The following is a 115343-nucleotide window of genomic DNA, read 5'->3' as shown; positions in this document are numbered from 1 at the left end:
GTTCCGCCAACCTGTCTATGCTTATTTTACGCAGTTGCTTCTTTTCCTGACGGTTGTTTCTTTCCTTATGGATGTGGAGGATGTGCTGACTGATGGCTTTGTCCAGCCACTACTGTGGAATGGAACATTTGCCACCGGAATCTTTACCGGATTGGCTTTTGGTGTATTCGTTTGGCTGATGGAGCGGGAGAAGGTATTCTTTACTCAAACGTCGAATCTGAAATATATTCCTTTTAGTGTTATTTCGTTGCTGATGGGTTGCGGCATCGTTTATCTTTCATTTATAGTCGATTTCTATAGGAATATAACGGACGGGCCGTTAAGTAATTGTGTTTGCCTGGCATTTACCAATTTCGCTCTATTACTTTTATTGATCGGGTTGAAGAAGCGTTTTCCGATGGCACGTTTTTCTGTTGTTTATGCTGTGATGGCAGGATTTTCGGGCGGTTTATTTATCTGGCTTTCACGAGTGGCGAATGAATGTGGTGAGTCTTCTCTCTCCATCTTGCAATGGTCTTCTCTGTTTATTGTCGTTGCCCATCTGTTCTTTCTGGGAAAATGGTTTTACCGTTCGTTTAACTTCCGGCAGAAAAGTGCGGACAGGATGACCTTGTTTATTGCGGTTGTCTCTACTATCCTGTTTGCAGTTGCCGCACATAATATGTTGTATCTTTTCGGTTGGCAGAATGAGTCGAGTGCGGCTCTTTCAATCGCCCTGAGTATTGCGGGCTTTGTGCAGATGGCGCTTGGTATGCGTCTGCATCTGAAAGTTCTGCGTATGATCAGTTTGGCTGTTTTTGGCGTTATCCTTCTGAAGCTGGTCATTGTCGATTTGTGGTTGTTGCCAACAGTCGGGAAGATCATTGTCTTTATTATGTTGGGAGTAATCCTGCTGGTATTATCTTTCCTGTATCAGAAACTGAAGAAGGTGTTGTTTATGGATAATAAAGAGGAAGTTGGTTGATCCAGCTTCCTCGATATTGATTATTCTTTTTTGTTATTCTCATCATTGCTGTTTAATTGTATTACAGCTTTGGCATTTAAGGGGGTAACGACTTTTTTACCGGTCTCTTCTTCCAGTTTTAGTCTGGCATCCCGTGCAATATTTCCGCCCCGGCGTGCTACATCGGCATGTTCATTGAATGTATCAGGATTTTGTGTTTCTGATATTTTTGTGGTTGACAATTCGGCTAACATATTAAGCACTAGTTCAGTGTTAGTCATATTATCTCGTAAATTCTCTTTCTTCAGCCCTTTAAATTGTTTATATTCTTTTGCTGTTTTATCCGCCCATGTTTGGTAAATAATATCTGTGAGCGTGGCGAATTGTACCCCTTCCTGCAATCCATGCCGTTTCCATTCGTCGGTGAGTTCTTTACGTATTTCAATGCTTTTCAGACGCTGGTTGATCCAATTATCCGAATATCCTAACCGTTTATAGTCCTGCATAGCCTGATTGATCGATAGTTCCGGATCTTGTATCTGATCCAAACGTTCTTTAGCGATTTGGGCGATCCATAACTTGAATGGTTCAGCCTTAGGGGATGGGATACTTTGAATTAAGCGGAATAGTTGTTCGGTGGTGGCAACATCTGTCTTATAAAATTTGCCATCAGATGCCTGTAATTTCAGTTGGCGACAATTTGTCACCAACTCACTACCTTCAACTTTTAATCTCTGTTTGAGTTTGTTCCAATATTTTCTTCCGTCAATACTTTCTGTAAGAATACTTACAACATCAACGATTGAAAAATACCATTCTTCCGTTTCGTCGTCCCAAAGGGTACGAACTTTCTTTTCTTCAAAGAGCTTGATTGCATTTGTGTGAGTCATATTGTTATGGTTTTGTTTTTAACTCTGTAAAGATAGGATTATTTTATGGATAATGATGAAAATCTATTAACAAAAGAATAAATACTTTTATAATTGCAGGTAGATGTCTGTCGATTCTAAATAGTTTATGATCAGCACCTTTCTGCTGATGCCTCAATATAAAATCTGTTGCCCATAATTATTAACAAACTTGTCGACAGTTGTGAGTAAGCTTGCCCATAGCTATCGACAAGCTTGCTCATGATTATCGGCAAGCAATTACTTACCGATGTTTTTTCTATTATCTGGCATGTGAATCTTATTACTTGCTGGCGTGTTTCCACTATCTCTACAGGTAACAGAAGTGATCCTTGAAAACATGATAAATTACCCACTTTTAGAGCAAATTTCGGGTGTGGCTTGAAAATCTTAAAAAACTGGGTTTGTAAAGTGTTGGAAATGAGATGTCATTAAATTACTTATATATAATGTACACGCGTACATTATATATATAGAAATATGCCCTAATTGATTAAATTAAAGAAAATTACGAATGCGTCGGAATGACTAGAGAAATCGTTCCTTTTTTCTAGTCTACAAAATTAGCCATAAGTTTCGTTTCTGCAACCATTTTCCAAAAATATTTTCTTTCTCTATATGCTTTCTTATCAACCGAATAGCAAAGTTTGTACGAAATATAGCGTTCAGACGACGAACCGAAAAGGGATGACTAGAAAAAAGGAACGTTTTAGCTAGTCATTTAGAGCTAAGACGCATATAAGGAAGTTTTCATTAACATTAGTATTAATATTAAATTTAGAATTATGAACAAAAAGTTTTCTACTCTGGTAGCCTGTCTTCTGGCGGCTACATCGGTTGGAACTGTAAGTGCGCAGGACTTTGCTGTACCTGGAGCTACAATCCCAACAAAAATAGTAGTCCCTGGCAAATACTATCAGTTGGGAGCTACCGCTGGTGTTGTTGGTACGCCAGGTGATCCGGCTGCGAATGTACTGGTTATGGAAGAAACTACTCCTGGGCAGTATAAATTAGTTGTAAAAGCTATAGGAAGTACAAAACTTCCTAATTCATTATGGAAAGTTGTTGTAAAGCAGAATAGTGAAGGGGCTTTATCCTATCAGTTTGTAAATGTTGCAACTAACATGCCTCTGAGCTTAAATTCAGCAACAGCAGCAAAACCTGATGATCCTACAGCTGATAATCCGGCTTTTGCAACACCATCAGGAGAAGCCCTTTTAGTCGGTGGCGACATAAATACATGGAAATGGCAGCCTGCTGTTACAACAACAGCTACTTCTTTCAGTAATATGGAAATGTATTCTGCTTTTGGTGCAAAACTGGACTCTGCTGTAACTTTGGTTGGTACTGCAGCAATTGCAGATGGTGTACAAGTTGGTGCTGCTAAATACGCATTAGGAAATAAGGCTACTGCCTTCACAAACCAGGTATGGCTTGCTCCTTTCGAAGCAGGTTCAGTTGTTCTTACAGCAGACGATTTGAACTCTATGCTTTGGACACAGAAGTATAATGCGGCTGCAAGCAAGGTTAAATTTACTTTCGATAAGGATGTAGCAAAGAATACTTTGGAAAATCTTTTCTCTAAAAATTCTTATAAGGCTGTTCCTGCTATCGGTTTCCCAGCAGCAGCTCCTGCTAATACAGGAACTTTAGCTGCAGCAGGAGCTGTTGCCGCTTTGGATACTAAACAGGCTGCTGTAGTTGCAGCAATCAATGAGAATGCTTTAGCTCAAGCTATTAAAACGGCAATAGATGATGATATAGCAACTAATGCTCCTGTAGCACTGAGTGCTGCACAAGCTTTGGCAAACGTAGCAACGGCATCGGGAACAGATACTCCTGCTAAGCTAAATCTTTTATTTGATGCTATTGACCTTTCTACAGGAACCGCAGCTGAACAAGCAATTAAAAGTGCAGTAAGAGATGCTCTTAAGGCTTTTGTTCTTACATGTACTATTTCGTCTCAAGGTGAGGCAGATGCGGTTGTTGCGAAAACAGTTAACACGGGTGGCTCAGCAACAGGTATTGTTAATAAAATAGCAACTCCTACGACTGTTACTGCTCAAAATACTGCATTAAAAGAATATACAGATGCTATTACTAAGGCAAGAGAAGAGTATAAAACGCAATATGCAACATCTTATGAAGCTTTCACTACAGCTGGTGGAGGTGCATATGACAATAACTGGTTGTCTTTAGAATATACTAAAGCAGAAGGAAATACTCCTGCAACTTATTTAGCAGTGGATACAGCATATCTTACTGGAAATGTAGGTAGTAGCCATCTTGCTTTTGCTATCAAAAAGTTTGAAGAAGTGGGTGGTTTGAAACATTTGAATATGGCTTCAGATAATGTTACAGCTCAAGACTTGAATGGACGTTTTAACTTCCAGTTTACTTATTATCCTTCCAGTGACTCACTGGTAATCCGTACTGGGGGATTTGCTGTGAAGAATGGTGATGCTGCTTACTGGACTGATATGACAACTACTACAAATCCAGATGATTTGGGTATGGACAAAGCTAAAATTCAGAAAGCTCAGGGAGCTATAAATGGTCCATCTGATCTTGAGAAGGAAATGAATGTAATCAAGATTGTAGGTTTGGGTACAGATGGTCGTCGTGAGGTTACAGTTGGCAGTTCTGAGTATTTAGGACAGACTTTCTCTCCTAAATCTACTATCAACACCCGTATCTACATCGGTCGCACAACATCTGATGATCGTACAACATTGGCTTCCGGTCTGTATTTCATTAATCTGAAATCAGGTTTGGCTGCACGTGCTTCTGAAAACAATGGTTACAAGGTGGCTAAGCTGACAGCTAACCAATATGGAGCATCTTCAACAGCTGTTAAATATGCAGCAGAAGACGAATCTCAGTTGCTGGGAACTATCCAGAACTTCTATAACATGCCGGCTACTCAATGGGTAGTAGAACAGGGTGTTGGTGAAACAGGTAAAGAACTGGTTAGCATCTACAACCGTGAATATCCTTCTATCAAGGTTGAAAACATTCAGCTGTATAAGGATGCTAATGGTAATATTGCAATGCCGTTCGCTGCTGGAAATTATTTCTCTGCTGCTGATACTTTGGCATTCGGTATAATCAAACCGACAGATTCTGAAACTTATACTAACGAATATCTGGGTTATGCACAGATTGATTCGACTATTCTGGATGAAAAGATCTTCAGGTTCGATTATCTGTCAGGTATCCAGATGGGTAACTATGTAAATGTATTGGATTCCAAAACAGACTCTGTATTGCGTGTAGACCTGAAGGGTGCTAACACTATGTTCGTACTGGAAACAGCTCCTGTTAAGGCTGAAGGTTATTTCGGTTATGCCGGTAAACTGGCTCTGGGTAAAGACCGTATGTTCCAGCACTTAAGAAGAACAGCTTATGTATTGAAAGTACAGGATGGCGACAAGCTGATCCAGAACAACAAATATGTGAAGATGGTTTCTACTACTTCTACAGGTGAACCTTTGTATGTTGTTGCTGACATCAAGAAAGCTGACGCTGCTCAGTTCTTCCTGAAAGAAAACAATGAAGTAACTGTAGAAAAGAAAGCAACTCCTTATTATGCATTGGTTGGTGCACAAGTTATCGCTAACGATACATTGTATCAGGAAACTACAGACCGTGTAGGTGTTAAAGACGGTTCTCTGTTACTGTCTAATGAGAAATATAATGAAACCCGTGTGGCTGCATTTGCTTTGACAGAAGATAACTCTCCGTTGTATCGTCGCCTGGGTGTTTCTGATCCTACTGATGGATTGAAAAACATGACAACTGATACTGCTAAGATCTACCGCATCAATGCTACTGCTCGTGAATATCTGTATGAAGATGCTTATAGCGCATATTCAAAAGAAAAAGGTATCAACTTCTTAGGTGTTGAAGGTAAGGGGGATGCAAAAGCTGCTTCTTTATTCGTAGATACTGCTTATGTTCGTAATGAAACTAACATGCCTCAGTATATGTTTGCTGTTGGTGTAACAGTTGTTCCTGAAGGAATGATGTGTCCTGAAAATCCGGAACACAATACTCCGGAATATATCGCCAACCACGGTGATTGCGGTCATAAAGTTCAGACTAAGGGTTATGTATATGGTCGTTATCTGATCAATGCTCAAGATTCTGTAGTTTCTGCTCCTAACGGAAAAGACTATATCTGGAATGAAAAGTATACAAGATTGGCATTTGTTCCTGCTAAACATATCGAAGATACTTTGGTTATTTATCGTAATGGTAAACCGAGCCTTGCTCCGGAAGATTCTATTTTCTTAGGAAATAATGCTCATAACAAGGTTACAGATGAAAGACCTAACGGTATCAAGAACCCTGTATTTGCATTACGTTTGATCAACGACGAACCTCAGTGTGACTTCCTGATCGAATCTGCTGGTAACCATAAGATCCCGACAGAAAACACAGGTAAGTGGATTGCAATCAAGAACGGTGTTCCTGTAGTAGCTTCTTATTTAACTTATAAAGATGCTATTCTGGATGCTGAACACTTCAACATCGAAAAGACAACTGAAGTTCCGACTGCTAACGAAGGCATCTCAACATCTGAAGTATCAGTAATTGCCGGTAACGGAACTGTTACTATCAAGGGTGCACAGGGTAAGACTGTTGTAATTGCCAACGTTCTTGGTCAGACAATTGCTAATACAGTTCTTTCTTCTGACAATGCAGAAATCGCTGCTCCTGCCGGTGTAGTTGTAGTTGCTGTAGAAGGCGAAGCTGCTGTAAAAGCAATCGTAAAATAAGATTTTAAAAAAGTAATCTGTCACGCGGTTTTATACCAATTACCCCGTGAGGGCGAACAAGCGACAGTTTAATACTAAAGTAATAAAATAAAGTTCTTCTGTCAGTATTCCTGCGAAGGAAGAAAACAGACACAAAAAAAGCCCTGGAAGTTCTAAATTTCCGGGGCTTTCTTGTATCTTCGCATATCAATAACTTAATTCTAATTAAAATAAAATCATGGCAAAAGAATTGCATTTTACAGTTGAGGGTGTACAGGGGGAGTTGAAGTTAGAGTTGGCTCCATTCAAACAACGTCTGTATCAGGATGGTAGAGAAATTAAGCGGACAGGAACATTTAATCCGAAATACTTTGTGACCAATACTTCCGGCGAACCGGAAGAGATGAAAATCGTTTTTGGACTAGACTTTGTACATGTCGTAGAGTTTCGCGGGAAAAAAATACCATTGGAAGAGAGACTGTCTACCCTCGAATATGTCATAGGTGCCCTTCCTGTCCTGTTGATATTCCTGGGAGGATTGCTTGGCGCTCTGTTTGGGTTTGTGGGCGCGACGTTTACTTACAACTATATGCGTCGTGAAAAACGTTTACCACTGCAATTACTTGTCTCTTTAGGAGTTTCTGTATTCTGTTATGTCGCCTATTTCATGTTTGCACTCTGTTTACAGCTTTTATTGAAGAGTTAGTACAGCTACGCGCTCTTTTCTTGTGAAGAACGTCCCCCGGGTTATTAATCTGATAATTGAAATATGAAATCTTTCCAATATAAATTTATATTATTGTTCGTTCTACTGGCAAGCTGCTTAACGCAGCTGTCAGGGGCAGACAAAAAGCAGGAGAAGCATAAACTTTCTGCTGACGGGCCGTATTTGTTATACACTGCCGACGGAGGTTTCCGTTCGATCTCAGTGGATACGGCCGGGTTACTGAATGACCAAACCTATCGGTCTGTTCCGAAGGGTTTCTCTTTTGATGTTTACTCAGATAAAGGGGAGAAGCTGTTCCCTGTTACTTTGCATAAGACAAAACGCCCGGAGTGGAAAAGTAAGCAAGCCGCGAAAATGCTTGTCTTATCCGATCCGCATGCCAATTGGGAATGTTTTTCTTCCATACTGAAAGAATGGAAGGTTGTAGATCAGGATTATCACTGGATTTTCGGCAAGAACCAACTGGTTGTGATAGGCGATGTGTTTGATCGTGGAAAAGATGTGCTTCCGATCTACTGGCTGCTTTATAAACTGGAGAAAGAGGCGGCCGATGCCGGAGGACAGCTGGTCTTTTTACTGGGGAATCATGAAGGAATGGTGCTGGCGGGTGATTTACGATATACAAAAAGTAAATATATCCATCTGGCTGATACCCTGAACATCCCTTATCAGGAATTGTGGAACCGGCAGACTGAACTGGGACGCTGGCTGGGTACACGTAATACCATGCAGTTGATCGGTGATAACCTTTTTGTTCATGCCGGACTGAGCCTGAACTTTCTGGATAAGAACAAAAGTATCCCGGAGGTGAACAAGATCATGAGCGAAGGCCTGTTCCTCAGTAAGCAGGAACGCAAGGAAGCCCCAGGTGATATCGCTTTCATGTATGCTACTTATGGCCCGATCTGGTATCGCGGTATGGTTCACAGTGCCGACAGGTATCATCCTTTATATCCGGAAGATTTGCCGAAGATCTTTGATAAATATAAAGCTAAACGTTTGTTTGTCGGCCATACGATCTTTGATGATATTACTACTTTCTATAAATACCGGGTAGTTGCAGTCAATGTAGACAACAAAGAGAATATGGAAAAGAAGCGCGGACGCGGTGTCCTGGTTGAAGATGACAAGATGTATGTGGTCTTTGATTCAGGGAAGAAGGAACTGATCAAAGAAGAATGAATTGGATATTGCCAGATTAAAACCTATAGGACGACTTCGTAGGGGCAGGTTCCAAACCTGCCCTTTGTGTAAGATTATAAATCAAAAATTTCCGAACCTATAAAACATCCACCGTCTTTTCCAGCGCCATTCCATGCGATCCTTTGATCAGGATATGGTATCCTTTTAAGGGATTGGCTTTTAATGCTTCGATCAGCTCTTCCGTTGTCGCGAACGTGGCAAACTCTTTACCTGCTTTCCGGAAATGTTCCCCGCAAAGGAATACCTTATCGAATTTACCTGCTTTGATTTCTGCAATGGCTTCCGCATGCAACTCGTCGCTTGCCGGGCCCAGTTCGCGCATATCTCCTAAGATAACGGCTTTGGGAGAGACAGGCATAGATGTGAAGTTTTCGATAGCCACCTTCATGCTGCTCGGATTGGCATTATAGGCATCGATAAGCAGGATGTTATTTTCCGTTTTCTTTAATTGCGAACGGTTGTTGGTCGGCTCATAAGCAGCGATGGCACGGCTGATACGTTCGGCCGGGATCTTGAAATAACGGCCTACTGCTACAGCTGTCAATACATTATCGAGGTTATAACCGCCTATCAGATGCGTCTCTACCGTATGGAGCTTACCCTGTTGCTTCCAGTCGAACGTAAGGTAAGGATTGCAGCTGATGATATGGCCGGAAGCAAATGAGCTATCCTCACTGCCATAAGTGATCTGTTCGATGCCTTTAGCTATCGCCTGCAGCTCTTTATTTTCTTTCTTGATGAATATCTTTCCTTTGGAACGGCGGATGTAGTCGTACAGCTCGCCTTTGGTCTTCACTACACCTTCAAATGAACCGAACCCTTCCAGATGCGCACGGCCTACATTGGTAATGATCCCGTAGTTGGGCAGGACGATCTCCACCAGTTCCTTGATATCGCCCGGATGGCTGGCACCCATTTCGATCACCGCCATTTCATGGTCGTGTGTCAGACGGAGCAGGGTAAGCGGAACGCCGATATGATTATTCAGGTTACCTTCCGTATAGAGCAGATTGAATTTAGTGGACAATACGGCGGCCAGCAACTCCTTAGTCGTAGTCTTGCCGTTGGTTCCGGTAATCCCGATAATAGGAATACCCAGCATTTTACGATGCCGGTGAGCCAGTTGTTGCAAAGCTGTCAACACATCATCGACCAAAATGGTACGTTCTCCGATGATATAATCAGGGTTATCGATTACTGCATAGGAACAGCCGGTAGCCAAAGCTTTTTCTGCATATTGGTTCCCGTCGAATCTTTCACCTTTCAGGGCGAAGAAGATGGAGCCGCGCGGACAATTACGACTATCTGTTGTTATTTTCGGATTGTGTATAAACAATTCGTACAGTTCTGATATATTCATAGCTTTCTTTTCGTTTGCTTATTATTGGTGAACAAAAGTAGCAATTAAATGAAGAATGAGGAATGAAGAATGAATATTTAAGTGAGAATCGTGTATCTTTGCCGGAAATAAGGATTAGAATGTTAGATAAAACGCTCAATATTAGGGGAACACTCCTGTCGCTTGCAACTCCCGTTGTGATGGGAATCCTGAATGTCACTCCCGATTCTTTTTATGCCGACAGCCGTAAGCAGAACGAAGCCGCTATCGACGAACGGATACAGGCTATTCTTTCGGAAGGCGGACGAATTATCGATATCGGCGGATATTCTTCCCGTCCCGATGCCGCAGAAGTTTCTCCCGAAGAAGAAATGGAACGGTTGGCTTTTGCCCTGAAAATATTGAATACCCATTATCCGGAGGCTGTGGTCTCGGTCGATACGTTTCGTGCCGGCGTGGCCCGTCGGTGTGTAGAAGAATATGGTGTTGCCATGATTAACGATATCTCAGGAGGTGAACTGGATGCCGCAATGTTCAGTACGGTAGCCGATCTGAACGTACCTTATATAATGATGCACATGCGGGGTACTCCGCAAACCATGCAACAGCATACCGGCTATACGGATATGATGGAGGAAATCATGCTCTATTTTGCTGCGAAAGTCCGCGAACTACGTCTACTCGGTGTGAATGATATTATTCTCGATCCGGGTTTCGGCTTCAGTAAGACGGTCGACCAGAATTATCTGCTGATGAACCGCCTGCAGGAGTTCGGCGTGTTTGATCTTCCCCTCCTGGTAGGCATATCCCGCAAAAGTATGATCTACCGTTTTCTGGGCGGAACACCGGCCGATAGCCTGAACGGCACTACGGTACTGAACACACTGGCACTGATGAACGGAGCCGATATCCTTCGTGTGCATGATGTGAAAGCCGCTGTCGAAGCAGTCAAGCTGGTTACCAAAACCGTCAATTGTCAATTGTCAACTATCAACTCATAATATTATGTGGATGCATTTCGGAATAAAAGACCTGATCGATGTACTGCTGGTAGCCTTTTTCCTCTACCAGACCTACAAGCTGATGAAGAGTTCAGGTACACTGGCCATCTTTAGTGGGGTAGTTTCGTTTATTATTGTATGGATCCTTGTTTCGCAGGTGTTGGAAATGCGTTTGATGGGAGCCATACTCGATAAGTTTATCAGTGTCGGTTTCGTGGTGTTGGTCATTCTGTTTCAGGATGAGATACGCCGTTTTCTGATGGCGCTCGGTTCACACCGGGGATGGAAGTTCCTGGGAAAGCTTTTTTCTAAAAAGGATGCGAACAACGAGCGGGAAGGAAAATATGTCGCCCCCGTGGTGCTGGCTTGTATGAATATGGCCCGTAAAAAGACCGGAGCCCTGATTGTGATCCAGCAGGATGTCGACCTCTCCATATACGAGCATACGGGCGAAATGTTCACTGCCGATGTCAACGCCCGCCTGATCGAAAATATATTCTTTAAGAACAGCCCTCTGCATGACGGGGCGATGATCATTGCCGACGGCCGGATCAAGGCCGCAGGCTGTATCCTTCCGGTAGCGCAGAATGCCAATTTGCCGAAAGATCTCGGACTACGCCACCGTTCCGCGCTCGGAATGTCTCTTGAAACCGATGCATTGATTATTATTGTATCGGAAGAACGGGGTAAAATATCTGTTGCTCACAACGGTAAGCTCGATATCAACATTTCAGCCGAAGATCTGCAACAAATCCTCTCCGGCGAGCGAGAAGTAGTGAATTACTGTTAAATGTTCTGAAAGTGACAGCTCCGGTTGCAAATAGTTTGTGCTTTTTGCAAACTCTATGTTGCATTTTGTCTACTTTTGTACCCGCAAACAGTAGCAATTACTAAATACTATAAAAAATATCTTCCGCTATGGACTTAATGCAAGAGATTATTGCACGCGCTAAAGCTGACAAGCAGCGTATCGTTCTTCCTGAAGGAACAGAAGAAAGAACATTGAAAGCCGCCGACCGTTTATTGGCCGATGGAGTTGCTGACATTATCCTGATTGGAAATCCCGCAGAGATTTCTTCTTTGGCAGCAAACTACGGTCTGAACCACATCGGACAGGCTACTATTGTTGACCCTAAAAATCACGAAAAGAAAGCTGCTTATGCAGACCTGCTTTTCCAATTACGTCAGAAAAAAGGTATGACTCCGGAGAAGGCAGCTGTCCTTGCTGAAGATCCTTTGTATCTGGCTTGCCTGATGATCAAGGCCGGCGATGCTGACGGCGAAATTGCCGGTGCACAGAACACGACAGGAAATGTGCTTCGTCCCGCTTTGCAGATCGTGAAGACTGCTCCGGGTATGAGCTGTGTATCGGGTGCATTCCTTATGTTTACCAAGAAGCCGGAATACGGAAAAGAAGGCCTTCTTGTTTTTGCTGACTGTGCTGTAATGCCTAATCCTACTGCTCCCGAACTGGCTAGTATCGCCGTGGCGACTGCTGCGACAGCACGCGACATCGTAGGTGTCGAACCCCGTGTAGCTATGTTGAGCTTCTCGACAAAAGGCAGTGCCTCTCATGAGATGGTAGACAAAGTAGTGGAAGCTACCCGTCTGGCAAAAGAAATGGCTCCCGAACTGAAGATCGACGGTGAATTGCAGTCGGATGCTGCCCTGGTAGGATCTGTTGCTTCTTTGAAAGCACCGGGTAGCGAAGTGGCCGGTCAGGCAAACGTATTGGTATTCCCGACACTGGAAGTAGGTAATATCGCTTATAAGCTGGTTCAGCGTCTGGGTGATGCAGAAGCAGTAGGCCCTATCCTTCAGGGTATGGCTGCTCCGGTGAACGACCTTTCACGCGGTTGCTCTGTAGACGATATCTATAAGATGGTGGCTATCGCCAGCAACCAGTCTATCGGCTTAAAGGCGGCTAAAAAGTAAAAAAGACACAACAAGTAAGATATGAAGATATTAGTTTTAAATTGCGGAAGTTCGTCTGTTAAGTACAAGTTGTTCAATATGGACACACACGAAGTACTTGCACAGGGTGGCGTTGAGAAACTGGGTTTGCCGGGTTCTTTCCTCAAATTCACCCAGCCGGATGGTAAGAAAGTAATTCTGGATAAGGAATTACCCGAACACAATGCGGCTATCGAGTTTATCCTGAGCGTGCTGACAGATGACAAATACGGCTGTATCAAGTCGTATAACGAAATTGACGCTGTAGGCCATCGTGTGGTACATGGTGGAGAAGCATTCAGCGGAAGTGTGGAAATTACTCCGGAAGTGATCGGTAAAATGGTTGAGTGCATCGACCTGGCACCGCTTCATAACCCGCCAAACCTGAAAGGTATCCGTGCCATGAGCGCATTGATCCCGGGCATCCGTCAGGTAGGTGTGTTCGATACTGCTTTCCACCAGACCATGCCGGACTATGCTTATATGTACGGTCTGCCTTATTCACTGTATAAGAAATACGGTATCCGTCGTTACGGTTTCCACGGAACCAGCCACCGTTATGTATCAAAACGTGCCTGCGATATCCTGGGTGTTCCGTACGAAGAACAAAAGATCATTACAGCTCACGTAGGTAACGGAGGTTCAATCGCTGCAGTGAAGAACGGTAAGAGTATTGACACTTCTATGGGTCTGACTCCGGTCGAAGGTCTGCTGATGGGAACCCGTTGCGGTGATGTAGATGCAGGTGCACTTACATTCATCATGGATAAGGAAAAACTGGATGCCAAAGGTTTGTCTGACCTGATCAACAAACAGAGCGGTGTACAGGGAGTTTCCGGTATCTCTTCCGATATGCGTGAGATTGAAGCGGCTGTTGCTGATGGCGATAAACGTGCTATTCTGGCTCTGAATATTTACAACTATCGTATCAAGAAATACATCGGTGCTTATGCTGCAGCCATGGGCGGTTGCGATATCCTGGTATGGACAGGCGGTGTAGGTGAGAACCAGTGGGCTACCCGTCGTGTCGTATGTGAAAACATGGAATACATGGGCATGAAGATCGACGTTCAGAAGAACGAAGGTATGCGTGGCGAAGAAATGGTGATCAGCACTCCGGACAGTAAGGTGACAATCATTGTTGTTCCTACCGACGAAGAATATATGATCGCTTCCGATACAATGGATATATTAGGTAAATAAATATTGGTAATTAAAAAACTAGTCCTCACAGCTTACAAAACACAGGATTAGTGTTTAGACTGCCCCGACACCGGTTGGGGCAGTTTTTTTATCTGTTATTCTGCTTCGAACTGTTCGAGGAACAGGTTCTCCCCATCCCATACGATATAAGAAAAGAGCGTCATCCAGTCGCCGGCGATCAGCAGGCGGGAAGTACGCGAAAGCATCAGGTCGAGCATGATATGACGATGCCCGAAGATGAAGAAATTGATATCGGGATGTGTCTTAAGATATTCTTTGGCGAAAACGACCAGGTATTCGGCCGCTTCCCCTTTATATTTCTGTGCATCCTCTTTCTCCAGACCGCTTTTGCGGCTGTTGAGCGACCATCCGAGGGCAAAACCGAACGTCCAGCGGGGATGGATACCTGCATACAACCACTGGCAGAATTTATTACGGAAAACGGCACGGATAAACCGGAAAGCCTTGCTGCGGTAGTCCACCTCGTCACCATGTCCGAGGAAGAAACGCTTACCCAGCAGGTCGGTCGTTAATACATCCCGGTGAATGATTGCACCTATCTCGTTGGGAAGGTAATCGAACATCCAGATATCGTGGTTACCGATAAATATATGGATCTCGACACCGCTGTCGGCCAGTTCGGCCAGCTTCCCGAGGAAACGGGTAAACCCTTTGGGCACTACATATTTGTATTCGTACCAGTAGTCGAATATATCCCCCAGGAAATAGACCGCCAGCGCATTCTCTTTGATACTGTCGAGCCAGCGCACCAGCTTCTTCTCGACGGCCAACGGGTCTTTATGAAAGCGGGCGCCCAGATGGGCGTCCGATGCAAAGTATATTTTCTTTCGGGAGGGATTCATAAGAAACCTAGTTCCAGTTTAGCCTCTTCCGACATCATTTCCTTATCCCATTCGGGTTCAAACACGAGGTTGACTTCCACATTGTTCACACCGTCTACCGACTCCACTTTCATACGGACATCTTCCAGGATGAAATCGGCTGCCGGACAGTTGGGGGCAGTCAGGGTCATATCTATACGGACATTCTTATCGTTGTCTACATCTACTTTATATATCAGGCCAAGGTCAAATACGTTGACCGGTATTTCCGGGTCGTACACTGTCTTGAGCATGGCGACAATCGCTTCTTCTGTTTGGAGGAATTCGTTGTTCATCTTTCTTTAATTTGAATGCAAATATACATTAATATCTTCTATATACTAAACCGTAGAAAAGAGAAAATGTTTTACAAGCCCAGCCGTCCTTCGTCTGCATAGCTGAAGTAAGTACCGTCGGAGACGATCAGATGATCCGACAGCTTTATCTCCAGCAAGTCCGCCGCTTTGTCCAGCCGTCTGGTCAGGGCATCGTCCTGCGAGCTGGGGCGCACATTCCCCGACGGATGGTTATGGCAAAGGATGATCCCCGAAGCCAGCGCATTGATAGCCGTTTTAAGGATGATACGGAGGTCGGCGGACGTTTCCCCTGTTCCGCCCTGGCTGATCTTTGCCTTGCCGATCACTTTGCCGGCCCGGTTGGTCAGGGCTACCCACAATTCTTCGTACGGTAAATCGCAGAGTAGGGGATGAAAGAGGTTGTAAGCATCGCGGCTGCTCCGGATACTGTTGCGTAGGATAGGATCAGCCAGATTACGCCGTTTACCCAGTTCCAGGGCTGCACAAATGGTGATGGCCTTGGCTTCGCCGATCCCTTTGAAACCGGACACTAAATCCTGTATAGACAGTTTGCCTAATGCATTCAGATTGTACTCTACACTGTTGAGGATACGTTGCGACAACTGGACAGCCGTCTCGTTACTGTTGCCTGAACCGATGAGGATGGCCAGGAGTTCGGCATCACTGAGGGAAGTAACGCCTTTAAGCAGCATTTTTTCACGCGGGCGGTCTTCTTCTGCCCATTCTTTTATTTTCATAGCGATGTGTTTTGGTTGTAAGGGCGGTTCGCGAACCGCCCTTACTGTGTTTGGTGTTGTATCTTATGAACGAACACGTCCGCAATAGGAACCGTCCGCCGTATTTACTTCGATAATTTCGCCTTCGTTGATGAATAACGGAACACGAACTTCGGCTCCTGTTTCAACTGTAGCAGGTTTCAATGTGTTAGTAGCAGTATCGCCCTTTACACCCGGTTCAGTGTAAGTAACCTTCAATTGAACTTTAGCAGGCAGGTCGGCGAAAAGAACTGTATCTGTAGAAGCATCGGAAACAACGTCAACGATTTCTTCTTCTTTCATATAGTCTACACCATTGATCAGGTTTTTGTCGATGATCACATCTTCGTAAGTTTCCTGATTCATGAAGTGATAGTGTTCGCCTTCTCTATATGTATATTGATGAGGACGACGTTCTACACGTACATCTTCCAGTTTTTCATCGATATTGAAACGGCGATCAAGGATACCACCTTTTACTACATCTTTCAGTTTGGTACGCATGAAGGTGTTTCCTTTTCCCGGTTTTACGTGAAGGAATTCAACGCAGAAATATAATTTCCCGTCCAGGCGGATACACGTTCCGTTTTTAATGTCTTGTGAATTAATCATACGATCTATTTTTTATTTATAATGATTTTGTACTGTCATCGGTAATTTTCGGGTACAAAAGTAGTGTTTTCCTCTTAAAGTACCAACACGTAGTCTCCTTTTTCTTCAGAAAAGAGTTGCAAATCAGTCTGATATGATCTGCGTAAACGGATACTACTTAAAACAGGGAAATAATAAAGCTGATAACGGGGACTAAAATAGCCGTCATGATACCCATCAGTCCGATTGCCAATCCGCTCAATGCGCCTTCAATCGCTCCGATCTGTATAGCCACCGAAGTACCTACGCCGTGGGACGATGCGCCCAGTGCCAATCCTTTGGCAATCCGGCTCTCGATACCTAATACTTTCATCACGAACGGGCCGACGATGCTCCCGAATATACCTACCGCCACAACGATAACAGCCGTTAGCGAAGGGATCCCCCCGGCTTTTTCGGCAATCCCCATCGCAATAGGGGTCGTTACGGATTTCGGTTGCAGGGTGGCTATCAATGCCTGGTCGGCTCCCATCAGGTCACCGATCACAATCACGCTTACAATCCCGACGATGGCGCCTATAAAGACAGAGGTAAGGATAGAGATCACATTCCCTTTCAGGTATTGCATCTGCTCGTATAACACAAATCCCAATGCGACAACCGATGGCCCCAGCATGAAATGGATCAGGTGGCTTCCCCGTTGGAAAGACTCGTATTCGATCCCCATCGTTTCGAGTACGACAATGATAACGAGGATAGATGTCAGCAGCGGGTGCAGCAGGCTGATACGTGTTTTCTTATACAAAGCCAATGCCGCCAGATAAGTACCGATAACCAATGTGAGTGAAAATACTTCCGATTGTGCCAGATTATTCATTGTTTCGGCCCTCATTGCCTAATTTTTGCTGGATAAGTGCGACACTAGCAATAACTAAAATAGTACTTACAACGGATGCGGTAAGGATGACAGCCCAATATTGTGAGATGACCCCCAGCGACGTCATAAGCCCGACACCTGCGGGAAGGAAGAACAACCCCATGTTTTCAGTCAGGATCGTGGATAGTTTTTTTACATTGGCGGGCTTCACCAGCTTAAACACCAATGCCAGAAATAACAATATCATACCGATCACGCTTCCCGGAATGAAACCGTCGATAAAGGAGCTGATAAACTCTCCGGTAAAATAGAAGAACAGAATGTAAAATGCTTGTTTTAGCATATCTCTTTACTGTTTAAATAGACACTGCAAAGATAACAGCTTTGAATCAAATATGTTCTATAACATGTCGATTTAACATAAATACTTGTTGGAGAAGAATGCCCAATAACAACCTTTAACGCAGGTGTGTTATAACTTGATGGCTCATTTATAGGAAATAATGAACCTGTTTGTGATATTCTCATGATTTTTTGAGAAGAAAACAGATATGTAATAAATAATAATCCTAACTTTGTAACAAACAAAATTATATAGCTATGAAAAATCAAGGAGAGATCATTGTTTACCAACCGGAAAAGACTTTACAGTTGGAAGTCAGAATGGAAAATGAAACAGTTTGGCTGACCCAGGCGCAAATGGCTGATTTATTTGAGACAACCCCTCAAAATATTACACTACACATTAAGAATATTTATGTTGAACAGGAGTTAATTGCAGATTCAACTTGTAAGGATTTCTTACAAGTTCGTGAAGAAGGAAGCAGGATGATAAAAAGAATGCAGAAATTTTATAATCTTGATGTTATTATTTCTGTTGGCTATCGCGTCAAATCAAAGCGTGGAACTCAATTCCGTATTTGGGCAAATAAGATTTTAAAAGACTATTTGCTTAAAGGCTACTCTATCAATAAGAGAATTGAAAATATTGAAGCAAAAATAATTGAACATGATCAAAAGATCGACTTCTTTGTGAAAACATCGCTACCGCCGGTAGAAGGAGTTTTCTATGATGGTCAACTGTTCGATGCTTATAAGTTTGTAGCTGACCTGATCCGTACGGCTACCACCTCTCTTATCCTGATCGATAACTATATTGATGACACAGTGTTGACACTTTTCACCAAGCGCATTCCCGGAGTAACGGTTACGATCTATACTGCCCAACTGTCCAAACAACTATCATTAGATTTGCTGCGTCATAATTCGCAATACGAACCGATTGATATCCGCCAATTCCACCAGTCGCATGACCGCTTCCTCATTATAGACGAAAGAGAACTGTACCATATCGGCGCTTCATTAAAAGATTTAGGTAAAAAATGGTTCGCCTTCTCTAAAATGCAATTAGATATACAGGAGTTGTTGAGGCATTTATAGAAAGATTTGAGTGTGTTATTAGGAAGAATGTGAGTCTATTTGGACATAAACAATCTATCATAAAATAAGACAGGCCTAGTTACAGGTTCATTTGAAGTAGATAGTGGTAGCCTACTCTTACTATTATCTGGTGGGGCTGTCGTTTCAAACGATAGCCCTTTTTTGTGGGTGAAAATGCTCCGTTTATTCCCCTAAAAACAGCCTAAATCCCCTCTATTAACAATTCTCGGCGAAAACTTGAAAAAACGGGTATTGATACACAGACTATTATGAAACGCGCGCGGGTACATATCTATATAAATAGGGGTAGTGAAAAGTGGTATATGATCAGTTGAATAATAAAGGGTAGATGTCAAAAAATGACTGACTATATAAATCGTTCCTTTTTTCTAGTCATGCAAAGGTATTGCTAAATTTTGAATCTACAATCCTTTTAAGAATTATTTTGTCTAATCTATCTGCTTTCTTATCAACCGTATAGCAAAGTTAGTATGAAATTCCATCTTTTTTACACGAAAGTAATCGACCTTCAAAAAAATGACTAGAAAAAAGGAACGTTTAGGCTAGTCATTTAACAATTGACAACACTAAAGTATCCTTTACAAACAGGCTTTTTAGAAACACTATTATTAATATTAAATTAAAGATTATGAACAAAAAGTTTTCTACGCTTTTGACAGCGGGCTTACTGGTAGGTGGTTCGTTGTTTGTTCCTGTAAATGCTACGGATGTTACTCCGACGCAGTTCACAGCTGCTATCAAAAGCAATGTGTTGAGCATTGAAGATTTGAAAGAGGCTCTGACTGATTTTGACGGTAAGATCGAACTGACTGGAGATGTAGATTTGTCGACTGGAAACCCAACAGTCAAATATGTTGTCATTACTGACGAGGATATTGTACTGACTGCGGCTAAAGACAAGGAAGTAACTTTCACCGGTCGTGTTGTTATCGGTGCTGAAGGTGTAACGATTTCCGGTTTGAAATTCGTGAATAATCCTGAAACAGGCATTGGTGGTTATTGGCAAAAAACAGCTATTGCTGCATTTGCAAGCAAGGTGACTATCACAGGTAATACATTCACTGCCGGTAATAATCCTGTTACGTTGACAAACGGTGTTGTTCTTTATCCGCAAAATGAAAAAGTGGAATGGACTGTCTCAGGAAATACTTTTGAAGGATTGAATAAGGTTGTTGATAAATGGTACTCTTCAGCTATCCAGGTTTACCAGGGTACAGCAGGAGAAGTAAAGGCCGGCGATCCTTTAAAAGATAGTGGACTACTGGGTGTGAATGTAGAAAGTGGTCCAGCGGACAATGCTACTCCTATTATTAAAGAAGGTCTTAACGCAGCTACTTTGGCAAGCGGTAATACTTTTGAAAATTGTGCAGCCGACGTGTTTGTACGTAACAATGTAGAATTAGCTGCCGGTGCTTCAACAGAAGCTGCTTATGTATCTAACCCGGAAGCAAGTGCTAACGAAGCTGTAAAAGCAGCCTTGAAAGACGCTATCAGTACTGTTGCAGAAAACGGAAGCATCAACTTTGCCGGTACAGCAGCAGAACTGAATGATCTTTTGAAGGCGGAAACAGACTTGGCAAACGTGGCTATCACTACGGAAGACCAGATAGTTGTTACCGGTATCAAATACATGCCGCAAGAACAGATTAAAGTAACAAGTGATGATGTACTTTTCAACTTGGCTGCAAAAACAGTTGATGGTGCTTATTATTTATTAGTAAAGGCAGGTGAAAATGCAAGTTCAAGTGCACAAGCAGATTCTGTACTGATTCTGAATAACGGTGCTCCCGAATTTGTAGCTGTTGCTGGTGTTACTGCTACCCAATTGGCAGATCCTGCTAACTACTGGAAAGTAGAAACAAAGACTGCTATCAAGACAGTTGACTATACATTCACAAATAAGGCTGACGAACCATATACATTGAAAGTGAACGGTGAAACCGTATTGCGTGCTTTAGGTAACGTAGCTTATGACAAGGGTGTTGCTTTCGAACTGGCACAAGATCCGACTACTAAAGCTCCTATCGTAGGTGCAGCTCATTATTTCGGTTTGTATACAGCTGATGTTTACCAGTTGTCTGCATCTGACCTGAACTGGTTCGAAAAAGATGGTTTCTCTGTAACGATCGCTCCGGAAGGTGTGAAAGGTAATCCGTTTGCAGGTCACCTGACACCGATGAAATGGAACAGCACGAAGAAAGCATTTGAAGTTGCTACAACAACAGACAATGAACTGTACTTCATGACGGAAGCTGAAAAATATATCGTTGTAAAAGAATACGAAGCCAACGGCTCTATCTACAACCAATCTATCTATGCTTTCGATACAGTAAGCGAAGAAGACCTGGTTGCTGACCTGAAAAAGGCAAAAGTAGAAGACCGTAAACTGTTCGGTGAATTCAACGCTTTCTATTTCCCGAAGACTGCTCTGGTTGAAGACGAATTGACTACAGCGTCTATCGACAGCATGACTGTAAAAGTGTTGGGCTTGAACGCAACGACGAAAAAGAAAGAATTGCAGTCTGCTGTAGTAGGTTTTGCATACCTGACAGAAAAGAAAGTGGCTACTTTGGCTGCATCTATCGAGTTTGGTTTAAATAAGATCGCTATCAGCATGGGCGACAATGTAGTTAAACCTGAGAACTTGTTGAAAGACGCTTACTTTACTGTTACGATGTTGACAGAAGATGGCGATGACTTACGTTTAGCTGTTAACGATTGCGAAGGCAAGGGTTGGGTTGAATCTGTAGGTAACGAACTGGAAGCTCAATGGGCTATTACTTACGACGAAAAGACAGCCAAGTATACATTGACTAACCGTGAAAACAAAGACGTTACTATCGAGGTTGACCGCAACGCTTTGCGTGAAGACGAAGATACAGAAGACAACTACTATGTATACAATGGAGATGTTGTTGAAATTAAAGCCGTAGAAGGAGCAAAAGCTTCAGACGGTTACCTGTATCTGGGTGACATCGACAACCAGCGTTTCGTAATGGCTCATCATTCAGGTGTATACAAACAGAACGCTTGGTTCGTTGAAAACAAAGATGGTTTCGTTGTGTTGGACGTAGATGCTACTCCGATGGAAATCAAAGTAATCGATGTGGATACAGCCAAAGTAACAACTACGGTAGGTTTCTATAAAGATGGTAAGTATACAACTAAAGATTATACATTAAAAGCTCCGGTTTACCTGTTCGCCAACATGAAAGGTAGCGAACTGGGTCTGGTAGAAGGTAAGTATGCTTTCGACGCTAATCAGGATACATTGGCTATCCGCCAGGATGGTGAATACTACAACCTGCGCGTGGTTAAGAACGGTGCTGCTATGGAATGTGCAAAGGTTTATGCAAGCACATCCGATAAAGATGCCGGTTTCTTGAAGAAACAGAATGGCTTGTACACTGAAACTACCAACGACCTGTTCGTTGTGGAATCTTTGGATCGTCCGGTTTATCGCCGTCTGGGCGTGACAATCGAAAACGACGGTTTCGTGAACGAAGGTGTTAACAATGCTAAGTTCTACCGTACGAACGATGTGACAGGTTACTACCTGTATGAAAATAGCGCTAACCGCAATACACAGGGTGGTGCACGTAGCCTGAATTTCTTAGGTGAAACTCATCTGACCGACCTGCCTGCAAATGCAGCTCTGCCTATCTTCATCGATACAGCTTATGTACGTAATGAAACACATAAACCGTTATATATGTTGGCAGTGCGCAACGAAGATGCTGTAGAAGGTACTCCGTTCAAACCGTGTGATAAAGAAGATAATCATGGTTACGATCAGGATGGCAATCCGTTGACAGCAGAACAGTGCCCGCATGCAACTCAGGCTGTTCCGGGTTACCGTAAAGCTCATTATCTGGTTGCCCTGAGCGATTCAATATATACTGGCAACAATGATATGGTTGAATATAAAGGCAAGACTCGTTTGGCTTTCGTGCCTGCTACTCATTTCGAAAATGACACATTGGTAATCGAAAGCTCTAAATTTACAAATAGCAAGAAATTGGCTAAGAATGATACATTGTCTTTAGCTAATGATAAGGATGAAGCTTTGATGAACGCAGCTACTTTCGCATTCCGCTTGGTTGATCCGGCTGACAAAGAAAATGGCGACTTCTACATCGAAACAGAAGTGAATGGTAAAACAAACTATGTACATGTATTGAACACTGTTCCTGTACTGGTTGAAAACATTGCCGATGCCGCTCCGTTCAATGTAGAATTAACAGACGAAGATGCTACAGCCAACGATGCAATTGCAGTGGATGGTGTGAAAGTTATCGCAACAGAAGGTGCAGTAATTATCAAGGGTGCAGCTGGTAAGAAAGTTGCTATCAGCAACGTTCTTGGTCAGACAATCGCTAACACAGTTCTTTCTTCCGACAATGCTACTATCTCTGCACCTGCAGGTATCGTAGTAGTAGCCGTAGAAGGTGAAGCTGCTGTAAAGGCAATCGTAAAATAAATAACTATTTATAATCAATAAATTTAAATTTGACTGCGCGGTTCCGTCATGAGCCAAGTATCCCGTGAGGGCGAACAAGCAGTCGTATTAATACTAAAGTAATGAAATAAAGTTCTTCTGTTCAACCTCTGTGAAGAGCAAAAACAGACAAAAACAAGCCCCGGGGGAGTAATCTTCCGGGGCTTCGTTTTTAGAAAAAGCTGAACTATCTCTTATCTCTCGGCATATTGCCACAACATATAATTTAAAATTCAACAATCATGAAAAAAAATTGAATGCCGGCCAGCTTAACCGGGCGGCGCAACTTTTGGGAAACGATTGCGGGGAGCTGGAAAGCCTGCTTCGCAAAGTGATGAAACATAACAACAGCCTCGGGCGGTTGCTGCAAAATGCCGTATGGGAGGAGGATATGGTGAAGGAAGAACTGATTGTCCTGACCATGCCTACCGCCACCTTTCTGGAATGGCTCGGCCCTTTGCTGGAAAGCCGGGACTGGACTGTCAACGGACGGCATGAAATCAGGCCCTTCCTGCGTGCCTTCCTTTCCGTGTTTCGCCTGCGCACGGCTCCCGACAAAGACTGTCTGACGATGGGAACGATCGAAAACCTCGTGCTCGATTATCTCTATGTGCGCCGCAAAACGCAATAAGACAAATCGTTAGCAGTCTGTTTCCTGGGCGGCTTGTTGTTTTCTTAAAAGAAAAGAAAGCAATAGGTCGCCTTGTTTATCATCCCTACCTTGTAGGATATAAACCAATCTCAAAATACAATTTATTATGTTACAAGTAACGGTGTTTACCAAATTTAAAACCTGTATGGGTGATGTTAACCTGATCGATGTCCTTTACGATATCCGTAACGGGAAGTATGCACCGGCTGTCAACCGTATCCGTCTCTGCATGGACAAAGACGATACCGAAGCAGCCGACAGACTGAAGAAAGGACTGCCCGCCGTCACTATCTCCGCCACCTACCGGAAAAGACGGGTGGCGGGGTGTATGACCGGTTACAATCCGCTGACGATCCTCGATATCGACGGGTTGCCGAAGGCGGAACTACCCCGCCTGCTGGCCTTGCTTCGCGAAGCGGTCTATACGGTGGCCTGCTGGATCAGTCCGCGCGGACGAGGGATCAAAGTCATTGTTTATCCGGCTGTCGGCTTGGAGTTGGTGCCCGATAACCATGTCGTTGTCTATAACCTGGTGAAAGACTGGTACGGGAAACTGCTGGGTGTGGAAGTCGATGCTTCCGGTAAAGATGCCGGGCGGCTCTGTCTCGTTTCGTACGATCCGGCGCTTTATATCTCTCCCCGGTTCGAGCCCTGGCTGAAAGGGGAGGGCGGCCTGCCCGACGGACTGCCGCCGATAGAAGTCGTCGTGTCGGATAAGGCGGTGAAACTGCTTGCGATGGCCCGCAAAAGTACCACCCGCAAAATGGCCTATGCCGAGGGCAACCGGAATAACTACGTACACCTTTTCGCCAGCCATTGCAACCGGTTGGGCGTGGAAAAAAGGGAGGTGGAAAAGTATGCCGGAAAAACATTTGCCGACCTGTCGGCAGACGAATGTACGTTGGCTATCGACAGTGCTTATGCACGTGCCGACCAGCATGCAACGGAGGCAGCTCCCGCCAGGCGTTCGTCGCGTGGCGATGGTTTTGTCTGCCGGATACAGGAATACCTGACTCCGCGTTACGAGTTGCGCCGCAATGTGGTGCGCCGTCAGGTCGAGTATCGCGACAAACGGGAGGAAGGGGCTGTTTTTATGGCGGTCACCGATTATTGGGAGAATTCCGTCTGGTGCGCTTTGCAGAAGGAGGAGATATTCTGCCATGTCTCCGATCTGCGGGCGGTGATCCATTCCGATTTCAGTCCCGGATACGACCCGTTTTGTTCTTATTTCGAACAGCTACCCGCCTGGAACGGGCAAACCGACCCGATCGGTGACCTGGCGGCTACGCTTGAAACCACCCGTCCGGACTTCTGGAGGAAGTGTTTTAAAAAGTGGATCGTGGCACTCGTGGCCTGTGCCGTCGATCCCCATAAGGAGAACCATACCGTCCTGCTGCTGAGCGGTGCCCAGGGATTGGGTAAGACCACCTGGTTGCGCCGGCTGGTGCCCCCTGTGCTCCATGAATATGTCTATTCGGGTAACCTCGATCCGTCGTCGAAAGACTCGTCACTGATGATGAGCGACTGTATCCTGATCATCCTCGATGAGTTGTCGGGACAGAGCCGCATGGAGGTGAACCGCCTGAAGGCGATGATCACGAAAGATGCCGTGCGCGAACGCCGTCCCTATGCCCGTAATGCCGAAGTGTACGACCGCCGTGCATCCTTTGCCGCCACTGTCAACGACAACCAGATCCTGACCGACCGCACCGGTTCGCGCCGTTTCCTTTGTTTTGAAGCGACGCAGATCGATTATCTCTCTCCGGTAGATTATGCGGCTGTTTATGCGCAGGCGCTGGCTTTGTTTCGTGCCGGTTTCCGTTATTGGTTTGCCGATGCCGACATTATGGAGGTGAACGATAACAACGAGCCTTTCCAGCAAACCAGCCCGGAAGTGGAGTTATTTTATACTTATTTTCGCAAACCGGAGCGTTTTGAGGCTTATATTTTGCTCTCAAGTAGTGAGATTGTGGCCAAAATAGCTGAAAAAACACGTCTTCCGTTGACAAGTATCAGTGTAAATGTGATCGGAAAGATGCTGAAAAGAGATGGTTTTGTGTGTCAAAAGAAGCATGGGAAGTGGCTCTTTTCCGTTGTAGAGTTGAACTTCGACCAGGTAGAAGCCCATCGTAGAGGCTTCTGAGCGGGATCGGGGGAAGATGGGGAAGGTAATTTGCGTTTCTGGAAAGTACTTGAAGTGATGTTCCTTGTTCCTTGCAGCTGGAGGGGGACAAGGAACATGTATTACAGTAAGTTCACCAACTCGTAAATTACCTTCCCCATCTTCCCCCGTTTCCTGTCTCGTCCATCTTTCTTGCTGCATTCGTTCCCGGTGGCTGCTGCACCCGTTTTCAGTAGGTGCGGCAGCTATTTTTACCGGCTGCCGCAGCCACTGAAAACTGTTGCCGCAGTCATTCCGTGTATTTTTCTCCCTTCGGCTTCTTCAGGGTTCTCCCAGATGTTCGACGATACATTCCACCTGTTTAGGCGTGAAGCACCTGATGCCGGGACGGTAGCCCAGCTCGACCAGTTTCGCTTTCAGCACGCCATGATAATTGATCCACCGCCAAAGTTGCATAATAGCTCCTCTCCGGCTCATATGAGGGCTGTAAAGCTCAGCCAGCTCACCTACTCCGTAGGCTCGTATTTCAAAGGATGTATTTCCCATTGTGTGATTGTTTTATATCTCCTAAGGTACGAATAATCAATGGATATATGAAATTATTCTGGTTTAATGTTTCCTCATTGAGTCTCCTTTTTTACCACTAATGGCAATTAGAAATTTATCGGAAATAAAATGTCGCTTCGTCACACCCTGTCACCTCTGTCTACAAGGTGGGGAGGTGGGTGTCGTATCTTTGATATGTAATTAATAATCAACTAAAAACAATTAAGTTATGCCATTACAATTTCATTTGGTTCTTAGAAAGAACCTGAGTAAAAATGTGGAAGCGGGGAAAGAGAAACTCCACTATGCGCAGACCCGGGCAACGGGGACATGTACCTTCGAGGAGTTGTGCAGTATCGTTGCTGATAGCTCCACCGCTTCGAGTGGTGATGTGAAGGTGGTGATAGACCGCCTGATCAAATTCCTTCTCTTGTTTCTGGCTCGCGGAGAGGTGGTGCAATGCGGCGAGCTGGGCACGTTTCAGCTGGTGCAGACCAGTTCGGGAAGTGTTACTGCGGAGGAGTTCTCTTCCAGTATGTTGTACCGCGCCCGCCTTCGTTTCCGCCCCGGGCCGAAGTTGCGTGAGCTGATCCTGACGGCCAAGAGCGAACGTTTCAAGCTCGAAGAGTCGAAGCCGTCGGAAGGTGGCGGTAGCGGCAGCGGTGAAGACGATCGCCCCGTGATCGAGTAGTTATTCATAGAACCGGTCGCAACGTATGGATAAGCAATCATTTACCTCGAAGTACTTCCCCGCCGCGCGTCTGGCGGGTGAGTTGTACGGACTGAACCCGGTAGTGATCCTGGCTCAGTCTGCAATCGAAACCGGCTGGGGTGAGAGCACCCTGGCTACCCGCTACAATAACTTTTTCGGGCTGACGGGCTATGGCGTTACCAATGCTTACTGGCATGGCGGCAAGACGGATCCGGATAAGCCGGACGGCCTGCTGTTCCGCCGTTACGACCGGCCTGAAAACAGTTTTCTTGATTTCGCCCGCCTGATTTCTACTGTCTACAAACAGGCGGCCGCCGTGAGCCATTACCCCCGGGCGTATGCCCGTGAGATCGCTTACAGCCGGTATATCAGTGAAGTGAACGGGGATAACCGTGAGACGTATTGCAGGATGCTGGAAAGCATTGCACAGTCGCTGGTACCCCTGGTGTATAATCTAAATAATGAAAGCGTATGAGTGAGAAAGGAAACAAGGTGAGGACGATCCTTCAGTTTATCATGGAATTACTGGGGTTCCTGTTGGGAAGAAAGAAACAAGGTTAACCCGTAGGGGCGGTTCGTGAACCGCCCTTACCCAACACACCTTACCGAACAGGCCTTATGTTAACGCCGAAGAAATAAACATATAAATCATCATCCCGATAATATCGTTCGTAATCGTGATGAACGGGCCGGTAGCCAATGCGGGGTCTATCTTCAGGCGGTCGAGCGTCATGGGGACAAGGGTTCCGAAGATACTGGCGAACATGACGACGGCGAACAGGCTCAGGGAGACGGATGCCGTTATCCCTTTGTCGCCCAGCATAAAGAAGTTATACACGAATACGACCAGGCTGATAATGCTGGCGTTGATAAGCGAGACGATTCCTTCTTTCAATATCTGCGGAAGAATGTTATCCTGTTTCAGTGAGTTGTTGGCCAGACCCTGTACCACGATAGCTGACGATTGTATCCCGACATTTCCTCCCGTACCACCGATCAGCGGAATAAAGAGAGCCATCTTCGGGTTGCTCGCCAGATTCCCTTCAAAACCGCCGAGGATGACGGAGTTTGCCAGCCCGCCGATCATACCGATCAGCAACCACGGGAGACGGGCGGCCGTCTGGGTGAATACATTATCCGAAGTTTCCACGTCCTGCGAGATACCGGATGCCAACTGGTAATCACGTTCGTGCTGTTCGCGTACTTCGTCCATTACGTCGTCGATGGTGATGCGTCCGACCAGGCGACCGATACTGTCTATTACCGGCAAGGCTACCAGGTCGTATTTCTCGATCGTTTCGGCCACCTCTTCGATGCTGTCGCTTTCGCGTACCGCGATAGGCTCCTTCTTCATCACATGTTTGATCTTGGAAACGGACGGGTTGGTGATCAGCCGTTGGAGCGGGAGAACACCTTTCAGGCGTTCGTCGTCGTCTATCACATATACATAATAGATCTCGTCCATGTCTTCGGCCTGCTTACGCATTTCTTCGATACACTGGGGCATACTCCAATTCTCGTTGACCACGATCATTTCCGTACCCATCAAACCACCGGCAGTGTCTTCGTCGTATTTCAACAGGTCGACGATATCGCCCGCCTGCTCCACGTCTTCGATGTGCGAAAGGATCTCTTCCTGGGTGTCTTCGTCCAGTTCACGCATCAGGTCTACGGCGTCGTCGGTCTCCATATTGTCGACGAAGCGTTTGGCGATCAATTCGTTAGGTAGCTCTTTCAGTAACTTATGACGGTCTTCTTCATCCAGTTCCATCAGGACGTCGGCTGCTTTGTCGCCATCCATCAGCAGATACAGATAGATAGCTTCCTGTAGGTTCAGTTCCTGGTATAACTCGGCGATATCGGCCGGGTACAGGTCGTGGAGCATCGCCTGTGCTTTGGCATCATCTTTGGCGGAGATGATACTCTTTAAGTTTTCGATATAGTCTTTCGTTAGTTCAATCATAAGTCACTTTTCTTTATCAGACGCTTGTCCGGTGTTAGTATATACCATACACTGTCTTCTCTGAATTCCGGTGAGGCAACGCTTTCTCCCTTATCCTCTTCCGGATAAGACAGGCCGGCGATGTCGAGGAACGAATGGAACAGATTGGATGTGCTTACTTTCTTCTCTTTATGATTTTCGATGGCTTCTGCTTTTTCCGGCCGTGCGTCACGGTAGGCGGCGGAAGTCCATATAAATAGCGGGATATGCAATTCGTAGATAGAGGGTTCCGTATTGCCGTGCACCGCCAGGTTGCGTTCGTCGTCGTAGAGGTTCTCCGCATGGTCGGACAGGTAGACAACGGCGCTGACAGCCTTTTCGTCGTTCACCTTTCGGATGATTTCATTCAGTACGTAGTCGGTGTAACAGATGCTGTTGTCGTAGCTGTTCACCAGTATTTCTTTGTTGGACGGGCTGACTACGTCGTATCCGGTGTTGTCATGCAGCGAGGGCGTGAAGCGGCAGAAAGATTCCGGGTAGCGGGCGTTGTAGCGGAAATGGCTTCCCAGCGTGTGGATCACGATCAGCTGCTTCTGTTTGTCCAGGCTCAATACCGAGTCGAGGTGGGGCAATAGCTTCCCGTCGTAGTTGTCGGCAGAATCGAAATCGGTAGTCGAGAAGAAAGTATAGTCCATGTCGGCTGTGATGCGTTTCACGAAACGGTCGCTCGACGACTGGCTGGCCAGCCAGGCTGTGCTGAAACCGCATTCGATAAAGGCATCGGGCAGCGCTTTTTCTTTGTAGGCGATATCCGGATTATCCGGGGTTGCCCGGGTGAGTATCTGCTGGATCGCTATATTGGTCAGGTTCGATGTTGTCAGTACTTTGCTGTAAGAAACCAGGTTTTCCTGTTTGTCGAGTAGCGGGGAAGTAGGGCGGTTGTACCCGTTCAACGAGTAGTTGCCGTAGCGGCTGGATTCACCGATCACTAATACGTAAATCTCTTTTCCGGGCAGGGTGTCCTGTCGTTCGGCCCGGAAGGAGAAGTCTTTCAGCTGTTCCTGCATCCGGTCGATTTCCCGCTCCATTGCGAAAACTTCGGTGGTGGCCGCCAGCAGGTCGCAGGGATATACCTTCTTATATTTCATCAGAAAATTCGAATTGGCCGCCCGCATGCGGTAGACTGCCCCGTCGGTATAATCCGACATCTTCCACATTGTTCCCCATAGGGCGATATTGAAAAGGGCAAACAGGCTGAATACGACTATCTTCCCTTTTCCGGTGAATATCGGTTTGTTCTCTATCCGGGTGAACAATACCCAATAATAGAGGATAAGGATCAGGATAAAAAGAAGGACATATCCTTTCAGGGAATAGATGAGTTCGAAGGCTTCCTGGTTGTTCGTGTTCAGGATAGCCGACATCAGGCCGATAGATATCGGCATCTTATTGAGGATGACATGTCCGATCTCGATCGGGCTGAGTATCAGGAAAAGACTCGACAGGGCAAAATAAACCCTGGCCTTGAACAGCAATGCCGGGACGGTCAGGATCAGGCAGGAGAAAAACAGGTAGGCTACTTGCTTGGGGATGTCGCCGGCCAGGTCGCTCGACCGGAACATCACTACAAGGTTAGGCAAAAGAAGAAGGAAAAATAAAAGAGTCATCCATCCGTACTTGTTAGATGGAAATAGCGACCGGATCATTTTTCCTATTCGTTTCATATCTTGTTTATTTTCCTGTTTTTATTCTTTCTGTATTGTCCCTGTCTGTTGCAACCACTTGTTTGTGATCAGTGTTAATTCAACGAATTGCTCGACCGATAATTGTTCGGGCCGTTGATTAAAGATGGGCAATGCATAATCCGGACAGTCTTTTCCCAGCAACGGCTTCATTGAGTTTCGGAGTGTTTTCCGTCGTTGGTTGAAAGAGGTCTTGACGACTGTCTTGAATAGTTTTTCGTCGCAACCCAGCTCTTTCCGGTCGTTCCGTACCATACGGATCACGGCGCTCTTTACCTTTGGGGGCGGATCGAATACGGTTTCACTCACCGTGAAGAGGTATTCGACCGTGTACCAGGCTTGCAGCAGCACGCTCAATATGCCGTATGTCTTGCTGCCCGGGCCGGCTGCCAGGCGTTCGGCCACCTCTTTTTGTATCATCCCCGAGCAACAGGGTACATGTTCTCTGAAGTCGAGCACCTTAAAGAATATCTGGCTGGATATATTATACGGATAGTTACCGATGACGCAGAACTGGCCGGGGAATAGTTTGGATAGATCCAGCCGCAGGAAATCCTCTGCCAGGATACGTCCTTCAAGCGCGGGGAAGTTCTGCTCCAGGTAATCTACCGACTCCATATCCAACTCCACAACGGTCAGGTCGTGGCCGGCTTCCAGCAGGTATTGGGTGAGCACACCCATCCCCGGGCCGATCTCCAAAACCGGTAAATCCTTGTAGTCGGACAGTGTGTCGGCTATGCGCCGGGCGATATCTAAATCCTTCAGGAAATGCTGTCCTAATGCTTTCTTTGGCTTAACTAATCTCATCCAGTTCTTTGATGTAAAGTATTTGTATTAAAATATAATGCTTATCTTTGCGGGTGCACAAAAATACAACAAATAATTTAAAGTAACCTACGTAGAATGAATTTTAAAAGTATCCTACAAACGTTTGTCAAGATATTTCTACCCTTAGCTTTTGGCTGTTTATTGCTGTGGTTTCTATATAGTAATATGGATGTCACCGAAATATGGCGGGTGATCCGTGAGGGAGTGAGATACGATATTATCCTGGTCTCTTTGTTGTTCGGCCTGTTTGCCAATATTGTCCGCGGGCTTCGCTGGGGACTGCTTATCTCGTCGCTGGGTGAGCGTTTTAAGATGAGTAACGTCGTTTATGCTGTATTGGGTAATTATGCCGTGAATATGGTTCTTCCCCGTGTGGGCGAGGTATGGCGTTGCGGAATAATCACCAAATATGATAAGATACCTTTTACCAAGCTCTTCGGGACTCTCCTGATAGACCGTGTGAGCGATACGGTAGTGGTCGGATCGATCACTTTGCTGATCTTTATATTCAATTTCGACTTCTTTGTCAGCTTTTTTGCACGCAACCCGGCCTTGCTGGATGGCTTCCGGAAAATGTTCGACTCTCTATGGATTTATGTCATTGCAGTAATTTTAGTGGTCGGAATTTGGTTTGTTTTCAAATATATGAGTAACTTTACGCTGGTGCAGAAAGCAAAGTCATTGTTGCTGAATGTGTGGGACGGAATGAAGAGCGTCTGGTTACTGAAGCGGAAAGGCCTTTTCCTGGTGCAGACCCTGTTGATCTGGGGCGGTTATTTCTGTTATTTCTATATCACATTCTATGCCTTCGACTTTACGCGCGACCTGGGTATAAAGGTCGGCCTGATCGCCTTTACTATGAGTAGTATCGGTGTGGCTGTTCCGGTTCAGGCGGGTATCGGTGCCTGGCATTTTATGGTGATCGCTACGTTGGTTTGCTTCGGTGTCAATGAAAATGATGCTGCTGCTTTTGCCCTCGTGGTTCATACAGTGCAAACGGCCTGGACGGTGATTTGCGGTCTGTTCGGTATTGTGGCTCTGCCGCTTACCAATAGAGATAACAATGTGCAGTTGGCAGTCGACGAGTGATGGTTGGCTGTTAAAAAAACTCCATTGGTTATCCTTTTATAGAATAAGTTTGTTACTAATATAATTTATTAATCTGGTTGTCAATATCCCGGTTGCCATTTTATCTGTCAACTATCATTTGTCAACTGTCAACTTAGAAGAAACTATGTCAGCAGAAATCAAGAATCTTTTTCCGCAGCATGTCTGGGGTTATTTCTATGACCTCACACAGATCCCTCGTCCTACGGGACACATGGAAGCAGTTACCCGTTATGTAGAAGCTTTTGGTAAAGGATTGGGATTGGAAACCTTGCGGGATGAAGTAGGAAACGTTCTGATCCGCAAACCTGCAACCCCCGGAATGGAAGGGCATAAAACCGTTATACTGCAATCGCACCTGGATATGGTTCCCCAGAAAAATGCTTCCGTAAAGCATAACTTCCTTACCGATCCGATCGATGCTTACATAGATGGCGACTGGGTTACAGCCCGTGATACTACACTGGGTGCCGACAACGGTATCGGAGCTTCTTTTGCCATGGCTGTGCTCTCGGACGAGACTATCAAACATGGCCCGATCGAGGCTCTTTTCACTATAGATGAAGAAGAAGGTATGGATGGCGCTTTCGGCCTGAAACCCGGATTCCTGAAAGGGGATACGCTGATCAACTGCGACTCGGAAGAGGAAGGCGAACTGTTTGTGGGTTGTGCCGGCGGTGCCGATCTGAATATCTCCGTACAGTTTAAAGAAGATACATATGTACCCGAAGGGGACGTCGCTGTAAAGGTGAACCTGACGGGGTTGAAAGGCGGCCACTCCGGTGTGGATATCCATCTCGGACGTGCGAATGCCAATAAATTAATGTTCCGTTTCCTGAAAGAGGCGGTTTGCGATTATGGTGCGCGTCTGTCGTCTATCGAAGGCGGTTCGCTTCGTAATGCGATTCCCCGGGAGGCTTTTGCCGTAATTACGATTCCCGGTGATAACGTAGAGTCGTTGTGGGAAATGGTTGCCGACTATCAGGATATGTTCCGCGAAGAATACAGAGGTATCGAAAATAATATCAGTTTTACTGCTGAAATGGTCGATCTGCCTGCAACCTTGATTCCGGAAGAAATTCAGGACGACCTGATCAATGCGATCGAAGGTTGCCAGAATGGTGTGATCAGCATGTTGAACGATTTCCCCGGTACGGTGGAGTCGTCTTCCAACCTGGCGATCGTCAGGTCGTCTGACGAGCTGATCGAGATAAAGATATTGGTGCGCAGCTCTTCCGAGAGCCGTAAAGCTTCCGTTTGTTCAAGCCTGGAAAGTATCTTCGCTCTGGCTGGTGCCAAAGTGGAATACGGCGGCGCTTACGGTGGATGGCAGCCGAATATCAATTCCCCGATCCTGAATGTGATGCAGCAGACCTACGAAGACCTGTTCGGTAAGAAACCGTCGGTAAAAGTGATGCATGCCGGTTTGGAATGTGGTATCATCCAGGAGTCTTATCCTGCGATGGATATGATCTCCATCGGCCCGGATCTGGAACATCCGCACTCACCAGACGAACGCGTGAGTATCCCGTCCGTACAGAAAGTGTGGGACTTTATTGTTGCTGTGCTGGAAAGAATTTAAATATATAATCTTTCAAATAGATTATCCGTCATACGAAGGGCCGTATATCCGTAACTGGGTATGCGGTTTTTTTTATTTATTAGTGATAGACCCTGTCGGAAAGAAAAAAATTGTACTTTTGTGAGCTGCATTAATAAGTATAAAGATAATGGCCAACGATGAAATGAAACAAGCCTGGAAACTGCCGGAGCCGACACTCCGGAGACTGCCCTGGTATCTTGCCTTCCTGAAGCTCTTGAAAGGTAAGGGGGAGACTTTTGTATCATCTACCCAGATTGCTAAAGAGATTAATGTAGATCCCAGTCAGGTGGCAAAAGACCTTTCTTTTGTGAATATTTCCGGTAAGACCCGGGTAGGTTATGAGATTTGTACTTTGGTGGATGTCCTGGAAGACTTTCTGGGTTTTACCGTACAGCATAAAGCGTTCCTGTTTGGTGTCGGTAGCCTGGGAGCTGCCTTGTTGCAGGACTCCGGATTAAATCAGTACGGACTGGAAATTGTAGCCGGTTTCGATGTGCGCAGGGAGCTGGCAGGTACGGTGATCAACGGGATACCTGTTTTTCATCTGGATGATTTCCCGGCCAAGCAAAAAGAGTACGGGGCCACGATCGGAGTGATCACTGTGCCGGTAGATAAGGCACAGGAAGTAACCGAACAGATCATCGCCGGAGGGATCAAGGCCTTATGGAACTTTACCCCGTTCCGTATCCGCGTACCGGAGCATATTGTCGTGCAGAATACTTCCATGTATGCCCATCTGGCTGTCATGTTTAATCGTTTGAACTCAATAAATCACTGAAATGAAGATTATAGCAGTAGGAATGAATTATGCGGAGCACAATAAAGAGCTGCATCATTCGTTAGAATTATCGGAGCCTACTATCTTTATGAAGTCCGATTCTTCCTTGTTGAAAGACGGCAAACCGTTTTTTATCCCCGATTTTTCGTCGGAGATACATTATGAAACCGAGATCGTTGTAAAGATAGACCGGCTGGGTAAGAATATCGCCGAGCGTTTTGCATCCCGTTACTATAGTGAGGTAACAGTCGGTATCGACTTTACCGCCCGTGACCTGCAAAGAGAGCTGCGTGCGAAAGGATTACCCTGGGAGATCAGTAAAGCTTTTGATAATTCGGCTGTTATCGGGTCGTTTGTGCCATTGGACAGGGTGGGGGATGTGAACCGTATCCCGTTTCATCTGGATATAAACGGAAAGAATGTGCAGGAGGGGAATACCTCGGATATGCTTTTCCCGGTCGACAAGATCATCGCTTATGTGAGCCGTTTCTTTACCCTCAAAATCGGAGATCTGATATTTACAGGAACTCCGGCAGGGGTAGGGCCTGTTAAGATCGATGATCATTTGCAGGGATATATCGGCGAAAGGAAGCTTCTGGATTTCCACGTGAAATAGTTGGCAGTTGGCAAGTAGCACATCGGCAGTTAAGTTTCACGCACGGTAATGAAGGCTGGAATAACTATTAACTGTCATCTGAAAAAGAGTATGTTACGAATAATATATACGTTAATAATAAGTATTTGTTTTCTTACTTCCGCCTGGGCTGATGGGAGCCGCTATGCTGCCAAATCGGCTTTATCGTCCGGTAAATGGGTGAAGGTGCAGGTGGAAGAAGACGGCATTTATAAACTTTCTTATTCCGATCTTCGTTCGATGGGGTTCTCCGACCCGGCGAAAGTCTCCGTGCATGGTTATGGCGGTTGGATACTGGATGAAGATTTCTCAAACACTTACATCGATGATGTACCGGCTGTGGCAACCTGGCGTGGTGACGATTTCCTGCTGTTCTACGGGCGCGGAGTGGTAAAGTGGACGTATGATACGACAAACAGATGTTTTGTCCATACCAATAATCCATATTCTCAGTATGGTTATTATTTCCTGACGGATGCCACGGCAACGAAGGAAATGGAGACTGTTGCTTCCGCAGCAGGTGCTGCCCTGAAAATAACGACGTTCGATGATTACCGGGTACATGAAAAAGACCTGGTTTCTGTGAATAACTCCGGACGTGAGCTGTTTGGCGAAGCAATGGATATGACCCTTTCGAGGGATTTCTCATTTAATGGTATCACAGGGATCACCAATGACGACGGTAAGGTGACGCTGCGTTTTATAGCAAAGCCTACCAGCGGTACAGGGAGTGTCACTTTGAGCATAGGAGGCAGTGAACTGATATCGAGAACAATCAGTTACAGTGCTTCCAGCGATGAATATACAAAAGCGAACCTGGCGTATGAAGTGGCTGATTGGAAAGGTGAGAAAAGTGCAAATACCAAAGTCAATGTAAGATACGGACAGTACGGACATAAAAATGTGTATCTCGACTTTATCCGTTTGCAGATGGTGCGCGAGTTACAGCCTTATGGCGCTTGCACATTCTTCCGCAGCCTGGCTTCTGTCAATAATTCTTCCCGGTTTGTCGTTCAGAATGCCAATGCCAACACATTGGTTTTTGATGTGACGGATCCTATAAATCCGAAACGGATGGAAACGGAATTGAGCGGAAGCGAATTGTCCTTCTCCATTCCTTCGGGAACATTAAGAGAGTTTGCTCTGGTACAGCGTAATCAGACACTCCCGACTCCGAAAGTAGTGGGCGATGTGGCAAACCAGGACTTGCATGCTTTACCTCAAACCGATATGATCATCCTTGCACAACCGGGATTGACGAGCCAGGCAGAGCGTCTGGCGGAAGCACACCGCGACCGTGACGGATTGTCGGTTCAGGTAGTTACTCCTGAAGTTGTCTACAACGAGTTTTCCAGCGGAACCCCGGATGCGACTGCCTATCGCCGTTTTATGAAGATGTTCTATGACCGTCAGACTTCCGAGAGCGATGCCCCCAAATATCTGCTTCTTTTCGGTGACGGTGCCTTCGATAACCGTTTCCTTACATCGAGCTGGCAGAATGTGACGACAAGTAATATGTTGCTGACTTACCAGACGGACGAGTCGTTGGATGATAAATCGTATGTGATAGACGACTACTTCGGTTTCCTCGACGATAGCAATAACGGCAAGGGATTGCTGGCCTCGAAGATCGATATCGGTATCGGGCGTTTCCCGGTGCGGACAGTGACCGAGGCGACCAACATGGTGGATAAGGTCATCAATTATATGGATAATAAGGAGACCGGATCGTGGAAAAACAATGTCTGCTTTGTGGCGGACGATGGTAACGGAGCCGATGGTTATATGATACAACATGCGGAACAGGCCGATGCCCTGGGAGAATATATAAATACCAGCCATCCCGAGTTTCTGGTGAATAAGATTTATTTCGATGCCTATAAGAAAGATATTTCCGGAGGGCTGAGTACGTATCCGGTCGTGAAGACAGATATCCAGAAACTCCTTAAGAGCGGTCAGTTGCTGATCAATTATACGGGGCACGGAAATACAGTTTCCTGGAGTGACGAACAGGTCTTGACGGAAAGTGATATTACCAAATCCACCTATACCCGTCTGCCGATCTGGATCACGGCTACTTGCGACTTCTGCCGTTTTGATGCTCCGGTAACCTCTGCCGGTGAGCAGGTCTTCCTGAATAAGGTAAGTGGCGGTATCGGATTGTTCACGACTACCCGTGTGGCCTATTCCAGTCCGAACTTCACGATCAATGATAACCTGATCCGTAATTTGTTCGAGAAGAAGAACGGGCGCCGGTTGACATTGGGGGAAGTGATGAAAACAACCAAGCAAAGTCTAGGTTCAAGCCGTTATAAGTTGGGATTTGCCCTGATCGGTGACCCGGCATTGAAGCTTTCCTATCCGGAGTATCGTATGAACATAACGGCGATAAACGGAAACCCGGTAACGAGTGAGCCCGTTACTTTTAAAGCATTACAGAAAATAACCGTAGAAGGTGAAGTGCTGAACCCGGAAGGAAACGTGGCAACAGGCTTTTCCGGTCTGCTGAACCCGACTGTTCTGGATAGCCGTGTTTCTTACGAGACACTGGATAATAATAAAATAGGTAAGACCTTCAAGTATACGGACTACTCGAACATTCTCTTTATCGGTAACGACTCCGTCCGTTCGGGAAAATTCAGTTTCACCTTTACTGTGCCTAAAGATATCTCCTATTCGAACGAATTTGGAAAGATGAACCTGTATGCCTCGGATGAAACGACTAATGTCGAGGCGCAGGGTGCTTACCTTAATTACCGGGTCGGCGGTACCGACGATAATGCGGACGACGACCAGGACGGCCCGGAAATCCGTACACTTTATCTGAATGATTCTACTTTTGTCAGTGGCGGTCAGGTCAATACGACCCCGTTCTTTGTGGCCCGTCTCTGGGATAAGAGTGGTGTGAATATAACAGGCAGCAGTATCGGACATGATATGATGCTGATCATCGACGGTAATCCGTCTTTGAGTTTTAACCTGAACAGTTATTATGAACTGATACCGGGTAGCGACGGAGAAGGAATTGTAAAATACCTGCTTCCGGCATTGACTCCGGGAGTGCATAAAGCAGAGTTTAAAGTCTGGGATATACAGAACAACTCGACAACACAGGAGTTTGAGTTTGAGGTAGTGGAAGGATTGAAACCGTATCTGCTGGAATTGACTGCTTCACCTACGCCGGCTCGCGAACAGGTGACTTTCCATCTGTTCCATAACCGTCCGGAAAGCCAGTTGACTGTTGGGATCATGGTTTACGATATGGTTGGACGCTTGCAATGGCGGCATGAGGAAACAGGCTCTTCCGAGCTTTTCAAATCGTATACGGTGACCTGGGATCTGACCAATAACAGGGGCGGACGGCTCCGTCCGGGTGTTTATATATACCGTGCAGCGATCAGCTCCGGTGGTTCTAAGGAGGCGACGGAAGCAAAGAAATTAATAATCCTCGCACAATAAAGTAAAACAAAATCAGTTTATATGTTCGTAAGGTAAGTTTGTTACTTGCCGCGTATTTAACAGGAATATAGTATGATAAAGAATTTAAGAATTAGTACACTTATAGTAGTTTTCAGTTTATTGGCTGTCTTTACTACCTGGGCACAGGATAAAAGTAAATTTGCTCCGGTCAATACAGCCGTACCTTCTCTTTCTATTGCACCTGATGCTCGTGCCGGTGCGATGGGGGATAATGGAGCGTCTACTACTCCGGATATAAACTCACAATACTGGAACCCCGCCAAGTATGCTTTTATGTACAGTAAAGCAGGTGTTTCTTTATCTTATACTCCCTGGTTGCGCAAATTGGTTAACGATGTTGCCTTGGCAAACCTTTCCGGATATTATAAGATTGGTGATAGTGATTTGCAGGCGATAGGCGCTTCGTTGCGTTATTTCTCACTGGGGGATGTACCGACTAATAGTACCGGTAATACGGAAGATCAAGGATATATGGTAAGTCCTTATGAAATGGCATTCGACGTTAGTTATAGCCGTAAGCTATCCGAATCTTACTCTATGGCTGTAGCCATGCGCTATATCCGTTCGGATATGGGACAGGATGCGCAAGATGAAAGTCGTGTTCCTGGTAATGCTTTTGCAGCCGATATTGCCGGTTATCTGGAAAAGTATGTGGTTCTGGGGCAGGCAGAGGCTTTATGGAGCTTAGGTTTTAATGTGTCTAATATTGGTACTAAAATATCTTATAACGGTGGAACTACCAATGAGTTCCTGCCTACTACTCTTCGTTTGGGTACAGGTTTACTTTATCCGATCGACGATTTTAACCGGATCGGTCTATATGTCGACCTGAGTAAATATCTGGTGCCGAGTCTGCCTTATCTGAAGGAAGGTGCAACTGACGAAGAACGTGAAGAGTATGACAAAAAGAAACTGGAATATAATGATGTATCCGGTATCTCCGGTATTTTTAAATCTTTCAGTGATTCTCCCGACGGTTTCAAAGGTGAGTTACAGGAGGTGATGGTATCTATCGGTGCCGAGTATAGCTATAACGAGCAGTTCTTCCTGCGTGGTGGTTATTTCTATGAAAATGCCAATAAAGGTAACCGTCAGTACTTCTCTGTCGGAGCAGGTTTCCGTATGAGTGTGTTCCAGTTGGATGCTGCTTATCTGGTAAGTACGGTTCAGAGTAACCCGTTAGACCAGACGTTGCGTTTCTCCCTCTCGTTCGATATGGACGGTATCAAAAACCTGTTCAGATAAGAAACTGTCAACTAATATGAAGATACGTGTAGGTTTTGGTTACGATGTACATGCGCTGGTGCCCGACCGTGAATTATGGATGGGTGGCATTCGGATCGAACATACGTTGGGGTTGTTAGGCCATAGCGATGCCGATGTGTTGATACATGCTATTTGCGATGCACTGCTGGGGGCTGCGAATATGCGTGATATCGGTTATCACTTCCCCGATACAGCCGGAGAATATAAGAATATAGACAGCAAGATATTATTGCGTGACACCATGAAGTTGTTGCGTGATGCAGGCTATGAACTTGGTAATATCGATGCCACCGTGGCAGCCGAACGTCCTAAGCTCAATCCTCATATCCCTCTGATGAAACAAACACTGGCAGAGGTGATGCAGGTGGACGAAGAAGATATATCCATTAAAGCAACGACAACCGAAAAGCTCGGTTTTACAGGCCGTCAGGAAGGTATTGCGGCTTATGCTACCGTGTTGATCACCCGTTGATCGTCTTTCTTTTTTAAGAATGATTTCAGTACGTTATGCCACCTGTTCTTTCAGGCGGCATTTTTCGTTTGTTTCATCTTGTTATTTCCCCGTTTATTTGTAGCTTTGATGTTGATAAAATAATAGAAAATGAAGAATAATGACTGGAAAGATCGTTTGGGTGTGATGTATTCTACCAACCCCGACTTTCAATATAATACAGGTGATGAAGCGGAAGAGGATACGATTCTCAAAGAAAAACAACTCTTACGTATCTCGTTGGATAAACGTAACCGGGGCGGGAAAGCCGTAACCCTGGTGACCGGCTTCCGTGGAACAACGGACGATCTTACCGCATTGGGCAAATTCCTGAAGGTGAAATGTGGGGTAGGCGGTTCCGCCAAGGATGGCGAAATTATCGTACAGGGCGATCTCCGCCAGAAAGTTCTTGAGATATTGCAAAAAGAGGGATACGTTAAATCCCGGATCATATAGAATAATGTAATTATGCTGACTGTTTACAGAGCCTCTGCCGGAGCCGGTAAGACCCATAAATTGACGGGTGAATATCTGAATTTGCTATTCGCCGGTGCGGGCGCATACCGTCGTATCCTCGCTGTGACGTTTACCAATAAGGCGACCGATGAGATGAAAAGCCGTATCGTAGAGGAGTTGTATAACCTCTCGTCCGGCCGGAAATCCGATTATGTGGACTCCCTGAAGTCTGCCTATTCGTTGACGGAGGAACAGGTACGTAAACAGGCCGGTAAGATATTAACGGATATTCTTCACGACTATTCGGCTTTCAATATCAGTACGATCGACCGTTTCTTCCAGCAGACCATGCGCGCCTTTACCCGTGAGATCGGTTTGCAGGGTGGCTATGGCATCGAAATGGATCAGGAGTTGGTACTGACTTCCGCTATCGACAACCTGCTGGCCGACCTGGAAAAGCCGGAAAGCAAAGAACTTCTGGGCTGGCTTCTCCGTTTTGCCGAAGACAAGATCGAGAGCGGTGGCGAATGGAACCTGCGTAAAGATATCATGTCGCTGAGTCGCGAAGTGTTTAAAGAAAGCTATAAGGCTTCGAGCGACGAAGTAGCAAAAGATATACAAGATAAGGAAGCCCTCGAGAACTATAAGAACGATCTCTACTCTATCATCCGTTCGGTAGAAGCCGAAGCTAAACGTCTGGGTGAAAGAGGACTGGAGATACTGGGGAAATATGCCCTTAAGACTACCGACTTCAAAGGAGGTAGCCGTTCGCCGATGACCTTCCTCGAACGGTTGGAACGGGGAGAGATGAAAGATCCTTCCGCTACGTTTATCAGCCTGGCAGATAACCTGGACGGTTGTTTCGCCAAGACAACCCCGCAGGGAATCCGCCAGATCATCGGCTGTGCATTTGAAGACGGGTTGAATGACTGTATCAAGAATATTGTCGCCCTCTTCTCCAACCTGACTGCTTATAATACGGCGCGCGAAATAGTCCGCTATTATTATACCCTCGGCATCCTGACCGACGTTTCCCGGCAGATCGCTTCTTACCGGGAAGAAAAGAATGTCATGCTGATTGCCGATACCACCGAACTGCTAAACAAGGTGATCGGTGGCAGCGACGCCCCGTTCATCTACGAGAAGACGGGTACCCATGTGGATCATTATATGATCGATGAGTTTCAGGATACCAGCGGCATGCAATGGAATAACTTCCGTCCGCTGATAGAAGAAAGCCTGGGGCACGGCCGTGGCAACCTGATCGTAGGTGACGTGAAACAAAGTATCTACCGTTTCCGTAACTCCGACTGGAAACTGCTGGACGAGCAGGTGCAAACCGACTTTTCTCCCGAAGAGGTAACGGAAGAAACATTGAAGGAGAACTGGCGTAGTTGCCGTAATATAGTGGAATTCAACAATACCTTTTTCACTTCCATCCCCGGTATCCTACAGACAACATACAATGAAAACCTGCTGACCTCTTCGCTCAGCGATGAACAGCGTGCAGCTTTTCTGACAAAGATCATGTCCGCTTATGATAGGAGTTATCAACAGGTACCGCCCCCCTTCCAGCAGAAGGACGGGCATGTCAGGATCGAATTTCTTTCCGGTGATGAAGACAGGGATTGGAAAGAGGAAGCCCTCGACCGCTTGCCGCAGGTGGTCGAACAACTGCAGGACAATGGGTATGCGCTGAAAGATATAGCGATCCTGGTTCGAACGAATATGGAAGGTGCGATGGTGGCGGATAAATTGCTTTCCTACAAGGAAGAAAACCCGTCCGACCGTTACAATTACGATATCATATCCGATGAGGCTCTGTTCGTCAGCGGCTCGCCTGCGGTACGATTTATGATCGCCCTTCTGCGTTATCTGAAGAACCCCGAAGATAAGATTAACGAACAAACCGCCTTATACTCCTACCGGATACTGAAAGGAGAGCCGGTGGACGCAGCAGACGGGACTGTCTGCTCTGTGCCTGTTTCCGGATTGGATTTCCCGCCGGAGATCGCCACTGAATTGTTGGCTCTCTCCCGCCAGTCGCTGTATGAAATATCCGAAGGGCTTTTCCGTCTTTTCTCCGGATATTTTCAGGATAATGAGCAGGTATTCGTACAAGCCTTCCTCGATATGGTATCCGAATATACCCAGAAGGAAAGTGCCGACCTGAGCCGTTTCCTGAAATGGTGGGAGGAAGCAGGCTATCGGAAAACGATCGCTACTCCCGATGCGCAGAATGCGATCCGTATCCTGACCGTCCATAAGTCGAAAGGACTGGGCTTTAAGGTGGTGATCATCCCCTTTGGAGACTGGGAGATCGACCATAAGCCGACAAAGCCCGTTATCCTTTGGTGCAAGCCGGAGACGCAACCTTTCAACCGCCTGCATCTGGTTCCGGTGCGTTACAGCCAGTCGCTGGGGAATACCATCTTTGCGGAAGACTATTTCCGCGAACGGCTTCATGCCTTTATCGATAACCTGAATACGTTGTATGTTGCTTTTACGCGTTCCAAAGAAGAGCTGATCGTCTTTTCCCCGCGTCCTAAAAAGATTAACGAAGGAACCGGAGAAGTGGAAAAAATATCGACTATCGCCGACGCTCTCTGGGCCGGCCTGCATTGGAAAGTAACGGATACCAAACAGGGAGAATCGCTAATGCCGTTGCCCTCTTCCTTCGATACGAAGGCCGGTCTTTTCGAATTGGGTAGCTGGTGGCATCCGTCAGCAGCCAAGAGCGACAGTTCGGCACCGGAAGAGGTGGAAATGATCCGTATCAACTCCATTTCTCCCGACGACCGTCTGCAACTTCGCCTGCACGGTAAAGGCTTTTTCTTCGATAATGAAAAGCGTAAACACGGCGCATTGATGCACGAAGTGTTGAGCCAGATACGAACCTGTGCGGACATAGAGTCGGCCGTGGAAAGTTACCGTCTGGCTGGTGTGATCAATAAAAATGAAGCAGGAACGCTGATCGCCCGTCTGGAAGAACTGTTGGATACACCGGAAGTCCTGCCCTGGTACGATGGGACTGCCCGTGTGCTGAACGAAGTAGATATCCTTTTCGGCAAGGGGTTGTCGAAACGTCCTGACCGGGTAATGATATCGGACGATAAAGTCGTGGTGGTCGATTATAAATTCGGAGACCTACAGGATAAGCGGCATCATAGCCAGGTAAAGAACTATATGAAGCTGATCCGCCAGATGGATTATGGCAAAGTGGAAGGCTTCCTCTGGTATGTCGAACAGGGAAAAATCGTACCGGTCGACAGCTGATAAACGGCAATAGACAGACATTTGTTCATAATTATGGTTACAATTCATTTATCTGTCAACTGCGAACTGTCAATTGTCAACTGAATTGTTTTGTTATTCCGTAAAAATGAATACTTTTGCAGATTGTAATAAAAACGCAGTTTCAGAAAAAGAATGAAAGTACATAAAGAAGGAACAGGTCTACTACTTACGTTGTTTACGGTGTTGTTTATCGTGAATGTCGCATTATACCATACCGTCAGCAAGGAGACGTTGTTCTATTCCGTTGCTTCGGCATCGACCATTCTCTTTCTGCTGGTACTGAATTTCTTCCGCAGTCCGTTCCGTCGTTTCCCTTACGACTCCGAAGGACTGGTTATTGCACCCGCCGACGGTACGATCGTAGCGATTGAAGAGGTGATGGAGAATGAGATCCTTCACCGGAAATGCTTACAGATATCTATCTTCATGTCCGTATTCAATGTACATGCCAACTGGTTTCCGGTAAACGGCACAGTGAAGCACGTTTCCCATAATAACGGACGATTCATGGCGGCCTATTTACCGAAAAGCAGTACAGAGAACGAACGTTCGGCTGTTGTTATCACGACGAAGAGCGGAGTAGACGTACTGGCACGCCAGATTGCAGGGGCACTTGCACGGCGTATCGTTACCTACGCCAAAGTAGGAGAGAAATGTCATGTAGACGAACAAATGGGTTTTATCAAGTTCGGATCGCGTGTAGATGTTTATTTACCAGTGGGAACGGAAGTCCTGATCGAAATGGATCAGAAGGTTACCGGTAATCAGACTCCGATCGCACGATTAGGCAAATGTCCGTGCGAATGAGACCCGGAAAATATACGAAACAATGAATATCAGAAAACATATCCCTAATTCAATTACTTGCCTGAGTCTTATATCCGGTTGCATAGCTACTGTAGTGGCGTTGCAGGGAAATTTGTTATGGGCAGCTATATGGATCATTATTGCTGCTGTTTTCGATTTTCTGGACGGCTTTGCCGCCCGTTTGCTGAAAGCATACTCTCCGATGGGGAAAGAGCTGGATTCGCTTTCGGATATGGTTAGTTTTGGTGTTGCACCCGGTATGATCGTGTTCTGGATGCTGAGCCAGGCCAGTCTTCCTTTAGGGGAAATAGGTCGTTATATTCCTTATCTGGCCTTTGTGATCCCTACTTTTTCCGGTTTGCGGCTGGCGAAGTTTAATATCGACGAACGTCAGACGACCTCTTTCATCGGTATGCCTGTTCCGGCACACGCCCTGTTCTGGGCTTCGGCCGGATACTCTTTAGCTCCGTTGAGCCAGGCTAATAATGTCTTGTTTATCGTGGTTACGCTGGTGGTAGCGTTGGCTACCTCTTTATTACTTGTGTCTGAGATTCCCATGTTCTCGCTAAAGATCAAGTCGGTTGGCTGGAAAGGCAATGAAAGGCGCTATATATTAGTCGTTTGTGCAGTCTTGTTCGTCGCTTTCTTCGGTATGCTTGGTATAGCCGGAACTATTCTTCTCTATATCCTCTTGTCTATTTTTAACAAAAGACACTAAACAAGAGGTTTGGTCTATGTGTTTCTCTTTTAAACCAACTAAGTAACGAATATTATGTTTAAGTTTTTGTTTGTAATGTTTTTCTTCTTTATCCTGTTAGTTTTTCTGATGGGTTTCTCTATCCTGCGCACATTTAAGAATATGTTGTTCGGTAGCGGTAGCAGTAACGGAAAGAAGGGAGAACAACGTCGTCAGACAAGCAGTTACGCTGGCGGACAGCAGTCGTCGCATGATACCAATGAGGAAGATTATGCAACTGCCAACCGTAAGAAGATCTTCGCAAAAGACGAAGGTGAATATGTTGACTTCGAAGAAGTAAAGTAAGCAGCAGACGCAATCGGGCGAGCAGATCGCCCGTTACCGGCGTTGCCGGAAGAATTTCTGCATCTCTTCCGCACACTCTTTCTCCATTACACCTCTTTTTACAACAGCCTTCGGGTGAAAAGCTTTCGGAGCATATTCCCGATATCCTCTTTTCTCGTCGCTTGCACCGAACACGATCGTACTTAGTTGCGACCATCCGATCGCTCCGGCACACATAATGCAAGGTTCTACCGTAACATACAAACTGCATCCGGTCAGATATTTAGCCCCCAATACACCAACAGCCGCTGTGATAGCCAGCATTTCCGCATGTGCCGTCGGATCGTTCAACCGTTCCGTCTGGTTATGGGCACGGGCAATGATCTGATTGTTGCAGACAACTACAGCCCCGACGGGCACTTCTCCTTCAGCTGCGGCGGCACGTGCTTCCACGAGGGCCTGCTTCATAAAATATTCGTCGTTAAATGGATTCATCGTCTCATTTCGTTTTCCTTGAAAAGGGTCGGATAATCCTCTTCAAGCGTCTTGAGTATGTGTGAAAGAATGGTTTCCCGGTACCATCGGGATTTGTTTTCTATGCTGTATCTGGCCAGATAGCGGTCGACAGCCTTCTGCTCCTCTTCGTTGAGCATAAAAGTAACCTTATGTACCCGTGGACGGTTGGGTTGTGGAGCTGAATATTTCCGTTTCTGTACCATAATGTGCAAATGTACAAGTGAAAGCGCAAATAAAAAAGAAAAACAGTATATTTGTGCAAATTAATAAGATGGCTGAAGGAAACAAATTAGGTAGAGACGGAGAGGCCGCAGCCCGCGACTTTTTGATTCGTCAGGGCTATACGGTTCTACATTCGAACTGGCACTGGCATCACTACGAATTGGATATTGTTGCCCTGAAAGACAACGAAATAATAGTCGTCGAGGTGAAAACACGTTCCGAGGATTTCCTTGTCTCTCCCGAAGAAGCTGTCGACAATAAGAAGATAAGGCGGATCGTAGCTGCTGCGGATGCGTACGTCCGTTATTTCAATCTGGATTGTCCGGTTCGCTTCGATATTATAACACTGATAAAGAGCGGTGACGGCTATAAGATCGAACATCTGGACGATGCCTTTTACGCTCCCTGCAGATAAATAAAACAGAGAATAGTATGAATATAGAAGAAGCCCGCGAATATTGTTTATCGCTGAAGAATACGACTGAGTGTTTCCCTTTCGATGAGGTCTCCCTGGTCTTTAAGGTTGAGAATAAAATGTTCGCTCTTCTGGCCTTGGATGCCGAAGAGCCATATATTGCCCTGAAATGCAATCCCGACTATACGGAAGACTTACGAGAACGTTACAGGGCGGTGGAACCGGCTTATCATTTCAATAAGAAATACTGGAACGGCGTCTATCTCGAACGCGATTTGTCCGATGACGACATCCGTCACTGGATCCGTCATTCCTACCGTGAAGTAATAGCCAAATTGCCTAAAAAGATAAGAGAAGCATACGATGAGTGAAGAGAATGAAATGCCGCGCTTCATCCGTTTGAAGGAAACGACCTCTACCAACAATTATCTCCGTGGATTGGTAGGTAAGGAACAATTGCCGGAAGGAAGCGTCGTGGTTACCGACTTTCAAACAGCCGGACGCGGACAGGTTGGTAACTCATGGGAGTCGGAAGGGGGCAGGAACCTGATGTTCAGCGTTATCCTTTATCCTGACTTTCTGCCGGCCAACCGCCAGTTCCTGATCTCCCAGATCGCCGCATTGAGCGTAAAAGAAACGCTCGATCAGTATACGGACGACATCACCGTTAAATGGCCGAACGATATCTACTGGAAAGATCGGAAGATCTGCGGCATGCTGATAGAGAACGATCTTACGGGACAATCCCTGTTCTGTTCTGTTATCGGTATAGGTATCAATATAAACCAGCAGGAATTCCGGAGTAATGCCCCTAATCCCGTTTCGTTGACGCAGATCACAGGCCGGGAGTACGACCTGGATGAGATACTGAACAGCTTCCTCGAACGTCTTTACAACCGCTACCTAGGCTTGATCCGGGAGCAGGAAGACGAGATACGCAACGACTATATGGCTGCTTTGTATCGTGGGAAAGGTTTTCATGCTTACCGGGATGAACAAGGAACTTTTCAGGCGCGTATCCGTGGCATAGAGCCGACCGGTCATCTGATCCTCGAACTGAATGACGGTGAAGTAAGACGTTATGCATTTAAAGAAGTTTCTACCGTTATAACTCCTGAATTAAGTTTGTAATTATTTTATCATTGAATTTTAATTTCTTGATCTGACGTAAAAGATTATATTTGTCAGTGCAACTTTTATGAAAAGCACTAAGTGTATGGAAGGGAGATCAGATATAGAGTTCGAGGACTTGTATAAGAGGTTTTACAGGAAATCTTTCCTTTTTACCATGTCGTATGTACATAACGAAATGGTAGCGGAAGATATTACATCTGAAGTACTTATCAAGCTGTGGGCGGAACTCCGCCGCGGAGGAATAAACAACCCCGATGCCTTTCTACTGACTCTCCTGAAGAATAAAGCACTCGATTATCTGAAACATGAAGTGATCCGGGAAGAAGCTTTCAATCATATGAAGACCGCCCATCAGGAGGAACTGGATATGCGTATCTCCATGCTGGAGTCTTGCGATCCGGAAGAGGTCTTTACGACTGAGATCCAGCAAATAATCCGTACCACCCTCTCCACTTTCCCCGAACAGACTCAACTTATTTTTGAAATGAGCCGCTTTGATAACAAATCGAATAAGGAAATAGCGGATGAACTGGGCTTAAGCGTAAAAAGTATTGAATATCATATAACGAAAGTATTAAAGGCTTTGCGCGTTAGCTTGAAAGACTATCTCCCGATATTTTATTTCTTCTTTTTTTTCAAATAAAATGACTTTTCATTTAGGGATGCACGGCTATCAATCGTCGATATGATTGTAAGGCTAATTATATCTTATACAAAACAGATGGATCAGGAACTAATAAAGAAATATATAACAGGTTGGGCTTCAGAAGAAGAGAAAATGCAGGTGCTGGCCTGGGCGAAGAGTGACAAGAGGAACATGTCGGAGCTTCAGGCGATGCATAAACTGTATAATGTCACTCTCTGGCAACAACGCGACGTTATGAAAGGCCGGAAGAAAACGACAAGGCTGAATTTTCCGTTGTTTACGAAGATAGCCTCTGTCGCAGCCGTTTTCCTGCTGCTGTTGAGCATGAGCTGGTATATATTCGATTTGAAACGGCAGTTGCCGGAGACAGCCATGCAAACGATCTCCGTACCGCCTGGCCAACGTGTGGAGCTGACACTGGCCGATGGAACCAATGTGTGGCTTAATGCAGGTACGACCTTCACTTTCCCGAACAATTTCTCTTCAGACGATAGGGAAGTGGAATTGAACGGAGAGGGCTATTTTACAGTGAGCCGGAATGAAAAGAAACCATTTATCGTGAAAACCTCTACCTATAATATAAAAGTATTGGGCACGGAGTTCAATGTAATGGCCTATGCCAAAGCCCCGATGTTTGAAGTCGCCTTGCTGAACGGATCGGTGGAAGTCTATTCGGAAACGAAACACCAGAAAGTACTTCTGGAACCAAATACACAGGTTCATGTAGAGAATGACCGGTTGGTGAAAGGCCCGATTTCCCATTTCGACAACCTGCTTTGGAAAGACGGCGTGATCTGTTTCGACGATGAACCCGTAGACCGGATGATTGAAAAGCTGGAATTATACTTCGACACCCGGATTACCGTAGAGAACGAAGCTTTCAAGAAAAAGAGATATACCGGAAAGTTCCAGGCAAAGAAAGGCATCGAGCATATCCTGAACGTATTCCAACTGAAAGACCGGTTTGTCTACGAAAAGGATGAAGAGAATAATACGATAACGATCAAATAGTAATAGATCAAATAGTAGTAACCTTAAAAGAAATGCCTATGAAGTAGATACCATCAGTAAACACAAAACCGGAAAAACGCGCCAACGTTCTTCCGGCAAAGAAGTTAATACCGTGTAATTGCGTTAAACTTAGTACTAACTAATACAGATTTTAAAAGTATGAAAAATATTTCAGATGGGGACAGCTATGCCCTGTTAAAACCTATTAAACGAATAATTAATATTATGAAACTAACCTTTTTAGCTCTTTTCTTATGTGTGACAGGGCTGTTTGCTACCGGAGCTTCTTCCCAGGTGGCGAAGGTTACGATAACAGCACAGTCGACTCCTTTCGGGGAGATCCTATCCAATATCGAAAAGCAGACTGACTATTATTTCGTCTATGACAAGCGGGATATTGACCTGAACCGCAAGGTTTCGATCGATGCCCGTGAGAAGACGGTAGAGGAAGTACTTTCCACAATCTTCCGGAATACAGATATTGTTTATGCGATGAAAAGCAACAATATTATCCTGATGAAGAATAACGACCGGATGTTAGCGATAATGCAACAGGCCAACCGCAAGACTATAACCGGTGTCGTGCTCGATCCGCAGGGTGAATCCATTATCGGTGCGAACGTGATGGAAAAAGGAACCAGCAACGGAACTATCACCGATATAGACGGTAGCTTTACGCTCGATGTAGCATCAAATGCAACCCTTCAGGTTACTTACATCGGTTATATGGCACAGGAAGTACCGGTTAAAAACCAGAGTTCAGTCCGTATCCTGATGAAAGAGGATACACAGAATCTGGAAGAGGTGGTGGTAGTCGGTTATGGCGTGCAGAAGAAAGCCAACCTGACCGGAGCTGTCTCTGTCGTTTCTTCAAAAGACCTGAAAGACGTATCCAGTTCTTCCGTATCACAAGCCTTGCAAGGTAAATTATCGGGCGTTGTTATTACGAAGAGCAACGGACAGCCGGGAGCAAGCTCGGATATCCGTATCAGAGGTATGGGTACGTTTGGTGATAATGCCCCGCTGGTCGTTATCGACGGTATTCCGGCTGATGGCGGATTGGAAAGTATCTCTTCTTCCGATATCGAGTCTGTCAATGTGTTGAAAGATGCGGCTTCGGCAGCGATCTACGGTTCGCGTGCGGCAAATGGTGTAATCCTGGTAACAACAAAAAGAGGAGTTTCTGAAAAAAGCAGTATCTCTGTAGACGGTTATTTCGGCTTGCAGCGCATCACCCGGTATCTGGATATGTGTAATGCCGCAGAATTCGTGGAACTTCAGAATGAAGCGATAGCCAATGCAAACCGCTGGATCGGCGGAAGTAATATCACCCCCTATTTTACAAATGATCCTGCTTCTTACGGAAAAGGAACCGACTGGGGGAAGGAACTGTTCAGTGTCGCTCCGACCTATAACGTGAATGTCAGCGCCCAGGGTGGAAGCCAGAACTCCTCTTATTATATGTCCGGCGGTTATGTCGACCAGGAAGGTATTCTGGAAAACACATCTTACAACAAGGCTAACTTCAGGATCAACAACGATAACAAATACGGGGAACGTCTTTCCTTCGGTACCAGTATCAATCTGAGTACCAGTTTACAGCATGGAACATCGAATGCGGCTGGTGATGCTTATAATGTTTCTCCGACCATTCCGCTTTATGAAGCAGACGGGATAACTCCGGGCTATGACAAACATCCCGGTGAGACAGGTATCAACCCCGTTTACATGGCAAATTTGAGTAATCCGGATCATCGTACTTATAAGGTGTTGGGTAATATCTATGCCGAATATAAGATATTCGACTTTCTTCGCTTCCGCATCAATGCCGGACTTGATTTCAACTATTATGAAAAGAAATCGTTTACCCCGACTTATAATATTGCCGATAAATATGGAAATACCCGTTCGAGCTACGAAGAAACACGTGGCAAGAATGTTACCTGGCTGACGGATTATCTGCTTTATTTCGATCATACATTCTCTTCCAAACATTCTATCGACGGTATGGCGGGTTTCTCTCAACAGCTTACCACCGATGATGATATCTACGGGAAAGCCTACGACTATGTGTCGGAATCCAAGAATATGCAGATACTGAACGGTGGAACGAATCCGACCGACTCTCGCAACAGCGGTGCCAAAAGCCAGCTGGCAATGATGTCCTGGTTCGGACGTATCAACTATAACTTTGCCGACCGTTATCTGCTCTCCTTCAATCTTCGTGCCGACGGTTCTTCCCGTTTTGCATCCGGCAACCGCTGGGGTTTCTTCCCTTCATTCTCCGGTGCATGGCGTATCAGCCAGGAAGAGTTCTTTAATGTTCCCGCTATCTCTAATCTGAAGTTGCGTTTGAACTGGGGACAGTTGGGTAACCAGTCCGTATCAGGCAGATATCCTACTATTGCCACGCTGAGCAATATGAGTGTGCTGATGGGGCAAGGCGGCTATAATCATAGCATTGTTCCGGGTTACTATGTTGCCAACCTGGTGAATAAGGACTTGAAATGGGAAACGACCACTATAACAAATGCCGGTGTAGATGTTGGCTTGCTGGATAATCGCCTGACGGCTTCAGCCGAATATTACGATAAGCGTACTTCCGGTATCCTTCGTCAACAGGTTATTCCGGGGACAGTTGGCCTGGGAGCCCCTAACGTGAACTTCGCTAAGGTGGCTAACCGGGGTGTCGAACTGGAAATCAACTGGCAGGATAAAATCAATAAAGACTTCACTTATTATGTCGGAGCCAATATCAGTACGGTACGTAACAAGATACTCCAACTGAGTGACGGTAAGGATGAGGAACTGCGTGACGGTGGCCACCGTGACACTTACATCAACAAGGTCGGCTATGCGATCGACTCATTCTATGGTTGGGAAATGGAAGGTGTATATGCCAGTCAGGAAGATATCGACAACTCGCCTGCCTATGGTAGTGCTATTGTCGGCTCGATAAAGTTTAAAGATCAGAATGGAGATAATAAAATAGATGCGGACGACCGTGTGATACTGGGAAATTCAATTCCTAAAATGACATTCGGTTTCAAGTTGGGCGCACAATATAAGAACTTCGATTTCTCTATGTTCTGGCAGGGCGATTTAGGCAAGAAACAATTTATGCCATACGAGAAATGGGTGAACGACGGTAGTATAAACTATGGAAGATGGTGGTATGAAAACCGTTGGAACGGAGAAGGAACGCCCGGCAAGTGGCCGGCTGTAATCTGGGGTGGTGCCTATTCCATGTATCAAATGAATGACTTCCTGTTGACGAACTCAAGCTATGCCCGTCTGAAAAATCTTTCCGTCGGTTATTCGTTCGATGTGGTCAGTAAGTATAAATTCAGAGTATACGTAAGCGGTGAAAACCTGGTAACGATCACTAGTAAAGGATTCTATGGATACGACCCTGAAAGAAGTGGAACAGCCCAGTATAACAATTGGGCGTACAGTTACCCTGCTGCAATGACCTTTATGATTGGTGCAAATATTAAGTTTTAAACAGTAAAAATACGAGAATATGAAAAGGTTCGAAATATATATAATCGCATTGATGGCCGTATTGTCTTCCTGTAGTGATTTCCTCGACAGGGAGCCGTATGGAGAACTTTCTGAAGATAACTTTTATCAGAATAAGGATCAGGCAGTGTATGCCGCCAACGCCTGCTATAAAACTTTGCAGACCCTGAACGGCTTCTGGGCGACCGGTGTGCAGATATTCGGTGACTTATGTTCGGATGATTGTACGCAAAACGGTTCGATCGATGCGTCCTATGCCCGCGCTAGCTTTGATCCGGGCGACAATTATCTGGTAACAGGTTCTTTTGTAAATGCCTATACCGGTATTGCCCGCTGTAATATCGGTATCGAAAAGGTCTCAAATATGCCGGACGATAAGATCAGTAGTAAGGATAGAAACAGGATCGCTGCTGAAATGCGTTTTATCCGCGGTTACTGGTATTATCACCTGATCCGTCTGTATGGTGATGTGCCTATCTTGCTGACCCAGGTGGATTTGAAGGATGAAGCGGCTTTGCATCCGGCCCGTTCCTCTGTAGATGAAGTTTATGAAAAAGTGATTGTGCCCGATCTTACCTTTGCCGCCCAGCACTTGCCGTCTTCTTATGGAGCGGAAGATGCCCCGCGTGCAACGTCGGGAGCTGCCTATGCCTTTCTTTCGGCTGCCTATCTCTATCGTCAGGATTATGCCAATGCGATCAAAGCGGGTGAGGAAGTGGTGAAGCTGGCGGACGAAGGTGTTTATGAGTTGTTGGCGGATATGGAATCCATTTATATGGAAACGAATGAGTACAACAAGGAATCCATCTTTGAAGCATCCTTCAGTAAAGACCAACAGAACTGGAAGACCCGTTATTTCGGGACGGTAGAAGGTGGTTTCTGCCGTGGAGAGATTTATACGACTCACTTTAACCCGACAGCCAACCTGAGGGATGCTTATGCCCTGATCGACGGTAACCCGATAGGAAAAGATGTAAATTCTTTGTATGACGCGGCCGCTTACTGGAAGAACAGAGATCCCCGCTTTGATATCACTTTCTACACGCCGTTGGATGTCTCTACCCATCGTACGACAGGCGAACCGCTTGTTTATTCGATGGACTGGCTGCTGAATAAAGAAGGGGGTGTCGACTTCCAGAAGAATACCTTGTGGTATGGGCCGAACGAAACGAACGTAGGGTTGAATAATATCCTGATGCGTTATGCGGAAGTCCTGCTTAATCTGGCTGAAGCTTATATACAGACCGGTGATTTTCAGACCGGAGCCAAGTATATCAACCAGATCCGTACCCGTGCCCGCAACTATGCCCTGGCGCATCCGGATAAATATATTCCTGCCGGACTTCCTGAAAGTAAGGTTCTGCCGGATATTACCATCAGTGGCAAGGAAGACGGTATGGAGAAGCTGCGCTACGAACGCCGTGTTGAATTTGCCGGTGAAGATGTGCGTGGTTACGACCTGCGCCGTTGGAATATCGAAGAGTCGACATGGGCGAAAGTTCAAGGCTTCACGTGGGATAAGAAGATGAGTTTACTGCCCATCCCGAATACGGAAATAAGCAAGAACCCCAATCTGAAACCTCAGAATCCGGGTTATTAAATAAGTCATAAGGTATATCGAAAGGTTTTATGCACTTTTTGATATACCTTTGTTTTCAAACATAAAAACTAAAAGAATGAAACGTTTATTCAACAGCAGGTCTGTCCTTTTTCTTTTCTTATTACTGGTTTGTTCCGGCATCTATGCCCAGACATCAAACTCTTACGAACGCGACTGGCGCACGGATCGTCAGAAGATAAAGATCATCTCTTACAATATCATGGATGGCTTCAGTAACGGTGCGGACAAAGACCGTATCGCCCGTTTTACCGCTTGGGTTAAGGAACAATCGCCTGATGTCCTGGCATTGAACGAACTTTGTGGCTTTACCGAAGCCAAACTGAAAGAACTGGCTGCCGGATACGGCCACCCGTACGCTGCCATCGTAAAGGAGAATGGTTATCCGGTGGGACTTACTTCTAAAACCCCGATCCAGGTAATCGATCGGAAAATAGACGGTTACGGACATGGACTGTTGCATTGCAAAGTACTCAACATGGACTTTCTGGTGACGCACCTGAACCCGTCCGATCGCTTGAAACGCAAGCAGGAAGCAGACAATATCGTCAACTATATAACCGACAACCGGTTAACCGACTGCCTGCTGATGGGAGATATGAACGCCCATTCTCCTTTCGATGCTTCCTGGACAGACGAACATCTGGAGAATTATGCTGTAATATCTACTTTCATGGCCGCCTCGCTGCACGACATTTGCTATTTGTTCACCGCTGACGCTCAGCGTTATTCCTTCCCAACGCGTATATTAGTCAGTTCTCCGAAAGGGGATGCCTTGCGCCGCCAGCAGGAACGGATCGATTTTATCTTTGTCACCGACAGCCTGCGTCCTAACTGTGTTGATGCTCAAATCTACAACGGCTCTGATACGGATTACCTGTCCGACCATTACCCGGTTGGCATCAGTATGTTTATCCCGAAAGAATAATTTCTTACATGTTTTGAAAAACAACTATCACACTATCACGAATTTGTTTGATGCCTTTATAATCAAGCTTCGTGTCAGTGATAGTTGCTTTTTTCAACTATCACTCATCTATCACCAACTATCACTGTGTCTTGTCCTGTCTTGTCCTGAAATAGGTTGTCTGCTAATAGTGTCTTGTCCTGACTCGTTCCGATTAATCCCTTTTCATAGGATATGTAAGCCTAAAAGAGCTTATATTTAAACATTTTCTTCCCATATTTTGAATATGTAATACTTGCTTTACTAAAAAGTAAGGCATGCCTTTCATATATGTAACCTATGCTTTGCAATTATGTAATTTCTGCCTTACAATTATAAAATACAGGACAATCCTCCTAAAATGTCCTATCCTTCAACCTTAGCTTTCCCAATGAAAATGTTTAGTTATGCTGATGTCCTCAAAAAGAGCGCTAAAAGGATATGAGTGACGCCATATTTGAAGGCGGCGTCATCTGTAAGTGCTATAAAAACAGTGACTTATGTTTGCACAGGCATCTATGACACCACAAGGGGAAAAAACTATTATATATATTAGGTACGCGCGTACATTAATATGTCTAATATAGATAAAATTAATCTGTAAATAACGATGAAAGCTATGAAATATAATGGTTATAATGTAATTATGGACTGACTAGAGAAAACGACCGTTTATTCTCGTCTACAAAAGTAACCATAAGTTTTGAAACACCAATTCTTTTATAAAGATATTTTCCATTCTTATCTTCTTTCTTATCAAGACAATAGCAAAGTCTGTACAAAATTCACTCTTTCAATTACCAATTGTCTTTAATCAAAAATGAATGACGAGAATAAACGGTCGTTTTATCTAGTCACTGTATTTAACTTGATGTCTGTAAACGATTGAACAAGAACTATTTCATTAACACTATTATTAATATTAAAATTTAGATTATGAACAAAAAGTTTTCTACGCTTGTAGCCAGCGTCCTGCTGGCAGGTGCTATGGGAACGGTAGATGCGGCTAATTATGCTAAGTTTACTACTGCTCCTACAGCTGCCGAGGTTGTAAAAGCTGGTAATTTCTACCAATTAGAGACTGGTACTCCTGGAACAGTGTTGGGTATGTTCCTCAACGCGGCGACTAGTCAGTATGAGTTAAAAACAGTCGCTGCAGCAGGTGGTAGTACAGATGAACTTCGTTCCACATTGTGGACAATCATGTCCCAGGAAAATGCAGAAGGTGGTTATTCTTATGTATTTGTGAATTACGCTTCTGGTTTGCAGTTGGCTATCAACTCGCAGGGAGCTGCTGTCGTAAAGCATCCGGCTACTGCTGGAACCATAAGTGCTCCAACTGCTAATATAACAGTGGGTGGTGATGTTGCTGTTTGGAAATGGGTTTCAGCTCCGGATCCTATTAGCAAATCATTTACAGAAACTACGCTTTCTGCTGCTTTTGGTGAAAAACGTGACTCTGTGCTGGTGTTGACTGCTGCTGGAGGTTTTGTTGGTGCTGAAAAGTATGCATTAAAGAATCTGCCAACAGATGTTACTGCTTCTACTAATTATTTGAAAATTAAACCGGCTTCTCCTGCTGCTGTATTACTGGGAGTAGACGATCTGAATTCTATGCTGTGGAAAGGTGATGCAACCAATGGCAAGATGAAACTGACTTTCACAAAGGATGTGGAAGGTGGTAATCCGGAAGCTGTGAATTTGTTTACAAACCAAGCATACAAAGCTGTGGCAGCTGTTGGTTATCCGTTTAATAATTATGCAGTTCCTACAACAGGTGTTATTTCAGCAACTCCTTTAACAACAACTGCTTTAGAAGCTTATGAAAACGCTCAACATTTGGCAACATTGGCTCAGGCAGTACGTGCAACATTAGGAACAACAGATGCAGAGGTGGCAGCGAATGCTCCTATTGCATTGGCTTTTGCAAAGGCTCTTGGTGCTGTTGCAACAACAGATATTGCTACTATTGTATCGGGGGTAGAAGGTGAAAGTAACATTGAATCTGATGAAGATAAAATTGCAGTAGAAGAAGCTGTCCGTGCTGCTGTTTTGGCGTATATTAATACAGAAAGCTATCGTGGTGATGGAGATGCGGCAACTATTTTGGGAGAAGCTGTATCTAGCACTACAACAGGTGTCGCAAATGTGATCTCTGCAGCAACAACTGTAGCTACAGCTGATGCTGCTGTTAAAACTTATACAGATGATGTTACAGCAAAGGCTACGCCTGCTGCTGCTGAAAAAACATCTACTGCAACGGTGAATGCTATAACAGCTAACGGATGGATATCTTTGAAGGCTGACGATGGTAAATATTTGATGTTGGATACGGCTTACTTGACTAGTCAGGCTGGTAACAAACATCTGAAATTTTCTTTGAAGCAATTTGCGGATATTAATGAAAATTCTAATGGTGGTTATTTGGCTCCTACAAATAAAACTCGTTTGGATTTGGCCGGTCGTTATAATTTCCAGTTTGTTTGGTTCCCTGCACAGGATTCTATTTCAATCCGTACAGCAGGTTATGCTAAATTGGAAGATGATGATAAAACAACTAAACCGGCATACTTCCGTGATTTGGTATTGACTGCTGGAACGAATTATAGTGCTCCGAAGGCTACAGATCATACTGCAGCATCAGCAACAGGTAATGCAGAGCAGAACTTGGTGAAAATTGCAGTATTGACTAACAATCACCGTGAAGTAACGGTTGGTAATTCGGAATTTGCGGCTGAAAATAATTATACTATCAATACGAAAATTACTCTGAACGCAGGTTCTCAATATGAACTGGCAACATTGCCTTCTGGCGTATATTTCTTCAACCTGTCTACAGGTGTGGCCGCTAAGAAATATGACAATGGCAAATATTATGTAGCTAAGTTCTGTGGTAATAATACTGATTATGAAGCAGAAGAAACAACTCAGTTGTATGGCGTAGCTCAGGACTTCGGTCACATGCCGCGCACTCAGTGGGTTGTTGTACAGAATCCGGGTGTAGTTGGACAGCAAACAGTAAACATCTACAACCGTGAATTCCCGACTATGAAGTATGAAAATATCCAGCTTTACAAAGGTGGAGACAAGAAAGTATTCACAATGTTTGGATTCCCGACAATCTCTGTTGGTGATACCTTGTCATACGCATTGGCTGCAGATGTTAAACCTCTTGCCGGTGTCTTGACAGACTCATATCTGGGTTACTATAAACCTGAAGATGAAAATCAGTTCAAGTTGAACCGTATGACTATGGATTATTTCAGCGGTATCCAGCTTGGTAACTTTGTAGATGTAGCTCCTACAGCAAATGATACGACTGTTCGTGTAGACGTTAAGGGTAATAAAGCAACCTTCCAGTTGGTACCGTCAGCAGATGCTAAATATGGTTACGAAGGTTCTGTAGCTCCTCAACTGTATCGTCGTTATTATACAATCAAGGTATATGATGGCAACAAGCTGGTGAACGATGCTAAATGGATTGCTCGTGATGTAGCAAATGAAAATACATATAAAGTAACAGCTAATGCTACCGAAGCCGTTAAGTTCTATCTGAAAGAAAACAACCAGATCGTTACTGAAGAAGGCGATACTCTTTGCTATCATGCATTGGTAGACTTTGAAAATACAGATCGTGTAGGTGTTCGTGACGGTTCATTGAAGTTCTCTATTGAAGGTGTATGCAGTGAAGAACGTGTAGCTACATTCCATGTAGACTATGACCAGTCTATCATTTATCGTGAATTGAAGGGTAATGAAACGACAGCCGTTGCAGAAGGTGTAGAACCGTTCTCAGCTCCGTGTGTTGCAAACTTCTTCCGTGCACGTATTGCCGACAAACAATATTTGTTTGAATCAGCTAACCAGGCTCAGTTCAATGAAACAGGCAAAGGTATCAACTTCCTAGGTGTTCGTTACGAAGGTGGTCAGTTCAACGATAGCACAGCGATGTATGTAGATACAGCAGATGTACGTAATCCGTATCGTCCTCAATATATGTTGGCTGTAGGTACTGAAATCGTAGCAGAAGGCAAATACTGCCCGATCCACGGATTCAATGCCGGTTGTAAAGAAGAACACCTGTTGGATGTACCTGCTCAGGTTTGGGGTCGTTATCTGATCAATGCTCAGGACTCTTTGAATAATGCAGCGAATGGTGCAGACTATCAGTGGGAAAAACAATACACTCGTTTGTCATTCGTACATGCAATGCACACAGGTGATACATTGATCGTATTCAAGAACGGTGAATATCCGTTGACAAATGAAGGTCATAAGGATTATCTGAAAGCAATGGAATGGGCTCGTGCAGCTGCAGCCAATACGGTTACTCCGAACGAAAACGATTACGTTTATGTAATGAACGTGAAAGACCGCAACGGAAACAATGCAACAAAAGCATTTGCTCAGGACTATGCAAACTATAAGTTCATGTTCCGTTTGGTAGATGACAAAGACGCTCGTGACTTTATCATCGAAAACCATGACAATGCATGGGGCTTGCACAATGATACTTATACAGCTGCAGAAAATGCAGGTGAATACAGAGCTATCAAAGTACAGAATGGTGTACCTGTAATTGCTCGCTTCACATCAGCTTCAGAAGGTATGCTGAACGCAGAATGGTGGAACATCGACGAACGTTGCACAACTCCGACAGCCAACGAAGGTATCGAAGCTTCTGAAGTATCGGTTGTTGCTGCTAATGGTGCTGTAATCATCAAGGGTGCAGCTGGCAAGAATGTAGTGATCACTAACGTTCTTGGTCAGACAATTGCTAACACAGTTCTTTCTTCTGACAATGCTACAATCGCTGCTCCTGCAGGTGTAGTTGTAGTGGCTGTAGAAGGCGAAGCTGCTGTAAAAGCAATCGTTAAATAAGAAATAATGAAATAAATTCTAAATTACCACCACGTGGTTGACTGGTATAGACGTTGCGTGCAGCGTCTATACTCCAACCAATTACCCCGCGATGGGCGAACAAGTGGTCGTATTAATACTAAAGTAATAAAATAAAGTTCATCTGTCGGTACCTCTGCGAAGAGGGGACACAGATAAAAAACAAACCCCGATAGAGTAATCTACCGGGGTTTCGTTCGTTTATAAAGGTACCTTTATTTACTTTGTTTTGCTTTTTCGGCCAGGTGTTCAACACGGTCGGCTACATATTCTGCCTGGTTGATGCCTTTGTCGACCGCATCTTTGAATTTCTTTTTTGTTCTGTCAGCCAATTCACTCATGTCATCATGAATACATTTGAATTTGCCGTCGTCCTCCATTTTGCGAAGCACATAACCGATTGCAATACCTGCAGCGATACCTATTAATACATTCTTCATAACTACTAAATTTTTAAATGATTCTACTTGGTTTCTTTTATATATGAAACAGTAGTTTGGTCTGTATTGTTCAAAACAACGTTTCCCTGTCTCTTTCCTCTGAAAGTAGCAGGGAAACGCTAAAGTTAGGAAGAAGGTTTGGCCAATATTCTTAGTGTTTTCAAAATAAGGAATAAAGCGTGTTTCATGTCTGGTGCAAATGTAGGGTGGGCACGTTACAATGTTGCTTCATACACGATACAGTTTTATTAAATAATACCCGAATAATTCAGTGCTGATATTGTTTGCTGATCGAAATACTGTATTTTTGCAGAAGAACAATTAAAAATCAAAAAATAGCAAGATGGCACAATACAAACGAATTCTTCTGAAGCTGAGCGGTGAGTCGCTGATGGGAGGGAAACAATATGGTATAGACGAAGTTCGTCTGAACGAGTATGCAGCACAGATCAAAGAGATTGCTGAAATGGGTGTTCAGATCGGTATCGTGATTGGTGGCGGTAATATCTTCCGTGGCCTGAGTGGTGCATCCAAAGGTTTCGACCGTGTGAAAGGCGATCAGATGGGAATGCTGGCAACGGTTATCAACAGCCTTGCATTGAGCTCTGCCTTGGTGGCACAAGGCGTAAAAGCAAAAGTCTTGACTGCGATCCGTATGGAACCGATCGGCGAGTTCTATAATAAATGGCGTGCCATCGAATTGCTGGAACAAGGAAATGTCGTGATTATGTCCGGCGGTACGGGAAACCCGTTCTTTACGACTGATACAGGCTCTTCCTTAAGAGGAATCGAGATCGAAGCCGATGTCATGCTGAAAGGAACCCGTGTAGATGGTATTTATACAGCCGATCCCGAAAAAGATCCTACAGCTACTAAATTCTCCGATATCACGTATGATGAAATATACACCCGTGGCCTGAAGGTGATGGATCTGACTGCCACTACCATGTGTAAAGAAAATAACCTGCCGATCATTGTCTTCGATATGGACACCAACGGCAACCTGAAAAAGGTAATGAGCGGAGAGAATATAGGCACGCTGGTTCATAATTAGTCTCCTATTCTGTATAACAGATATTCGGCCTCTTTCCATAATTGCATGGGAAGAGGCTTTTTTTGTGCCTGAAAATGAAGGATGATACAATTGTTATCGTGTTTACGACATTTGTGATAGCCTTCTGAAAAGATATTATCCTATTTTTGTGCATCTTGATATCTTCCGGATCTTTTCTATCTTTGTCTTGGATTTCCATATCAATTCTATCATACCATGAGATATACGAAATACTTTTTGCTGTTGTTGTTTCTTTCCTTATTTATAGTAGGTTGTAGTACCTCGGAAAAGGAAAAGAAATATGTGATCGGTGTTTCACAATGTATGCTTGATGATGCCTGGCGACAAGCGATGGTCAAAGAAATGCAGATAGAAGCATCCAATTATGATAATCTGGAGATCATCGTTAAAGATGCGAATAGCGATAACAATACGCAGATCCGGCAGATAAAGGAGTTGATTAAGGATAAGGTGGATGTACTGATCATTTCCCCCTTCCAGTCTAACCCGATCACGGAGGTGGCGGAAGAGGCTTACCGGGCGGGTATTCCTACCATTATAACAGACAGGAAGGTGAATACGGATTTGTACACTACATTTGTCGGTGCCGATAACTATACGATCGGATATGCTGCCGGTCGCTATGCGGCAAGATATCTTCCCCCTTCGGCTTCTATCCTTGAAATCTGGGGATTATCCAGCTCTTCTCCGGCACAGGAACGTCATCAGGGATTTATAGACGCCCTGGTGAAACGCTCGGATCTGAGTTTCAGGAAAGTAGAAGGGGAATGGGTGTATGATACGACAAAGGTCCGTTTGAAACAGTTGGAATGGCCTTTCAAAGTCGATTTCGTGTATTCGCATAACGATATGATGGCTATCGCCGCTCGCGAATATTTTATGGAAAAGGCGCCGGAATGGGCAAGCCAACTTCCGATCATCGGGGTCGATGCCGTGGCTGGTGCCGGGCTTGAAGCCGTTTCAGATGGGCGTATCAATGCTTCTTTCCTTTATCCTACCGGTGGTGAACAGGTGATCCGTACTGCTATGAAGATACTGAATGGCGAACCGGTAGAAAAGTATATTCCTTTACAAACCGGAGAGATCGATAAGGTCAGTGCCCAGACGCTCCTGATACAATCTGCCCGTCTGTTGAACTATCAGAGAAGGATCGAACAGCAACGTTCTAATCTCGATACGTTATTGAACCGCTTTAATTTTCTGCAGAACTCTTTCCTGATCATTTCTGTCCTGATGATCGGCTTTATCCTGCTTTCTATTTATACGTTCGTGATCAACTTTAAACTGAAGAAAACAAATCACGAACTGCGCGAAATCAACCGGAAAGAAGAAGAACAACGCGAAAAACTCATTCAGCTAAATGCAGAGATAAAGGAAGTGACGGCACAGAAACTACAATTCTTCACGAATATCTCCCATGAGGTTCGCACTCCGTTAACCCTGATACTGGGGCCTTTGGATAAACTGCTGAAGTTACTGCATGACTCTCCTTATCTGCGTGACCTGCAATTGATGCAGAAGAATGCGGAACATCTACTGCGTGTGATTAACCAGATACTTGATTTCCGCAAAGTAGAGAATAAGCAGGAGAAACTAAAGATACGCAATACCGACCTGGTCGCTTTTATCCGTGAACTGAAGTCTTACTTTGATAGTATGGCATCGGTGCGCCATATCGATTTTACTTTCACGTCCGATCTTAAGGAGTGTAACCTTTGGTTTGATCCGGTGATGATGGAAAAAGTATTGATAAACCTGCTTTCCAATGCGTTTAAGTTCACCCCGGAAAACGGAACGATCCGTATAAATCTGACTGAACTGGAGAATAAGATACAGGTATCGGTAGAAGATAGCGGTCGGGGCATTAAACCGGAGAATATACCTTATCTTTTTACCCGTTTCTATACGGAAAATACTTCCAGCGGAACCGGTATAGGGCTTCATCTGGTCAAAGAATATGTCGATATGCACCATGGAATGATTGTTGTAGACAGTATTCCGGGGTCAAAGACTGTTTTTACACTGACGTTGTTGAAAGGAAAAGAGCATTTTACCGATGGCTATGTCACCGAACTTCCTATTTCTCCTTTGGCGTATGATGCGGCCCAACTGGATGATTCCGTAGAGAAAGAATTGCTGTCTGTCAGATATCCTTATACGATCCTGATTACGGAAGATGACGAAGAAGTAAGAGCCTATCTGAAAGAAGAGTTGCAGGATAACTTCAATATACTGCTTGCCGCTAACGGGAAAGAGGCGCTGGAAGTGTTGGCTACTGAAGATGTATCTCTGGTATTAAGTGATGTGATGATGCCCGAAATGAACGGGTTCGAATTATGCCGTTATGTCAAAACGAATTTGTCGACCAGCCATATCCCTGTCGTCTTGTTAACGGCTCTTTCCGATGAACGCCAACGTAACTTTGGGTTGTCGGGAGGTGCGGACGAATATATTCAGAAGCCTTTCCGGATTAATTTCGTCAAACTTAAAATGATCCGTATCCTCGAGGAGCGAAAGCGCTTGCGCGATCAGTTGCTGGAAAAGTTACAAAAAGGAAAGCTGCTGCTTACCGAGCCGGAAAAGGTGAAGAACATGGATGATGTTTTCCTGAACAACTTTATCAAATGCATAGAAGAGGTTTATACCGATACCGAGTATAACGTCGAGAAACTGAGCGATACGCTGGGGCTTTCCCGTGGACATCTTCACCGGAAAATAAAAGAACTGACCGGAACGACCCCGGTCGAATTCCTGCGCAATTATCGTTTGAGTAAAGCGGCCGCTATGTTGAAGCAAAAACAATATACGGTAAGCGAGATTGCTTATCAGACGGGTTTCTCTTCGCCCGCTTATTTCTCCAAATGCTTTAAACAGGTGTACGATGTTACGCCAACGGAATATCAGTGATTTTTCCTTACTTTGTTTGATATAACAAATGTATCCTATCTATCAAATTTGTCACTTTATATAATTAAAATGCTACAGATGTGACAATTTTGATACGATAAGATGAATATTTTATCACCTGTTACTTGCATAGGGAATACTTTTGCTTTCACCAAATCATTGTTAAACGAAATAATTTAAGATTAATGAAAGCATTAAAACTACGTAAATGGTGCGTATGGATAACCATGTTATTTATGGCACAAGCTTTGTTTGCCCAGCAGGTTTCCATCAATGGAACTGTTATCTCAGGAACTGATAATTATCCTGTTGTGGGAGCTTCTATTGTAGAAAAAGGAACTACAAATGGTATAATTACCGATATGGACGGTAATTTCTCTCTTTCAGTAACTAAAGGTGCTATTATCCAGATTAGCTATATCGGATATATAACACAGGAAATTCCGGCAAATGAAAACAAGAAACTGAATATTGTCCTGAAAGAAAATGTACAGGCATTAGGTGACGTAGTGGTGACAGGGTACTCTTCACAGAAGAAAGCCGACCTGACAGGAGCCGTTTCGGTTGTAAAAATGGATGATATAAAGAATATAAACACCAGTAATGCTGTTCAGTCATTGCAGGGACGTGTTCCGGGACTCCATGTAACGAATACCGGTCAGCCTAACGGTGATGTGGATGTTAAGATACGTGGTGTCTCTACCCTGGGAAACAGCAAACCGCTTTATATCATCGATGGTATTCCCAGTACCCGTTCGATGAATGAGATAGCAACTTCTGATATTGAGTCTATCCAGGTGTTGAAAGATGCTTCCGCAGCTACTATCTACGGATCACGTGCCGCTAACGGTGTGATCATCGTAACAACAAAAAAAGGAAAAGCAGGTGGAACGCATGTTGAATTCCGTGCTTCTCTGACTGCCCAGCAGTGGCAACGCTCAGTTGATCTGTTAAATACGGAAGAGTATGGACTTGTGAATTTCCGTGCAGGGGTAAATGATGGCTCCGTTTTGAATACTACTACATTAAGTAACGGATCTATTAATGAGAAAATGAATCCCTATACTTATATGTATGATGTTGCCTGGAATAATGGCAAACCGACTTTAAATAGAATGATCCTTCCAGAATATCTGGATGTAGCAGGTGATCCTGTGATGCGTGCAGCAGACACGGATTGGGTAAAGGAAATCAGCCGTACCGGTTTTATTCAGAATTACAATGTAACTGTTACTTCCGGTAATGAAAAAGGACGTGCCTTATTCTCTGCAGATTATTATGGAAATGACGGTACAGTCAAAGGCACTTATTTTGACCGTATTACAGCCCGTATCAACAGTGACTATAAACTGTTTAACGACCGTGTGGTTATCGGAGAGAATCTATCCCTGTCTAAGACGCGTAGTTCTACGTTGGATGGCAAAGGTCTGCAGGAAAATGCAAAGAATATCCAGTCTATCGTACCGGTTCATTCGTTGGACGGTGGTTGGGGAGGCCCGGCAAATAATATGAGCGACCGTCAGAATCCGGTTCGTTTGATTGAAGATAACAAACAAAATCACGAAGATGTGTTCCGCCTTTTCGGGGATGTGAACCTGAGTGTTGATATATTGAAAGGCCTGACATTCCGTTCTAAATTCGGTATCGATTATACCGGATGGTGGAAACGCGATATGCAAAAGACTTACCAGTCAGGTTTCATGTCGGATAAGACAGCCCGCTTGAATACATATACAAACTATGGCGGAAACTGGGTATTGAGTAATACCTTACAATATAAAGTTGATTTAGGTAAGAGTAACTTCGATATATTGGTCGGTCAGGAAATGATGAAATACAGACTTGAAGATATGTCGGCCGGTCGTGACGGCTTCCTGCTGGAAAATGAAGATTATATGTATCTGTCGGTTGGTGACGGAAACTTGCGTAATGCCGGTGGAGCAACTTCTTACGCTCTTTCTTCTTTCTTTGGAAAAGTGAATTATAGCTACGATAACAGATATCTGGCTTCTGTAACGGTACGTCGTGACGGTTCTTCCCGTTTCGGTAAAAATAACCGTTGGGGTACATTCCCGGCATTCTCTTTGGGATGGCGTGTCAGTGAAGAAGGTTTTTTTGAAGGAGCTAAAAATATTGTTTCAGACTTGAAGCTTCGTTACGGTTGGGGTAAAACAGGTAACCAGGAAATCGATAACTATGCCTCTTACGGTCTGTATCAGGCTCGTTATTATACAGATGCTACCTGGGGACGCGATCAGGGTACAGCTTATGATATTACCGGAACAGGGCAAGGACAATTACCTTCCGGCTTTATCCGTACGCAACGCGTTAATCCGGATCTGAAATGGGAAGCAACTACTCAGAATAATGCTGGTATCGATTTCGGTGTGTTTAATCAGATGTTTACCGGATCTATCGATTATTTCTATAAGAAAACAGATGATATCCTGGTTAAACCTCCTTATATTGCAACAATAGGCTTTGGCGGTGATCGTTGGGTGAATGGTGCAAGCATGGAGAACAGTGGATTTGAATTCATGCTGACTTATAATCAAAAAGTAGGTGAAGTAGACTTGAATATCACCGGTAATATTGCCAGCTATCGTAATAAGATCACAAAATTGCCGGAAGATGTAATCAATTCTTATCCGGGTAATGGTAACGACCAGACTATTCTTGGACGTCCCTGGAAATCTCTCTTCGGTTATGTGGCTGACGGGATCTTCCAGAATGAACAAGAAGTAACAGACCACGTGGAACAACCGGGTAAAGGTGTTGGCCGTATCCGTTACAAAGACTTGAATGATGATGGAAAGATCAATGATGAAGACCGTACCTGGTTAGGTGTAGAAGACCCGAAGTTCTTGTATGGTTTGAATGTGAATGCAGGTTGGAAGAATTTTGATTTCTCTATGTTCTGGAACGGACAGGTCGGTTCTCATGCAAATAACGGTCAGAAAACATTTACGGATTTCTTTGGACTTTTCGGAGGGCAGAATTACGGAAGACGTCTGGTGGATGCATGGAGTCCGGATAATACAAGCTCAACTATTCCGGCAGCTTCTGCAAATAATGTAAATGATGAAGGACGTTTCTCTACTTATTTCGTGGAAAATACTTCTTTCCTGAAATTAGCAAATATTGAAATTGGTTACCGTTTGCCGGATCATATACTGAAAGCTGCCCATATGGAAAGCGCACGTATCTATCTGTCCGGTCAGAACCTGCTGACAATCAAGAAAGGCTGGGGCGATAATGCCTTTACGGGAGCAGATCCGGAAACTCCGAACTTTGCTTATCCGGTTCCGAGAGCCTTTACTTTTGGTATCAATGTTTCATTCTAATAAATCAGATTATACAATTATGAAAACTTTAAAATATATAGCTTTCGGAGCAGCTTTATTACTCCCGATGATGTCTTGTGATTCTTTTCTGGATGAAGCTCCACAGGGGGTAGCCGATTCGGATAACCTGAATACGGCAGATAATATAGAAAAGATGGTGATTTCGGCTTATTCCATGTTGGGTAACGATAACTATCAGGAGGGTGTTAATGCTTACTGGCCTTACGGGGATTTGCGTAGCGGTGATGCTTATAAAGGAGGTGCCGGAACAGGTGATATGGGTGATTTCCATATGTTTGAGACTTTTGTCTATCTGCGTGACGATAATGGTTACCTGGATAAGAAGTGGTATTCGCAATATATCGCGATTGCCCGTGCAAATGATGCTTTGGGACGTATTCATGCAATTTCGGAAGAGGCTTATCCTAAAAAGAAAGTTCGTGAAGCTGAAATGCGTTTCTTACGTGCTAACTTCTATTTCGATCTGAAGATCTTGTTTAAACAAATGCCGTGGATTGATGAAAATGATAAGACAGACGATTATATTACGATATCGAACGTCGAATACACGGATAAGGAACTATGGGATATGATTATTGCCGAGTTCCGTTTTGCAATGGAAAACCTGCCTGATAAAAACGATGATCTGGCACGGGCAAATAAAGGGATGGCACAAGCTTATCTGGCAAAAGCTCTTCTGTATGCTGCTTACGAACAGGATGAAAAGCATAATGTTGTGAATATCGATAAAACAAAACTGCAGGAAGTTGTTACTCTTTGCCAGGGATTGTCTGGTAAGTATTCGTTAGCTTCTGATTTTGCCAATAACTTCCTTTGCGAAACAGAAAATGGGCCGGAGTCGATATTCGCAGTTCAGTTTTCAGTGAACGATGGAACGTTACGTGGCCGTTTGGATTGGGGTGCTATGCTGAATTATCCGATGAATCCGGAATATGGTTGCTGTGGTTTCCATAGTCCTTCACAGAACATGGTGAATGCTTTCCAGACAGATGAAAACGGATTGCCACTGTTCGATACTTATAATAATCATGATTTACAGACTGCTGACGATTTGCTTGCCACAAATATCGACCCGCGTTTGAATCATACGGTTGCCATTCCGGGGGCTCCTTATAAATATAACCCTGAGTTTATTTTTGAAACGAGCTGGACGCGCGATCCGAATACCTACGGTAGCTTTATGTCTATGAAGGAAACAGTTTTACCTGATTGTCCGTGTTTCGCTTTTGCCTCTCCGTTTATGTCGAGTTCCAAGAACCGTGATATTATCCGCTACGACGATGTGATGCTATGGCAGGCAGAAGCCCTGATCGAGTTGGGACGTCAGGCAGAAGCGCTTCCGTTGATCAATGCCCTTCGTGAAAGAGCGGCTAACAGTACAGCTAAGTTAGTGGATGTACAGGGCGATCCTACAGGCAAATTCAATATTGCAACTTATCAACCGGGTAAGAACTGTCCGGAATGGACACAAGATTTCGCCCGTAAGGCTTTGCGTTGGGAACGTCGTCTGGAAATGTCGCAGGAAGGTTCGACTTTCTTCGATCTGGTACGCTGGGGTATTGCTGCGGAGACTGTAAATAAATACTTTGAAGTTGAAAGAACCCGCCGTACTTATATGGGTGAAGCGAAGTTTACTAAAAATAAAGATGAATATTTCCCCATCCCGAAAAATCAGATTAATTTTAGCAAAAAGCTATACAAGCAAAATTATGGCTGGTAAAATTAATCAATCGATAAACAGGACATTTGCTTTTGTCGCTGGTGTCCTGTTTATGACCAATATAAATAGTACTATTGTTTTATTTTAAATCCTTATTTACCATGAAAGTAAGAACTCGAAATGTATTAATTCTTGCAAGTGCTTTGATGACCTGTATCTCTACGGTAGAAGCACAAGATCTGACAATGAAAATCACGAAGAAGTATCTCAACCTTCCGGTTTCGCATCAGACTGACCGGGCGGTGATGACTTTTGACGTCGGCGGTAAGCAGGAGCGGGCGTTCGATATTCGTCTGGCTCCCGAAAATCCGGATTATTGGGTATTCTGCGATATGTCCGCCCTGAAGAATAAAGAGATAAAAATATCCTATAACGGGAATAAAGCCGGAATAAACAAGATCTATCAGGCAGACGAAATTGCAGGACAGGATAGTATGTATACCGAGACCAACCGTCCGCAAATCCATTATACTCAGCGCAGGGGATGGAATAACGACCCTAACGGCCTGTTGCATTATGACGGTGAATATCACCTGTTCTACCAGCATAACCCGTACGAACGCGATTGGGGCAATATGCATTGGGGGCATGCCGTAAGTAAAGACCTGATACATTGGGAAGAATTGCCTATCGCCCTCTATCCCGACGAACATGGCACCATGTTTTCCGGATCTGCCGTTATCGACTATGACAATACTTCCGGCTTCGGTAAGAAAGGCACTCCGGCTATGGTAGCGATTTATACGGCCGATAATCCCGAAAAGCAGGTACAATGTATTGCTTACAGTCTCGATAAAGGACGTACCTGGACAAAATATCAGGGAAATCCGGTGATCGACTCCAAGGCGAAGTGGAACAGCAAAGATACCCGCGACCCGAAAGTGTTCTGGCACAAACCATCCAACAAGTGGGTGCTTGTACTGAATGAGCGTGACGGCCATTCGATCTATAATTCGGACAACCTGAAAGACTGGACTTTCGAGAGCCATATAACCGGCTTTTGGGAATGTCCTGAACTATTCGAGCTGCCTGTCGATGGAAATAAGAATAATACCAAATGGGTGATGTATGGCGCTTCCGGTACTTATATGATCGGATCGTTCGATGGAAAGAAGTTTACACCGGAGGCTGGTAAATATTATTATTCAACCGGTTCTATCTATGCTGCCCAGACATTTACCAATATACCGGAGAGCGACGGACGCAGGATACAGATCGGATGGGGACGTATCTCTCATCCGGGAATGCCCTTTAACGGTATGATGCTGCTTCCGACGGAATTATCTTTGCGTACTACGAAAGACGGCGTTCGTCTGTTCAGCAAACCAATTAAAGAGTTTGAACAGTTGCAGACAAAAGCAAACCAGTGGAGTTCGCTGACTGCCGACAAGGCAAATGATCTGCTTCAGCAATACAATGATGCAGGAACTCTGCGTATCCGCACAACGATCAAACTATCCCATGCCACAAATGCAGGATTGAACTTATTCGGACAGTCTTTACTGAACTATGATATGAATTTCAATCTGGTAAATGGTGTATTCTATTCACCGGAAGATATGACCGGCATGGAGATCACTGCCGATATCATCCTGGACAAAACTTCTGTCGAAGTATTTATCGATAATGGCGCTTACTCCTATTCTATGGAGCGCCGACCGGATTTGAAAAATAAGGAAGGCTTCCATTTCTGGGGGAATAATATCGAAGTAAAGAACCTGGAAGTGTACACGCTCCGGTCTATTTGGAAGTAAATTGTATTATTAATTGTTTATGAAAGGATTATTCTGATGAAATATGTTTTATATCTGACAATACCAATAGTTGTTATACTGTGCATGATATCGTGTAAGAATAGTAAACCGAAAGCTGAAACCGGGGACAATATCGCCGCGTTTCAGGAAAAGTATCGTCCCCAGTTCCATTTCTCACCGGCAGAACATTGGATGAACGACCCGAACGGCATGGTGTATTATGAAGGAGAATATCACCTGTTTTATCAGCATTATCCTGAAGCATCCGTGTGGGGGCCGATGCACTGGGGGCATGCGATCAGTAAAGACCTGGTGCATTGGGAACACATGCCTATCGCCCTTTATCCCGATAGTCTGGGATATATATTCTCGGGTAGTGCAGTGGTCGACTGGAAGAATACGTCCGGTTTCGGAACTGCGGAGAATCCACCTTTAGTAGCCTTCTTCACTTATCATAACCCGGATATAGAGCAGGCGAAACAGATAGAGATCGAATCGCAGGGCGTGGCTTACAGTATCGATAAAGGCCGTACCTGGATAAAATATGATAAGAATCCGGTGCTGAAGAATCCCGGTATCCGCGATTTCCGCGATCCTAAAGTCTTCTGGCATGAAGAGAGCGGACAGTGGATCATGTCTGTGGCATCCGGACAAACCATCACTTTCTATGGTTCTAAGAATTGTCTAGACTGGTCTTTCCTGAGCGAGTTCGGTAAAGGGCAGGGTTGCCACGATGGTGTTTGGGAATGTCCCGACCTGCTTCCTCTGAAGGTAAAAGATTCGGACGAAACCAAATGGGTGTTGCTGGTTAATATTAACCCCGGTGGCCCGGCAGGCGGTTCCGCTACTCAATACTTTGTCGGAGACTTTGATGGTAAGACGTTTTCCAGCGACCAGAAGAAAACCTTCTGGATGGATCATGGCAAAGATAATTATGCCGGAGTAACCTGGTCGGATGCGCCCGGCGGCAGACAGATATTAATCGGCTGGATGAACAACTGGGAATATGCCGGTGCAAAACCGTGTGTGAAATGGAGTGGTGCTGCCACATTCCCACGTGAACTGGGACTGGTAAAAGACGAGTCGATCTATTTGCTGACTTCCGAACCGGTAAAAGAACTGGATGCTTTATACGGCGAGTCTGTCACCCTCGATGCTATGAAGGTCAGTAAATCAGCCCTTTTATCCGATAAGTTCGAATTCGGGAAAGCCCCGATAGAGATCAAGCTGACGTTTAATCAGAAGGATAATACCCAGTTGGGCTTTGCATCCCGTTATGGTGTGCGCTTGAAAAACAACAAAGGCGAATATATAACTATCGGCTATGAGAATGTGGACAAGCTGTTCTACGTAGACCGTACAAATGCAGTCGGCGAGGTATTCTCTGATAAGTTCGCCTCAGTTCATTCGGTACCTTATATCGTGAATACTCCGGAAGTCGAATGGACATTGCTGATAGATGTTGCTTCCGTCGAGTTCTTTACAGCAGGAGGGCGCGTTGTCGTGACGGATGTATTCTATCCTTCGGAACCGTTTGATACGATAGAACTCTTTACCGAAAATGGTAATGTGGAGCTGGTCGATGGAAAAATTACTGAAATACGTTCAATCTGGAAATAAAAAACATATAAATGATGAAAAAGAACAAGCCAATAGTTGTAGGGATCGGCGAACTGTTATGGGATGTGCTGCCCACAGGAAAGAGAGCCGGAGGAGCTCCGATCAATTTTGTTTATCACGCTACCCAGATGGGAGCGGAAGGATATGCGATCAGTGCCGTAGGAAATGACGTATCCGGAACCGAGATCATCCAGGAACTGGAAAAGAGCCATATTTCCAATAGCCTGGGGATCGTGGAACATCCTACCGGAAGTGTCATGGTAGAACTGAAAGATGGTATCCCGACTTATACCATCATCGAAGGTGTAGCCTGGGATTATATACCTCTTACACAGGAAGCGATCGACCTGGTGAAGAAAGCGGATGCAATCTGTTTCGGAACGCTTGCCTTGCGCTCTGCCGCTTCGAGGGAAACGATCTTAACTTTATTATCCTATGCTCGCGAAGATGCCTTGCGCTTCTTCGATATCAATATTCGCCAGTCGTATTATTCGAAGGAACTGATCGAAACATTGCTGCATAAGGCGAATGTGTTCAAGATCAATGATGACGAGCTGGTGCTGATACGTACGATGTGCGACCTGGAAGGCACGAATGAGGAAGTATGCCGCCAGCTGATCGGTAAATACAACCTGCGTTATATGATCCTGACTGCCGGAAGCTCTTTCAGCTCTATCTATACCGCTGATGAGGCATCCACCATCCCGACTCCCAAAGTGCAGGTAGCCGATACGGTTGGTGCCGGCGACTCGTTCTCCGGAGCTTTTATCTATTCCATATTAACCGGTAAATCCCTGCGCGAAGCCCATCAGGCAGCGGTAGAAACAGCAGCGTTTGTTTGTACCCAGGAAGGTGCGTGGCCGGAATACCCCAATAAAAACTGATCATGAAAGAAAAAGGACTCTATATTAAGTTGATCCCGATCATGCTGGCGTTCTTCGCTATGGGATTTGTGGATCTGGTAGGTATCGCTTCCAACTATGTAAAGGCAGACCTGAACCTGACCGACTCGGAGGCGAATATCTTCCCTTCATTGGTATTCTTCTGGTTCCTGATCTTCTCGGTGCCGACAGGAATGTTGATGAACCGCATCGGACGGAAGAAAACCGTGTTGCTCAGTCTGGTAGTGACTTTCTTTTCACTGCTTCTTCCCATCTTTGGTGACGGTTATACGCTGATGCTACTTTCTTTCTCTCTGCTGGGTATCGGTAATGCCTTGATGCAGACATCACTTAACCCGTTGTTGTCGAATGTGATCAGTGGCGATAAACTGGCAAGCAGCCTTACGTTCGGCCAGTTTGTGAAAGCGATCGCCTCTTTCCTGGCTCCGTATATCGCCATGTGGGGAGCTACGGCGGCCATCCCTTCCTTCGGTATGGGCTGGCGGATACTTTTCCCGATCTATATGGTGGTAGCCGTCGTTGCGGTTCTTCTGCTTGGAGCTACGCAGATAGAAGAGGAGAAGCCGGAAGGGAAGCCCTCTACGTTCGGCGAATGCTTCGCCTTGCTCGGTAAACCGTTTATCCTGCTGTGCTTTATCGGGATCATGTGTCATGTCGGTATCGACGTGGGAACCAACACGACCGCTCCCAAGATATTAATGGAACGTCTGGGAATGGGACTACACGAAGCTTCGTTCGCAACCAGTCTCTATTTTATTCTCCGTACGATCGGTTGTTTCCTGGGGGCTTTTATCCTGACGCGGATGTCGGCAAAGGTATTTTTCGGTATCAGTGTTCTAATGATGTTGGCGGCTATGGTCGGCCTTTCCATCTTCCAAAGCAAAGAAGTTATATATATATGTATAGGACTGATCGGGTTCGGCAACTCCAATGTGTTCTCCATTATTTTCTCGCAGGCCATCCAATCGATGCCGCAACGCAAGAATGAAATATCCGGCCTGATGATCATGGGCTTGTTCGGCGGAACGATCTTCCCGCTCTTTATGGGCTTCCTGTCGGATGCAATGGCTTCACAGCTGGGAGCGGTGATCGTATTGAGTGTCGGAGTCTTGTACCTGGCTTTCCTCTGCCCGAAGCTGAAGCAATGAGAGTTTCACTTAGGAGAAACACTTGTTCCACCTAAGTGAAACAGTTGTTTCTCCCTGATGAAACAACTCTCGGGATGAATAAATGTACTCCCTATCCGGTACAGTTATGTAAGCGGATAGGGAGTATTCGTTTCCAACACGCTTTATGCTATTGAATTATACCGCTAAAAAAGCATTTTGTTTGTCAGGTTCAAAAACTTTACTACTTTTGTTTATTGAAAAAAACAGAAACAAAAATATAATCAGTTATGGCAGAAATAAAGCAGTATGTACAGGCCGCAGAAGAGAAAATGACGTTTGCGATTGAATATCTCGACGATCAGTTGGCTCACATCCGTGCCGGTAAGGCTAATCCGAAAATCCTTGACAGCGTGAAGGTGCCTTATTACGGAAGTCTTGTTCCTCTAACTAATGTTGCTTCGGTAAATACACCGGATGCAAAAACCATCATCATCACCCCGTGGGAAAAGCCGCTTATCAAGGAGATCGAGAAAGCGATCATGAACTCGGAAGTAGGTATCACTCCTGAAAATAATGGTGAGATTATCCGTCTGGGTATTCCTCCACTGACGGAAGAACGTCGCCGTGCGTTGGCGAAACAGTCTAAACAGGAAGCTGAAACAGCTAAGATCAGTATTCGTAATGCCCGTCGTGATGCTATCGAGTCGATCAAGAAAAGTGTGAAAGCGGATGGTACTCCCGAAGATGTGGCAAAAGATGCTGAAGCGGAAGTTCAGAAGATACACGATCGGTTTATCAAAAAAGTAGATGACCTCTACGCTGCTAAAGAAAAAGAAATAATGACAGTATAACTTGTAGGGGCGAAACAATTTTCGCCCTTCTTTTTTTATATAAGACAATTAAGAAGGAATGAGAGGACTGGTAATAAAAAATACAGGTAGCTGGTATACCGTGCGTACCGACGATGGCCGTGATGTGGAGAGTAAAGTAAAAGGTAACTTCCGTTTGAAAGAGATCCGCAGCACAAACCCTGTCTCGGTGGGCGATCGTGTCGATATCAATATCAATAACGAAGGCACGGCGTTTATTACCCATATTGAAGACCGGAAGAACTATATCATCCGCCGGGCATCCAATTTGTCGAAACAGTCGCATATCATTGCTGCTAATCTCGATCAGGCAATGCTGATCGTCACTGTCAATTATCCGATTACCACAACTGTTTTTATCGACCGCTTTCTGGCTACTGCCGAAGCTTACCGCGTACCGGTTAAAATGATCTTCAATAAGGTCGACCGTTATAAAGGAGAAGAAAAAGAATATCTTGACGCGATGATGAACCTGTATACTACGATCGGTTATCCTTGCTCTACGCTTTGTGCGAAGACGGGTGAGGGACTGGAGGAGTTGAAGGCCGAACTGAAGGACAAGATCACGCTTTTATCCGGCCATTCGGGGGTCGGTAAGTCTACGATCATTAATAAGCTTGTTCCCGGTGTGAACCTTCGGACGGGCGATATCTCCGAATATCATAATAAAGGGATGCATACCACCACTTTCTCGGAAATGATCCCGTTGCCGGAAGGTGGTTACCTGATCGATACTCCGGGGATCAAGGGCTTCGGTACGATTGAGATGGAGACGGCCGAAATATCCCATTATTTCCCCGAAATATTCAAGTTCTCGGCTGACTGCAAGTTCAGCGACTGCTCACACCGGCATGAACCGGGCTGTGCGGTGCTTAAAGCGCTCGAAGAAAATTACATCAGCGAGTCGCGCTACAAGAGTTACCTCAGTATCCTCGAAGACAAGGAAGAAGGTAAATACCGCGAAGAGTATTGATTATACGGCCGGAAGGCTCATCCCTGTGATCTTACGGTACAGGTCGAGCGCATACACGTCTGTCATTCCTGATATATAATCAAGCACGCATTGTACCTTGCCGTAAGTGGTAGGGGCATTGGTGTCGTACTGTTCCGGTATGCGTTGCAACAGGAGCTTGCTGTAAGCATGGCTCTGGTTCATAACCGCTTCTGTCAGGCTGTCGATAAGGTGGCTGAAGATATGGTAACCGGCCAGTTCGATGTCGAGCACTTCTTTGGCACGATAAATCTTTTTATAAGCCGTTCTGGAACAGGTTTCATAAGCCTCTTTGGCTTTCGTGCTGATTTGCTCGATCAGAGGTATATTATAAGTGCCGGTAAGTATTCCTTCTTCATTTTCCAGAAAGACGCGTGAACATTCATCTACCAGCAATCCGATGATACAGGAACGGAGATAGGCGATCTGTTCGTTGGTATCGTCTACCATCTTCATAACTTTGATGATGCGCTCGAGGCGTTCCCCTTCAAAGAAGTTCAATAAAAGCTGGATGGCTTCTTCCGTTGTCAGGATATGCAGTTTACAGGCATCCTCGATATCCATGATCTGATAGCAGATATCGTCGGCAGCTTCCACCAGATAGACCAGCGGATAACGGACAAACTTGTTCGCATCTTCCGGATTTTTATTTATTCCCAGTTCTGTCGCTATGCGCAGGTAAGATTCTTCTTCCGACTGGAAGAAACCGAACTTCCCTTTCTTTCCGGAGTAGATCGAAGCATAAGGATATTTTATGATGGAAGCCAATGTGCTGTATGTTAAGGCAAATCCCCCTTTGCGTCTCCCGATAAACTGATGGGTAAGCAGACGCATGGCATTGGCATTTCCCTCGAAATGAAGAAAATCTTCCCAGCGGCCACCGTTAGAACGTATCTCATCTTCCAGGTAACTGCCGTTTCCTTCAGAGAAATAAGCGGAAATGGCTCGTTCGCCCGAGTGTCCGAAAGGAGGGTTTCCCATATCATGGGCCAGGCAGGCGGCAGATACTATGGAACCTATTTCCGGAAAATTGATACTTCCGTCGGGATACTTATGCATTAATCCTTTGGCTACGTTGTTTCCTAATGAACGGCCTACACAGGAAACCTCCAGGCTATGCGTCAAACGGTTATGAACGAAGATGCTGCCTGGAAGGGGAAATACCTGCGTTTTATTCTGTAATCTGCGAAAAGGGGAAGAGAAAATTAACCGGTCGTAATCCCGCTGGAAATCAGTACGCTCATGTTTGCGTTCATGATACTCTTCCATTCCGAAACGTTTGCCTGAAAGTAATTGGGTCCAGTTCATAGTTCTGTATTAATGTCTTTTTACAAAGGTAGGTATTTTAGGGGAGAATCGGAGAATAAAGGCTTCAAATAAATGGTAAATGCCATAGTTCTATCAGAACTTACGTAAATTATATATTTCTCATTTTAATAATCGATTAAATGGTTAGGGAAACATGCTTTATTTGTGTTACGATAAACATATTTTTTATGTATAGTTGAACAAATATTGTTTGGCTCCCTAACCGCTTAATCGTTTAGTAGACTGAGTATGATAATATCTACGATAGTTCTGATAGAACTATGTTCTTGTGGCTGGTTAAACCTGGCAAAATGTTAAATCGTTTATTAAACTTAGGATTAAGTATTATGAAATTTTTTATTATTAACTCATCTAAACAATCTAACTTTATGAGGAAGAGCTTTGTTATGCTAGTACTATTCTGCATAGGAATATGTACCAATGTGCTTTGGGCACAAAAGACAGTGAGTGGTGTCGTTATGGAAAAAGAGGTAAATATGCCGTTGATTGGATGTAATGTTGTCGAAAAAGGGACGACAAACGGAACAGTTACCGATTTGGACGGAAAGTACACGTTGATGGTTGGTGACAATGCAACTATCGAATTTTCTTACATAGGAATGACGACGATAGAAGAAGTTGTTGGTGACCGTTCTGTTATTAATGTAGATATGATCTCCGATTCAGAAAAGATCGAAGAGGTTGTTGTAACTGCCATGGGTATCCAGCGTAAAGCTAAATCGTTAACTTATGCAACTCAGCAGGTGAGCAATCAGGAATTAACACGTGCAAAAGATGCGAATATGATCAATGCTTTGCAGGGTAAAACTGCAGGTTTGGTTATTACCCCGAACTCTTCGGGTGCAGGTGGTTCTTCCAAGATTATCCTGCGCGGTAATAAATCTGTATATGGTAACAACCAGGCGTTGATTGTGATCGATGGTATGCCGATGAACAATCCGAAGACGACTCAGCAAGCCGGGGAGTATGAAGGACGAGACGGGGGAGATGCTCTGTCGAATTTGAACCCAGACGATATTGCAAGCATGAACGTTTTGAAAGGTGCATCGGCTGCTGCATTATATGGTAGTATGGCCGCTAATGGTGTAATTATGATTACGACAAAGAAAGGTCGTGAAGGTGCAGCCCGGGTCGATTTCTCTTCTAATATTACATTGGAAACTCCGTTAACAGCACCGAAGTTACAAGGACGTTATGGGGCTGTGAAAACGGGTGATCAACTGAGTGCTATGAGTTGGGGTGAAAAAATCGCAGACAATGATTCAAAAGCAAAAGAACGATTGAATGATTTCTTTCGTGTAGGTTCGACCTATATCAACTCTGTTACAATTAACGGCGGTACTGAGAAGGCTCAGAGTTTCCTTTCATATGCGAATACTTCTGCCATTGGTATGATGCCGGAAAATACATTCTATCGTCATAACATGACTGCCCGTGAATCATTCAAATTGTTCCAGGATAGGCTGACGATTGATGCAACTTTGTCTTATATTACTCAGAAGGCTTCAAACCGTCCTCACGGTGGTACCTATAATAATGCTTTGACGGGTGCTTACACGTTCCCCGCTAATGGTGACTGGGACTATTATAAGAATAATTTCGAAGTATTCGATGGCTCAAAGAACTGGAATGCCCAGAACTGGTATACCCCGTTAGATGATTTTACAGCCAATCCATATTGGGTACTGAACCGTATCACATCCAAAGAGAAACGTGATCGTATTATGGCATCTGCTACTGCAAAGCTGAAAATTACTGATTACCTGAATGTACAGGGACGTTTGAGCGTAGATAATACATTCGACAGATTCGAACGCAAATGGTATGCAACTACAACGACTACGTGGGCTCCAGGTGGCAAGGGACGCTACCGTCAGGAACGTTTTGATGCAAAGCAGTTTTATGGAGACTTTATGGTCAACTTCAATAAAACCTGGAATGAAAAGTGGGAATTGAATGCTTCTTTGGGTACAAGCTTTATGGATTCGAAGGTTCAGAATTTGATTTTGGATAGTGATAAATTAGGCTTGATTGAGGCAAATTATTTTGTGCCTGAAAATATTGCAGGTAATGGTAATCAGCGTACAAGCAATCCTCGCAAACGGTTGAACTCAGTTTTCGGTACTGTTCAGTTCGGATATAACGGAATGGTTTATTTGGATGTTACCGGCCGTAACGACTGGTCTTCTACATTGGCCTTTACTAACAATTTCTCTTTCTTTTACCCGTCTGTTGGTGTAACGGCTTTGCTGAATGAAATGATCCCGATGGGTGAAAAGATAGATCTATTGAAGTTCCGCGGTTCATATTCTATTGTAGGTAATGACGTGCCGGCATACATTACATATCCGTTGGATGGTATTAATCTTGGGGCTCTGGAACCGAATACCAGTGAACCGTTTACGGAAATGAAACCGGAAAAGATGCATTCAATGGAGTTCGGTGTCGATTTGGTTATGTTTGATAACCGTTTCAATTTTGATGTTACGTATTATAAGACAAATAATAAAAACCAGTATTTCTCTATTGCAGCTCCGTTAGCTTCAGGATATTCAAGCTATTATATCAATGCCGGTAACATAGAAAACCAGGGTGTTGAAGCTTCTGCCAGCTATCGTTGGGATTTTGCAAAAGATTGGAGTTGGAAGACTGAGCTGAATATGTCTTATAACCATAATAAAATAAAAGAACTGGATTCCCGTCTTCCTGATGGTGTACAGATCGGTAGTGGTTCCGGTTTCCGTTTTATGTTGAAAGAGGGAGGTTCTTACGGTGATATTTACGGTTATAAGTTATTGCGTAACGAAGATGGTTCCGTCAAATTGAACGAAAGTGGTGTACCCGTTAAGAGCGACACGCAGGAATACTTGGGTAATGTAAATCCTGACTGGCAATTAGGTTGGGGAAACACGATCACTTATAAAGACTTTTCTTTTTACTTCTTGATCGACGGAAAGATTGGTGGTAATACGATCGGTATGACTCAGAGTTATCTGGACAGCTATGGTGTAACGGAAACTACTGCCGATGCTCGTGATAACGGAGGTGTAGATGTAGGTAACGGACAGAAGATAGATGCTCAGATTTACTATTCGGCTGTAGCCGGAAAGGATAAATGTAACAGCGAATATACTTATTCTGCTACTAATTTCCGTTTACGTGAAGTTTCTTTGGGGTATACATTCCGTAATTTGTTGGGGGTATCGAAGAACTTGAATTTATCGTTGGTAGGACGTAATTTGTTCTTCTTTAAGAAGAATTCTCCGCATGATCCGGATTCTTCTGTTTCTACAGATAATGCGTGGGGTGGATTCGATACATTCGGTCTTCCAACTTCTCGCAGTTATGGTATCAATGTAAAAGTAACATTCTAATAGATAGTCATTATGAAAAGAAATATATTCCAAAAAATAAAGAAAATGTTGCCTCTGTGTGCCGTTGCCATGTTAATGGGGAATGTGTCTTGTACAGGGGATTTTGAATCAATTAACACGAATCCGAACGGCTTAAAACCTGAACAAATCGGAGTGGCGGCACGTTTTAATCAGCCAATCACTTCCATTTATCTGAACTATCAGAACAGACATTATGAATATCAGTTGATGCAGAACCTGAATGCGGACTTGTATTCTGGTTATATGGGTGTGCCGACTGCTTTTGGCGGTAATTATTGCAATTCTACCTATGCCATGAATGAAGGTTGGAATGAGATGCCGTTCACTGCCGGCGAATCGTATGTGATGAAGCCGATCAGCGATATCCTGAAAGCAACGGAAGAACCGGATTTTGTTTCCATAGCTAAAATTATTCGTGTGGAGGCTATGCATCGTATCGTTGATATTTATGGCCCTATACCTTACACACAAGCCATGCAGGGTGGTGCATCTGTTCCTTATGATGATGTAGAAACATTGTATAAGACTTTTATTCAAGAGTTGAATGAGAGCGTAGATGCTTTAACTGCATTCGTAGATGCCGGCAATGCTGATGCTGCCCGTATTTCTGATTTCGACATTGTCTGTGGAGCTGACCATACGCAATGGATTCGTTTTGCAAATACATTACGTTTACGTTTGGCTATGCGTATCTCTATGGTTGCTCCGGAGTTGGCTAAAGCCACAGCTGAAGCTGCTGTAAAGCATAAATATGGTGTATTAGTAGCCGGAAATAATAATGTGGAAGTAAGAAGTGCCAGTGTGCAGAATCCATTACGTGAGATTAATTACGGATATAATGACATTCGTGTAGGTGCCTCTTTGGTTTCTATTCTGAAAGGGTACGATGATCCGCGTCTGCCAATATTTGTAACTCCGGTAGGCTGGTTCAATAATGAAGATATCAAAGATGCCAACGGGCAGGCAACCAATAAGATCGGTGAATACATCGGTATTCGTCAAGGAACATGGATCGATGATAAAGCTAACTATCAGATGTATTCAACAATCAATATGATTCAGGGAAGTCTGAATTCCGACTTGACTAACCCAGGACAGATTTCGAACGCTCTTCCGTGGATGAAGGTGGCCGAAGCTTATTTCTTGCGTGCTGAAGGCGCTTTGAGAGGCTGGGATATGGGTGGTAGTGCTCAGGATCTGTATGAACAGGGTATAAAAGTTTCATTCGATGAACATGGAATTTCTGCTGATGCATACAATAAATACATTGCAAATGATACCGGTGTAGCTGCGAACTTTGAAGATCCTCATAATCCTGTTAATAATATTGCTGGTATTGACAAATGTACGGTGAAATGGGATCCTTCTGCTTCCAACGAAGAAAAGCTTCATAAGATTATCAACCAGAAATGGATTGCTATGTTCCCCGAAGGCCAGGAAGCTTGGAGTGAATTCCGTCGTACGGGTTATCCGAAGTTGTTCCCGGTGGCAAATAACTATAGCAGCACGGTAAATGGCGGTATCGAAAATGGTGAATTTGTGAAACGTTTGCGCTTCCCGCGTAATGATAAGAACGCGAACAAGGCAGAAGTTGAAAAAGCTGTCAGCTTGCTGAACGGACCGGATAATGAGGCAACTCGTTTGTGGTGGGATACCGGACGTAATTTCTAATAAATGTTAGATTCTTGATATAAACCCCGAATGTTGCTCTGCGGCTTTCGGGGTTTTATTATATTTATCCTGTGATATAGATAAGTTCGGATAAAGTATTGTAATTAATAAACTCTTTGATATTATTTTATGAAATACAAATGTAAACTGCTGGGGATTGCTTTGGCTGCATGGCTTTGTGTGGGTGGCGCTTATTCCCAAATGACTTTGGTTAAGGACGGAAAACCAGTTTCCCGAATCGTTATACCGGAAATCAGTCAGGTGAATCAACAAGCTGCGACATTATTGCAGGACTTTGTCCAGCGGATCAGCGGATCGTCTCTTCCTGTCATCGAAGGTAAAAAAGCTAAAAAAGGAGATGTAGTAATCGGTCAGGGAGATGCAACCGGACTGCTTGAAGACGGATTTCGTCTGTCTACTTCCGATGGTATTTTAAGAATCAGTAGCGGAGGTGATAAAGGGACTATTTACGGGGTTGTTACCCTATTGGAAGATTATTTGGGAGTCTCTTATTATACAGCTCATACATATATGCTCGATCAGCGTAAAACAATAGAGATACCAGAACTCGACCGGGCAGAGAATCCCGCTTTCCGTTATCGTCAAACTCAAAGTTATGCGGTAAAAGAAGATCCGATCTATAAAATGTGGTTCCGGCTGGAAGAGCCTAATGAAGTATTTGCTGGTAATTTGTGGGTGCATACGTTCGATAAAATTCTGCCTTCGTCGGAATTCGGGGAAAAGCATCCGGAGTATTATTCTTTTATTAATGGTGAACGTCGCCCAGGTGCGGCAAGTCAGTGGTGCTTGACAAATCCGGAAGTCTTTGAAATAGTATCTCAGAGAGTTGATTCCATTTTTAAGGCTAATCCAGGTAAGAATATGATTTCTATCAGTCAGAATGATGGTAATTTTACTAATTGTGCCTGTCCTGACTGTAAAGCCCTGGATGAGTTGGAAGGAGGTTCTCCCAGTGGTAGTCTGATTCACTTTCTGAATAAGCTGGCGGCCCGTTTCCCGGACAAGGAATTTTCGACGTTGGCCTATTTGTTTTCCATGCATCCTCCTAAACAGATAAAGCCTTTGCCTAATGTAAATATTATGCTATGCGATATCGATTGTAAGCGTGAAGTTCCGTTGACGGATAACGAATCGGGACGTGACTTTATGAAAGCGATGGAAGGATGGTCAAAAATCAGTAATAATATATTTGTATGGGATTATGGCATCAATTTCGATTGCTATCTGGCTCCGTTCCCTAATTTTCCAATTCTGAAAAGGAATATTCAGTTGTTCAAAGACCATCATGTTACGATGCATTTCTCCCAGATTGCAGGTTCTAAATGCGGAACATTTACAGAGATGAGATCTTACATCGTCAGCAAACTGATGTGGAATCCTTCACTGGATACGGATTCTCTGATGAAGTCGTTTATGAAAGGATATTACGGTGCGGCAGCTCCTTATTTGTATGATTATGAAAAGCTACTGGAAGGAGCATTGCTCGGGAGTAAAGTAGATTTATGGATTTTCGATTCTCCAGTTTCACATAAAAACGGAATGTTAAATACCAACTGTCTTAAACGGTACAATGAGTTGTTTGATAAAGCAGAAGCCGCAGTAGCGGGTAATAGACAGTTATTGGATCGTGTAAGGACCGAACGCCTGACGTTACAATACTCGGAATTGGAAGTAGCAAGAGCTGAACGTGGGCACGATGTCGATGAGATTAAGGCAAAGCTGGCTTTATTCAGGGAGCGGGCCGCTTATTATCAGTTGCCGACTTTGAATGAGCGTCATAATTCCCCTTTGGAGTATTGCGATTTGTATGAAAAACGTTTTCTGCCCAAGTCTGAAAAGAATTTCGCTAAGAATGCAAAGATAACGTGGATAGAAGCTCCGTCCGGTAAATATGCCGAAAAAGGAACGGAGATGCTGATTGACGAATTATATGGAGGAACTGCCTTTGTAGAGAGCTGGGTTGGCTGGGAAGGTAAGAATGCAGCATTTATACTCGACTTAGGCAAGGAAGAAGAGGTGAGCGTGATAGAAAGTGACTTTTTGCACCAGTTGGGACAGTGGGTATTTTTGCCTAAAAAAGTCTCTTATTCCACTTCATTGAATAATCAGGATTATCAGTTCTTCGGGAAAACAGATATAGCGGAGGACCAGTCAATCGAGGTGAAATTCTTCCAGGCCCGTAATGAATCGTCTCAGCCGGTGAAAGCTCGTTATATCAAGGTTGAGATTGATGGTGTGAATACTTGTCCGTCTTGGCATTGTGGTGTAGGTCATCCGGGATGGTTCTTTATGGATGAGATCAGAGTTTTGTAAATATTGAAGCTATAAAAGATAAGACGGTGTGTCTAATGTATTCAATGACATACCGTCTTGCTTTTGTCTGTAAGATATTATTCCAATATTCCTTTTCCTTGACGTACGATCTCGAACTCGTCCGTTGTACAATCTACGACCGTCGACGCTTCGAAACCGCCGAAACCTCCGTCAATCACCAGGTCTACCAGGTTCTCATACTTTTCATGTATCAGCTCCGGATCGGTGGTATACTCGATCATGTCGTCATCGTCGTGCACAGACATGGTCAGGATCGGGTTACCCAGTTCCTTGACAAGTGTACGGATGATGTTATTGTCGGGCACGCGGATACCGACTTCCTTTCTGTTCTTGTATATCTTAGGCAATTCGCTACTTGTCGGAAGAATGAAGGTGAAAGGGCCCGGCAGGTTCTTCTTCATCAGTTTGAATGCCGCGTTGTTCACTTTGGCATATTCGCTCAGGTTTGAAAGATCGTAACAAATGATGGACAGGTTGCTTTTCTGCGGGTTGATCCCTTTCATCTGGCAGATCTTTTCGACAGCACGCACATTCAGGGCGTCACAACCGATCGCGTAGACTGTGTCGGTCGGATAAATTACCAGACCTCCGTCGCGGAGAACTTCGATAACTTTGTCTATTTCCCTTGGATTGGGATTTTCCGGATAGATCTTTATTAACATAGCTTTTTTAGTTGACAGTTGACAAGTGACAGTTGACAGTTAAAACAGGAGATCGATCGGCAGAAAGCCGCGTGCCTGTTGTCTGTCAACTGTTATCTGTCAGCTTTTTACGGTTTTTAGCCGTAAATGATATTACCGTTTTCGTCGGTAAACTCTTCTAATCCTTTGCTGTACTGGTTCATGGCACGAAGGCTCATACCCATACTTGAGAATCCACCGTCGTGATAAAGGTTCTGCATCGTTACCTTACGGGTAAGGTCGGAGAACATCATCACGCAATAGTCTGCACATTCGTCGGCCGTAGCGTTACCCAGCGGGCTCATCTTATCGGAGAAGTCCAACAGGTGTTCCATACCTTTTACGCCGCTACCGGCAGTTGTCATTGTCGGCGACTGAGAGATCGTATTGATACGAACGCCCTTTTCGCGTCCATAGATATATCCGAAGCTGCGTGCAATCGATTCCAGCAAACTCTTGGCATCCGCCATGTCGTTGTAACCGAAGAAAGTACGTTGGGCTGCCACGTATGACAAAGCAAGAACGGAACCACCTTGGGCAATAGCATCCTGCTTTTTAGCTACCTGCAACATCTTATGGAAAGATACGGCAGATATATCCAACGTCTTTTCAAGCATTCCGTAATCCAGATCATCATAAGTACGTTTCTTACGTACGTTCGGACTCATACCGATAGAATGTAATACGAAATCTATTTTACCTCCCAGTATTTCTACTGATTTTGAGAATACCATTTCCAGGTCTTCAACGCTTGTAGCGTCCGCCGGCAATACTTCTGCGTTCAGTTTCTTTGCCAGGGCATCCACTTCGCCCATACGTACGGCAACCGGTGTATTACTTAACGTAATGATTGCACCTTCTTCTACAGCTCTTTCTGCCACCTTCCAGGCGATCGACATCTCATTCAGCGCACCGAAGATAATGCCTCTCTTTCCTTTCAATAAATTATGACTCATACCTTTATTTAATTTATTTACGGCACAAAAGTACATAAAATGTGCAAGATGAGCAATTATTCCCTGTAATATACTCTCTTCACCCTCGGAGAAACCGAGGTCAGGATCTCATAAGGTATCGTCTTTAGCTTGTCTGACAGTTCGCTAACTGGCAGTTCCTCACCGAATACGATTACCGGGTCGCCCTCCTGGGCGTTGGTGTCGGTGACGTCGATCATACAAGCATCCATACAGATATTGCCGACGATCGGGCAACGTTTACCACCGATAGACACTTCGCCTCCCCGGTTGCTAAAGTGGCGATCCAGCCCGTCGGCATAACCGATCGGGATGATGGCGATGCGCGAGTCTCGGTCGACGTATGTCTTCCGGCTGTAACCGATCGAATCCCCTGCCGGGACATGCTGTATCTGAAGGATGGTCGTACGCAGTGTGCTTACATTGCGCAGCCCTTTCATGCCGGAAGCACTTACCCCGTAAAGGCCGATGCCTAAACGAACCATATCCATCTGGTAATCGGTGAAACGTTCTATTCCCGCAGAGTTCAGGATATGTTTGATCACTTTATATTCGAGAAGGTTTTCCAGTTCGGCAGCCGCTGCGCTGAATATCTCCAGTTGTTTTTTTGTAAAATCATCGAAGATGGATGAGTCGCTGCCTACCAGGTGAGAGAAGACGGAGCGTGCCGTAACGCCGCTTTGTTCTTTCAGGCGTTCGCAGATGGCAGGAACATCACCCGGTTGGAAGCCCAGTCGGTGCATTCCCGTATCGATCTTGATATGGATCGGGTAGGAAGTGATACCTCTACGTTCCGTTTCCTTTATCATGGCATCCAGCAGACGGAAACTGTATATCTCCGGTTCCAGGTTATTTTCAAACAAGACATTGAAGCTGCTGAATTCAGGGTTCATGACGATGATAGGGATAGAAATACCCTCTTTGCGTAGCTCCGCCCCTTCGTCGGCAACAGCTACGGCCAGATAATCGCAACGATGTTCCTGCAACGTCTTGGCAAGCTCGTAGGAACCGGCTCCGTATCCGAAAGCTTTTACCATACAAACCATCTTCGTTTCCGGCTTCAGCTTCGACCGGTAATAGTTGAAGTTATGCACCACTGCATCCAGATTAACTTCGAGGATCGTTTCGTGCACCTTCTTCTCCAACAGTTCGGAGATACGTTCAAAATGGAAGTGGCGTGAACCCTTAAGCAAGATCAGTTCATTCTTAAACTGCCTGAATGTCGGCGATTTAAGAAAATCATCCGTTGTATTATAGAACTCCTTCTCCATATCGAACACGCTGCCGTATTCCTTCAGGTCGCGGCCGATACCGATGATACGGTCTATCTTTTTACGGCGTACCAGGTCGGCCACCTTTTTGTAAAGGGACTTCGGTAAGGTGCCGGATTGCAGGATGTCGGAAAGGATCAACGTACATTTCAGGTTCTTATCCACATGGCGGCTCTGCTGAAAGTCGAGGGCGATATCCAGTGAGTTAATATCTGAATTGTAAGTATCGTTTATCAACATACAGTTGTTGATACCTTGTTTCACGTCGAGACGCATGGCGACAGGCTCCAGTTGTGCGAACTTCTCCACGCCGTTTACGCTGGTCGGCTTCAGGAAAAGCATGACGGCCAGGCAATGGATCACATTCTCGATGGAAGCATCGTCGGTAAAAGGAATGACATACTTCTGGGTCAACCCGAGCAGCGTACAACGGATAACCGTTTCATTCTCCTTCTTCTCGATGGCTTCGATATAAAGTGGGGCTTCCGAGTCCGTACGACTCCAGGCAATTGCCTTATGGGAAAGGCAGGCAGACTCTATGCAGTTGGAGATAAAGGCGTCGTCGCCATCATAAATAATCGCTTCACAGTCGTTGAAAAGCGTAAGCTTCTCCAGGCATTTCTGCGTTGTGGAGATAAAGTTCTCCTGATGCGCTTCTCCTATATTGGTAATGATACCGATGGTCGGTGCGATGATAGGACGCAGGTTCTCCATCTCATCCGGTTGTGAAATACCCGCCTCGAAAATCCCCAGCGTGTTCTTTTCACTCATCTGCCAGACAGACAGCGGAACACCCAGTTGCGAGTTATAGCTGCGCGGCGAACGAACGATGTTGAACTCCCTATGCAACAACTGATAAAGGAATTCCTTCACAATTGTTTTCCCGTTACTTCCGGTGATGCCTATCACGGGAATATTAAACCGTTTACGATGGTAGGCAGCCAGTTTCTGAAGCGCCTTCAACGTATCTTTTACTACCAGGAAATTAGCATCCTGCAACGACTCGAACTCCGGGAGCATGTCGCTTACCACAAAATTGCGTACGCGCAGTTTGTAGAGTTCCTTTATATATCTGTGTCCGTCATTGGTCTTTGTCTTGAGAGCAAAGAAAAGACTTTGTTCCGGAAAAGAGAGCCGGCGGCTGTCGGTCAGTAATATGCTGATAGTGCTGTCTTGCAGGTTGTTTGCCTTGGCACCAATAATTCCAACGATTTCTTTTATTGAGTATTCCATTCTTTACATTAGTTTAGACTTTATTATTTCCTTCTCTTTGGTTAGATCAAAGGACGGAAATTTCTCGTTAATTCGTTCCATCTTTAACAAAGTTTGCGAGATAAACCGTTTATAGGCATCACTTTCGGGCTGAAACGGGCGGTGATTAATAGCCTTTTGTATCTCTGCCCATTCTTTAAGGATCCCTTTGGTTTCATCCGATAAGAAATTTTCCGTAAAACGTTGCCAAATATAATCAATGGCAAGCTCCGACGGATGGAGCATGTCGGTCGCATAGAAGCGGTAGTCGCGCAGCTCGTCCATCATGATCTCGTAAGCCGGAAAGTAGGCGATCCGTTCGGGGTATGCCGCCTGCAACTCATCTATGGCCAGCAGCAAAGTCGCCTTACTCAGCTGGTTACCATGTGCCCCGTCTTTCCAGTGGCGAATAGGGCTGACGGTGAACAGTATCTTCAGTTCCGGATTCTGTTCCCACAACGAGAGCAGCAGTTCCTTCCATTCCGAAACGATTTCCGTAACCGACAGCATCGAGCGGTCGAACATTTTCTCCGGCAGTTTATGGCAGTTGGCAACCACTTCTCCCGAACTTTTCAGCCGGTACACGTAGGCTGTCCCCAGTGTCACTACCAGATACGCCGTCGAACGTAGCTTGCCGGCCGAGGCGAACAGCCTGTCGTTTATATTCTCCAGACACTCCTTTTCCGAAGTGGAAGAGAAACGGCTGTGATGCGCGAAGCTATGGTACACGCCCCCCTGCTGCAGCAAATCCCCGGCAGTGAACCGTTCCGGGTGCAGCAACATGCGCAATGCCGCAGCAATCGATGCGGGATTATACAGCGTGCCGAACGGATTTATATCTACATTGAATTTATTCCCGGCAAGCCTTGTCCCTATATTCTCGGCGAAACAGGAGCCTAGCAACAGCATCCGCTCCGTACATGAGAACAGAAAAGGGGCTTTGGGAATAGGAATATGGGTATATAATTCCATCTTTATTCTATTGAATCGTTGGACGGCGCTTCAGGGGTTCTCTGGTCGGCCGACCGCCGGATGTAGAACGCCCGCTTTCCGCACCAGCTCTTTTGTATCTGGTTGTCCTCGATCAACTGTTCCAGGTCTTTCTTGGTTTTCTGGCGCGTGCAGTGATTCATGCTGGCAGCTACGGTCAGATTGATCGTCCCGTAGTTTTTGATATACCATAAGATGCGTTTCTGGCGGATGTCGTCGGTATACACTTTCTTCTCGCTGGTACCTTCCCGTCGTTCGATCCTTACGCCCCGGAAACGGTTTTTCATCTCCGGATCGGCGCGAAACTCCACGTTCTTGAATGAGATGGAAGCTGCGCGTATATCCTTTTTATTCTCGACAGGCCTGCATTTCAGTGTCACTGAAAATGTCCCGATCCCTTCCAGATGCACGCTTTGGCTGTTGCTGAGATAGTAAAACATCCGGTCGCCGATCGCCTTGATAGCACCTTTGATATCGGCCGCCGTGAAAGTACTCATGCCTTCGATCATTTTGGCCAGTTCGTCGGTATGGACGGTCTCGGTATTGATCGCTCTGGCATGTAAAGTAGGCTTCTCCTGCCCTTCCTGGGGCGGATTCGCAAACAGATCATATTCTATACTCATCTTCTTCCTGATCTTTAAGGTGTAACGTCATGACTTCTAAGGATTTTTCTCCCTAATCTATAAAAAGGAAGGCAAGTCTTACGTAAATGTAAGGCTATGTCTGCAAATATGTAAGGCTTGCGTTTCTTTTATGCAACGTAAGTATTACATAAATAAAAGTCCGTACCAAAGGTAATAATTCTCCTGATATAAATACTTAATAGTTATGACCTTTTTTCTTAGTTCTGCAGCATTAACAGAAAAGAACTCTAATAGTCTGTATTAAAGGGATAATAGCTGTATATATAGATGTACGCACGTACATTATAATATAAAGGGTGAAATATATTGATTTTTGGAGTCTAAAGAATTGTGATACAGGAAGATGGATGGAGAAAGGGGCTGACTAGTGAAATCGTTCCTTTTTTCTAGTCTACAAAAGTAAGAATTAGTTTGATACGAACGATTCTTTTTAAGATCTTTTTTATCCTTCTATATGCTTTCTTATCAATTGAATAGCAATATAAGTACGAAATAGTATCTTTCGTAGACGAACAGACTAACCTCAAAATTCAATGGCTAAAATAAAGGAACGATTAAACTCGCCATGTATTATCAGAACGAGGCGTTTCAATTGTGAATTGAACTTATTACACTTTAGTATTAATATTAAATTATTTATTATGAACAAAAAGTTTTCTACTCTGGTAGCTGCTGTTCTGGCAGTTACAAGTTTCGGAGCTACTGCGCAGATTGCACCGACGGGGGATTTTGCAAAGTATGCGACAGCAAACGCACCTACCGAAGGTATGCGGACTATCGAAAAAGGATATTTCCAATTAGCGGTTGGTGCTTCCATTGATAAGCATATTCTGGCAATGCAGCCGACTAATGCTGGAGGATATGAGCTGGTTGTGGTTGATGGTTCTGCTACTGGCATTAACGCTGTTGAAGTAAGAAGAACTCTTTGGAAGGCTGTTATCAGTGGAAATGCTGAAGCTGGTTACTCTTACCAATTACAGAACGTAGGCACAGGAGAGTTTTTGGGTGTTAATACATCTGATGCAATCGCAGTTAATAAAGAAGGTACTGCTGCATGGCCTAATGCAGCAGCTTTGACAAGTAAGGTTGTACCTGTGGGATCGGAAGTTTCTGTATGGAAATGGATTTCTGCTCCATCTGTTGTTAAGGATGCAGGTTTTGAAATTGCTGATGCTAAAAGTTTTACTTCTGCTTTCGGCGAAAAGAATGACTCAACTGTTGTCTTGGTAGCAAATGCAGCTTCTATTGCGAATGATGTAAAACTTGCTGCTGTAAAGTATTCATTAAAGAATGTTCCGGCAGGTGATCCTACTCAAGTAGTTAAAGCTATTCCTGCTTCTCCTGAGGCTATTGTTTTAGGTGCAGACGATTTGAACTCATTGTTGTGGAAGCAAAATCCTTCAAAGGATGATAGCAAAGCAGAATTCACATTCACTCCGAACGTGATTAACGACGAAACGAATGTATTCGGTAACTTGTTTACTGAAAATGCTTACAAAGCTGTTCCGGCTGTAGGTTTCCCGGCTGCTGTTGCAGATGGAACTGATCCGTTTAATTCTTTGACAACATCTTATGATGCTTTATATATAGCTGAAATTGCTTATTATCAGAAAGCACAGGAGAAAGTGCTTGTTAATGCTTTATTAACAGCCTGTCTTAAAGATGGTGCTATAGATGCAGGTCAGAAAACAAATGTATTGAATGCATTGGCTGTGATTGCAACTGATGCTGGTAGCGCTATAGTTAATGCTGCAACTGTTGATAAGGTAGTTGAAGCTATTGAAGGTTTTACATATGCTGGTGACGATCAAGCTAAAGCGGTAGTGAAAGCTACAGTAGCTTATGTTGCTGGTGTTCATGGTAAAGACGCTGCTGCACGTTTGACTGCTGCTCAGGAAATTAAGACTATGTCTACAGTTGGAACATCTGGTTCGGTTGCTAAATTTGTTAGTGACAACTTTGGTTCTAAAGCAACAGCTGATGCAGCTATTAAAACTTCTTATACAGATGTATTAGCAGAGGGTGAAACATTGGATGCAGCTATTACGTCTGCTAAAAACACTCTGAACACAGCTGTTTCTGGTTATTATGCTAAAGGAGTAGCAGATAACAAATGGGTATCTCTGATGTTGGAAGAAGCTGATAAAGCAGCAGATAATACTTATCTCTCTGTAGCTCGTGACTTCGTTACTGAAACAGTAAATGAAAGAGATCGTCCTTTACGATTTACAACAGGTAAATTTGCAGATTTCGGTTATACAGCTGATCCTCTTGCTCGTTTGGATTTGAACGGTCGTTACAACTTCCAGTTCACTTACTTCCCGAATGCAGACTCATTGGTAATCCGCACAGGTGGTTGGGCTAAAAAGAACAAAGCTCAGACTTCATGGGGGGATATGAATACTGTAGATAACCCAGAATTAAGTGTAGCTAATGAAACAGATCATTCTGCTGCTGGTACTGAAAACAATATTGTTAGATTGATCTATCTGGCTAATAACCATAGTGAAATAACAGTAGGTAGCTCTGATCATTATGTGGGAAATCCTTTGAACACAGTTAACACTCGCATCTCAATCAAAAAGATCGACGACGAATATGTGAAGACAACTTTGGCTTCGGGCGTATACTTCTTTGATTTGTTCTCTGGAAAAGAAGCTAACAAAACTATTACCGGTAAGAATTTAGTTGCAAACTTTGCTGGCCAGAAACTGATCTGGGCAAACGAAGAAACTTCTAAAGTATTCGGTGATGTTCAAAACTTCGAACACATGCCGCGTGCACAGTGGGTTGTTGAACAGAACACAGGTGCTGCAGGTATTCAGACTGTAAATATCTACAACCGTGAATATCCGGAAACATATTATGCTAAAAATGTTCAGTTGTATAAAGCTGCTGACGATAAAGTATTTGCAGTTAACTATGGAACTAATCTGGGAACAGGTGTAATTAGTGCAAACGATACCTTGTCATGGACGAAAGCTGCCGGTGAAACTGTAACATCTGAAACTCTTGGCTACAAGGCTCTCGATTACGATGAATATATCGAAAATGTATTCGCATTGAAGTATTTCAACGGTTTGAATGCCGGTAACTTTGTAGAAGTTGATGAAGATGCAGCTATGGCTGTTAATCCGGATGCCAAGGCTGGTAAGATGTTTGTATTCGTTCCTGCTACATTTGAAGATGAAGCTCCTGTAAAAGACAAATTCGGCTATCAAGGTAAGATTGACGGTGTAAAGAATCTGTATAGAATTGCTTACAAAATTCAGGTTTATGATCCGAAGGCTACCGAAGCAAATAAACTTTATCTGTTGGCTAACGGTGACAAGGGTTATACTTTGACTGATGCTGAAAATGCAACCTCTTTCTATTTCAAAGAAAATAACGAATTGAAGGAAGAAGATAAAGATGCTGTTTGCTACTATGCTTTAGTACAGAAAGATCTTTCTACTGTATCAGGTGTTAAACACCCGTCATTAGTATTGTCTGTAGAAGGTATTAATACTGAAAACAGTATTGCAACATTTGCATTCGATGATGACAATAATGCTATCTACCGTCGTCTTGGTAAAACTATTACTGACGACTTTACTGATCTGACTATTGATACAGCTAAGTTCTATATGGCTAACGAACCGACTCGCTTCCTGTATGAAAACAGTGCTAACCGTACTGCTGAAAATGGAACTGCAGTGGCTAAGGATAGTCTGAACTTCTTAGGTGTAATCAATGTTGCCGATCGTCCGGAAAATAGTATGTTGCCTATCTTTATCGATACTGCTTATGTTCGCAATGCAACAACAATGCCTCAGTATATGTTGGCTCTAGGTGTCGATTATACTCCTGCAGGTAAGTACAATACTTGTCCGGATAAGATTGAAAATTGCCACCAGCATCCGACTATTGATACAAAAGAATTCAGAACTGGTCGTTACTTGGTTTCTTTGGAAGAAGATTCTGCAGTAGTAGGAAAAGATCCGATCATGTATCAGGATAAATATCGTCTGGCATTCGTAGAAGCTAAACATATCGAAGATACTTTGGTTATTGCAAGTTCTAAATATACTGGAACAGTAAAACATGCAGGTAAAGATTCAATCATGTTGAATAACAACAAGAAATTGAATGTTGCTACATTTGCATTCCGCATCGTAGACGGAAGCAGCAATGCTGACTTCTATCTGCAGACAGCAAACTCTAAGGGTGAAACTCGTTATGTACGTGTACACAATGGTGTTCCTGTATTAGTAGATAATATTGCTGAAGCTGCTCAGTTCAACTTGAAGAAGACTAGCGAAGATCCTGTTGCTAATGAAAATATCAACGCTTCTTCAGTTAGTGTAGTTGCAGGTAACGGTACAGTTACTATCTCTGGTGCTCAGGGTAAGAAAGTTACTATCAGTAACGTTCTTGGTCAGACAGTTGCCAACACAGTAATCTCTTCTGATAAGGCTGAAATCGCTGCTCCTGCTGGTGTAGTTGTAGTAGCTGTAGAAGGTGAAGCAGCTGTTAAAGCAATCGTAAAATAAGAAATTTATAATCAAATATAAATTCTAAAATTTCCACGTGGTGGGGTGGAGGCGTTGAATACAGCGCCTCTGCTTAACCCATCAATTACCCTGCGACAGGCGAAAAAGTGGTTATTAATATTAAGTAATAAAATAAAGTTCTTACTGTAATTTCTCCCGTGAGGAAGGAATACAGAAAAAAACAGCCTCTGCGATCTTGTATCGTGGGGGCTTTGTTTTGTTGTGGTATTTTGTAGATGTAAAATAGATTGGAAATAAAAAAAATGTAACTAATTTAGCAGCCGGGAAAAGGAGTTAATACTTAAAATCGATATGGGAAAACTGGAAAAACAACAAGAAATCATTCTTCTGTCTGCTTTAAAGCAAGACAACAAAGACGCTTTCTCCTTTTTATTCCAGACCTATTATACCGACCTCGTGTTATTTTGTGGTAACTTTATAAGAGACAAGAATTCGTGTGAAGATATTGTTCAATCGATCTTCCTGAAACTTTGGAGTGACCGGAAAAACATACAGATTGAAACCTCCTTAAAATCTTATTTACTGAAAGCTGTCCGTAACAGTTGTTTTGATGAGTTTCGACACTTGGAAATAATACGTCAGCATGAAGCTGAATATGAGAGTACTGTATTGGATTCATATGATACGGATAATTATATATTGCATTCGGACCTGTCCGATCATTTACATCGTGCACTAGAGAAAGTTCCCGAGCTATACCGGGAAGCTTTTATGTTGAATCGTTTTGAAGGATTGAAATACAGAGAGATTGCAGAGCAGCTGAATGTCTCTGAACGCACTGTGGAAGTCCGTGTCAGTAAAACATTGGATTTATTGCGGAAATATTTAAAAGATTTCTTCATGTTCCTGATTTCAATCGGTATTCCCTAAAAAAAGTTATAAGCTATGTGGAAAATGATTCCTCAGACGTCTTAACACCATAAAAGAGAAGAAATGACAGACAAAGATCAAATACAGCTTATTATATCTGCTTATCTATCCGGAAAAGCAACGGTGAAGGAATGCCGTGAACTGGAGGAATGGGTAAAGCAATCGCCTGATAATAATTGCTATTTCCAAGAAATGCGTAATATCTGGCAGGTGATGAATCCTGCTTTTAACCCCTCTGAGATTGACGTATCTGAAGCTGAAAAAAATATTTGGGCAAATATCGCAGCCACGAAGAGGAATATAGTCCATACTATATTGGTTTATTGGCAGCGTGTAGCCGCTATCCTTCTTCTTCCTTTGTTGATTCTTTGTACTTATTTATATCTGAATAAAGAGAGTGATCTGTATGATACAATAGAATATCAGGAGGTGAAATCTCCTCATGGAACTTTTTCCGAGGTGCGTTTGCCTGATGGAACCAACGTTTGGCTGAATGGTGGAAGTTCCCTGAAATATCCTTTGGCTTTCCGGAAAGGTGAACGGGATGTTTTCTTAAATGGTGAAGGATATTTTGAAGTACATTCCGATAAAGAAAATCCCTTTATCGTAAAAACCGATCAGATAACCCTGCGAGCTACGGGTACGGCTTTTAATATAGAAGCCTATAACATGGATTCGATTACGGCTGTTACGATGGTAAATGGCAAGATTGATGTTGCTTTCGGAAACTCTTCTCCGGTCACTATGGTTCCGGGAGAACGTGCTTCCTTTAATAGTCAGACCAAACAGTGCCTTATCGCAAAGACCGATCCTTATAAATGGTATGCCTGGAAAGATGGATTAATGATATTCCGGGATGATCCGTTGTCATATGTGTTTAAACGGGTAGGACTTACTTTTAATGTTAATATAGAGTTGAAAGATTCCAGTTTGGCTAACGCTCCTTATCGTGCCACTTTCGAATATGAATCGTTGGATGAAATATTACGATTGTTGGAAATGAGTGCTCCTTTACAATTTAAACATAATAAAAGGATAAAGTCAAAGGATAACTTTTATGAAAAGCAAACTATAGAGGTATATAAAAGAAAGAGGTGATTTATTCACCTCTTTCTTTGTTTAAAAAAATCCTTTTTCCGATGTGGAAAAAGATCGCTGAAACGTCTTAGTCATATAAGGAGATAATACACTTTTGTTCATAATTAAATCTGGTGCCTATGCTATAAAGATGATATATTGTTTTATTGAGATTTTGAATTGTTACTTATTGAAATACTGATTCACAAAATAAACTAAAATGAAATTTGCTTATTTATATATATTACTTATCTGTGCTGCATGCAGCCAATCGAAAGAGGTATATCCTGATATTTCTGATACAAATCGTACTACATTTAGTCTATCCTCCAATGATACGACACTTACACAAATATTTGATTGGGCTGTTTGTAGTTCCAATACATGTGTGGGAGATAGTAATGATCCTGTAGGTCCTTGGTATGAAGCTGCATTGCCGGACAGGGCAGCTTTCTGTATGAGAGATGTTTCTCATCAATGTTTGGGAGAAGAAGTGAATGGACACGGTAAACAAAACCTGAATATGTTTACTAAGTTTGTGGAAAACATATCTGAATCGAAAGATTATTGCTCCTATTGGGAGATAAATAAGGATAATGTTCCCGCTCCGGTAGATTATGCTTCTGATAAAGATTTCTGGTATAATCTGAATGCTAATTTTGATGTGTTGAATGCTTGTCTTCGCTTGTATTTGTGGTCAGGAAATGAAATGTACATTAATGATCCCCGTTTTGAGACATTCTTTCGTTTGACAACAAATGATTATATTACTCACTGGCAGTTGCAGCCAGATAAAATTATGAAACGTCCGGATGTTATGCATGAAGATAATACACTTTTAAATCCGAGATTTAAAACGTTCCGGGGATTACCGTCTTATGAAGAATCTGTACGCGGTCTTACTGTGACGGGGGATTTGATTGCTTCCATGTTCAGAGGTTTGAAATCGTATGCCCAAATATGGAAGATCAGAGGGAATGAAGACAGTTGCTGTGTTTATAATGCGATGGCAGAAGAGTATGCTCGTCTTTATGATACTGTTTGGTGGAATGAGGACACTCAGAATTATTATGCCTATAAGCTGAAAGATGAAAAATTGATAGAAGGTGGGAGTAATGTCTTTTCTTTTTGGTTTGATATTGTTAGTAACCCGGAACGGGTAGAAAGATTATTGGCTTTAATGGCAGAGAAAGAACCGATAGTAGAAATTATGTCTTATTATCCGATGATTTTCTATAAGCACAGTAAGAATGAAACAGCTTATCGTTATTTGAACGATTTGTATGCGAGTGATCGTCGCGACTATCCGGAAGTGGCAAGTAGTGTGATTGAAGCTATTGTATGCGGACTTGTCGGAGTTGAGGCGGACGCCACAGCTAACAGAATATCTACACTGCCTCGTTTTACATCTTCGACAGATTGGGTTGCAGTAGAAAATATACCTGTATTTTCTGGGAAAATCTCAGTATTGCATCAATCGAGAAATAAAAGTTCTTTTGTAAATAAACTGGATAAAGAGTTGGTTTGGAGGGCAATGTTTCCTGGTAAGGTTAAGATGATAAACAAAAAAACAGCTGAATATATTACAGATGTTTTGGGTAATCAGTATAGTTTTATTGATATTCCCTGTCTGGCAGGTGAAACGGTTTCTGCAGAGGCACAAGATTGAAAATGAATTAAAAAAATCATTTTCTGAATGTGGGAAAATGCTACAGAAACGTCTTAGTTATGTGTAAGGAGATAAAAAAGAGTTGTTCACCCCAAAAAATCTAATGCCTATGGGATAAAGTTGTGTTATTGTAATTGATATATGTACCGAATAAAAAAAGGAAAGGTCTCGCACACCTTTCCTTTCAATTGTTCAGTCATTAAAAAGTTTTTAGTCAACCTTATTTTTCTAACTAAACAAACAAATGTATGAATTCCATTTTGGATAAAAAAATCGAAAAGCTAAGTTTTGCCATTAAATTTTTTAGAGTTATGAGATTATGCTTGTTATTTATAGCTTTAAGTCTAACACAAGTATTTGCTTCAGTATCCTATTCACAGACAACGTCTGTGAGCCTTCAAATGAAAAATGCTTCAATTGAGGATGTGCTGAATCAAATAGAAGAAGAAACTGAATTCCGTTTTCTTTATAATAAGAAAATGGTTAATGTGGAACATGAAGTCAATGTCTCTGTTAAAAATAAGAATATTGTAGAGGTATTGGACAATCTATTTAAAAATGCCGGAATATCGTACTCGATAAGTGGACGGCAGATTGTATTAAATAAAAAGGAAATTTATGAATCTGTGCAACAGGTAAATAAAGTAACAGGAATTGTGTTGGATTCACAAGGTGAACCTGTTATCGGTGCTAATGTTGTAGAGAAAGGTACAACAAACGGTACGATTACAGATGTATCCGGTGCATTTACATTGGATCTTTCGCCGAATGCAATCTTAAAAGTTTCTTATATTGGATATGCTGATCAAGAAGTGGCTGTGAACAACAGGAAAAGCCTTGAAATCAGATTGGCTGAAAATACAGAACTGATAGATGAAGTTATCGTTGTTGGTTATGGAACTCAGAAGAAAGCAACAGTGACCGGATCTGTAGCACAGGTTTCCGGTGAGGTCATAAAACAATCACCGGCAGCAAATTTATCAAATTCCATAGCTGGACGTATACCGGGGGTTGTTGCCAATAACAGAAGCGGAGAACCGGGTAGTGATGCGTCTGAAATATATATACGAGGAAAAGGTACATTAGGCAATAGTTCCCCGCTATATGTGATAGATGGTGTTGCAAATCGTGGAGGTATCGACCGCTTGAATCCGAATGATATAGAATCTATCTCCGTGTTGAAAGATGCTTCCGCTTCTATTTATGGTGCGCAAGCAGCCAACGGTGTAATTCTTGTTACCACCAAAAGAGGTACTGATTCGAAGCCGGTGATTGCTTATGATGGTAATTTTTCCGTTTCTCAGAATACACGTACACCTCATCTGATGAATGCTTATCAGTATATGGTATATGATGACGAAGCGAACAAATATATGGGACGCGATCAGATTTGGGCAAATATTAAGGGAGGTTATCTGGATGGAACGATTGATCCGCTTCAGTATGCAGATACAGACTGGTTTGATGCAACTTTCCGGAATTTTGCACCTCAGACGCAGCATTCTCTTTCTGTAAGAGGTGGTAACGACCGGGTTAAGTATTATATTTCAGGAGGATATCTCTATCAGGAGCCCGGTTTTAAGAACACAAATATGGATTTTAATACATTACAGGTTCGTTCGAATTTGGATGCTAAAATAACAAAAGATTTTACTGTTTCTTTAGAATTGTCAACTCGTCAGGAAAACAGGAATCAATCAAATATCTCTTCATCTGATTTCTTTTATGAGGCTTATATGATTTATCCTTATCTACCGGATTTCTATCCGAATGGTTTGCCGGGTCCGGGTATTTCAAAAGGGAAAAATTTGGCGTTACTGGCTACAGGAGTAACGGGTTATAATAAGATCAAAGATAATTATATGAATACTAAGGTTTCCTTTGATCTGAAAATGCCTTGGGTTCTTGACGGATTGTATCTGTCTGGCTATGGCGCATTTGATACTCAGTTTAGAAGAGAAAAACTGCTGAATGATACGTGGGATGCGTATCGTTATAATCCGACCACAAAAGAATATGATAAAGTGGCAACAGGAAATAAGAATAACTTTATCGATCTTACTCAGAAAAGTGATGAAAGCCGGATCACGACATTCCATATTAAGTTAGGTTATGAGAAGCGTTTTGAAGAGCATAGTGTAAATGCGTTTATTGCCTATGAACAGAGTAAAACAACCGGTGACTGGTTCTCCGCCTATCGCAGGGACTTCCTGTCGAGTAGTGTGGATTATTTATTTGCCGGGAGCGATATTGAAAAAAGTAATGATGGAAAAGGGTCGATTTCTGCCCGTCAGAATTATTTCGGACGTTTGAGTTATGGTTATAAAGACCGTTATATGGCAGAATTCACTTTGCGTTATGATGGATCTCAAAATTTTGCAAGTTCTGAAAGATGGGGTGTTTTCCCCGGCTTATCAGTAGGATGGCGTATTTCTGAAGAAGAATTCTTTAAGAAAAGTCTTCCTTTTGTCAACGAACTGAAGATTCGTGCATCGTGGGGTAAATTAGGTAATGACCGGGTAGATCCGTTCCAATATTTGAGTACCTTCAATCTTACCAATGGTGCCCATTTCGGAATAGATCCGGTATTGAATAAAGGTTTTACTATTGGGCGTTTGAGTAATCCGCTGATTACATGGGAAAAAGTCGACACAAAGAATATAGGATTTGAGTCTCAATTCTTGAATGGTCTTATTGGTTTTGATTTTGAATACTTCAATTCGAATCGTAAAGATATTCTGACTCCTAAACAGGCTTCTGTTCCTGATTACACGGGGTTGACTTTACCTGATCAGAATATTGGAGAAGTAGGGAATCAAGGATTTGAAACGAGTTTGATTTATAGGAATAAAGTAAATAAGGTCGATTATTATATTGGCGGTAATCTGACATTTGCCCGTAATAAAATTAAATTCTTTGATGAGGCGAACGATATACCTGATTGGCAGAGAAGAACCGGATATGCTATTGATTCATGGCTGGTATATAAAACGGATGGTATTTATCAGACACAGAAAGAGGTAGATGATTCTCCCCATTTAATGAATGCGCAACCTGGCGATATTAAATATGTAGATGTAGACGATGATGGTGAGATTACGGCGAATGACATGGTACGTATCCATGAAAGTGCTATACCGGAAATTGTATATGGTATTAATATGGGAGCTAAATGGAATGGATTTGAATTGAATATTCTTTGGACGGGCCAGGGACGGGCAAAGCAAATGATTCGTCCGTTCGGTTATAACCGTGATGTCGAATATTTTGATAATCGTTGGATCTCAGCTGAAGAAACTCCGAATTCTCTTTATCCGAGAGCCTTTAATACACAAGATCAGATCAATAATAGAGATTCGGATTTCTGGTTGAAAAATGCTGCATTCCTGCGTTTGAAAAATGTTGAGTTGGCTTATAATGTACCTTCTTCTTGGTTGGAAAAGATTAACATCAGAGATTTACGTGTCTTTGTAAGTGGATTTAATCTGTTTTCAATTGATAAAATTAAAGTGTTGGACCCGGAGGGTACAAACGCTGCCGGAATGTATTATCCTCAACAACGTGTTTATAATGTTGGGTTAAGTCTTAGTTTCTAATTGTTTAAATCTATTGTTATGAATAAAATAGCAAAATTGTCAATATTTCTTTTTAGTGCATGTTGTATCTCATGTTCGGATTTTCTGGATGTAGAACCCCTGGATTCATTTACAGGAGAAGCTGTGTTTTCAGATCCCTCTCTGACTGAAGCTTATGTCAATGAACGTTATATGGGTTTGCGGGATTATTTTGGACCTGAAAGTACGGTGGGATTGAAATATCAGGCTTCTACACGTTTTATTTGCGATGAATCTATGAGTAACTTTAACTGGGCTAGTGCCTGGAGCTATAACCAGGGAGAGGTAACACCTGATCAGGTTGGAAGTTATAATGTGTGGAAAGAATATTTTACAGGGATAAAAGATTGTAATATCTTCTTTGAGAATATCGAATTGTTGCAGAATCAGGAAGAATTGGTTAACCGTTTGACAGGAGAGGTGACATTTTTGAGAGCTTATCTTTATGCTGAACTGGTGAACAGATACGGTGGAGTACCTATTATCACAAAAACATTTGGTATTAACGATGATATGATGGTGACTCGTGACAGTTATGAAGACTGTATCTCCTTTATTGTAACAGAACTTGATAAAGCAGCTTCTTTATTGCCTGTTAAACAGGAAGATAAAAATTTCGGACGTGCTACTAAAGGTGCTGCATTGGCATTGAAATCAAGAATGCTATTGTATGCAGCTAGTCCACAATGGAATTCTTCCGGTGATACTCAGAAATGGAAAGCTGCAGCAGATGCTGCAAAAGCTGTTATCGATTTGACCGATAACAGCGGTTCGTTAGCTTATGAACTGGATCCCAGTTATAAAGACTTGTTCCTGACAAGCAAAAGTAAGGAGATTATATTCATGCGTTTGTATAGTTCTGAGTATGGTCATCGTTTTGACTGGGAAAACTCTCCGAATGGTTTTACCGGATGGAGTGCAACATGCCCTTTGCAAGATATGGTCGATTCTTATGAAATGGAAGACGGTTCGATGCCGACTCCCGATTTGTATAAAACAGACGAGCCGTGGAAAGGGCGTGAGCCTCGTTTCTATCATTCAATTCTCTGTGATGGACAAGAATTCCGGGGACGTGAAATTGAATTCTGGACAACAAGTGATCCGGAAGGTGTAAATGGTGTTGATACAGAATACGGCCCGGAGGGATGGAACACTTCTAAGACACGATATACGATCCGGAAATTCATGAACGAGGCTCTTACTGCTGCATGGGTGGATAAAGGTACACAACCTTTTATCTTTTCCCGTTTAGGAGAAATTTATCTGAATTATGCAGAAGCGATGTTTCATCTGGGAGACGAAGCTACTGCCCGTAAATATGTTAACCTGATAAGGGAAAGGGCACGTGAAGGAAAAGACGTGTTGCCTGATATCACTTCATCCGGGGATGAGTTATTAAAGAAAATCCAACACGAGCGTAAGATTGAATTAGCTTTTGAGGAACATCGCTATTATGATGTTCGTCGTTGGAAAATAGCAGAACAGACAGAAAATAAAGTGGAGAGAAGAGTCCATATTGTAAAAGATCTGGCAACCGGAAAGAAAACATATTCGTTTGTAGATGTTCAGGAACGGAAATTCCTGCCGCAACATTATTTGATGCCTATTCCACGTAGTGAAATTCAGAAAAATCCTCTTTTGGAACAGAATCCTTACTATAATTAATGTAAAAATGTAGTTGAGCAAAGGATACATGTTTCTTTTAAATAAAGATGTATCCTTTGTTATTTTACAGAATAGTATAAAAATGAAATTGTATGAAAAAAGTAATATATGCCATAAGCTTATTATTGTTCGCTGTTGATATTTCAGCGCAGGATATCAGTGTGACATCCTCCTGCCGGGATCTGGAAAAAGGATTTGAATGGGCCAAAGAAAAAGCCCGTTCCTTCGTTGTAACAGGTAAAAAGGGACCGGTTAATATTTCGGATGTGAATGATGAATCGGAAATAGTCGACTACATACCTGCTTACTGGGCTGGTTATCCTTTACGTACTGCTTTTTATTCGCGTGATTTTTGCCATCAAATAGCGGGCGCACACCTGTTAGGACTGGAAGAAGAAAATTTTACAATGATGAAAGCCTTTGCTGCTTCGGCGAATGCTTCCAGAAAATGGTATCCTTTATGGGCCATAAACTTTGACGGATCGCCTTATTTGTTGGACTATAAAAATGACAATGATTTTGTGAGGGAGGTTCCTGCCACATTCGAATTGGTAGAAAAAGCCTATAAATTATATTGTTGGACCGGTGATAAACGATATCTGGAAGATGAAACGTTATGGAATTATTATACCAGAGTTGTAACAGACTTTATCGCTTTGCATGATGGTAAAATACCGAACGGGATCGCCGAAGGTACTGGCGAAGGAAATATCTTTAAAGGCTCAGCAACGTTCAATGAGCAACGGGATGTTCCGTTGATTGAGGCAGGTGATGGAATTGCTTGTCAATACAGTGCTTTTGTAGCCTATGCCGAAATGGCTAAATTGCGTGGTATGACTAAGCTGGCTGATGAGTATTTAAAAAAAGCGGAAGATTTAAAGAGTTATTTTAATACGAAATGGGGAGTTGAAGGTACTGATTTGTATAATCGGGGATATGTTTCAAAAGATAAGCCGGTTACAGGTTGGGGGAAAGAAAACTCATGGTTTATGCCAATGAAAGGCATTACGGATCCTTTTTCAGAAAGAACCGGAAAATATCTTGATTTCATCAGTATGCGTCTGGACTCGAAAGAAGATATTCCTGATAACATAGAGGCTATATCTTATGTGCCGGAAGTATTCTTTTTGTATAACAGGAATGAACAGGGTTGGAAATGGATGAAGCATATATTGTCTACTATTGATCAGGAACATGCCGCAAGCAGTCTTACTGGAAAAAATGGGAATTATCCGGAGGTTTCTTATGTCCTGATCGCAAATATAGTAGAGAATCTGGCAGGCGTATCGGTTGAGGCTTCTCGTAATTATATATCGACTGCATCTCATTTACCACAGGAAGTAAAGACTTTGAGTGTGAAGAATATAAAGATGGGCAATTCTCTGGTAGAAGTTTCACATGAAGAACAGAGTCTTTCATCTTTGTATTATGTGCAGGGAGATAAAACCTTGATCTGGGATGCTTGTTTTGCCGGCTCTTATGATTATGTACATGTGAATGGGAAAAAGCAGGCTTGTGGAAGTATTGATATAATGGGAGTCAAATACTCCGTTTGTCAGTTGACAATAGAACCTGGAGAGAAAAAAACTGTGTCAGTCAAGTAGTTTACATGCAAATTAGTATATTTGTTGAACTAATATTTATTCAATAGCCACATGTAAATCAAATATCATGAAGAAAATTCTTTTTATTACACTTTTCTGTCTGAACTTTGTTTGTACAGGAATGTTAACCGCTCAAAACCGCTGGTCGATCAACCCCGACGGCAGTATCTCGTGGGAGGTGAAAGGGCGTGTACCCCATTATGACCATATCGAGATGAGCGGGTTGAAAGTGTCAACTGTTTTGCGTTACGGGGTGAATGCCGACGGCTCTTTCGAGTTGAATAAAAGCATGATCTGGCCGATGCTCCGGACGATCCCGAATGATACACATGCCAGCTTGATGCGGCGTTTTGCCTGGAACGCATCCGATATGGTTTCTGTGAACGGACAATCCCTTTCCGGTGAGAAAGTAAGTAAGATCACACTGGATGGAAAAATGACCGTGGTAAGTACTGTCGAACTGCCGCGTAATGCGAAAGTTGAGCTGACACTGATCATTTTCCCGGCAGTCTCCAGCCCGGCTGTTTATGAGAAGTATATCCTTCGGAATACAGGCACGTCCCCTTTGGCAGTGGAGATCCCCGAGTCGCATGCCGTGAGCCATACAGATCCGGCAAAAGGCGTGGACGGTAGTTATAAATTAGTCTCGGAAATCATCGGAGCCGCAACCAAACAGCTTCAACCCAAAGAAGAACTGGTCTTTTATGCCGCTCTGACCGGCTATAAGGAAGGTGAAGCCGAATTAAAACCCGATGTAGAGAAAGAACTCCAGGCACGTAAAGACCTGATTGCCGGTTTTTGGAATAACCTGATCCTGGAAACCCCTGATCCTGTAGTCAACACTATGTTCGCCTTTGCCAAGATACGCGGCGCAGAAAGCATCTATGATACGAAAGGCGGGCTGATGCACGGCCCAGGCGGTGAGTCCTACTATGCAGCTATCTGGGCGAATGACCAGGCTGAATATATCAACCCCTTTTTCCCATTCCTGGGATATAAAGTCGGAAACGGTTCAGCCCTGAACTCATTCAAGCATTTCGCCCGTTTCATGAACCCGGAATATGAGAAGATCCCCAGTTCCATTGTTGCAGAAGGACTGGATGTCTGGGGTGGAGCCGGCGACCGGGGCGATGCCGCTATGGTTGCTTACGGAGCCACCCGTTATGCCTTGGCAAGAGGAGATAAGACGGAAGCCGAAGAGTTGTGGCCGCTGATCGAATGGTGTCTGGAATACTGCCGCCGTAATCTGAGCGACAAAGGTGTTGTGGCTTCCGATGCCGACGAGCTGGAAGGCCGTTTCCCTGCCGGAAAAGCCAACCTCTGCACCTCTTCCTTATATTATGACGCATTGCGTTCAGCCGCCTATCTCGGCAAAGACCTGCAAAAACCGTTCTCCGTATTGGCAGACTATGAGAAACAGGCGAAAGACCTTCGTAAGAATATGGAAGAGTATTTCGGAGCAAAAGTCGAAGGCTTCGACACCTATCAATATTACGAAGGTAACGACATCCTCCGTTCCTGGATCTGTATCCCGCTGACAGTCGGTATCAACGATCGTAAAGACGGAACGATCGACGCCCTGTTCTCACCCCGCTTATGGACAAAGAACGGATTGCTGACCCAAGCCGGCAGTGAAACCTTCTGGGATCGTTCCACCCTCTATGCCCTGCGTGGCGTATATGCCTGTGGCGAAACGGAGAAAGCTACCGAATACCTGAAATTCTATTCCAGCCAACGTCTTCTGGGCGACCATGTCCCATACGCCATCGAAGCCTGGCCGGAAGGAAGCCAGCGTCACCTTTCTGCAGAAAGCGGATTGTATTGCCGTATCATCACCGAAGGAGTATTCGGCATCCGTCCGACCGGATTGAAATCCTTCACCTTCACTCCCCGCTTACCGGCAGAGTGGAACAAGATGAATCTGCGTAATATAAAGGCGTTCAACGCCACATTCGATATCGAAGTAACCCGTGAAAACGGGAAGCAATCAGTAGCAGTCAAAGCCGGAGGTAAAACCCTCCTGCATAAAACATTCAAGGAAGGAGAGATTATCTCCGTAAAGCTTCCATAGCCGGCTTGAATAGTTTCAGAAGTTTCTCCCTATTGGAACAACTGTTTCATAAGGGAGAAACAGTTGTTTCACTATGGTGAAACACTAGTTTCATCCCAATGAAACAAATTTGTGCCTGAATAGCTATAAAACAACTATCCTAAAGAAATCACAACTATCCTTTCACCTATTCTCAACAAAACGCGCAGCGTTTTAAGAAAGGCCTCAGCGAAGCCGGTGCAGCCTTGATCTTTTGCTTACTTTTCTATCAAGAGAAAAGTAAGATAATGACCTGTTGATAACTTTTTTGTACTTTTCTCCTATATTTCTTGGAAGGTAATTTGATAAATGTTTAATTTTACCCTCCAATAGAGTAACGTGCCCGTTGCCAACGCAGTACGCTACTTTTGTTTAAGAGAAAGTTTAACGTGAAACACAAGAATGGAAGAGAATAAGAACAGCTATCACGTACCGGTAATGCTCGAAGAAAGCCTGAAAGGTCTGAATATTCAACAAGGTTGCATCTATGTCGATGTGACCTTCGGTGGGGGAGGACACTCGCGCGAGATACTGAAACGGCTCGATAGCGAAGGAGAACTTTATGGATTTGATCAGGATGCTGATGCAGAACATAATATCCCTGCTGATCCCCGTTTTGTGTTTGTTCGCAGTAATTTCAGGTATTTGTATAATTTTATGCGATATCACGGCGTTGCCGGCGAAGTAGACGGCCTGTTGGCCGATCTGGGAGTCTCTTCCCATCACTTCGACGACAAAGACCGCGGTTTCTCCTTCCGTTTCGACGGGGCGTTGGATATGCGGATGAATACCCGTGCGGGCCAGACCGCTGCCGATATCGTAAATACCTATACCGAAGAAGCACTGGCAGACGTATTCTATCTGTACGGCGAACTGAAGATGGCACGTAAACTGGCCTCGTTGATCGTCCGGACACGTGAAAGCAAGAAAATAGAAACAATCGGCGACTTTCTGGAGGTGATCAAACCCTTCACCGGAAAGGATAAAGAAAAGAAATTCCTTGCGCAGGCATTTCAGGCACTTCGTATCGAAGTAAACGACGAAATGCGTGCATTGAAAGAAATGCTGCAACAAACTCTGCAGGTCTTAAAGCCCGGCGGACGTTTGGTTGTAATCACTTACCACTCTCTGGAGGACAGACTGGTAAAGAATTTCCTTAAGACAGGAAATTTTGAAGGAAAAAGCGAACAAGACTTTTTCGGAAATATACAAACACCATTTCGTATGGTGAACAATAAAGTGATTGTGCCTTCCGACGAGGAGATCGAAAGAAACCCTCGTTCGAGAAGCGCCAAGTTAAGAATTGCAGAGAAAAAGTAGGCAGTTGGCTATGGACAGGCCCGGTCGGTTGATTTGACTGTCAACAGCCATTTGCCAACTATCAACAGAAAATAGGGGTTATGGAGGAAAAACAACAACGTAAAAAGTCAAAGAAAAAAGAGAAACGTCTTTCTCTTTTGTATGTGCTGGGCGGTGGTATCCTGAATGAGGATTTTATCGTTAAACACACACGGATGATCGTGCTTGTTGTGATAATGATATTTTTCTTCATCGGAAACCGTTACACCTGCATGCAGAAACTACGTGAGATAGATCGCCTGCAACAACGTTTGCGTGATGTGCGCTTCGAAGCACTTTCTATCTCATCGGAGCTGACAGGCAACAGCCGTCAGTCGCAAGTTGAATTATTGATTGAAGAACAAGGTATTGAACTGGAAGGAGCCAAAACTCCGCCGTATGAATTACATAAATAAATATGGCAGAAGAAATAGAACCAAAAGAAGCTGCGCCAAAAAGTAACCGGATATTATTCTGTTACTTCCTTGTTGTGCTCTTACTGGGGCTTATTGCAGTAGGGATATTACTGCGGACGTTTGATACGGCTTTCGTGGAAAAAGAGAAATGGGAAAAGGTGGCGGAAAGCCAGAAACGCCCGAACCGTCTGATATTACCCGGACGTGGAAATATCTACTCTTCCGATGGAAAGCTGATGGCTACCAGTGTGCCCCGTTATTATACCTATATCGACTTTCGTGCCGACGGCCTTTCTGTCGATACGTTCCTCAATTCGAAGATAAACGGAGTCGATTCGCTATCGGTTTATTTATCCCGTAAGTTTAAGAACCGTACTCCGGCCGGCTATAAAGCACATCTGCTTCGCGGACTGAAAAGCAAAAGCCGCCAATACCCGGTGTACGAAGGCCGTGCCTCGTATACAGACCTGAAGGAAATGAGGAAATATCCGTTCCTGCGTCTGAGCCGGTATAAAAGCGGGTTCTATACGAAAGAAATGGTGCAGCGCCAGAAACCGTTCGGAACACTGGCTTCCCGTACGATCGGAGATATTTACGGTGAGATCGAAGCCGGAGGTGTGACCAAAGGAAAGAACGGCCTGGAATTGCAGTATGACTCGCTGCTTCGTGGCGAAGCCGGGTTAAGCTCCGTGCGCCGTGTCGGGGGAGGATGGACAAACGTCGTTGAGGTAGAACCTGTGGACGGAATGGATATCCGTACGACGATCGATATCAATATACAGGACATCACCGAGAAATCGCTGGTGGATATGCTGAAGAAGATCGATGCCGAGTCGGGTACGGCTGTCGTCATGGAAGTGTCGACAGGCGAGATAAAAGCCATCACCAATATGGGACGTATCCGTGAAGGCGCTTATGCGGAAACCAAGAACCATGCCGTTGCCGATGAAATAGAACCGGGTTCGACTTTCAAGGTTGCCTCTATGATGGTTGCGCTGGAAGACGGTGTATGCCAGCCCAGTGATACGATAGACGTCGGTAAAGGGGTATATATGTATAAAGGAGCCCGCATGACCGACCATAATATGAACAAAGGAGGTTACGGACGTATCTCTGCGGAACAGGCCATCTGGTATTCATCCAATATCGGAGTCGCCAAGATCATTCTGAAAGGATACGAAAAGAACCCGACCAAATATGTGGAAGGACTTTACAAACTGGGCTTGACTATCCCGCTGAACCTGGAGATACCGGGAGCCGGACGTGCCAAGATCCGTATGCCGAACGATACGACGCTGTACTGGTCGAAGACCACGCTGCCCTGGATGTCGTTCGGGTATGAAACCCAGATACCGCCGATCTATACGCTGACCTTCTTCAATGCCATTGCGAACGGTGGGAAGATGGTGCGCCCGATGTTCACCAAAGAGATCATGCACAACGGGAAAACGGTACAAAGTTTCTCGACAGAGGTACTGAAATCATCCATCTGTTCAGATAAGACGCTCGATATTATTAAAGAAATGTTGTTGGGCGTGGTTGAGCAGGGAACCGGTAAAGCCGTCCATTCGGATATCATCCGTATAGCAGGTAAAACAGGTACGGCGCAGATTGCAACAGGTGGTGTGTATCGTACAAGCGGACACCAGGTGGCTTTCTGCGGATATTTCCCGGCAGACGAACCGAAGTATTCCTGTATCGTGGTGATCCGTCGTCCGCGCATCGGTTATCCGTCCGGTGGTACCATGTCGGGAGGTGTAGTAAAAGCAATTGCAGAAAAAGTATATGCCAGCCATATGTCGTTCGATGTGCGGGATATGGAGCGCGATTCTTTAGCCGTGTTGCTTCCGGCTGCGAAGAACGGTAATCTGGAGGCATTGGAAAATGTATTGGGAAAACTGGATGTCGAAGCAAATACAGACAGTCTGGAAACAAAATGGGTAGTCACCAAACGGGAGGAGGGAGACGAAGAGCTTCACTTGCGTGATTTGACGATCCGCGAAGGCCTGGTGCCGAGTGTAATCGGTATGGGTGCGAAAGATGCAGTCTACCTGCTCGAGAGTGCAGGTTTGCGTGTTGCCCTGGATGGAATGGGACGGGTTTCCGCCCAGTCTATCGGACCGGGAGCAAGGATCTCCAAGGGACAAACCATTAGATTAACATTAAAATAACATGGGGGCAGGCTTCGGGCCTGTGTCTGTTAATAGATAGAATATGGAACTGAAGAATTTGATTCATACGTTGGACGTGCTGGAGACAGTCGGGGCAGATAATGTAACAATCGCAGGTATCCAGTCCGACTCCCGCAAGGTGGAAAACGGCTTTTTGTTTGTGGCGGTAAGAGGTACGGCAGTCGATGGACACGCTTATATCGACGGAGCCATCGCGAAAGGTGCTGTTGCGATCGTTTGCGAGGAAATGCCAGTCCTTTCGGACGGAAGTAAAATTGCATCCGAAGGAAAAGTAGTTTTCATTCGGGTGAAGGATTCTGCGGATGCTTTAGGCAAACTGGTATCGGCCTGGTATGACAATCCTTCGGATAAGCTGACGCTGGTCGGAGTTACCGGAACGAACGGTAAAACAACCATCGCAACCTTATTGTATGAGATGTTCCGCAAGATGGGGCATAAAGTCGGCCTGATCTCCACCGTTTGCAATTATATCGACGGGCAGGCGATACCGACGGAACATACCACTCCCGATCCGATCACTCTCCACAGCCTGATGGCACAGATGGTGGAAGCCGGGTGCGAATATGCCTTTATGGAAGTCAGCTCCCATTCAATCGACCAGAAACGTATTAGTGGCCTGTCGTTCGATGGCGGTATCTTTACCAACCTGACGCGCGACCATCTGGATTATCATAAGACGGTAGAGAATTACCTGAAAGCCAAGAAGAAGTTCTTCGACGACCTGCCTGCCGATGCTTTTGCCCTGACAAATGCAGACGACAAATCAGGCCTGGTGATGCTTCAGAATACAGCAGCCAAGAAGCTGACCTATTCACTCCGTACCCTGGCCGACTTCAAAGGAAAGATCCTGGAGTCTCATTTTGAAGGAACGGAAATGATCATTAACGGCCGCGAAGTGATCGTTCACTTTGTGGGACGTTTTAACGCATATAACCTGCTGGCTGTTTACGGTGCGGCGGTATCACTGGGGAAAGATCCGGAAGAGACGCTGATCGTATTAAGTACGTTGCATTCGGTTTCCGGCCGCTTCGAAACAATACAGTCACCGCTGGGATATACGGCCATTGTCGATTATGCCCATACACCGGATGCTTTGACCAATGTGCTTAACGGCA

81 protein-coding genes (2 of these 81 cut by a window edge) are annotated in these 115343 nt (G+C 44.2%); 60 read left to right on the top strand and 21 right to left on the bottom strand.

Annotation, left to right across the window (positions count from 1 at the left end; genetic code table 11):
- Positions 1-964: the end of a DUF2339 domain-containing protein gene (locus HMPREF1536_RS07175; protein WP_028726359.1), read on the top strand. The gene continues 1373 nt to the left of window position 1, outside the view; 964 of the gene's 2337 nt are visible here — the last part of the coding sequence; its start codon lies off the left edge, out of view; the stop codon is at positions 962-964.
- Between the two features lie 20 nt (positions 965-984).
- Here HMPREF1536_RS07175 and HMPREF1536_RS07170 read toward each other — a convergent pair whose 3' ends face one another.
- The gene (locus tag HMPREF1536_RS07170) at positions 985-1833 is read right to left on the bottom strand and encodes a BRO-N domain-containing protein (protein WP_028726358.1); all 849 of its coding nucleotides are present in this window, start codon (positions 1831-1833) and stop codon (positions 985-987) included.
- A gap of 803 nt (positions 1834-2636) precedes the next feature.
- On the opposite strand from HMPREF1536_RS07170, the gene HMPREF1536_RS07165 reads away from it, so the two are divergent.
- The 3 genes from HMPREF1536_RS07165 to HMPREF1536_RS07155 all read left to right on the top strand — a co-directional run bounded on the left by HMPREF1536_RS07165 (position 2637) and on the right by HMPREF1536_RS07155 (position 8520).
- Positions 2637-6632 carry a DUF6383 domain-containing protein gene (locus HMPREF1536_RS07165; protein WP_028726357.1) on the top strand — a complete coding sequence of 1332 codons (3996 nt, stop codon included), beginning with the start codon at positions 2637-2639 and terminating at the stop codon, positions 6630-6632.
- Positions 6633-6849: 217 nt separating this feature from the next.
- Entirely contained in the window at positions 6850-7317 is a 468-nt protein-coding gene (locus HMPREF1536_RS07160; protein WP_028726356.1) for a hypothetical protein, read from the top strand.
- 63 nt (positions 7318-7380) lie between these two features.
- A complete protein-coding gene (locus tag HMPREF1536_RS07155) occupies positions 7381-8520 on the top strand; it encodes a metallophosphoesterase (RefSeq protein ID WP_028726355.1) in 1140 nt (379 codons plus the stop codon).
- Between the two features lie 97 nt (positions 8521-8617).
- Here HMPREF1536_RS07155 and HMPREF1536_RS07150 read toward each other — a convergent pair whose 3' ends face one another.
- Complete coding sequence (locus HMPREF1536_RS07150; RefSeq protein ID WP_028726354.1) at positions 8618-9901, bottom strand: UDP-N-acetylmuramoyl-tripeptide--D-alanyl-D-alanine ligase; 1284 nt, start codon at positions 9899-9901, stop codon at positions 8618-8620.
- Between the two features lie 119 nt (positions 9902-10020).
- On the opposite strand from HMPREF1536_RS07150, the gene folP reads away from it, so the two are divergent.
- The 4 genes from folP to HMPREF1536_RS07130 all read left to right on the top strand — a co-directional run bounded on the left by folP (position 10021) and on the right by HMPREF1536_RS07130 (position 14037).
- Positions 10021-10881 carry a dihydropteroate synthase gene (folP, locus tag HMPREF1536_RS07145; RefSeq protein ID WP_028726353.1) on the top strand — a complete coding sequence of 287 codons (861 nt, stop codon included), beginning with the start codon at positions 10021-10023 and terminating at the stop codon, positions 10879-10881.
- 4 nt (positions 10882-10885) lie between these two features.
- Entirely contained in the window at positions 10886-11671 is a 786-nt protein-coding gene (gene cdaA, locus HMPREF1536_RS07140) for a diadenylate cyclase CdaA (RefSeq protein ID WP_028726352.1), read from the top strand.
- Between the two features lie 128 nt (positions 11672-11799).
- The gene (pta, locus tag HMPREF1536_RS07135; protein WP_028726351.1) at positions 11800-12816 is read left to right on the top strand and encodes a phosphate acetyltransferase; all 1017 of its coding nucleotides are present in this window, start codon (positions 11800-11802) and stop codon (positions 12814-12816) included.
- 21 nt (positions 12817-12837) lie between these two features.
- The gene (locus tag HMPREF1536_RS07130; RefSeq protein WP_028726350.1) at positions 12838-14037 is read left to right on the top strand and encodes an acetate/propionate family kinase; all 1200 of its coding nucleotides are present in this window, start codon (positions 12838-12840) and stop codon (positions 14035-14037) included.
- 95 nt (positions 14038-14132) lie between these two features.
- Here HMPREF1536_RS07130 and HMPREF1536_RS07125 read toward each other — a convergent pair whose 3' ends face one another.
- The 6 genes from HMPREF1536_RS07125 to HMPREF1536_RS07100 form a co-directional block, all read right to left on the bottom strand.
- Positions 14133-14900 (bottom strand): UDP-2,3-diacylglucosamine diphosphatase, encoded by a 768-nt coding sequence (locus HMPREF1536_RS07125; RefSeq protein ID WP_028726349.1) that lies wholly within the window; start codon positions 14898-14900, stop codon positions 14133-14135.
- Entirely contained in the window at positions 14897-15214 is a 318-nt protein-coding gene (locus tag HMPREF1536_RS07120) for an SUF system Fe-S cluster assembly protein (RefSeq protein ID WP_028726348.1), read from the bottom strand. The genes HMPREF1536_RS07125 and HMPREF1536_RS07120 overlap by 4 nt, the downstream gene beginning before the upstream one ends.
- A gap of 71 nt (positions 15215-15285) precedes the next feature.
- Positions 15286-15972, bottom strand: a complete 687-nt coding sequence (gene radC, locus HMPREF1536_RS07115) for a RadC family protein (protein ID WP_028726347.1) — start codon at positions 15970-15972, stop codon at positions 15286-15288.
- Between the two features lie 63 nt (positions 15973-16035).
- A complete protein-coding gene (efp, locus tag HMPREF1536_RS07110; RefSeq protein ID WP_028726346.1) occupies positions 16036-16602 on the bottom strand; it encodes an elongation factor P in 567 nt (188 codons plus the stop codon).
- A gap of 157 nt (positions 16603-16759) precedes the next feature.
- Positions 16760-17458 (bottom strand): LrgB family protein, encoded by a 699-nt coding sequence (locus HMPREF1536_RS07105; protein WP_028726345.1) that lies wholly within the window; start codon positions 17456-17458, stop codon positions 16760-16762.
- Positions 17451-17801 (bottom strand): CidA/LrgA family protein, encoded by a 351-nt coding sequence (locus tag HMPREF1536_RS07100; protein WP_028726344.1) that lies wholly within the window; start codon positions 17799-17801, stop codon positions 17451-17453. The genes HMPREF1536_RS07105 and HMPREF1536_RS07100 overlap by 8 nt, the downstream gene beginning before the upstream one ends.
- A 257-nt stretch (positions 17802-18058) precedes the next feature.
- Here HMPREF1536_RS07100 and rhuM point away from each other — a divergent pair, with 257 nt between their 5' ends.
- The 4 genes from rhuM to HMPREF1536_RS07080 all read left to right on the top strand — a co-directional run bounded on the left by rhuM (position 18059) and on the right by HMPREF1536_RS07080 (position 26212).
- Complete coding sequence (gene rhuM / locus HMPREF1536_RS07095; protein WP_028726343.1) at positions 18059-18898, top strand: RhuM family protein; 840 nt, start codon at positions 18059-18061, stop codon at positions 18896-18898.
- A 649-nt stretch (positions 18899-19547) separates the two neighbouring features.
- The gene (locus HMPREF1536_RS07090) at positions 19548-23399 is read left to right on the top strand and encodes a DUF6383 domain-containing protein (RefSeq protein WP_028726342.1); all 3852 of its coding nucleotides are present in this window, start codon (positions 19548-19550) and stop codon (positions 23397-23399) included.
- Positions 23400-23670: 271 nt separating this feature from the next.
- Positions 23671-24048: a hypothetical protein gene (locus tag HMPREF1536_RS07085; RefSeq protein WP_028726341.1), complete on the top strand. Its 378-nt coding sequence runs from the start codon at positions 23671-23673 to the stop codon at positions 24046-24048.
- Between the two features lie 127 nt (positions 24049-24175).
- Positions 24176-26212 (top strand): VapE domain-containing protein, encoded by a 2037-nt coding sequence (locus HMPREF1536_RS07080; RefSeq protein ID WP_052349768.1) that lies wholly within the window; start codon positions 24176-24178, stop codon positions 26210-26212.
- A 300-nt stretch (positions 26213-26512) separates the two neighbouring features.
- Here the strand turns inward: HMPREF1536_RS07080 and HMPREF1536_RS07075 are convergent, their stop codons facing one another.
- Complete coding sequence (locus HMPREF1536_RS07075) at positions 26513-26737, bottom strand: DUF4248 domain-containing protein (protein ID WP_028726340.1); 225 nt, start codon at positions 26735-26737, stop codon at positions 26513-26515.
- 229 nt (positions 26738-26966) lie between these two features.
- On the opposite strand from HMPREF1536_RS07075, the gene HMPREF1536_RS07070 reads away from it, so the two are divergent.
- Together HMPREF1536_RS07070 and HMPREF1536_RS07065 are read left to right on the top strand one after the other, a co-directional pair.
- Complete coding sequence (locus HMPREF1536_RS07070; RefSeq protein WP_028727238.1) at positions 26967-27428, top strand: HU family DNA-binding protein; 462 nt, start codon at positions 26967-26969, stop codon at positions 27426-27428.
- Between the two features lie 25 nt (positions 27429-27453).
- Entirely contained in the window at positions 27454-27924 is a 471-nt protein-coding gene (locus HMPREF1536_RS07065; RefSeq protein WP_028727237.1) for a glucosaminidase domain-containing protein, read from the top strand.
- A 141-nt stretch (positions 27925-28065) separates the two neighbouring features.
- Here the strand turns inward: HMPREF1536_RS07065 and mgtE are convergent, their stop codons facing one another.
- The 3 genes from mgtE to rsmA are packed head-to-tail and all read right to left on the bottom strand — an operon-like array spanning position 28066 to position 31940.
- The gene (mgtE, locus tag HMPREF1536_RS07060) at positions 28066-29412 is read right to left on the bottom strand and encodes a magnesium transporter (RefSeq protein WP_028727236.1); all 1347 of its coding nucleotides are present in this window, start codon (positions 29410-29412) and stop codon (positions 28066-28068) included.
- A complete protein-coding gene (locus HMPREF1536_RS07055) occupies positions 29409-31115 on the bottom strand; it encodes a phosphoethanolamine transferase (protein ID WP_081693285.1) in 1707 nt (568 codons plus the stop codon). Before HMPREF1536_RS07055 ends, mgtE begins: the two co-directional genes overlap by 4 nt.
- 21 nt (positions 31116-31136) lie before the next feature.
- The gene (rsmA, locus tag HMPREF1536_RS07050; protein ID WP_028727234.1) at positions 31137-31940 is read right to left on the bottom strand and encodes a 16S rRNA (adenine(1518)-N(6)/adenine(1519)-N(6))-dimethyltransferase RsmA; all 804 of its coding nucleotides are present in this window, start codon (positions 31938-31940) and stop codon (positions 31137-31139) included.
- 96 nt (positions 31941-32036) lie between these two features.
- Here rsmA and HMPREF1536_RS07045 point away from each other — a divergent pair, with 96 nt between their 5' ends.
- The 12 genes from HMPREF1536_RS07045 to HMPREF1536_RS06990 all read left to right on the top strand — a co-directional run bounded on the left by HMPREF1536_RS07045 (position 32037) and on the right by HMPREF1536_RS06990 (position 46921).
- Positions 32037-33050, top strand: a complete 1014-nt coding sequence (locus tag HMPREF1536_RS07045) for a lysylphosphatidylglycerol synthase transmembrane domain-containing protein (protein WP_028727233.1) — start codon at positions 32037-32039, stop codon at positions 33048-33050.
- Between the two features lie 145 nt (positions 33051-33195).
- Positions 33196-34650: an aminoacyl-histidine dipeptidase gene (locus HMPREF1536_RS07040; protein WP_028727232.1), complete on the top strand. Its 1455-nt coding sequence runs from the start codon at positions 33196-33198 to the stop codon at positions 34648-34650.
- Positions 34651-34798: 148 nt separating this feature from the next.
- The gene (locus tag HMPREF1536_RS07035) at positions 34799-35449 is read left to right on the top strand and encodes a redox-sensing transcriptional repressor Rex (protein ID WP_028727231.1); all 651 of its coding nucleotides are present in this window, start codon (positions 34799-34801) and stop codon (positions 35447-35449) included.
- Between the two features lies 1 nt (position 35450).
- On the top strand, positions 35451-36065 hold the full coding sequence (locus HMPREF1536_RS07030; RefSeq protein WP_028727230.1) for a fumarylacetoacetate hydrolase family protein: 615 nt from the start codon (positions 35451-35453) through the stop codon (positions 36063-36065).
- 90 nt (positions 36066-36155) lie between these two features.
- Positions 36156-39542: a type IX secretion system sortase PorU gene (gene porU / locus HMPREF1536_RS07025; protein WP_028727229.1), complete on the top strand. Its 3387-nt coding sequence runs from the start codon at positions 36156-36158 to the stop codon at positions 39540-39542.
- Between the two features lie 72 nt (positions 39543-39614).
- Positions 39615-40808, top strand: coding sequence for a type IX secretion system outer membrane channel protein PorV (gene porV / locus HMPREF1536_RS07020; protein WP_028727228.1), 1194 nt, complete (start codon positions 39615-39617; stop codon positions 40806-40808).
- Positions 40809-40824: 16 nt separating this feature from the next.
- A complete protein-coding gene (ispF, locus tag HMPREF1536_RS07015) occupies positions 40825-41301 on the top strand; it encodes a 2-C-methyl-D-erythritol 2,4-cyclodiphosphate synthase (RefSeq protein ID WP_028727227.1) in 477 nt (158 codons plus the stop codon).
- A 129-nt stretch (positions 41302-41430) separates the two neighbouring features.
- Positions 41431-41775: a translation initiation factor gene (locus HMPREF1536_RS07010; RefSeq protein WP_028727226.1), complete on the top strand. Its 345-nt coding sequence runs from the start codon at positions 41431-41433 to the stop codon at positions 41773-41775.
- 12 nt (positions 41776-41787) lie between these two features.
- Positions 41788-45051: a UvrD-helicase domain-containing protein gene (locus tag HMPREF1536_RS07005; RefSeq protein ID WP_028727225.1), complete on the top strand. Its 3264-nt coding sequence runs from the start codon at positions 41788-41790 to the stop codon at positions 45049-45051.
- A gap of 153 nt (positions 45052-45204) precedes the next feature.
- Positions 45205-45879 (top strand): phosphatidylserine decarboxylase family protein, encoded by a 675-nt coding sequence (locus HMPREF1536_RS07000; protein WP_028727224.1) that lies wholly within the window; start codon positions 45205-45207, stop codon positions 45877-45879.
- A 22-nt stretch (positions 45880-45901) separates the two neighbouring features.
- Positions 45902-46597 (top strand): CDP-diacylglycerol--serine O-phosphatidyltransferase, encoded by a 696-nt coding sequence (gene pssA / locus HMPREF1536_RS06995; RefSeq protein ID WP_028727223.1) that lies wholly within the window; start codon positions 45902-45904, stop codon positions 46595-46597.
- A 54-nt stretch (positions 46598-46651) separates the two neighbouring features.
- Positions 46652-46921 (top strand): DUF4834 family protein, encoded by a 270-nt coding sequence (locus HMPREF1536_RS06990; RefSeq protein WP_028727222.1) that lies wholly within the window; start codon positions 46652-46654, stop codon positions 46919-46921.
- Between the two features lie 33 nt (positions 46922-46954).
- On the opposite strand, the gene HMPREF1536_RS06985 is transcribed toward HMPREF1536_RS06990, so the two are convergent.
- Both HMPREF1536_RS06985 and HMPREF1536_RS06980 read right to left on the bottom strand, forming a co-directional pair.
- Positions 46955-47395 carry a nucleoside deaminase gene (locus HMPREF1536_RS06985; RefSeq protein ID WP_028727221.1) on the bottom strand — a complete coding sequence of 147 codons (441 nt, stop codon included), beginning with the start codon at positions 47393-47395 and terminating at the stop codon, positions 46955-46957.
- Positions 47392-47619, bottom strand: a complete 228-nt coding sequence (locus HMPREF1536_RS06980) for a hypothetical protein (RefSeq protein WP_028727220.1) — start codon at positions 47617-47619, stop codon at positions 47392-47394. Before HMPREF1536_RS06980 ends, HMPREF1536_RS06985 begins: the two co-directional genes overlap by 4 nt.
- 68 nt (positions 47620-47687) lie before the next feature.
- Between HMPREF1536_RS06980 and HMPREF1536_RS06975 the strand changes: the two genes are divergently transcribed.
- From HMPREF1536_RS06975 to HMPREF1536_RS06935, 9 genes are all read left to right on the top strand, one after another.
- Positions 47688-48053: a YraN family protein gene (locus HMPREF1536_RS06975; RefSeq protein WP_028727219.1), complete on the top strand. Its 366-nt coding sequence runs from the start codon at positions 47688-47690 to the stop codon at positions 48051-48053.
- A 17-nt stretch (positions 48054-48070) separates the two neighbouring features.
- The gene (locus tag HMPREF1536_RS06970) at positions 48071-48424 is read left to right on the top strand and encodes an MmcQ/YjbR family DNA-binding protein (RefSeq protein ID WP_028727218.1); all 354 of its coding nucleotides are present in this window, start codon (positions 48071-48073) and stop codon (positions 48422-48424) included.
- Positions 48417-49184, top strand: a complete 768-nt coding sequence (locus HMPREF1536_RS06965; protein ID WP_028727217.1) for a biotin--[acetyl-CoA-carboxylase] ligase — start codon at positions 48417-48419, stop codon at positions 49182-49184. Before HMPREF1536_RS06970 ends, HMPREF1536_RS06965 begins: the two co-directional genes overlap by 8 nt.
- A gap of 67 nt (positions 49185-49251) precedes the next feature.
- Positions 49252-49830: an RNA polymerase sigma-70 factor gene (locus HMPREF1536_RS06960; protein ID WP_028727216.1), complete on the top strand. Its 579-nt coding sequence runs from the start codon at positions 49252-49254 to the stop codon at positions 49828-49830.
- Between the two features lie 78 nt (positions 49831-49908).
- On the top strand, positions 49909-50844 hold the full coding sequence (locus tag HMPREF1536_RS06955; RefSeq protein WP_028727215.1) for a FecR family protein: 936 nt from the start codon (positions 49909-49911) through the stop codon (positions 50842-50844).
- 225 nt (positions 50845-51069) lie between these two features.
- Positions 51070-54348, top strand: coding sequence for a TonB-dependent receptor (locus HMPREF1536_RS06950; protein ID WP_028727214.1), 3279 nt, complete (start codon positions 51070-51072; stop codon positions 54346-54348).
- Positions 54349-54367: 19 nt separating this feature from the next.
- On the top strand, positions 54368-55966 hold the full coding sequence (locus HMPREF1536_RS06945; protein ID WP_028727213.1) for a RagB/SusD family nutrient uptake outer membrane protein: 1599 nt from the start codon (positions 54368-54370) through the stop codon (positions 55964-55966).
- A 76-nt stretch (positions 55967-56042) separates the two neighbouring features.
- Positions 56043-56912 (top strand): endonuclease/exonuclease/phosphatase family protein, encoded by an 870-nt coding sequence (locus HMPREF1536_RS06940; protein ID WP_028727212.1) that lies wholly within the window; start codon positions 56043-56045, stop codon positions 56910-56912.
- A 954-nt stretch (positions 56913-57866) separates the two neighbouring features.
- The gene (locus HMPREF1536_RS06935; protein ID WP_028727211.1) at positions 57867-61811 is read left to right on the top strand and encodes a DUF6383 domain-containing protein; all 3945 of its coding nucleotides are present in this window, start codon (positions 57867-57869) and stop codon (positions 61809-61811) included.
- Positions 61812-62044: 233 nt separating this feature from the next.
- Here HMPREF1536_RS06935 and HMPREF1536_RS06930 read toward each other — a convergent pair whose 3' ends face one another.
- Positions 62045-62269 (bottom strand): hypothetical protein, encoded by a 225-nt coding sequence (locus tag HMPREF1536_RS06930; RefSeq protein WP_028727210.1) that lies wholly within the window; start codon positions 62267-62269, stop codon positions 62045-62047.
- Between the two features lie 343 nt (positions 62270-62612).
- Between HMPREF1536_RS06930 and pyrH the strand changes: the two genes are divergently transcribed.
- The 10 genes from pyrH to rsgA all read left to right on the top strand — a co-directional run bounded on the left by pyrH (position 62613) and on the right by rsgA (position 78563).
- On the top strand, positions 62613-63323 hold the full coding sequence (pyrH, locus tag HMPREF1536_RS06925; RefSeq protein ID WP_005867363.1) for a UMP kinase: 711 nt from the start codon (positions 62613-62615) through the stop codon (positions 63321-63323).
- A gap of 216 nt (positions 63324-63539) precedes the next feature.
- Positions 63540-66251, top strand: a complete 2712-nt coding sequence (locus tag HMPREF1536_RS06915) for a substrate-binding domain-containing protein (RefSeq protein WP_028727208.1) — start codon at positions 63540-63542, stop codon at positions 66249-66251.
- 185 nt (positions 66252-66436) lie between these two features.
- Complete coding sequence (locus HMPREF1536_RS06910; protein WP_028727207.1) at positions 66437-69595, top strand: SusC/RagA family TonB-linked outer membrane protein; 3159 nt, start codon at positions 66437-66439, stop codon at positions 69593-69595.
- 19 nt (positions 69596-69614) lie between these two features.
- The gene (locus HMPREF1536_RS06905; protein ID WP_028727206.1) at positions 69615-71336 is read left to right on the top strand and encodes a RagB/SusD family nutrient uptake outer membrane protein; all 1722 of its coding nucleotides are present in this window, start codon (positions 69615-69617) and stop codon (positions 71334-71336) included.
- A gap of 146 nt (positions 71337-71482) precedes the next feature.
- Positions 71483-73090 (top strand): glycoside hydrolase family 32 protein, encoded by a 1608-nt coding sequence (locus HMPREF1536_RS06900; RefSeq protein ID WP_225608071.1) that lies wholly within the window; start codon positions 71483-71485, stop codon positions 73088-73090.
- A gap of 84 nt (positions 73091-73174) precedes the next feature.
- Positions 73175-74710, top strand: a complete 1536-nt coding sequence (locus tag HMPREF1536_RS06895; protein ID WP_199884255.1) for a glycoside hydrolase family 32 protein — start codon at positions 73175-73177, stop codon at positions 74708-74710.
- 14 nt (positions 74711-74724) lie between these two features.
- The gene (locus HMPREF1536_RS06890; RefSeq protein ID WP_028727203.1) at positions 74725-75594 is read left to right on the top strand and encodes a carbohydrate kinase family protein; all 870 of its coding nucleotides are present in this window, start codon (positions 74725-74727) and stop codon (positions 75592-75594) included.
- A gap of 2 nt (positions 75595-75596) precedes the next feature.
- On the top strand, positions 75597-76760 hold the full coding sequence (locus tag HMPREF1536_RS06885; protein ID WP_028727202.1) for an MFS transporter: 1164 nt from the start codon (positions 75597-75599) through the stop codon (positions 76758-76760).
- A 248-nt stretch (positions 76761-77008) separates the two neighbouring features.
- Positions 77009-77572, top strand: a complete 564-nt coding sequence (gene frr / locus HMPREF1536_RS06880) for a ribosome recycling factor (RefSeq protein ID WP_028727201.1) — start codon at positions 77009-77011, stop codon at positions 77570-77572.
- 58 nt (positions 77573-77630) lie between these two features.
- The gene (rsgA, locus tag HMPREF1536_RS06875; RefSeq protein WP_028727200.1) at positions 77631-78563 is read left to right on the top strand and encodes a ribosome small subunit-dependent GTPase A; all 933 of its coding nucleotides are present in this window, start codon (positions 77631-77633) and stop codon (positions 78561-78563) included.
- On the opposite strand, the gene dgt is transcribed toward rsgA, so the two are convergent.
- Entirely contained in the window at positions 78564-79889 is a 1326-nt protein-coding gene (gene dgt / locus HMPREF1536_RS06870; RefSeq protein ID WP_028727199.1) for a dGTP triphosphohydrolase, read from the bottom strand.
- A 389-nt stretch (positions 79890-80278) separates the two neighbouring features.
- Between dgt and HMPREF1536_RS06865 the strand changes: the two genes are divergently transcribed.
- From HMPREF1536_RS06865 to HMPREF1536_RS06855, 3 genes are all read left to right on the top strand, one after another.
- Positions 80279-83284, top strand: coding sequence for a SusC/RagA family TonB-linked outer membrane protein (locus HMPREF1536_RS06865; RefSeq protein WP_028727198.1), 3006 nt, complete (start codon positions 80279-80281; stop codon positions 83282-83284).
- A gap of 12 nt (positions 83285-83296) precedes the next feature.
- Positions 83297-84976, top strand: coding sequence for a SusD/RagB family nutrient-binding outer membrane lipoprotein (locus HMPREF1536_RS06860; RefSeq protein ID WP_028727197.1), 1680 nt, complete (start codon positions 83297-83299; stop codon positions 84974-84976).
- Positions 84977-85105: 129 nt separating this feature from the next.
- Complete coding sequence (locus HMPREF1536_RS06855; protein ID WP_028727196.1) at positions 85106-87310, top strand: DUF4838 domain-containing protein; 2205 nt, start codon at positions 85106-85108, stop codon at positions 87308-87310.
- A 77-nt stretch (positions 87311-87387) separates the two neighbouring features.
- Here the strand turns inward: HMPREF1536_RS06855 and HMPREF1536_RS06850 are convergent, their stop codons facing one another.
- The 5 genes from HMPREF1536_RS06850 to HMPREF1536_RS06830 all read right to left on the bottom strand — a co-directional run bounded on the left by HMPREF1536_RS06850 (position 87388) and on the right by HMPREF1536_RS06830 (position 93120).
- Positions 87388-87993: an L-threonylcarbamoyladenylate synthase gene (locus tag HMPREF1536_RS06850; protein WP_028727195.1), complete on the bottom strand. Its 606-nt coding sequence runs from the start codon at positions 87991-87993 to the stop codon at positions 87388-87390.
- 116 nt (positions 87994-88109) lie between these two features.
- A complete protein-coding gene (locus HMPREF1536_RS06845; protein WP_028727194.1) occupies positions 88110-88967 on the bottom strand; it encodes an enoyl-ACP reductase FabI in 858 nt (285 codons plus the stop codon).
- Positions 88968-89023: 56 nt separating this feature from the next.
- The gene (locus HMPREF1536_RS06840; RefSeq protein ID WP_028727193.1) at positions 89024-91489 is read right to left on the bottom strand and encodes a bifunctional UDP-N-acetylmuramoyl-tripeptide:D-alanyl-D-alanine ligase/alanine racemase; all 2466 of its coding nucleotides are present in this window, start codon (positions 91487-91489) and stop codon (positions 89024-89026) included.
- A gap of 3 nt (positions 91490-91492) precedes the next feature.
- On the bottom strand, positions 91493-92479 hold the full coding sequence (locus HMPREF1536_RS06835; protein ID WP_028727192.1) for a GSCFA domain-containing protein: 987 nt from the start codon (positions 92477-92479) through the stop codon (positions 91493-91495).
- 2 nt (positions 92480-92481) lie between these two features.
- Positions 92482-93120: an HU family DNA-binding protein gene (locus HMPREF1536_RS06830; protein ID WP_028727191.1), complete on the bottom strand. Its 639-nt coding sequence runs from the start codon at positions 93118-93120 to the stop codon at positions 92482-92484.
- 662 nt (positions 93121-93782) lie between these two features.
- Between HMPREF1536_RS06830 and HMPREF1536_RS26555 the strand changes: the two genes are divergently transcribed.
- The 12 genes from HMPREF1536_RS26555 to HMPREF1536_RS06770 form a co-directional block, all read left to right on the top strand.
- Positions 93783-97673, top strand: coding sequence for a DUF6383 domain-containing protein (locus tag HMPREF1536_RS26555; protein WP_028727190.1), 3891 nt, complete (start codon positions 93783-93785; stop codon positions 97671-97673).
- A gap of 312 nt (positions 97674-97985) precedes the next feature.
- On the top strand, positions 97986-98564 hold the full coding sequence (locus HMPREF1536_RS06820; RefSeq protein ID WP_028727189.1) for an RNA polymerase sigma-70 factor: 579 nt from the start codon (positions 97986-97988) through the stop codon (positions 98562-98564).
- Positions 98565-98627: 63 nt separating this feature from the next.
- A complete protein-coding gene (locus HMPREF1536_RS06815; RefSeq protein ID WP_028727188.1) occupies positions 98628-99662 on the top strand; it encodes a FecR domain-containing protein in 1035 nt (344 codons plus the stop codon).
- A 199-nt stretch (positions 99663-99861) separates the two neighbouring features.
- Positions 99862-101310 (top strand): hypothetical protein, encoded by a 1449-nt coding sequence (locus HMPREF1536_RS06810; RefSeq protein ID WP_028727187.1) that lies wholly within the window; start codon positions 99862-99864, stop codon positions 101308-101310.
- A gap of 401 nt (positions 101311-101711) precedes the next feature.
- Positions 101712-104906: a TonB-dependent receptor gene (locus HMPREF1536_RS06805; protein ID WP_052349803.1), complete on the top strand. Its 3195-nt coding sequence runs from the start codon at positions 101712-101714 to the stop codon at positions 104904-104906.
- Between the two features lie 18 nt (positions 104907-104924).
- Positions 104925-106589 (top strand): RagB/SusD family nutrient uptake outer membrane protein, encoded by a 1665-nt coding sequence (locus HMPREF1536_RS06800; RefSeq protein ID WP_044191832.1) that lies wholly within the window; start codon positions 104925-104927, stop codon positions 106587-106589.
- 92 nt (positions 106590-106681) lie between these two features.
- A complete protein-coding gene (locus tag HMPREF1536_RS06795; RefSeq protein WP_052349802.1) occupies positions 106682-108193 on the top strand; it encodes a glucosidase family protein in 1512 nt (503 codons plus the stop codon).
- 67 nt (positions 108194-108260) lie between these two features.
- Complete coding sequence (locus HMPREF1536_RS06790) at positions 108261-110264, top strand: glucosidase family protein (RefSeq protein ID WP_028727184.1); 2004 nt, start codon at positions 108261-108263, stop codon at positions 110262-110264.
- Positions 110265-110684: 420 nt separating this feature from the next.
- Positions 110685-111602 (top strand): 16S rRNA (cytosine(1402)-N(4))-methyltransferase RsmH, encoded by a 918-nt coding sequence (gene rsmH, locus HMPREF1536_RS06785; protein WP_028727183.1) that lies wholly within the window; start codon positions 110685-110687, stop codon positions 111600-111602.
- Between the two features lie 80 nt (positions 111603-111682).
- Entirely contained in the window at positions 111683-112036 is a 354-nt protein-coding gene (locus HMPREF1536_RS06780) for an FtsL-like putative cell division protein (protein ID WP_028727182.1), read from the top strand.
- Between the two features lie 2 nt (positions 112037-112038).
- Positions 112039-114207: a penicillin-binding protein gene (locus HMPREF1536_RS06775; protein WP_028727181.1), complete on the top strand. Its 2169-nt coding sequence runs from the start codon at positions 112039-112041 to the stop codon at positions 114205-114207.
- Between the two features lie 43 nt (positions 114208-114250).
- A protein-coding gene (locus HMPREF1536_RS06770; protein WP_028727180.1) for a UDP-N-acetylmuramoyl-L-alanyl-D-glutamate--2,6-diaminopimelate ligase crosses the window boundary here: on the top strand, positions 114251-115343 show its 5' portion. Its footprint extends 389 nt past the window's final position; only the first 1093 of its 1482 coding nucleotides appear in the window; the start codon lies at positions 114251-114253; its stop codon lies off the right edge, out of view.

The organism is Parabacteroides gordonii MS-1 = DSM 23371 (genome assembly GCF_000969825.1).
GTDB lineage: Bacteria > Bacteroidota > Bacteroidia > Bacteroidales > Tannerellaceae > Parabacteroides > Parabacteroides gordonii.
The sequence above is the reverse complement of the archived record's forward strand: the minus strand, read 5'-3'. Positions and strand labels throughout refer to the sequence as shown.

Excerpts from the sequence above, each read along its gene's own strand:
- HMPREF1536_RS07170 (WP_028726358.1), bottom strand. The coding sequence starts at position 1,833 with ATGACTCACACAAATGCAATCAAGCTCTTTGAAGAAAAGAAAGTTCGT.
- HMPREF1536_RS07165 (WP_028726357.1), top strand. The coding sequence starts at position 2,637 with ATGAACAAAAAGTTTTCTACTCTGGTAGCCTGTCTTCTGGCGGCTACA.
- HMPREF1536_RS07160 (WP_028726356.1), top strand. The coding sequence starts at position 6,850 with ATGGCAAAAGAATTGCATTTTACAGTTGAGGGTGTACAGGGGGAGTTG.
- HMPREF1536_RS07155 (WP_028726355.1), top strand. The coding sequence starts at position 7,381 with ATGAAATCTTTCCAATATAAATTTATATTATTGTTCGTTCTACTGGCA.
- HMPREF1536_RS07150 (WP_028726354.1), bottom strand. The coding sequence starts at position 9,901 with ATGAATATATCAGAACTGTACGAATTGTTTATACACAATCCGAAAATA.
- folP (WP_028726353.1), top strand. The coding sequence starts at position 10,021 with ATGTTAGATAAAACGCTCAATATTAGGGGAACACTCCTGTCGCTTGCA.
- cdaA (WP_028726352.1), top strand. The coding sequence starts at position 10,886 with ATGTGGATGCATTTCGGAATAAAAGACCTGATCGATGTACTGCTGGTA.
- pta (WP_028726351.1), top strand. The coding sequence starts at position 11,800 with ATGGACTTAATGCAAGAGATTATTGCACGCGCTAAAGCTGACAAGCAG.
- HMPREF1536_RS07130 (WP_028726350.1), top strand. The coding sequence starts at position 12,838 with ATGAAGATATTAGTTTTAAATTGCGGAAGTTCGTCTGTTAAGTACAAG.
- HMPREF1536_RS07125 (WP_028726349.1), bottom strand. The coding sequence starts at position 14,900 with ATGAATCCCTCCCGAAAGAAAATATACTTTGCATCGGACGCCCATCTG.
- HMPREF1536_RS07120 (WP_028726348.1), bottom strand. The coding sequence starts at position 15,214 with ATGAACAACGAATTCCTCCAAACAGAAGAAGCGATTGTCGCCATGCTC.
- radC (WP_028726347.1), bottom strand. The coding sequence starts at position 15,972 with ATGAAAATAAAAGAATGGGCAGAAGAAGACCGCCCGCGTGAAAAAATG.
- efp (WP_028726346.1), bottom strand. The coding sequence starts at position 16,602 with ATGATTAATTCACAAGACATTAAAAACGGAACGTGTATCCGCCTGGAC.
- HMPREF1536_RS07105 (WP_028726345.1), bottom strand. The coding sequence starts at position 17,458 with ATGAATAATCTGGCACAATCGGAAGTATTTTCACTCACATTGGTTATC.
- HMPREF1536_RS07100 (WP_028726344.1), bottom strand. The coding sequence starts at position 17,801 with ATGCTAAAACAAGCATTTTACATTCTGTTCTTCTATTTTACCGGAGAG.
- rhuM (WP_028726343.1), top strand. The coding sequence starts at position 18,059 with ATGAAAAATCAAGGAGAGATCATTGTTTACCAACCGGAAAAGACTTTA.
- HMPREF1536_RS07090 (WP_028726342.1), top strand. The coding sequence starts at position 19,548 with ATGAACAAAAAGTTTTCTACGCTTTTGACAGCGGGCTTACTGGTAGGT.
- HMPREF1536_RS07080 (WP_052349768.1), top strand. The coding sequence starts at position 24,176 with ATGTTACAAGTAACGGTGTTTACCAAATTTAAAACCTGTATGGGTGAT.
- HMPREF1536_RS07075 (WP_028726340.1), bottom strand. The coding sequence starts at position 26,737 with ATGGGAAATACATCCTTTGAAATACGAGCCTACGGAGTAGGTGAGCTG.
- HMPREF1536_RS07070 (WP_028727238.1), top strand. The coding sequence starts at position 26,967 with ATGCCATTACAATTTCATTTGGTTCTTAGAAAGAACCTGAGTAAAAAT.
- HMPREF1536_RS07065 (WP_028727237.1), top strand. The coding sequence starts at position 27,454 with ATGGATAAGCAATCATTTACCTCGAAGTACTTCCCCGCCGCGCGTCTG.
- mgtE (WP_028727236.1), bottom strand. The coding sequence starts at position 29,412 with ATGATTGAACTAACGAAAGACTATATCGAAAACTTAAAGAGTATCATC.
- HMPREF1536_RS07055 (WP_081693285.1), bottom strand. The coding sequence starts at position 31,115 with ATGAAACGAATAGGAAAAATGATCCGGTCGCTATTTCCATCTAACAAG.
- rsmA (WP_028727234.1), bottom strand. The coding sequence starts at position 31,940 with ATGAGATTAGTTAAGCCAAAGAAAGCATTAGGACAGCATTTCCTGAAG.
- HMPREF1536_RS07045 (WP_028727233.1), top strand. The coding sequence starts at position 32,037 with ATGAATTTTAAAAGTATCCTACAAACGTTTGTCAAGATATTTCTACCC.
- HMPREF1536_RS07040 (WP_028727232.1), top strand. The coding sequence starts at position 33,196 with ATGTCAGCAGAAATCAAGAATCTTTTTCCGCAGCATGTCTGGGGTTAT.
- HMPREF1536_RS07035 (WP_028727231.1), top strand. The coding sequence starts at position 34,799 with ATGGCCAACGATGAAATGAAACAAGCCTGGAAACTGCCGGAGCCGACA.
- HMPREF1536_RS07030 (WP_028727230.1), top strand. The coding sequence starts at position 35,451 with ATGAAGATTATAGCAGTAGGAATGAATTATGCGGAGCACAATAAAGAG.
- porU (WP_028727229.1), top strand. The coding sequence starts at position 36,156 with ATGTTACGAATAATATATACGTTAATAATAAGTATTTGTTTTCTTACT.
- porV (WP_028727228.1), top strand. The coding sequence starts at position 39,615 with ATGATAAAGAATTTAAGAATTAGTACACTTATAGTAGTTTTCAGTTTA.
- ispF (WP_028727227.1), top strand. The coding sequence starts at position 40,825 with ATGAAGATACGTGTAGGTTTTGGTTACGATGTACATGCGCTGGTGCCC.
- HMPREF1536_RS07010 (WP_028727226.1), top strand. The coding sequence starts at position 41,431 with ATGAAGAATAATGACTGGAAAGATCGTTTGGGTGTGATGTATTCTACC.
- HMPREF1536_RS07005 (WP_028727225.1), top strand. The coding sequence starts at position 41,788 with ATGCTGACTGTTTACAGAGCCTCTGCCGGAGCCGGTAAGACCCATAAA.
- HMPREF1536_RS07000 (WP_028727224.1), top strand. The coding sequence starts at position 45,205 with ATGAAAGTACATAAAGAAGGAACAGGTCTACTACTTACGTTGTTTACG.
- pssA (WP_028727223.1), top strand. The coding sequence starts at position 45,902 with ATGAATATCAGAAAACATATCCCTAATTCAATTACTTGCCTGAGTCTT.
- HMPREF1536_RS06990 (WP_028727222.1), top strand. The coding sequence starts at position 46,652 with ATGTTTAAGTTTTTGTTTGTAATGTTTTTCTTCTTTATCCTGTTAGTT.
- HMPREF1536_RS06985 (WP_028727221.1), bottom strand. The coding sequence starts at position 47,395 with ATGAATCCATTTAACGACGAATATTTTATGAAGCAGGCCCTCGTGGAA.
- HMPREF1536_RS06980 (WP_028727220.1), bottom strand. The coding sequence starts at position 47,619 with ATGGTACAGAAACGGAAATATTCAGCTCCACAACCCAACCGTCCACGG.
- HMPREF1536_RS06975 (WP_028727219.1), top strand. The coding sequence starts at position 47,688 with ATGGCTGAAGGAAACAAATTAGGTAGAGACGGAGAGGCCGCAGCCCGC.
- HMPREF1536_RS06970 (WP_028727218.1), top strand. The coding sequence starts at position 48,071 with ATGAATATAGAAGAAGCCCGCGAATATTGTTTATCGCTGAAGAATACG.
- HMPREF1536_RS06965 (WP_028727217.1), top strand. The coding sequence starts at position 48,417 with ATGAGTGAAGAGAATGAAATGCCGCGCTTCATCCGTTTGAAGGAAACG.
- HMPREF1536_RS06960 (WP_028727216.1), top strand. The coding sequence starts at position 49,252 with ATGAAAAGCACTAAGTGTATGGAAGGGAGATCAGATATAGAGTTCGAG.
- HMPREF1536_RS06955 (WP_028727215.1), top strand. The coding sequence starts at position 49,909 with ATGGATCAGGAACTAATAAAGAAATATATAACAGGTTGGGCTTCAGAA.
- HMPREF1536_RS06950 (WP_028727214.1), top strand. The coding sequence starts at position 51,070 with ATGAAACTAACCTTTTTAGCTCTTTTCTTATGTGTGACAGGGCTGTTT.
- HMPREF1536_RS06945 (WP_028727213.1), top strand. The coding sequence starts at position 54,368 with ATGAAAAGGTTCGAAATATATATAATCGCATTGATGGCCGTATTGTCT.
- HMPREF1536_RS06940 (WP_028727212.1), top strand. The coding sequence starts at position 56,043 with ATGAAACGTTTATTCAACAGCAGGTCTGTCCTTTTTCTTTTCTTATTA.
- HMPREF1536_RS06935 (WP_028727211.1), top strand. The coding sequence starts at position 57,867 with ATGAACAAAAAGTTTTCTACGCTTGTAGCCAGCGTCCTGCTGGCAGGT.
- HMPREF1536_RS06930 (WP_028727210.1), bottom strand. The coding sequence starts at position 62,269 with ATGAAGAATGTATTAATAGGTATCGCTGCAGGTATTGCAATCGGTTAT.
- pyrH (WP_005867363.1), top strand. The coding sequence starts at position 62,613 with ATGGCACAATACAAACGAATTCTTCTGAAGCTGAGCGGTGAGTCGCTG.
- HMPREF1536_RS06915 (WP_028727208.1), top strand. The coding sequence starts at position 63,540 with ATGAGATATACGAAATACTTTTTGCTGTTGTTGTTTCTTTCCTTATTT.
- HMPREF1536_RS06910 (WP_028727207.1), top strand. The coding sequence starts at position 66,437 with ATGAAAGCATTAAAACTACGTAAATGGTGCGTATGGATAACCATGTTA.
- HMPREF1536_RS06905 (WP_028727206.1), top strand. The coding sequence starts at position 69,615 with ATGAAAACTTTAAAATATATAGCTTTCGGAGCAGCTTTATTACTCCCG.
- HMPREF1536_RS06900 (WP_225608071.1), top strand. The coding sequence starts at position 71,483 with ATGACCTGTATCTCTACGGTAGAAGCACAAGATCTGACAATGAAAATC.
- HMPREF1536_RS06895 (WP_199884255.1), top strand. The coding sequence starts at position 73,175 with ATGATATCGTGTAAGAATAGTAAACCGAAAGCTGAAACCGGGGACAAT.
- HMPREF1536_RS06890 (WP_028727203.1), top strand. The coding sequence starts at position 74,725 with ATGAAAAAGAACAAGCCAATAGTTGTAGGGATCGGCGAACTGTTATGG.
- HMPREF1536_RS06885 (WP_028727202.1), top strand. The coding sequence starts at position 75,597 with ATGAAAGAAAAAGGACTCTATATTAAGTTGATCCCGATCATGCTGGCG.
- frr (WP_028727201.1), top strand. The coding sequence starts at position 77,009 with ATGGCAGAAATAAAGCAGTATGTACAGGCCGCAGAAGAGAAAATGACG.
- rsgA (WP_028727200.1), top strand. The coding sequence starts at position 77,631 with ATGAGAGGACTGGTAATAAAAAATACAGGTAGCTGGTATACCGTGCGT.
- dgt (WP_028727199.1), bottom strand. The coding sequence starts at position 79,889 with ATGAACTGGACCCAATTACTTTCAGGCAAACGTTTCGGAATGGAAGAG.
- HMPREF1536_RS06865 (WP_028727198.1), top strand. The coding sequence starts at position 80,279 with ATGAGGAAGAGCTTTGTTATGCTAGTACTATTCTGCATAGGAATATGT.
- HMPREF1536_RS06860 (WP_028727197.1), top strand. The coding sequence starts at position 83,297 with ATGAAAAGAAATATATTCCAAAAAATAAAGAAAATGTTGCCTCTGTGT.
- HMPREF1536_RS06855 (WP_028727196.1), top strand. The coding sequence starts at position 85,106 with ATGAAATACAAATGTAAACTGCTGGGGATTGCTTTGGCTGCATGGCTT.
- HMPREF1536_RS06850 (WP_028727195.1), bottom strand. The coding sequence starts at position 87,993 with ATGTTAATAAAGATCTATCCGGAAAATCCCAATCCAAGGGAAATAGAC.
- HMPREF1536_RS06845 (WP_028727194.1), bottom strand. The coding sequence starts at position 88,967 with ATGAGTCATAATTTATTGAAAGGAAAGAGAGGCATTATCTTCGGTGCG.
- HMPREF1536_RS06840 (WP_028727193.1), bottom strand. The coding sequence starts at position 91,489 with ATGGAATACTCAATAAAAGAAATCGTTGGAATTATTGGTGCCAAGGCA.
- HMPREF1536_RS06835 (WP_028727192.1), bottom strand. The coding sequence starts at position 92,479 with ATGGAATTATATACCCATATTCCTATTCCCAAAGCCCCTTTTCTGTTC.
- HMPREF1536_RS06830 (WP_028727191.1), bottom strand. The coding sequence starts at position 93,120 with ATGAGTATAGAATATGATCTGTTTGCGAATCCGCCCCAGGAAGGGCAG.
- HMPREF1536_RS26555 (WP_028727190.1), top strand. The coding sequence starts at position 93,783 with ATGAACAAAAAGTTTTCTACTCTGGTAGCTGCTGTTCTGGCAGTTACA.
- HMPREF1536_RS06820 (WP_028727189.1), top strand. The coding sequence starts at position 97,986 with ATGGGAAAACTGGAAAAACAACAAGAAATCATTCTTCTGTCTGCTTTA.
- HMPREF1536_RS06815 (WP_028727188.1), top strand. The coding sequence starts at position 98,628 with ATGACAGACAAAGATCAAATACAGCTTATTATATCTGCTTATCTATCC.
- HMPREF1536_RS06810 (WP_028727187.1), top strand. The coding sequence starts at position 99,862 with ATGAAATTTGCTTATTTATATATATTACTTATCTGTGCTGCATGCAGC.
- HMPREF1536_RS06805 (WP_052349803.1), top strand. The coding sequence starts at position 101,712 with ATGAAAAATGCTTCAATTGAGGATGTGCTGAATCAAATAGAAGAAGAA.
- HMPREF1536_RS06800 (WP_044191832.1), top strand. The coding sequence starts at position 104,925 with ATGAATAAAATAGCAAAATTGTCAATATTTCTTTTTAGTGCATGTTGT.
- HMPREF1536_RS06795 (WP_052349802.1), top strand. The coding sequence starts at position 106,682 with ATGAAAAAAGTAATATATGCCATAAGCTTATTATTGTTCGCTGTTGAT.
- HMPREF1536_RS06790 (WP_028727184.1), top strand. The coding sequence starts at position 108,261 with ATGAAGAAAATTCTTTTTATTACACTTTTCTGTCTGAACTTTGTTTGT.
- rsmH (WP_028727183.1), top strand. The coding sequence starts at position 110,685 with ATGGAAGAGAATAAGAACAGCTATCACGTACCGGTAATGCTCGAAGAA.
- HMPREF1536_RS06780 (WP_028727182.1), top strand. The coding sequence starts at position 111,683 with ATGGAGGAAAAACAACAACGTAAAAAGTCAAAGAAAAAAGAGAAACGT.
- HMPREF1536_RS06775 (WP_028727181.1), top strand. The coding sequence starts at position 112,039 with ATGGCAGAAGAAATAGAACCAAAAGAAGCTGCGCCAAAAAGTAACCGG.